Source organism: Streptomyces sp. NPDC104106 (genome assembly GCF_055584345.1).
The window spans coordinates 23679-135287 of the sequence record NZ_JBVJMF010000003.1 but is presented as its reverse complement, the minus strand read 5'-3'; the positions used below and the strand labels follow the sequence as shown (position 1 = coordinate 135287).

Here is a 111609-nt window from a genome sequence, read left to right as displayed (position 1 = left end):
CACCGACAGCCAGGGCGAGCCGGAGAAGGTGTCGAGAACAGAGCGCGGCACCGCGACGTTGAAGGTGGCGGCGGCCATGGCGCCGAGCACCAGGAAGCCGCCCGCGTGCAGGAAGTCGTGCTGGAAGCCGAGCCGGAACTCGTGCCAGCGGCTGTGGCCGTGCCGGTGGCCGGTGTGCCCGTGCCGCGGCAGGGCGCGCAGCCACTCCTCCTTGCCCAGCCAGAGCCACAGCCAGCCCATCACGGCGGCGGTGGCGAGGGAGGCGAGCAGCCGGGCGGCGACCATCGCGGGGGCGCCCGGGAAGGCGACGGCGGTGGCGGTCAGCACCACGGGGTTGACGGCCGGTGCGGAGAGCAGGAAGGCGAAGGCCGCGGCCGGGGTGACGCCCCGCCGGATCAGGCTGTGGGCCACGGGTACGGAGGCGCACTCGCAGCCCGGCAGCACGGCGCCCGCGATCCCGGCCACCGGCACGGCGAGGGCGGGCCGCTTCGGCAGGACCCTGGTGAACAGGCCGGCCGGGACGAAGGCGTTGATGGCGCCGGACAGGGCGGTGCCGAGGAGCAGGAAGGGGAGCGCCTGGACGGTGATGGCGAGGCAGACGGTGCGCCAGGCCTGGACGGCCGGCTGGTTCAGCCAGGAGGTGCCGACGAGCGGGAACACGGCCGCGGCCGCGGCCGCCGCCGCGATCGCGAGGACGGCGCCGTGCGGCCACGGCCGGACGCGGCGCACGGGCGGATCGACGGGTACGACCGTCACGCCCTCGGCCACACCCACCAGTTCATCCGTTTTTTCCATGGTCACTCCGGATGTCGGTGTCCGGGCGACGATAAGCGAGGGGGTTGCTCCGGCGGCGGCGCACACGCCGCCGGGCGGCCGAGCCGCGGGCCGCGTTCCGCCCCTTGGCGGTCCCGGTGGCTCTTCTCACAATTCACCCTGAAACGGGGTGAAGGTGATGGCTGTCATGTCGCCCTGTGCCCGTTCCGGCTCTGTTCCCGGCCATGCCGTCCCTCTTCCCCCGCACCGGCACCGGTCTGCTGCCGGCCGCGGTCGCGGCCCTGTTGGCCGCCGGGGCCCTGCACCCGGCCCCGGCGGCCGCGGCCACCGCCTCCTCCGGTACCCCGGCCCGCGCCACCGCCGCCGTGCTCGAGCAGACCTGGGGCGTGTCGGCGGCCGGCGGCCCGCAGCCGGCGCTGAAGAACGGCTGGCTGCGGCGCGCCGCGTCCGGTCTGTGGGACGTCAACAGCGTCGACCGGGTCACGGTGCGCGGGCACCGCTACCTCGTCGCGGTCCTGTCGGACGGCAGCGCCTCCATGGGCGAGGGCGTCTCCCTGGTGGAGCGGACCGTGCGCGTGGCCGTCGCCTGAGGCCGGTCAGGGGCGCCGGGACCGGAGCAGGGCGGTGCCGGTGAGCGCGGCGAGCCCGGCGAGGCACAGCCAGGCGAAGGCGTCCCCGATCCGGTCGTAGACCGTGGTGCCGCCGTGCACGGGCACGTAGGCCACCATGGTCTGCCCGCCGGTCGCGCCGGTGGCGAAGTAGTCCGAGGTGGCGAGGACTTGGCCCTGGGCGTCGTAGGCGGCCGAGACCCCTTCCGCGTCCTGGCGGATCAGGGCGTAGCCGCCTTCGACGGCGCCGGCCGCCGCCTTGTCGGTGTGCGCGCGGCCGTACTCCTTCCAGTCGTGCGAGGGGACGAGCATGATGTCGGTCCGGGTGCGCATCAGGTCCGGGAAGTCGGCGTCGTAGCAGATCACGGTGGCGACGCGGCCGTACGGGGTGCGGACGACGGGCACGTGGCCGTCGCCGGGGCGGAACTTCTCCGAGCCGGGGATCGGATGGGCCTTCTGGTAGGTCCACAGCACCGTGCCCCGGGGATCGATGAGGATCGCCTCGTTCCGGCCGTAGGAGCCAGGCGCGGCGCTGTAGACGCGGACGCCGATCTCCAGGTAGACGCCCGAGCTGCGGGCCTGCCGCCGCGCCGCCGCTACGGCGGTGGCCTCGTCGTCCTCGCGGGTCCGGACGGCCTCCTCGGGCCAGACGACGATCTTCGCGCCGGCCGCGGCCTCGCGGCGGGTGGCCGCCAGCAGGTCGTCCTCGACCGCGGTCATCACGGGCCGTACCGCGCCGGCGGGGGCCGCGGCGACGCCTCCGGGGCCGCCGGCGTACCGGGCGAGCGTGGCCTTGAGCGTGTCGGTGACCGTGCGGGCCGGGGTGACACCGGCGATGCGCACGGTCGTGCTCTGGGGCGGGAAGAAGGCGAGCCGGGCGCCGCCGGCGAGGAGCACGCCCAGCAGGACGGCCGTGCAGCCGAGTGCGCCGCGCCATGAGGCGCCCTCCCAGAGGCGGTTGACCGTGCTCGCGACCCAGGCGATGAGGAAGCCGACCCCCCAGGGGCCGGTGACCGCGACGAGCTGCAGGAGCGGGAGGTCCGCGTGCTGGGTGACGGCGAGCGAGCCGTACGCGGTGCCGAACGGGGACACCACGGTGATCAGGAACTCCGCGGCGGCGACCGCCGCAGGGAAGACCAGGGCCGCGGGCAGCGGGGACAGCCGGGGCGCCAGCCATCGGTCGGCGAGGAACGGCAGCGTCTGCAGGGCGGCCAGCGCTACGGCCCCGGCGAGCACCACGGCGTTGAAGCCGATCGCCGACTCCTGGACCCAGAAGGCGGCGGCCAGGCAGTGCGCCGCCCAGACCCCCAGCGCTCCCGACCAGGCACGGCTCAGACGGGTGAAGCGCAGCAGCAGGACGGGGAAGAGCCAGGCGGCGGCCGGGATGTCCCACCGGCCGCCGACCGCGAAGAGCAGCACCGCGGTGCCGAGCGGCAGCAGGACCCAGCGCTGCGGACGGGAGCGGGCGGGCGGCGCGGGCCGCTCGGTGGCCGGCCGGGCGGAGGGCTGTACGGCTGTGTTCGTCATGTCCGGGGACGCTAGGGCGCACCGCCCCGGCCGCGCCTCGGGCCCGGTGCGGATTCCCGGCCCGCCCGGCGCACCTTTCGGTGCGCGACCGGTGGAGGATCCGCCCGCCGCACGTGTCGTCTAGCCTGACGGACCGAGATGACCACCCAGGTGAAGACCCTCCCCCGAGCAGTCCGGCGCCTGCTCGCCGGCCGGCCGCGGCTGACGGACGCCGCATGGGTCGGCGCCCTCACGCTGGTCGACATGGCCACGGTGCTGGACCGCACGCCGGCGCCGCCCGGCTGGGGTGTCGCGCTGTGGGGCGCGCAGACCGTGCCGCTGCTGTGGCGGCGGGCGGCGCCGCGTGCCGTGTTGGTCGCGATGACCGGGCTGTACGTCCTCTTCCAGGCGCTCGGCCCGGTCCCGTCGAAGGTGCCGGGGCCGTTCCTGCTGATGCTCGGCGTCTACGCCGTGGCCCGGTACGCGCCGGCCCGCGCGAGCCTGCCGCTCACCTCGCTCGGCCTCGTCTCGGCCGCCGTCACCGACGCGCTGAGCGGGCACTGGGAGCCGCCCCGGCTCGGCTCGCTGGAGCCGATCAGCGTCACGACGTTCGCGTTCTTCTTCGCGCTGGCCTGGCTGCTGGGGTTCGGGCGGCGCCGGATCGACGCCGACGCGGGCCGCCTGCGCGAGCTGAACCGGCGGCTCTCGGCCGAGCAGGAGGTCAACGCCCGGCAGGCCGTGCTCACCGAGCGGGCCCGGATCGCCCGCGATCTGCACGACGTCGTCGCCCATCACGTCAGCGCGATCGCCCTGCAGGCGCGGGCCGCCGAGGACGTGCTCACCTCCGGTCCGCTCCAGCGGGAGGCGGCAGCCCACGGCGTCGGGGTCATCGCGCGGACGGCCGACACGGCGCTCACGGAGATGCGGCGGCTGCTCGGGCTGCTGTCGTTCGGCGAACCGGATCTTGTCCCCGGGCCGTCCCTCGGCCGTCTGGACGGTCTCGTCGGCGTCGCGGTCTCGGCGGGGTGCCGGGTGACCTGGGCCCTGGAGGTGGAGGAGCGTTCGGCACCGCCCGCCGGGATGCAGGTCTCGGCCTACCGGATCGTGCAGGAGGCGCTGACGAACGTGGTCAAGCACGCCGGCCCGGTCGCCGTGCGGATCGCGGTGCGCGGTGACGACGCGCGGCTCACGGTCGAGGTCGACAACGGCCCGCCGGAGCCGGGCCACCGGCCGGTGCCGGGCACCGGGCGGGGGCTCGTGGGGATGCGGGAGCGCGTGGCGGCGTTCGACGGCACGCTGGAGGCCGGGCCGCGCCCGGACGGCGGCTGGCGGCTGCGCGCCGTACTGTGCGCGCGGGCGGGGCAGGAGGACCGGTGACCGTACGCGTACTGGTGGCGGACGACCAGGAGATCGTGCGGACCGCGCTGCGGCTCGTCATCGACCGGCGTGCCGGGCTGTCGGTCGTCGGGGAGGCCGCCGACGGCGAACAGGCCGTGGCCCGGGCGCTGGCCCTCGTCCCGGACGTGGTGGTGATGGACGTACGGATGCCCGGCACGACCGGTGTCGAGGCGACCCGGCGGATCGTACGGGAGTGGCCCGGTCCCGGGCCGGTGCCGCGGGTGCTGGTGCTGACCACCTTCGACCTGGACGAGTACGTGCACGCGGCCCTGCGCGCCGGGGCCGTCGGCTTCCTGCTGAAGAACAGCCGGCCGGAGCAGCTCGCCGAGGCCCTGCGCGCGGCGGCCGCCGGCGAGCCGGTGCTCGCCCCGACCGTCGCCCGGCGCCTCATCGACGCCGTCACCGCGCTGCCGCCGGCGCTCCTGCCCACCGCGTCCGGTCCCGCGCCGGACCCGGTGCGCGGGGTGCTCACCGAGCGCGAGACCCAGGTCCTGGTGCTGGTCGCGCGCGGCCTGTCCAACGCCCGGATCGCGGCCGAGCTGGGGCTGAGCGAGGCGACGGTGAAGAGCCGGGTCAACCGCATCCTGACCCGGCTGGGACTGGAGAACCGCGTCCAGGCCGCGCTGTACGCGCACCGGGTCGGTCTCGCCTGACGGGCCGACACGGTGCGCGCGGCGGTGCGCCCGCGCTCCCGGTTCCCGTGACCGGCCCGTGCCTGCCCCGCCCGCCGCGCGCCGCGCAGCGCCCGCAGACCCACGCGCCGGCGCCCTGCGAGCGGGGGGACGCCTGTCCGCGCGCCCGCGAGCTGCACATCCACCCCGACACGCTGCGCTACCGGCTGCGCCGCGCGGCCGAGTTGACCGGACTCGACCTGGGCGACCCCGACCAGCGCCTGCTGACGACCCTGCACCTGCGCCGGCTGCTGCGGCCGCGGCCGGGGCGGTGAGCGCCGTGTCCGGTCGGCCGACGGTCACGGTGAACGGTCCGGCGAGCACGGTCGCTGACCACCGCGGCGGAACGGCTGGACGCCCGCGCCCGTCGGCACATCGCCGCACGGGACAGCACACCGGATCCGGGCCGGCCCGCAGGACAGGACGCCCGCGCCCTGTTCACGGAGCGGTTCGCGCCGGCGCTGCCGGTGGAGTTCCCGCCCGGCCCGGACGCGGCCCGCTTCGTGCGCTGCGGCCACCCGGGGCCGTACCTCGTCCAGGCGGGCGGGGTGCGCCCCTGCGAGCCCGACCCGCCCGGCGCGCCGCTCGGCCTCGGCGATCTGCTGGACGCCCGGCTCGCCGCCCGGACCGTGCCGTTCGGGCCCGGTACCGTCTCGTGCGGTACACCGACGGATTCATCGAGGCCCGCGACCGCCGGGGCCGCGTAGCCGCTTCCACGACCCGACCGCCCGGGTGCGCGCGCAGGCCGGCAGGACACTGTCCGCCATGGTGGCCGCGCCGCGCCACGACCTCATGAACCACGTGCGCGGCGACCTCGGTGACGACGCGGCCCTGGTGGCCCCGGAGCGGAGGCCGCGAGCGGCCCTCAGTGGGCGGCCGCGAGCGCGCAGGCGCCCGCCGCGAGGGCGAGGAACAGGCCCGGGAAGGCGATGTTGTGGAACACCCGGGCCCGGACATGGGCGGCCACGGCGCCGACGTAGAAGAGCACCAGGCCGACGCCGGCCGCGACTCCCAGGGGTCGTGCGCCCAGCAGTCCGAGGAGCAGTCCGGCCGCGCCGGCCGCCTTGAGCACGGCGAGTGCGGGGAGCCGGCCGGGCGGAACGCCGACCTCGGCCGAGTTGGCGAGGACGAACGGCGCCCGCACGACGTCGGCGGCCGCGATGCCCGCGTTGGCCACCACGGCCGCGCAGGTCCCGATCACATAGGCGATGTCCATGTCCCCACCCTCGCCGGGCGGCCGCCGTGCCGTCCAATACCAGCGTCTATAACCTTTGGGAATGGATGTCGACATGCGTCTGCTGCGTTCGTTCCTCGCCGTCGCCGAGGACGGCAGTCTCACCCGTGCCGCCGAGCGCGTGTTCGTGTCCCAGCCGGCACTGACCAAGCAGATCCGGCAGTTGGAGAACCAGCTCGGGGTACGGCTCTTCGACCGCTCGCGCGCCGGCATGGCGCTGACCGACGCGGGTCGTGAACTTGCCCGCCGCACACCGGAGTTGCTCGCCTCCTGGGACGACGCCCAGCGTGCCGCGCGGGCCGCCGGCCGGCGCTCGGCGCGTGTGCTGCGCGTGGGGTCCGTGGCCAGCGCGGCCAACGAGGCGACGCAGGACATCGTCGCCGAGTTCGCCCGGCGCCGGCCCGGCTGGCGGGCCGAGCTGCGGCAGGCGTCGTGGACCAACCCGAGCGCGGGACTGGCCGACGGCGAGGTGGACGCGGCACTCCTGCGGCTGCCGTTCCCGGGGCAGGACGCGCTGCGCGTGGTGGAACTGTTCAGCGAGGAGCGCTGGGTGGCGCTGCCGGGCGGGCACCCCCTCGCGCGACGTGCCTCGATCGCGTTCCACGAGATGTGGGACGAGCCGTTCGTCGCCGCGCCGCAGGAGACCGGAGCCTGGCGCGAGCACTGGCTGGCCGCCGACGAACGCGAGGGGCGCCCGGTCCGGATCGGCGCGGTGACCGAGCAGCCGGACGACTGGCTGAGCGCCATCGCGAGCGGCTACGGGATCGCCCTCGCGCCGGCGTCCGCCGCCCGGTTCTACGCCCGCCCCGGCGTCGTCTACCGGCCGGTCACCGGGGTGAGCGCGACGCGGGTCGGCGTGGCCTGGGCCCCGGCCGACGACGGCAATCCCGTGGTGCGGGACTTCGTCCGCTGCTGCCTCGACTTCGCGCGGCCGGCCTGAGACCACCGGACGTCCCGGAACGCCTCCCGGATCCCCGGCCGTCCCCCGTGCGGCGCAACGATGGTGCGCCGGAGGGGCGGGGATCTGTGAGGGATGTGACGGTGGTGGAAGGAGTGTGCGAAGGGAACCAGGATCGGGAGGCGGCATGTCGGACGGAGCCGGTGAGGGCGCGGCGAGGCTCGCCGCCGTGCTGGACGGCAGCGGCGGCGAGGCGCCGTGCGTCCGGGCGGCGGATGCCTTCGCGCAGGTGGGCGCCGTCGCCGATGCCGTGCTCTACGAGGGGTACCTGCTCTACCCGTACCGCCGTTCCTCGGCGAAGAACCGGGTCCGCTGGCAGTTCGGCGTCCTGCTGCCCCGTGACTGGGTGGAGCGGGACGGACCGGTCACGCCGGGCGTCTCCGGTTCCGCGGACTCCTGGTACCAGCAGACCGAGTGCCTGCTGCGGGTCCGGCGCGACAGCGCGGCCGTACGGGTGCGGGTGCGGTGTCTGCAACTGCAGGACAAGCACGTCGAGGTGGCGTGCGCGGACGGACGGCACCACCCGGTCGAGTCGCTGCGCACGGCGGACGGCGTCACCCATCTGTCCTTCGCCGAGGCGGTGCCGTGCGAGAGCGAACTGGTGCTGCCGCTGGCGGAACTGACCGGCGCCGGCCGCACCGTCCGCCTGGACGCGCCCGCCGGCAAGCGGACCGAGCCGCTGCCGGACGGCGCGGGCCGTGTCGTACGGCAGCGCCATGCGGTCCGGGCCACCACGACGGTCGCGGCGGAGCCGCTCGCGCCGGAGCTGTACCGGCTGCGGGTGCGCACCGAGAACACCGGCGACGCGGCGGACCCGCGCTCGCCGCGCGAGGCGGCGCTGCGGCAGGCGCTGATCGCCACGCACACACTGCTGGGCGGGGACGGCGTCGCGTTCGTCTCCCTGATCGATCCGCCCGAGGCGCTGGCGGAGCCGGCCCGGAGCTGCCGCAACGCGTTCACGTTCCCCGTCCTCGCCGGTGGGCCCCAGGAGGGCGGGACGGGAACCGTGCTGCTCTCGGCCCCGATCATTCTGCCGGACTGGCCGCGGGTGGCACCGGAGAGCCCGGGCGATCTGCACGACGCGGCGGAGATCGACGAGATCCTCACGCTCCGTACGATGCTGCTGACCGACGAGGAGAAGGCCGAGGCCCGGGCCACCGATCCCCGGGCCGCGCGGATCCTCGACCGGGTCGACACCATGCCTCCGGAGGTCTTCGAGCGGTTGCACGGTGCGATCCGTTCGCTGACGCCGGCTCCGGCGCCGCGGCAGGAGCCCGCGGCGGGCCCGGCCTGGTGGCAGGAGGGCGGTGACGACGGGCTGTCCCCGGCGACCGACACGGTGGTCGTGGCCGGGGTGCCCGTCGGCGGCGGCAGCCGGGTGCGGCTGCGGCCTCGCGGCCGGGGCGCCGACGCCCAGGACATGTTCCTGGCCGGGAGGACCGCGCGGGTCGCCGCGGTCCGCCACGACGTGGACGGAAGCGTCCACCTGGCGGTGACGATCGACGACGATCCCGCGGCCGAACTGCACGGCTGGTACGGCCGTTTCCACTATTTCCGGCCCGACGAGGTCGAACCGCTCGGCCACACCGGAACCCCCGGTCCGGATCCCTCACCCCGGCCGCGGTCCCCGCGGCCCCCCGAGCGTCCGGCCGGCGGGCCGGAGAAGGGACGGTTCGATGGACGCCCTTGACGTCCTCGCGCACGACCACCGGATGGTCGAGCAGTTGTTCCGCGACTACGCCGCGTCGGCCTCCGACCGGCAGCGGCGCGGCGTCGTGGAGTTGCTGGTGCGGGAGCTGTCCAAGCACGCCGCGCTGGAGGAGATGCTCCTGTACCCGCTGGCCCGGAAGGTGCTTCCGGACGGCGACCGGGAGATCGACGAGCACCTGAGCGAGCACATGGGGGTGAAGAACACCCTGCTCGCCCTGGACCGGCTCGGCGAGGGCGACCAGCGCACCGACGAACTGGTGCAGCGGCTGCGCCACGAGGTGACGGACCACATCCGGGAGGAGGAGGGCACCCTGATGCCCCGGCTGCGCGAGGCCGTCGCCCAGGAGGACCTGGACCGGCTGGGCGAGCTGATCGGGCAGGCCAAGCAGGGCGCGCCGACCCGGCCGCACCCGCACGCCCCCGACCAGCCGCCCGCACTGACCCTCGCGGCCCCGGTGGCCGCGGCCTACGACCGACTCCGGGACCGACTGCAGCGGAGGCCGACGACATGACGACGCAGAGCGGCACCACCGAGGTGACCCGCGAGCCCAGCCGGTCCGCGGCACGCGGCGACGGGTTCGACGAGATCCACATCCTCTGGATCTCCGAGGGCATGAGCTGCGACGGCGACACCGTCTCGCTGACGGCCGCCGGGCAGCCCGCCATCGAGGACCTGGTGCTCGGGCTCATTCCCGGCCTGCCGAAGGTCAACCTTGTCAACAAGGTCCTGTCCCCGAGCCTCGGCGGCGAGGACTTCCTCGCCCCCTACCGGGCGGCGGTCCGCGGTGAACTGGCCCCCTTCATCCTCGTCATCGAGGGCTCGATCCCGAACCAGAACATCATCGAGGGCGACGGCTACTGGACGTCGTTCGGCAACGACCCGGACACGGGCGAGCCGCAGACCCTCAACTGGTGGATCGACCAGCTCGCGCCGAAGGCGTGGGCGGTGGTGGCGGCCGGCACATGTGCCGCGTACGGCGGCATCCACGCCATGGCCGGCAATCCGACCGGCTGCATGGGCCTCGCGGACTACCTGGGCTGGGACTTCAGGTCCCAGGGCGCCCTGCCGGTGGTCAACGTGCCCGGCTGCCCGATCCAGCCCGAGAACTTCATGGAGACCCTCATCTGGGTGCTCTACCACGCGGCCGGCGCCGCGCCGCCGCCGCCGCTGGACCACATGCTGCGTCCGCAGTGGCTGTTCGGCAAGACGGTGCACGAGGGCTGCGACCGGGCCGCCTACTACGAGCAGGCCGACTTCGCCAAGGACTACAACTCCCCCAAGTGCCTGGTGAAAACGGGGTGTTGGGGGCCGGTCGTGAACTGCAACGTGCCCAAGCGGGGCTGGATGGCCGGCATCGGCGGCTGCCCGAACGTCGGCGGCATCTGCATCGGCTGCACGATGCCCGGCTTCCCGGACGCGTTCATGCCGTTCATGGACGAGCCGACCGGCGGCGCCCTGTCGTCCACGCTCATCAAACCCTACGGCGCCGTCATCCGCCGGCTGCGCGGGCTGACCAGCATCGCGGTCAACCGCGAACCCAAGTGGCACCACAACGGGCCCGAACTGACCAGCGGTTACGACCCGCACTGGCGTGCCTGACCGGAAGGCCTCACCCGACCCATGCGTACGACGAACGAGGGGCACGAACAGAGATGACCACCACCGAGGACCCCACCCGGGTCAAGGGGCGCAAGCCCGCGCAGCTCGTGGACATGTCCTGGGACCCGATCACCCGGATCATCGGCAACCTCGGCATCTACACGAAGATCGACTTCGCCAACCGGGAAGTCGTGGAATGCCACAGCACCTCGTCCCTCTTCCGGGGCTACTCGGTGTTCATGAAGGGCAAGGACCCGCGCGACGCCGGGTTCATCACCTCGCGGATCTGCGGCATCTGCGGCGACAACCACACCACGTGCTCCAACTACGCCCAGCAGATGGCCTACGGCGTCAAGCCGCCGCGGATGGCCGAGTACATCACCAACCTCGGCGAGGCGGCCGAGTACATGTTCGACCACACGATCTTCCAGGACAACCTGGTGTTCGTGGACTTCTGCGAGGCGATGGTCAAGGCCACCAACCCCGGTGTGCTGGCCCGCGCCGAGCGCACCGACGCGCCGCGCGGGGACGTCCACGGCTACCGCACCATCGCCGACATCATGCGGGCCTTCAACCCCTTCGAGGGCGAGGTCTACAAGGAGGCCCTGAAGGTCAGCCGGGTCACCCGGGAGATGTTCTGCCTGATGGAGGGGCGCCATGTGCACCCCTCCACGCTGTACCCGGGCGGGGTCGGCACGATGCCGCAGCCGAACACCTTCACGGACTACCTCAGCCGCCTGATGCGCGTCATCGACTTCGTGAAGAAGGCGGTGGCGATGAACGACGACGTCTTCGACTTCTTCTACGAGGCACTGCCGGGCTACGAGGAGGTCGGCAGGCGCCGGGTGCTGCTGGGGTGCTGGGGGGCGTGGCAGAACCCGGACGTGGTCGACTACCGCTACGAGAACATGAACGCGTGGGGCAAGGCGATGTACGTCACGCCCGGCGTCGTCGTGGACGGGAAACTGGTCACCAACAACCTGGTGGACATCAACCTCGGCCTGCGGATCATGCTCGGCAGCTCGTACTACGAGGACTGGGTGAACGAGCGGCCGTTCGTCACCCACGACCCGCTCGGCAACCCCGTCGACATGCGCCACCCCTGGAACCAGACCACCGTGCCGGTGCCGCAGAAGCGGGACTTCGACGGCAACTACAGCTGGGTGATGAGCCCGCGCTGGTACCACCCGGAGACCGGTCAGTACCTGGCCCTGGACACCGGCGGCGGCCCGCTGGCCCGGCTGTGGTCGACCGCGCTCAGCGGCCTGGTCGACACCCCGTACGTCAAGGCGACCGGCGGCGGTGTGCGCATCTCGCTGCCCAAGGGCGAGTCGCTGCCGGAGATGACGCTGGAGTGGCAGATCCCGCAGTGGAGCAACACCATCGAGCGGGACCGCGCCCGGCCCTACTTCGTCGCCTACGCCGCCGCCATGGCACTGCAGTTCGTGGAGGAGGCGATGGGACTGCTGCGGGCCGGCGAGACGAAGATCTTCGAGAACTTCGAGGTGCCGGACGAGGCGATCGGCTGCGGCTTCCACGAGGCCGTACGCGGTGTCCTCTCGCACCACCTGGTCATCAGGGACAAGAAGATCGCGAACTACCACCCGTACCCGCCCACTCCGTGGAACGCCAGCCCCCGCGACATCTACGGCACCCCGGGCCCGTACGAGGACGCCGTGCAGGGGCAGCCGGTCTTCGAGGAGAACGGCCCGGACGACTTCAAGGGCGTCGACATCATGCGCACCGTGCGCAGCTTCGACCCGTGTCTGCCGTGCGGGGTGCACATGTACATGGGCAAGGGCAGGACGCTGAGCACCGTGCACTCGCCGACGTACGGGGCGAACCATGGCTGACACGGCTGACCCCGGGCGCCTCGCGGATCCGGCCGTGGAGGCGCGCCTGGCCCGCCTGGAGGAGCTGCTGGCCCGGCTGGAGTCGGCACCCGGGCCCGCCGGGGCCTCGGCGCTCGAGGCGGTCCGGGTGCTGACCGAGGTGTACGGCGAGGCGCTGGCCCGGGTGCTCGACCTGGCCGGAGAGCCGGCGGCCGGGCGGCTGGCCGGGGACGAGCTGCTCGGTCATCTGCTGGTGCTGCACGGGCTGCACCCGGAGCCGCCGCAGCGGCGGGCCGAGCGGGCGGTGGCCCGGCTCCGGCCCGCCGTGCGGGAGCGCGGCGGTGACGTGGAGCTGGTCGGCGTCGAGGGGCCGGTGGTCCGGGTGCGGGTGAGCGAGGCCGGTGGCTGCGGTGCCGGCTGCGGCGGCGGCCCCACGGTCGCGGACGCGGTGCGGGAGGCCGTCCTCGCCGCGGCGCCGGAGGTGACCACGGTGGAACAGCTGCCCGCGCCGGCGCCCGCCTTCGTCCCCCTCGCCTCCCTGCGGCTGCGGGAGCCGCGGTGAGCGTGGACGGAGCGCTGGCCCGGCTGATCCGCTCCGGCGCGCGGCAAGAGGACGCCGAGCGATGCGACCTGTGCGCCCGGCCGGTCCCGGGCGAACACCGCCATCTGTACGCCACCGAGCGCGCGGAGCTGCTGTGCGCCTGCGGGGCGTGCGCGGTGCTGTTCGCCGGGGACGGTGCGGGAGGCGACCGGTATCTGCTGGTGCCGCGCCGGCGGGTGCGCCTGGCACCGGTGGACACCGGGCCCCTCGGGGTGCCGGTGGGCCTGGTGTTCTTCGTGCCCCGCGCCGACGGCACGGTCACCGCGCAGGGGCCGAGCCCGGCCGGGGCCATGCGCTGGTCGGTCGAGGCGGAGCGGTGGGCCGGGATGTGCGCCGCGTGTCCTGCGCTGGCGACCATGGCACCCGAGGTGGAGGCTCTGTTGGTGAACACCGTGCGCGGCGCCGGGCAGCACTGGATCGTGCCCGTGGACGACTGCTTCCGGATGGTCGCGCTGGTCCGGCGCGAGTGGCGGGGCCTCGCCGGGGGCGGCCGGGTCTGGCCGGCCGTCGAGCGGTTCTTCGCGGAGCTGACCGAGCGGCGTTGAGAACCCGAGAGGAGAACGGTCATGAGCACCATCCGAGTGGGCCGCCCCCAGGCGAGGCCCGATCTGCCGGGCCATGTGCCCGGCCTGCACCAGGGCAACAGGGGCCCGTACCGGGACCAGACCGGACACCACGGGGACGGCACCTCCGACGCGCGCCGCTCCACCGGGATCCACTGGAAGCGGCACGACGCCATTTTGAAGATCATGCCGAACATCTCGCCGGGATGAGGAACACGATGAGACAGCACAAGAAGGCCGGGACGAGAGTGTGTCCGGCGGCGACGACGGCACAGCGGGTGCTGCTCGCCCAGGGGGCCGTGCTCGGCGCCGCCCTGCTCGCGCTCCTGGTCCGGGAGTTCCCGGGCATCGTGCGCGAGGTGCGCATCTGGCGCATGATCGATCTGCGCTCCGGCGCCAAGCGTCCGCGCTGACCGGCCGTGCACGAGCTGTCGATCGCGACCGCGATCGTGGAGCGGGCGGGCGAGCTGGCCCGCGCGGACGGCACGGGCGCCGTGTCGGCGGTGGCCGTCCGCGTGGGCGAGCTGGCGGGCGTCGTGCCCGACGCACTCCGGTTCGCCTTCGAGGTGGCCCGGGAGGGTACGGCGCTCGCGGCGGCGGAGCTGCTCGTCGAACGGGTCGCCGCGCACGCCTACTGCGCGCCGTGCGGGGCGGAGTTCGCCGTCGGCATGCCCCCGTTCTTCTGGTGCCCGCGCTGCGACCGGCCCTCGCAGGAGCTGCGCAGCGGACGGGAGTTGGAGATCACGGGCATCGAACCGGTCCCGGCCCCGGCCCCGCGCTGACGCCGGGGCCGGGGCCGGGGGGCTTCAGCAGATGCGCGGCAGCTGCTCCCCCAGTGGCAGGTCCACCACCCGGGTGCCGCCGAGTCCGGTGGCGACGACGACCATGCCCGGGTGCTCCTCGACGCAACGGCCGATGACCGCCGCGCCGGCGCCCCGCGGATGGGCGCGCATGGCCGCGAGGACGGCCTCGGTGTGCTGCGGGGGCACGAAGGCGACCAGCCGGCCCTCGTTGGCGACGTACAGCGGGTCCAGGCCGAGGAAACCGCAGGCGCCCCGGACCTCCTCCGGCACCGGGATCGCCCGCTCCTCCAGCCGGACACCGGTGCCGGAGGCCCGGGCGATCTCGTTCAGGGCGGCGCCGAGCCCGCCCCGGGTGGGGTCGCGCAGCACGTGGATGTCCCGTGTGACCGCCAGCATGGCGGCGACGAGGTCGGCGAGGGGCGCGGTGTCCGAGGTGATCTCCACGCCGAACTCCAGGCCCTCGCGCACGCTCATGACGGCCACGCCGTGCAGCCCTACGGGGCCGCTGACGAGCACGGCGTCACCCGGCCGGGCCCGCTGCGGGCGGATGTCGACGCCGTCCGGTACGAGGCCGACGCCGGCGGTGGTGACGTAGACGCCGTCGCCGTGTCCGGATTCCACGACCTTGGTGTCGCCGGTGGCCACGGTGACGCCCGCGGCCTCGGCGGCGGCGCCGAGGGCGTGCGCGATCCGCCCGACGACGTCCAGTGCCACACCCTCCTCCAGGACGAAGGCGGTGGAGAGGTAGGCGGGCCGGGCCCCGCTCATCGCCAGGTCGTTGACCGTGCCGTTGACCGCGAGGTCGCCGAGGCTGCCGCCGGGGAAGAACAGCGGGCGTACGACGTAGGAGTCGGTGGAGAAGGCCAGCCGGGCGCCGCCCAGGTCGACGACGGCGGAGTCGGTGAGGGCGGCCAGGACGGGATTGCCGTAGGCGGGGGCGAAGACCTGCTCGATCAGCTCGGCGGACAGGGCGCCGCCCCCGCCGTGGCCCATGACGACGACGGGCTGGTCGCGCAGGGGTGCGGGGCAGGTGAAGTTCGCGGGGTCGACGGCCGCTTCGGTGGTCAGGTCAGCCAACGGGGCTCATCTCCGGGTTGTTCATCCGGCGGTACAGGTAGTAGGCGGCGCAGGCGCCCTCGTTGGAGACCATGGTGGCGCCGAGCGGGGTGCGCGGGGTGCAGGCCGTGCCGAACGCCTCGCACTCGGTCGGCTTGATCAGGCCTTGCAGGATCTCGCCGGCGCGGCAGACGGCGGGTTCCTCGGTGCGGATGCCGGTGACGTCGAAGCGGTGCTCGGCGTCGTAGGCGCGGAAGGCGTCGGCCAGGCGCCAGCCGCTGGCCGGGATGCGGCCGATGCCGCGCCAGTTGCGGTCGGCGACCTCGAAGACCTCCTGGAGCATGCGCAGGGCTGCCGGGTTGCCCTGCTCGCGCACGGCGCGCTGGTAGGCGTTCTCCACCCGGTGCTCGCCGCGCTCCAGCTGATGCACGGCGCGTCGGATGCCTTCGAGGATGTCCAGCGGTTCGAAGCCGGTGACGACGATCGGCACCCGGTGCTTCGCGGCGAGGTCCGGATACTCGGCGGTACCCATCACACTGCACACGTGCCCGGCGGCGAGGAAGCCCTGCACCCGGCATTCCGGGGCGGTCATGATGGCCTCGATCGCCGGGGGGACCCGGACGTGGGAGACCAGCAGGCTGAAATTGCCGAGGCCTTCGCGGCGGGCCTGGTGGACGGCCATGGCATTGGCGGGCGCGGTGGTCTCGAAGCCGATGGCGAAGAAGACCACCTGCCGGTCGGGGTTCGTGCGCGCGAGGTCGAGGGCGTCCAGCGGTGAGTACACCACGCGGACGTCACCGCCCTCGCCCTTGACCCGGAACAGGTCGCGGTCGGTGCCGGGCACGCGCAGCATGTCCCCGAAGGAGCAGAAGATCACCTCGGGGCGGGCGGCGATCTCCAGGGCCTTGTCGATGACGTCCAGCGGGGTGACGCACACCGGGCAGCCGGGGCCGTGGATCAGCTCCAGCTCACCGGGGAGGAGTTGGTCGATGCCGTGCCGGATGATGGAGTGGGTCTGTCCGCCGCAGACCTCCATCAGCGCCCAGGGCCGGGTGACCGTGGCACGGATCTCGTCCAGCAACCTCCGTGCCAGCTGCGGGTCGTTGAACTCGTCGATGTACTTCACCGGGCCTCACTCCCGCTCTCGTGCCGGGCCGCCTGCTCCCAGGCGTCGCCGAACTCCTCCTCCAGCAGCCCCAGTTGGCCGTACAGCTCCAGGGACGCCCGGGCCGACTCCTCGTCCAGGCGCTGCAGGGCGAAGCCGACGTGGACGATGACGTACTCCCCCACCCTCACGTCGGGCAGGTATTCCAGACACGCCTGTTTGCGCACTCCGCCGAAGTCGATCAGCCCGGTGAGCGGGTCGGCGCCGTCGTGGATGGCGACGACCTTGCCGGGCACTGCCAGACACATGGGTCACTCCGTCTCGTGGTGGTCGGCTGTTCCCGCGACCATGAGCTGGCCGAGGGCCAGCCCTCCGTCGTTCGGGGGGACTTCGCGGTGGGTGAGGACCGTGAAGCCGTCCGTGGCCAGCAGGGCGGTGCACTCCTGCTCCAGCAGGCCGTTGGCGAAGACGCCTCCGGTGAGGGCGACCGCGGCCAGGCCGGTCTCCGCGCGGGCACGGCGGCAGATCTCGGCCACCGCGCGGGCGACGCCCCGGTGGAAGCGGGCGGCGAGGACCGGTGCGGGGGTGCCGCGCCGCCGGTCCTGAAGGAGTGCGCGCAGCATGGGCGCGGGGTCGATCTCCCGCGGCCGGGGGAACCCGAAGGGGTAGGCCAGCGCGTCCGCGTCCCGCGCCTCGGTCGCCGCCGCCTCCAGCTCCATCGCGGCCTGCGCCTCGTAGCCCGCCCGGTGGCACACACCGGCCAGGGACGACACGGCGTCGAACAGGCGGCCCATGCTGGACGTCGGCACGCAGGCCACCTGCCGTTCCAACTGCCTTCGCAGAAGGGACAGTTCGCCCTCCGTGCACGCCCGCACGCTCGGCAGGTCCGGCGCCCAGGCGAGCTGGGCGGCCCACAGCCTGGCCAGGGCCAGCCGGCAGGGGTTGGCCACACCGGCGTCACCGCCGGGCAGCGGGGCGGGAGTGAGGTGGGCGAAGCGCCGGTAGCCGGTGTAGTCGGCGAGCAGGACCTCGCCGCCCCACACGGTGGCGTCGTCGCCGTATCCGGTGCCGTCGAAGGCGACGCCGATCACCGGGGTGGTGCCGTCGAGGCCGTGCTCGGCCATCGCCGAGGCGATGTGCGCGTGGTGGTGCTGGACCAGCCGCAGGGGCGTGCTCGCGGCGCGGCGCCGGGCCCTGCGGGTGGAGTGGTAGCCGGGGTGGCGGTCGGCGGCGAGGAGGGCGGGGGTGACGCCGGTGAGGCGGGCCAGGTGCCGCTCGGCGTGCTCGGCGGCCGTCAGGGTGGCCAGCTCTCCCATGTCGCCGATGTGCGGCCCGAACCAGGCCTGCTCGCCCTCGCCGAGACACGGGACGTTCTTCAGGTCGCCGCCGACCGCGAGCACGGGCGGCACCGCGACGGGCAGCCGCAGCGGGCGGGGGACGTAACCGCGGGAGCGGCGCAGGACCTGTTCGGTGCCGTCCGGGCGGACGCGCAGCAGGGAGTCGTCGCACGGCGCGGCGACGGTCCGGTCGTGGGCGAGCCAGGCGTCGGCCAGGCCGGCGAGCCGGGTCAGGGCCTCGGCGTCGCCAGTCACGATGGGCTCGCCGGAGCGGTTGCCGCTGGTCATCACCAGCACGCGCGGGCCGGGCGGATCGCCGGGCAGCCCGAACAGCAGGGTGTGCACGGGCGTGTAGGGCAGCATCACGCCCACGTACGGGCTGCCGGGGCAGACCGGCGCGGCGAGGTGGAGTCCGGCCGCCGGGGTGCGCCGGCGCAGCAGGACGACGGGGCGCCGCGCGCTGGTCAGCGCGGCCCGCTCGGCGGCGGTCAGGAGCGCGATCCGCTCGGCGGTGGCGAGGTCGGCGCACATCACCGCGAAGGCCTTGCCACCGCGTTCCTTGCGGGCGCGCAGCGTGGAGACGGCCCGGTCGTCGGTGGCGTCGCAGGCCAGGTGGTAGCCGCCGAGTCCCTTGACGGCGACGATCCGCCCGGCGGCCAGCAGGGCCCGGGCCGTGGCGACGGCGTGGGCGTCCCGGGCCGGGCGCAGGCCCGCGAGGCCCGGGACCAGGGTGAGCCGGGGGCCGCAGTCGGGGCAGGCGACCGGTTGGGCGTGGAAGCGCCGGTCGGCGGGGTCGCCGTACTCCCGGGTGCAGGAGGGGCACATCGGGAAGCCGGACATGGTCGTGGCCACGCGGTCGTACGGCATCCCGGTGGCGATGGTGAAGCGCGGGCCGCAGTGGGTGCAGGTGACGAACGGGTGCCGGTGCCTGCGGTCGGCCGGATCGGCGAGTTCGCGCAGGCAGTCGGCACAGGTCGCGGTGTCGGGCGGCAGCTGGGTGCGGCCGGCGGCGCGCTCGGTGGAACGGATGGTGAAGGGGCCGGGGTCGCCGGTGGCGGGCAGGTCCTCGCCGGTGACGGCGGCGACGGTGGCGAGCGGCGGCGGCTGTCCGGCCAGCGCGGCGCAGAAGTGGTCGACCTCGTCCGCGGGTCCCTCGACCTCGACGACCACGCCGTCGCCGGTGTTGCCGACGAACCCGGCGAGGCCCAGTCCGGCGGCCAGCCGGTGCACGTGCGGCCGGAAGCCGACGCCCTGCACGGTGCCGCGCACGGTGAGCCGGCGCCGTACGAGGCCGGTGGCGGGCGCCGTCATACGACGGGGGTGGTGTGGTGGTGGCCGTGCGGGTGCGGCGCGAGGGGAGGCCGGTGCCCGGTGCCGTGCCGGGCGGCGACGGTCCGGTCCAGGAGGGCGCCCGCGCCCTCGCCGGTGCGGGCGCAGGACGTCAGGATCTCCACGCCGGGGTTGACCCGGTGGACGTGGGCGCGGAAGACGGCCTCGTCGAAGCCGGCCGCGGCGGCGAGGTCGGTCTTGGTGATGACGACGAGGTGGGCGGAGCCGAAGGCGGTGGGGTACTTCAGCGGCTTGTCCTCGCCCTCGGTGACCGCCATCAGCACGACCCGCAGGCTCTCGCCGAGGTCGTACGCGGCCGGGCAGACGAGGTTGCCGACGTTCTCCACGAAGAGGACCGACGTGCCCGCCGGCAGCCAGCCGTCCAGCCGGGCCCGCAGCTGGCGGGCCTCCAGGTGGCACAGTCCGTCGGTGAGCAGCTGCTGGACCGGAGCGCCGGAGCGGGCCAGCCGGACGGCGTCGTTCTCGGTGGCCAGGTCGGCGGTGAGCGCGGCCACGGGCACGCCCCGCTGCACCGCGAGGGCCAGGACGCGGCCGAGCAGCTCGGTCTTTCCGCTGCCGGGGCTGGACAGCAGGTTGACGACGGACACGCCCTGCCGGGCGAGGTCGTCGCGCAGAGCGGCGGCCAGGCCGTCGTTCTTCGCGAGGACGGCCTGCTTGACGTCGGACCGGCACATGGGCGCTGCTCCTCGGCTGCGGCGGTGGTGGTGGGGCCCGGCCGTGTCCCCACGGACCGGGCCCCACCGATCTTCCGTTCAGCCGGCCGCCGCGCCCGGCAGCGCTGCCGGGCGCGGCGGCCCGGATTCCATCGCGCGGCCCAACGGGGGCGGCGGCGCGGCGGGGTCGGCGAGCAGCGCCGGGACCAGCTGGTGCAGCGCGTCCACGGCCCGGCCGACGGCCTGGCGGACCGGGCCGCTCAGTCCCGGCAGCAGATCGTCGTCGCCGGCCGGCAGCAGCTCGGGCTCGCAGGCCAGGACGAGGACCCGGGGCAGGGGTTCCTCGCCGAGGTGTGCGGCCAGGGCCAGCACCTTGGCCGGGTCCATGCCGTGGGCCTCGGGGACGACGGTGCCGCGGGGCTCTTCCGCCTCGATCAGCGACAGGGTGCCGGGGCGGTGGCCGCGCCGCGCGGTGTCGACCAGGACGGCGGTGGCGTAGCCGTCCAGCAGGTCGTAGGCGAGGTCCATGCCGCGGATGCCGTAGTCGTGCACGCGTACCGCGCCCGGCAGCGGGCGGTGGGCCAGGGCGCGGATCACCTCGGGGCCGAACGCGTCGTCGGCGAGGAAGATGTTGCCGACGCCGGCCACCAGCAGGCACGGCGTCACCGGAGGTCTGCCACGGGCGGGGTCAGCGGCCGGGACGGGCCGGAGGGGGTCTTGCGGACGAAGGCTGAGCGCAGGGCGTGGTAGGGGGCCTCGGGGTCGAAGAAGATCGCGTGCATCCGGGCCAGCTCGGCCTCGCGGTAGGCGGTCAGCGGGTCTTCGAGTTCGCCCGCGGCGCGGGCGGCGGCCTTGGCGGCGATCCTCTCGTCCAGGGCGGGGTCGGCGGCGAGTCCGGCCGCCAACTGCGCCACCTCTTCCGGGAATCGGCCGGTCGCGGCGGGTACGAGCCGGTCCACGAGCCCCAGCCGCTCGGCGGACGCCGCGCTGACGGGCAGGGCCGCGGTGGTCAGCCGGCGGGCGTGGTCCGCGCCGGCCCGGCGGGGCAGGGTGTACGTCCAGAACTCCGAGCCGTACAGGCCCATGCGCCGGTAGTGCGGGTTGAGGACGACGCCGGTGCGGCACCAGACCTCGTCGGCGGCGAGGGCGAGCATGGCCCCGCCGGCCGCCGCGTTGCCGGCGAGCGCCGCCACGACCAGCCGGTCCGTGGTGCGCAGCAGCGCCTCGACCAGGTCGTCCATGGCGCCCAGGTTGGTCCACGACTCCTCGGCCGGGTCGGGGGCCGCCTCGATGACGTTCAGGTGGATGCCGTTGGAGAAGAAGTCCCGGTCGCCGCCGAGCACGAGGACACGGGTGGGGTGCGTCAGGGCGTGGCGGTAGGCGGCGAGCAGCCGTCGGCACTGGTCGGTGCTCATCGCGCCGCCGGGGAAGGAGAAGGACAGGAAGCCGACGTCACCGCGCTGCCGGTAGCGGATGTCGGTCCAGGTGTTCCTGTCGGCCGGCAGGTTCAGCGGTACGGGGGCTTCCGGGAGGTGGAGGGCCGGGTCCCAGGCGGCCAGGACCGAGGCGGCCGGACGGCGGAAGGGCGCGGGGTCGCCGGAGGATTTGCGGGGGCGCAGTTCCGGGATCCAGACGGCGCCGTCGCGGGTGGCCCGGCAGACGGCGCCGGCCCGCCGGGCGAGGAGTTCGCCGGGGCGGCCGCGGAGCCGGTCCTCGAGGTGACCGCCGTGCAGGAACACCTCTCGGCCGAGGAGTTCGTCCAGCACGCCGGGCTGCGAGTCGGCGCCGCGGAGCTTGCTCAGGACCGCCTCCGTGTCGTCGTGCTCCCAGTCGATGCGGCGGCGTTCCTGCCGGAAGGCGTCGCGCCAGACCACGCTGACCGTGTCGTCGGTCTGCGGCCGGGGCTTGTAGGAGCCTTCGGCGAAGCGCCGTACGGCGGTGTGGACGGCGGTGGCGGCGGCGTCGGAGGCCTCGTTGCGGTACAGGTCGCTCTTGCCGACGGGCGGGACGGGGAACGACTCCGCCGCCCAGACGGGGCCCGCGTCCATGCCCGCCTCGGCCTGCAGCACCGTGACGCCCCACCGCGTCGCCCCGTCGGCGACGGCCCAGTCCAGCGCGGAGGGGCCCCGGTCGCCGGGCGGCCCCGGATGCACGATGAGGCAGGTGTGGTCGCGCCACACGTCCTCGGGCAGGGCCGACTTCAGCATGGGCGCGATGACCAGTTCCGGGCGCAGCTCCCGTACGGCGGCCCGGACGGCGTCGGGACCGTGCGAGGCGAGTACGACGTCCACGCGGTGCCCGAGGTCCGACAGTTCGGCGTACACGCGCTGGGTGAGGCTGTTGAACGCGCTGGCGACGAGCAGAATGTCCATGACATGGCATGGTCGGCCCTGACCGGGGCGCCGTGAAGAACCGCCGCGCGGTTTTGTCCACGTCTGCCGGTTCTCTTCCTCCATCCGGATCGCACGGCCCGGCATCGCGGGCGCCGGCCGGCGCCTGCGGACGGCCCCGCGGGGGCACCGCACCGGCGCGGCCGCGGCGGCTCAGGCGGCGAGGGCGCTGCCCGGTCCGAGCCGGTCGAGAAGCGTGTCGAGGTGGAGTTCCGCCACGGGGGCGAGGAGGTCGGGGTGGCGCAGCAGTGCGGCGGCGCGCCGGTCGGCGTCGTCGGGAGCGAGCAGCCGCCGGAACTCGACCGGGGTGCCGGCGCGCTCGCCGCCGGCGAGGGCGGCGACGGCCAGCTCGGCCAGTTCGGGATCGGTGAGCAGACCGGCCGCCCAGCTGGCCACCACCTCGTCCACCCAGGTACGCCAGGCCCAGTCGTCCTCCGCGCCCTGCTCGCCGGCCCGCTCGGCGCCGGTGACCCAGTCCAGCCGGGCGGTTCCGCCGGGACCGGCCAGGCCGACCAGCGCTGCGTCCATCTCCGTGGGGTAGCGCAGCCACGCGGCGACGGTCACGGCCTGCCGGGCCTGCGCCTCGCACAGGGCGGAGGCCAGGGCGCCGCCGGTCGGCGGATAGGCGACCGTGAGCCAGCGCGCCGTCGCGGCGATGAGCGGGGACAGATCAGTGAGCACAGCCGGGCCGTCCGTGGGGCGAGGGGAAAGAGGGGCTCGACGCAACGGTAGCCCGGCGCCGGGTCCGCCCGGCAGGGGTGTGCGAACCAGGTCATATGTGGCATCGCCCACATCCCGGCCCGTGCCGGGCCCCGCCGCCGTCCCGGCAGCCGGTGCCGCCGGCCACGTGTCACCTGCCCGGCCCGGGGAACCCGGTGCGGGCCGCAGCGGCGCACCCGGCGGAGGTGAGGGCATGACCACGGACACCGGCCAGTACGACGACGAGGGCGGCGTCCCGCTGGCCGGGTACGCCGTGCTCGCCTCCGTCTTCGCGGCCGGCGCCGGGACCTTCGCGGTACTGGCCCGGCGCCGGGGCGTGCGGCTGCCGCAAGAGGTGCCGCCGTGGGACGTCGTCCTGCTGGGCACGGGGGCGTACAAGACGTCCCGGGTGCTGGCCAGGGACAAGATCACCAGCTTTCTGCGGGCGCCGTTCACCCGCCGCGCGGACGACGGCGAGGCGAGCGAGGTCATCGACGTGCCACGGGGGGAGGGGATGCGGCGGGCCGTCGGCGACCTGCTGTCGTGCCCCTTCTGCATCTCCGCCTGGACCGCGGGCACCCTGGTGTGCTCGTACGCGGCGGCTCCCCGGCTCACCCGTCTCGTCTGCGCGGGCCTCGGCGCGCTGACGGTCGCGGACTGGCTGCAGTACGCCTGGACGTGGACGCAGGCGACGGCCGACGACTGACGGCGCCGGGGCGGGGCGGGGCGGGGCGGCGGGTCAGCGCTTCCTGCCGTTGCCGCCCAGCTTCTCGACGAAGTCCTGCGCCTTGTCGACGGCCGTGTCGATCCTGTCGCTGTGCTTGTCGGCGGGACGGTCGTCGATGAAGTCGCCCACCTTCTCCAGGCGGTCGGCGATCTTGTCGCCGTGTGCCTCGGCGATGTCCTCGACCTTGTCCTTGAGGTTCTTCAGCGCGTCGAACACGTGCGGTCGCTCCTTCTTCGGATGCCTGGCGGACCGGGGCCATGATCCCATGCGGCCGGGGTCGCGGAAGGCGGCGCCGGGGCGGTGTTCGAGGCATCGGGGGCGGCGGGGACGGGACGCGGGTGTGCTCCGGCGGGCCGGAAGGCGGAGTTCACGCGGAGCGGGAGCGCGCGGAGCCCGCCGGGCACGGTGAGCGGAACCGCCGTGCCCGGCGGGGCGCGGGCAGCGTCAACCCCACGCGCAGCGGGGCCGGTTCAGCCCGTGGGGGCCACGGCGCGGCCCGTCCGCGGGGAGATCATCCCCGCGCACAGCCCGCGGCCCGCGAGTGTCCGCGCGATGCGCGGGACGGCGGCGAGCGTGTTGGCCGGCCACTCGTGCATGAGGATGACCTGGCCGTCGGTCAGCCGGGACACGGCCTGGACGATGGCGTCGGTGCTCGCGCCGTTCCAGTCCTGGGAGTCGACGTCCCAGATGACCTGCCGCAGCCCGTACTTGGCCTCGACCGCCTGCACCGCGGCGTTCGTCTCGCCGTACGGCGGCCGGAACAGCTTCGGCGTGCCGCCGCCGGCCGCCGCGATCGCCTGCTGGGTGCGGGAGATCTCGGAGTCGATCTGCGCCTGGCTCAGCTGGGTCAGGTGCGGGTGGGTGTAGCTGTGGTCGCCGATCCACATCCCGGCGGCCGCCTCGGCCCGGACCTGGGCGGGGTAAGCCGCCGCGTACCGGCCCTCGTTGAACACGGTCGCCCGGAGCCCGTACTGCCTGAGGGCGTCGAGCAGGGCCGGGGTGTGGGTGTCGGACGGGCCGTCGTCGAAGGTCAGTCCGACGTAGCCGGAGCAGCCTGCCGCGTGCGACGGCGCCGCGCCGGCGGTGAGCGCGCCGGCGGCGGCCAGCGCCACGGCGGCGGCCGCGGTCAGCGGACGGGACGCGAGCCGCCGTACCGACCTCACGACGCCACCGTGATGGCCGAGTTGCCGCTGCTCTGGTAGCCCTCGGTGGCGAGGATCATGTAGTAGCTGAAGCTGCCGAGGGGCATCCCGGCGCGGGCCCAGGCGTCGAAGTGGTTGCCTGCGGTGATGGTGCCGCCGGTCCGCTTCGACTGCCGCACGCTCCAGTACTGGTTGAAGGTCCTGACGCCTTCGACGGAGGGGGCGTTGTACCGCGTCGTCTCGTAGATGTCGTAGGTGCCGCCGTCGCTGGCGACGGTGCCCTTGTACGTTCCCGTGGGCCGGTAGGTGCCCCAGTTGTCGACGATGTAGTACTCGACGAGCGGGTTCGACGTCCAGCCGTAGAGCGACAGGTAGCCGTTGCCGGACGGGTTGAAGCTGCCCCAGTAGGTCACGTTCCGGCGTCCGCCGGTGCTCCAGCCCTTGCCGGCGACGAAGTTGCCGGTGTTCCTCCAGCTGGTGCTGTAGCTGCCGCCGGAGCCGAGGGTCATGGAGACCGTGCCCTGTGCGTCCGTCCAGAACGAGTAGTAGTAGCCGTTGTCGGTGCCGGTCTGGTTCGTGGTGACGACCGTGGCGGCGCGGGCGGTTCCGGGCAGGGCCAGTCCGGCGGCGGTGCCCAGCAACAGGCCGCAGGCGGTCCTGCGCGTCAGTGCGTGGTCGAGCGGGTTCATGTCGTGGTTCCTCCTGGCGTGGCCGGTGCGGGTGTGGCGTGCTGGGAGTGTTGGCCTGACCATGTCACCTGTCAACAGTTTCGGTGATTATTTCGAAACATTCGTCTCCGGGTTCATGAACGGTCTCGGCTCTCTGCCCTGGTGGAGGCGCATAGACAAGTGATTCCTCTGAGGCGAGAAACAGTTGGGTTTGCAACCTGCCCGAAGTCACCTGTCCGCACTTCGAATGTTTCGAACGCATCTCGCGCCAAGCATGTGAAATTCTGGCCGCGTAGCTGAACGGACGTGCCGAGGGGGGACGTGTGGACGCTGGGCGGGGAGCCCCGTTGGTCGGCCGGGCCGCCGAACTCGCGCGGCTGGAGGCGGTGCTCGCGGGCGGCGGCGAGCGCGGCACGCCGTCGGTCGTGGACATCACCGGCGAGGCGGGGATCGGCAAGAGCCGGCTGCTCGGCGAGGTGTGCCGGCGGGCGCGGCAGCGGGGGTTCACGGTGCTGCGCGGCCGGGCCACGGAGTACGAACGGCACCTGCCCTTCCAGCCGTTCACGGACGCCTTCGCCGACCTCGACCCGCGTGCGCCGGAGAGCTTCGCCGCGGTCGCCGACACCGCCGCCGTCCTCCACGGCTGTACCCGCGGCGGCGTGGACCGGTTCCGGCTGCACCGGGCGACGGCCGCGCTGCTGGCCCATGTCAGCGGTCCCGGGCTGCTGCTGGCCCTGGACGACCTGCACTGGGCGGACCCGGCGTCCCGGGAACTGCTGGACCATCTCGTACGGCATCCGGTGCCCGGTCCCGTCGTCGTCCTGGTCGCCCGCCGGGCCCGGCAGAGTCCGGCACCGCTCGCCGCCTCGCTGACCCGGGGCGTCGAGGCGGACACCGTGCTGCGCCTCGCTCTGGGACCGCTGCCCCGGCAGGAGTGCGCCGAACGCCTCGCCCCCGACCTGCCGCCCGACGTGCTGGACCGGCTGCACACGGCGAGCGAGGGCAACCCGCTGTACCTGCTGGCCCTGTTGCACGCCCATCGCACGGCCGGCACCGGGCGGGCCCTGCCCGCGGAGGGGTTGACGTCGCTGCTGCTGGAGGAACTCAGCCCGCTGACCGAGGAGCAACTGCGCGTCCTGCAGACGGTCGCGGTCCTCGGCGACCAGGCCTCCCCGGCCCTGGTGCGCGCGGTCGGCGGCCGGCCGGAGAGCGAACTGCTGGACGACCTCGGCGTGTTGGCGCGGCGCGATCTGCTGCGCACGGGCACCGGCGACCGGCTGGCCCTGCGCCATCCGGTGCTGCGCTCGCTCGTCCACGACGGCATGGAGCCCTGGCGGCGCTCCGCCGTCCACCGCCGGGCCGCCGCCGAACTCGGCCGGGCCGGGGCGCCCGCAGCCGAGCAGGCGCACCACGTGGAGCGCGCGCTGACCGGCTGGGACCCGGACGCGGCGGGCGTGCTGGTGCGCGCCGCCCGGCAGACCGCGCACACGGCGCCGGCGAGCAGCGCGCACTGGTGGGAGGCGGCCCTGCGCCATCTGCCGCACACCGCCGAGCACACCGCCCGGCGCCGGGGCTGGATGCTGGAGCGGGCCCGGGCGCTGGGCGCCGCCGGGCGGCTGCGCGAGAGCCGGGACCTGCTGCACGAGGTGATCGCCCTGGCCCAGGGGCCGGACGACGGCCCGGTGCGGGTGCCGGCCGTGGTCAGCTGCGCGGACATGGAGCGGCACCTGGGCCGGTACGCGGAGGCGGTGGCACTGCTGCGCCGCGAGCTGGACCGGCGGCCCGGCCCGGCACCGGCCGACGTGGTGGCGCTGGGCCGGGAGCTGGGCTCGTCGGCGTCCCGCGCGGCCGCCTACGCGGAGGTCAGGGCGACCGTCGCACGGGCCCTGGCGGAGGCCCGGTCGCTGGGCGACGAGGTGGCGGAGGCGGGCGTGCTCGCGGTGTCCGCGCTGGGCGAGGCGTACGAGGGGGACATGGCGGCGGCGCGCCGGGACGCCCGCCGGGCCGCCGCCCTGGTGGACGCCCTGCCCGACGACGACCTGACCGGGCTGTGCGAGCCGCTCGCCCGGCTGGCCTGGGCGGAGACACTGCTGGAGTCCTTCGCCGACGCGGGCCGGCACGCCGATCGGGGCCTCGCGGTGGCGCGGCACACCGGCCAGGTGGCCCAACTGCCGTACCTGCTCCTGGCGAAGGCGCACATCGGCAACCAGACCGGTGAGCTGCGCACGGCGCTGGAACAGGTGGCCGAGGCCGAGGAGGTGGCGCGCGGGCTGGGCAGTGACGAGGCGCTGTCGTTCGTGATGGCGCTCAAGGCGCAGGTGCTGACCGCCGCCTGCCCGCCCGGTGACCCCGCTCCGGTGGCCGCGGCCCGGGAGGCGGTGGCCGTGTCGGGGCCGGGTGTCGACTGGTGGGCGTCGACCGCGTGGAGCGTCCTCGGCTACACGGCGTTCCTCAGCGGGGATCCGGAGGGTGCGCGGGAGACGGTGCTGCGGGCGGGCGGCCCCGGTCTGGAGCGCTTTCCGCCGTCGCGGCATCCGCTGTTCCTGGAGATCCTGGTCCGGGCCTGTCTCGGTGTCGGGGACCTGCCGGGGGCCCGCGCGCACGAGGAGCGGGCCCGTGCGGTCGCCGCGCGGCTGGACCTGCCGCTGCAACGGGCGCTGGCCTTGCGCATCTCCGCCCAACTCGCCGTCGCCGAGGGCCGGATCGGGGACGCGGCCGCGCTGCTGACGGAGGCCGCCGCCGAGTGCGAGCGGTCGGGGGCCCGGTTCTGGGAGGCGTACTGCCTGCTGCTCGGCGCCCCGCTGATGGCGGCCTCACCGGCGCATGCCGCCCGGGCCGGGCAGGTGTGGCGGCGCGGCCGGCGCCTCGCGGCCGACGGCGGGGCGGCCGCGCTGGTGGGACTCGCCGACGCCACCCGGGACGCCGTGCTCGGCGCGCCGGAGCCGCCGCGAACGCCGCTCGCCGGGCTCACCGCGCGCGAGCGGGAGATCGCCACGCTGGTCGCCGAGGGCCTGACCGGCAAGGACATCGCGGCCAAGCTGGTGCTCAGCACGCGCACGGTGGAGACCCACCTCTCGCGCATCTACCGCAAGACCGGCGTGTCGTCCCGTACGGCGCTGGCCGCACTCATGCCCCGGTCCGACGAGGCGTCGGGGCCGCACACGCCGTACCGGGGTCTGCGGCCCACGGAGTGAGGCCCCCGCCTCCGCCCCGCCCCTCACGCCCGGATACGTAGGAAGTTACGTGGTCACACGGACGTAGGAGCCCGCTGTGATCTGCGAGATTCCCCCTGGGTCCGCGACGGGAACCGAGGTGGTCCCGCTTCTCGTCTCCGAGGGCCCCGCGGGGTACGGCGGGGCCCGGGGGTGTGCGGCGGAGCGGAAGGGAACGGAGAACGGTGGGAAACGCAGGGACGCGAAGGCACGGCGGGCGCGCGGGGGCCGCGCTGGCCGTCTGCGGGCTGCTGCTCGCGGGCTGTTCGGACTCGGGCGGCGCGAGCGGCGGATCGTCGGGTACGGCGAGCCCGTCCGCACGGGGTACGGCGAGCGGCGGCCGCACGACCGCGGCGCCGGCCACGGCCACGCCCGCCCCGCGCTTCACGCCCGACCCGGCGAAGATGCCCAAGTCCCGTGCCGCGGCACTGGAGTTGCTGCGCACGGTGACCGCTGGACCGGAGACCTACGGGCCCGGTTACGTCCGCCGCAGCCCGTACGAGAGCGACCCCGCCGACTGGCCGGTGCTCGGCACCGACTGCGTGTGGCAGCAGCAGTCGCTGCCCGACGACGTGCTGGGCAGCCTCACCCGCTACAGCAGACTCCCGGCCGCCGGCGGCAAGGGCGAGGTGCACACCGCGGCCACCGTGACCATCCACCGCACCGCGGCGCAGGCCGACCAGGAGATCGCCGAGACCCTGGAGGAGGCGCTGCGCTGCCCCGACCAGCAACTGCGGGCTACCGAGCGGATCACCGGGCTGAACTCCATGGGCACCGGTTACGACGCCAACGGCAACACATCCGCCGACGACGTGCTGGAGGAGATGGGCCATTACGACAACCCCGGCCTGGGCAAGGACCCCTTGCCCTATTTCTGGGACCAGGTGCGGCTCGGTCCGGTGACGGTCGCCGTCGCCGTCGAGGGTGGCAAGGGCTTCACTCAGGAGGATCTGCTGGTCATGCAGGCGCGAGCCGCCGCGGACATGCAGACCAAGGTGCGCGCGCTGCTGGGGGCGAAGAAGTGACCGACCGTTCGCTGCGTCCGTCCGACCCGTCCTTCGTCGGCGGCCACCGGCTGCTCGCCCGGCTCGGCGAGGGCGGCATGGGGGTCGTCTATCTCGGCCGCACCGAGTCCGGGGCGCTCGCCGCCGTCAAGGTGATCCAGGCCCAGTTCGCGCACGACGAGGAGTTCCGCGCCCGCTTCCGCCGTGAGGTGCGGGCCGCCCAGCGGGTGACCAGCCCGTGGGTGGTGAAGGTGACCGGGGCGGACACCGAGGCCGAACAGCCCTGGCTGGCCACGGCGTTCGAGCCGGGCCCCGACCTCGCCGACGCCGTGCGCGAGCACGGACCGCTGCCGCCGCGGGCCGTCCGGGTCCTCGGCAAGATGCTGGCGCGAGCGCTGGCCGCGGTGCACGAGGCGGGCCTGGTCCACCGGGACGTGAAGCCGGGCAACATCCTGCTGGCCGCCGACGGACCGCGCCTCATCGACTTCGGCATCGCCCGCTCCCCGCACGAGACCGCGCTCACCTCCGCCGACCTGGTGGTCGGCAGCCCGGGCTTCCTCTCCCCCGAGCAGGCCTTTGGCGGCGGCGTGTTGTCCCCGGCGAGCGATGTGTTCTCGCTGGGCTGCGTGCTGGCGTACGCGGTGACGGGCCGGCCGCCGTTCGGCACGGGCGCGACCGAAGCCCTGCTGTACCGGACCGTGCACGACGAGCCCGATCTCGACGGCGTGCAGGAGGAGTTGGCGGGCGTGCTCGCCCGCTGCCTCGCGAAGGACCCAGAAGCCCGGCCGGCGCCCGCCGAGTTGGACGCCGCGCTGGTCGAGGACGTGCCCTCCGGCACGGCGGACTGGCTGCCGGCCGACGTGGTCCGCATGATCGCGGAGCGGTCGGCGCGGATGCTCGCCCTGCCCGGGACCGAGGCCACCCTCGCCGAGCCGCCGACCACCCGGGCCCCCTCCCGCCGGGGTTTCCTCACGGCCGCGTCGGCCGGGGCGGCCGTGCTGGCCGTCGGCGGGGGCGCGGCGGCCTGGGCCGCGCTGCGCGGCGGCCACAGCGGTGCGGGCAAGCCGTCCGCGCCCGGCTGGGCGATCGGCGTACAGGCCGATCTCAGCGGCCCGGGCAAGGCGACCGGGCAGGCGCAGGAGCAGGGCGCGCGGCTCGCCGTGGAGCAGTTCAACGCCCGCCGCGACAAGCCGTTCACGGTGGAGCTGCGCACCGCCGACGACCGCGGCAGCGCCGACTCCGCCCCGACGGCAGCACAGCAACTGGCCGACGACAGGGACGTGCTGGCCGTCATCGGGTCGAGCACGGACGTCACGACGAAGGCCGCGCTGCCGGTGTACGACGCCGCCCTGCTGCCCCTGCTGAGCATGTCCGCCGGGCAGAACCTGTACCAGAACGTCCGCTCCTTCCTGCGCGGCCGCCCGCTGCACAACACGGTCGCGATGAAGCTGGTGTTCCAGTGGGCGGCCACCAGCTTCGCCGCCCCCGTCGGGCTGCTGCTGGACCGCAGCGGCGGTGACGTGTCCTGGATGACCGTCCAGATGGCGAACTTCATCGTCCGCGCGTACCGGCGCGACACGCACCCCCGGGTCGTGCCCGCCGGTACGACCGACCTGAAGCCGGTGCTCGACGAGATGCGCTCGGCCGGCATCCAGGCCTTCGTGTACGCCGGTCCGCTCGACGGCGCGCTGCGCGCCGCCCGGGGCCTGTCCGGCTTCACGGGCCCCAGGTACGCGGCCGAGCCGGCCCTGGATCCGCGCTTCGCCGCCGAGCCCGCGGCCGCCGGCTGGAGCGTCCTCGCCAGCGCGATCGGTCCCGGCGCGGCCCAGGTCGGCTCCTTCGCCGCCGCGTTCCGCGCCCGGTACGGGCACGCGCCCGGATTCTGGGCGGCCGAGGGCTACGACGCGGCGAACCTGCTGCTGCACCAGCTCACGGCGGCGGGGGGCCGGCGACCGGCGCGCAAGGACCTGATCGCACCCCTGTGGGCCACCAAGTACCAGGGGATCACCCGGAAGTTCACCTTCGCCCGGCAGCCGATGCAACTCGCCGCACCGGCCAGCTTCGTCCACCAGGTGAGCGGCGGCACCTTCCGCTACGTCGGGCCGGCCCCGGACAAGGCCCCCCTGCCCCGGAGGAAGTGACGGTGCGTCCGCTCCTCACCACCGACCCCGAGTCCATCGGTCCCTACCGGCTGTTCGCCCGGATCGGGGCCGGCGGCATGGGCGTGGTCTATCTCGCCCGCTCCGAGGGCGGCGCCCTGGCCGCCGTCAAGGTGATCCGGGCGGAGCACGCCGCCGATCCCTCCTTCCGCGCCCGGTTCCGGCGGGAGGCGGGGGCGGCGGCGCGGGTCGACGGCCGCTGGACCACACCGGTGCTGGCCGCCGACCCGGAGGCCGCCGCACCCTGGCTCGCCACCGCGTTCGTGCCCGGCCCCTCGCTCGCCGAGATCGTCGCCGGGCACGGCCCGCTGCCCCCGGCCACCGTGCGGGCACTCGGGGCCCGGCTGACGGAGGCGCTCGCCGCCGTCCACGCGGTGGGGCTCGTGCACCGTGACATCAAGCCCGGCAACGTCCTGCTCGCGCTCGACGGGCCACGTCTGATCGACTTCGGCATCGCCCGCGCGGGTGGCGCGACCGCGCTGACCGAGACCGACGTCGTGGTCGGCACGCCCGGCTACCTGTCGCCCGAGCAGGCGCGGGCCCGGGGCGGCGAGGTGGGGCCGCCGAGCGACGTGTTCTCGCTGGGCTGCCTGCTGGCGTACGCGGTCGCGGGCCGGCCGCCGTTCGGCACGGGCATGGCGGCGGCGGTGATCTTCCGCACCATCCACGAGCAGCCCGACCTCACGGCCGTGCCGGACGACTCCCTGCGCGCGCTGCTCGCCCGGTGCCTGGCGAAGTCGCCGGCCGCCCGCCCCACGGTGGCCGAACTCCGGGCAGAGCTCGGCCACTTCGGCACCGACGACTGGCTGCCACCCGGCCTGCCCGCGCTCATCGCCGAACGCTCGGCGCAGGTCCTGGAACTCCCCGAACCCGAACGAGCCGAGCCGCCCACACGTGTGGACCGGCCGCCGGCGCCGACGAGACGCCGGTTCCTGCTGCTGGGCACCTCGGCGGGAGCACTGGCGGCGGGCGGGGCCACCGCGGCCTGGCTCGCCGGCCGGGGCTCCGCCGCGCCCGCCGCGGTAGCCACCCGCACGATCGCCGTCCACGCGGACCTGACCGGTCCGGGCAAGGCGCTCGGCGCGGCGGTCGAGCGGGGCGTACGGCTCGCCGCGGCGCAGCACAACGCGCGCACGGACCGGCCGTTCGACCTCGCTGTCGAGGCGTACGACGACCGGGGCGAGGCCGACCGGGCGCGGACGGCCGCCCGGAAAGTGGTCGCCGACGGCCGGGCGTCCGCGGTGATCGGCCCGACCTCGGACACCACGGCGCTGGCCGTGGAGGACATCTACAACCACGCGCACCTGCCGCTGCTGACCGCGTGGGCCGGCTCGGACGACCTGTACAGCACGAAGTCGGACACCGAGCCCGCCGTGTTCCAGCTCCGTCCGCCGGACACGGCGATCGGCGTTCCGCTCGCCCGCCTGCTCACCGCCCTCCGCCCCACCGTCCGCTGGGCGCTGATCGACGACGAGGCGGCGCGCTACTACAGCTGGCTGCTGTCCGTGTCCCTCGCCAAGAGCGCACCGGCGCACGGCACGGTCGTCACCGCCACGGTCGCCGCCGGCAGCGACGACTTCGGCCCGGCCGTCGCCACCGCGATGGCGGCGCGCGCCCAGGCCGTCGTCTACTGCGGACGCTCACCCCAGCGGGCCGCCGCCTGCGCCCGGGCGCTGCGGGCCGCCGGCTTCACGGGCACGGCCGCGGCGACGGAACCGGCCCTCGACCCCGCGTTCCTGACCGCGGCGGGCACGGCGGCCGAGGGCTGGGTCTTCGCGGCCACCTTCGTGGACCCGGCACGCCTGGACTCCGCGACCGCGTTCGTCCGGGCCTACGAGAAGCGGTACGGGGCCCGCGGTGTCCCGGTGGGCGCCGCCGAGGGCTACGACGCCGCGGGGATGGCCGCCACCGCCGTCGCGGCCGCCGGGACGGGCCGGGTGGACCCCGGGACCGTGACCCACCGGCTGCGAGCGCTGTCGTACCGGGGCGTGACCCGCACCTTCGTCTTCGACCCGGCCAACGCCGGCGCGGTCCAGCTGGCCCCGGGCCTGTTCCTGTGGCGGGTCCGCCAGGGCAAGCCGGTCTTCCTCGGGCAGTACCAGCAGGTCAAGTCCGTCTGAGACGTTGTCCGGTCACATCCGTCGCCCGGCGTCCGTCAGTACGGCGGGAGACGGAGAGCGCACGGGCCGGGAGGTCGGACAGGTGGATGTGTACGAGGGTGCGGGCGTTCACGGGTGAGCCGGTCCCCCGCGCGGCGCTGGAACGCGTCCTGCGCGCCGCCGCCCGCTCGCCCTCGGGCGGCAATCTCCAGCCGTGGCGCGTCTACGTCCTCACCGGCGCCCCGCTGGCCGAGCTGAAGAAACGCGCCGCCGAGCGTGCGGCGGCCGGTGACCTTGGGGACGAGCGGCAGTACCGCATGTATCCGCCCGATCTGGGCTCGCCCTACCGGGAGCGCCGGTCGGCGGCGGCCGCCCAGCGGTTCGGGGCGCTCGGGATCCGGCGCGGGGACACCGCGGCCCGCCGGGCGGCCGTCGCCGCGAACTGGCGCTGTTTCGGCGCCCCCTGCCTGCTGCTGTGCTACATCGACCGCGACATGGGCGCGGCCCAGTGGGCCGATCTCGGGATGTACCTGCAGACGGTGATGCTGTCGCTGCGCGCCGAGGGACTGCACAGCTGTGCGCAGACGGCGTGGTCGGTGTACCACCGGACGGTCGCCGAGGTCGTGTCGCCCCCGGCGGATCCGGTCCTGTTCACGGGCCTGTCGATCGGCTTCGCGGATCCGTCGGCGCCCTGCGTCCGCACCGGCCGGGCGCCGCTCGCGGAGGCGGTGACCTTCCTGGGCGACGGCGAGGGTGACAGCGACGACGGCCCCGCCCCGGAGGGCCGCCGTACGGGCTCCTGACGACGCGCGGGCGCGTTGGGCGGGCCCCCTCCCGCCCGCGCGCTTACGGTTCTCTCAATGTGACCGACCGTCAGCAGGGGTGACGGAGAGGAGCCGTAAGCGGTGGTGGGCGATGCGCGTCGACGGGCGGCGGGGCGGGGCGGACGGCGGCGGGCGAGGGGTGTGCCGGGCAGCCGGCCGGGGTATTCCGTGCGGCTGCCGGCCTCCGCGCGGCCGCGGCGTGCGTCCGTGGCCGAGCGGACGGTGCCGTGGCTGCGGGTCGCGGCGGCCTACGCCTGGCGGCTCATCGTCGTCGGCATCGTCGTCTACGGCGTCTTCGGCCTCCTGGGCAGCTTCCAGCTCATCGCGGTCGCCCTGTTCCTCGCGCTGATCGTGACCTCCGTGCTGCGTCCGCTGACGGACCTGCTCGCCAAGGTGCTGCCCCGGCCGCTGTGCGTCGCCGTCGCGCTGGTGGGCAGCATGCTGCTGTTGCTGGCGCTGCTCGCCCTGGTGGGCAACGCGGTCGCGGGTGAGTCGGGCCGGCTGGCGGGGGAGTTCCGGGGCGGTGTGCACCGCATCGAGCAGTGGCTGGAGCGGCCGCCGTTCCGGCTGAGCCCCGGCACGTTCACCGAGTTGCAGAACCAGGTGACGCACTACGTCTCCACGCACCGGTCGAGTCTGTTCAGCAACGCCCTGAGCGGGCTGAGCCGGGCGGTCGAGGTGGTCACCGGGGGCGCGCTCGCGCTGTTCGCCTCGGTGTTCTTCATCCACTCCGGCGAGCGCCTGTGGAGCTGGATGCGTGAGGAGTTGCTGCCGAGCGAGGCCCGCCAGGCCTGGGACCGGGCGGGGCGCGCGGCCTGGCACGCCTTCGCGGGCTACACCCGCGGCATCATCATCGTGGCCGCCACCAACGCCGTGCTCGTCGGGATCGCCCTGCTCGCCCTGCGGGTGCCGCTGGCGCTGCCGCTCGCCCTGCTGGAGTTCTTCGCCGCGTTCGTGCCGCTGGTGGGCTCGCCGGTGGCGCTCGCCGTCGCCACGGTCGTCGCGCTGGCCGGGCGGGGGCCGCTGACCGCCGCGGCCGTGCTGGTACTGATCGTGGTGATCGGCCAGCTGGAGGGGCACGTGCTGCACCCGCTGGTGATGAGCTGGGCGGTCCGGTTGCATCCGCTGGTCGTCGCCGTGTCGGTCATCGCGGGCAGCATCGTGGCGGGGGTGATCGGGGCCGTCGTCGCCGTTCCGCTGGTCTCCGTGGTCTGGGCGGTGCTGCGCGCACTGCGGGCGGTGCCGCCGCCGGGCCCGACACGCCTGTGAGGAACGGCCGTTACCGGTGATCCGAACAAGGGATCAGTTGTTCCCTGGAACAGGTGATCGTCGTTCAGGAGGCCGCTGGGGCACCAGCGGGACGACCATACTCACGCTGTGCGAGTGAGGGGCTGCAGACCGTGTCCGACGCACAGGTCCCACTCACGGAACACCGCAAGGAGCAGCACGACCATGAACCTTCTCACCGACATCCTCGCGGGCCTCGCCCACTTCGTCGGGTGGCTGGTCTGACGCCGCGAGGCGCGTGAAGAAGCGCGGCGCCGTCTCCTCGTCCCACGGAGGCGGCGCCGCCGTCGTGCTGCCGCCCCCGGATCAGCGCAGCGCAGCGGCCACGAGTCCGCGGATCTCCTCCTCGTCGACACCGCCGCCGTTCACCAGCCGGTCGAACACCAGCCCGTCCACGCAGGTCAGCAGCGTCACCGTCCGCGCCTCCGCGTCGGCCACCCCCTGCGCGGCGAGGAAGTCGCACACGATCCGCCGCCCCCGGTTCTCGCGCGGCACCAGGATCTCGCGCAGTTCGGGGTGGTGCACGCTCTCGACGGCGCACGCGTAGCGCGCGAGCGAGCGCCTGCGCCCCTCCCCCACCAGCCGCGCCGCAACCAACGCGGCGATGCCCTCGGCCAGTTCGGCCGCCGTGCGCACCGCCGCCACTTCGGCTCCCGCGTGCGCCAGCTCGGCCTGGTCGAGCGCGACCAGCCGCCGCACCAGGGCGGTGAGCAGGGCCTGGCGGGTGCGGAAGTAGGCGGACGTGGTGCCGGGCGGAAGGCCCGCCGCGCGGTCCACGGCGCGATGCGTCAGCCCCCGCATGCCGGTGTCGGCGAGCACCGCGATGGCCGTGTCCGCGAGGAGGATGCGTCGGTCTGTGCTCATCCCCTCTTTCTACACCCCCGCTTCTACAGCTGTAGAGGGGCGGCGGTAGGGTCTTCTACACCTGTAGAAAAGCGTGGCGGCAAGCGCACGACGCGTGCACCACGCGAGGCCGAAAGGGGTCCGGCATGGGCGGTACGGCAGTGGTGGTCGGAGGCGGCATCGGCGGGCTGGCCGCGGCCATCGGGTTGCGCCGGATCGGCTGGGAGGTACGGGTGGCGGAGCGGTCCGGCACCCTCGCGGACGCCGGCGCGGGCATCTCGCTGCACGCCAACGGGCTGCGCGCGCTGGACGCCCTCGGCGTCGGTACGGCGGTGCGCGCAGCGGCCCGTCCCCAGTACACCGGGGGCACCCGGACCCCCGCGGGTCGCTGGCTGGCCCGGATGGACGGTGCCGCGCTCGAACGCGTCCTGGGCACCCCGATCGTGGGCATCCGGCGCGCCGAGCTGCACCGGCTGCTGCGCGCCGCCCTGCCCGCCGGCTGCCTGCGCACCGGCGTCGCCGCCTCGGCGCCGGCCGACGCGGCCCCGGACCGGGCCCGTGTGGCCGTCGCGGACGAGGTGTGGGAGGCGGACCTGGTCGTCGCGGCCGACGGGGTCGGCAGCCGGCTGCGCGGGCTGCTGTTCCCGGACCATCCCGGCCCGGTCTACGCCGGTTCGACGGTCCTGCGGGCCATCACCGACCGCCCTCTGGACCTCGACACGGACTTCGAGCTGACGTGGGGCGAGGGAGCCGAGTTCGGGCACATCGGCTTCGCCGACGGCCGGGCCGAGTGGCACGCGGTGCTCACCGCGCCGCCCGCCGTCCGCCATGCCGACCCGCTCGGCATGCTGCGCGGCCGCTTCGGCGCCTGGCACGATCCGATCCCGGCCCTGCTCGCGGCGACCCGGCCGCAGGCCGTGCTCCACCACGACATCCACGAACTGGTCACGCCCTTGCCGTCGTTCGTCGCCGGCCGGGTGGCACTGCTCGGGGACGCGGCGCACGCCATGACGCCGAATCTGGGCCAGGGTGCCTGCCAGGCCCTGGAGGACGCCGCCGCACTGGCCGCCGCGCTCGCCGGCGAGCCGTCCGTCGGCCCGGCTCTGGCCCGTTACGACGCGGAGCGCCGTCCCCGCGCCCAGGCGGTGGCCCGGGCCGCCCGCCAGGCGGGCCGCATGGGACAGCGACTCGCGCAACCGCTCGCCGTCGCTCTGCGCAACACCGCGCTCCGGCTCGCCCCGTCCGGCGCGACGATGCGGGCGATCCTGCGCCACGCCGACTGGACACCGCCGAGCCTCGGGCCCTGAGGGTGCCGCCGGCACCGCTCACCGGGCACGGCCGACTCAGACCACGGTCGCGGCGGCGACGACCCGGTCGATGTCCGCGGTGACGGGAGGGTCCACCGCGCCGGTGGTCAGTCCGAGGAGGAAGGAGGTGCGCCCGCCGTCGATGGTGATCAGCGTCATCCGCACGCGCGCGGTTTCGTCCCCGGCGGCGACCCGCAGGACGGTGACCGAGGGCGAGGAGGACCTGCTCACCCTGCTCGCCTCGGCCACCGACACCGAGGGCAGGCCGCTGTCCGACGAGGCGCTGACCGCGACCGGTCAGGCGCTGCTGCTGGCCGGTCATGAGACCACCACCGGATTCATCGCGACGATGACGGCCCACCTGCTGTCCGACCGGCGCCGCTGGCGGCGCCTGCTCGACGACCGCACGCTCGTCCGCCAGGCCGTCGAGGAAGCCCTGCGGTTCGACCCGAGCAACGGCTTCGGCATGATCCGCTACGCGCACGAGAACGTGGAACTGGGCGGCACCGGGGTCCTGCGCGGCACCACCGTGGTGTGCAGCATGCAGGCCGCCAACCGCGCCGAGGGCACCTTCGAGCGCACCGCCGAACTCGACGTCACCCGCAGCCCGAACCCCCACCTGACCTTCGGCGCCGGTCCGCACTCCCGCCTCGGCCAGGCTCTGCCCGCACCGAGATGCAGACGGCCCTGGAGGCCCTGCTCCGCCGGGCTCCCCACCCTCGAACTCGCGGTCGACCCGACGGAACTGCGCACGGTGGACGGCCTGTTGACGAGCCCGCTGGAGGCGCTGCCAGTACGCTGGTGAGCGCTCCGGGCCGGCCGGGCCAGATCCGGTACCGCCGAATTCCCTCATCAGGATGAGCGGCGCATACCGGGCACCTCGGGGGGCAGTGACGACCACGTTGTCATCACCCCGAAAGGACCACGCGCATGCGCCTGCGTACCGCTCTCGCCTCCGCCGTCGGCTCTGTGGCCCTGGTCGTGACCCTGCCGACGTCGGCCTCCGCGGCGACCGGAACCTTCCAGTACATGTACACCGGCCTGGACGGCGCCCGCCACGTGGCCACGCTGGAGCACCCGCCCGGCCAGGAGTGCCTCAACCTTCCCGGGACGGCCGGGGAGCCCGGCTTCGCGCCGAGGAACAGGACGGACGCCACGGCCCTCGTCTTTCTCGACCCGGACTGCGAGGGCGACACCTACTACGTCATGGACCCGGGCAAGGTCCTCGGCGACCGCCTCAAGCTCCGCTCGGTCGTCTTCTCCTGACCCCGGGTTCCCCCGACGCCCGTCGCGGCAGGGACGAGTCCGGCTCGCCCTGCCACGGCAACCGCCGCGCGGCCCGGGCGCGCTCAGCCCGTCGCGAGGGCCCGCAGCCGGTCGCGCGAGCCGTTGAACCGGTCGTGGTCCCCGACCGTCTTCCCGATGGAGGTGTACTGCCACATGGTGTACGTCGACCAGCCGGACGGCAGGGGCCCGGCGCTCGAACCGTAGCGGGCGATCCACAGGGGGTGGTTCGCGGCGAAGCCGGCGTAGTTGCCGGTGCACTGCGCCCACCAGTTGGTCGCCGTGTAGATGACGGCGTAGCGGCCGGTACGGGCCTTGTAGCGGTTCAGGAAGTCACGGATCCAGCGGACCATCCCGTTGCGGGACTTGCCGTAGCAGTCGTCGCCGTACGGGTTCCACTCCAGGTCGAGCGCGCCGGGCAGGGTCTTGGCGTCTTTGGACCAGCCGCCGCCGTGTTTCAGGAAGTAGTCGGCCTGAGCGGCGCCGCCGGAGCTGTCCGGGGTGGCGAAGTGATACGCGCCCCGGACCATGCCGACGCTGTACGGGCCGTTGTACTGCTGGGTGAAGTAGGGGTTGCGGTAGCTCGTCCCCTCGGTGGCCTTCGTGTACGCCCACTTGTGACCGCCGGCCCACAGCCCGCGCCAGTCGACCGCGCCCTGGTGGCTGGAGACGTCCACCCCCTCGGTCTGGCTCACACGGGACACGGTGGTGGTGTCGTCCGCGTCGGCATGGCTGCCGTCGTGGGCGAGGACGCCCATGCCCATGTACGCGGTGCCGCGCGGGGGCACGGAGGGGACCGACTCGGCCAGGGCCGCCGGTACGGACACGGTGAGCAGGAGGCCGGTCAGGGCGCCCGTGAGAGCCGGACGGAATCTGCCGCGCTGAAAGGTCGGGGAGTTTCGCACCCTCCCATCTGACCGGCGTTCGGGCCGCAACGCACTCCGGACACCCCCCAACGCGGCCATCCCGGGCCTGCCTTGGTCCGTACGGGTGGCCCCCCGGCCGCGCGCGGGCCGGTCGCGGCAGCCACCCGGGGCAGCTCCCCCGACCGGCCGGCCGCCGCCGGGCCGACGGCGGATCGACGGCGGGTCGGGTCCCGTCAGCCGTCGATGCGGTGCCGGGTCCAGAAGGACGTGAGGTCGGTGCTGGTGGCCGCCTGGGCGGCCGCCTTGAACTCGGCCGTGGTCGACACGCCGTACCAGTGTGCGGCCGCGTAGTCCTTCAGCAGCCTGGCCATGGCACTGTCGCCGAGGACGCGGCGCAGGTCGTGCAGGGCGCACTTGCCGTAGCCGTAGACGACGGTGGAGTAGCGCGAGGCGTGTGCGTCCCAGTAGGCCATGGAGTCGGTGATCTTCTCGTCGGCCGAGGCCCAGGAGACGTTGTTCCAGCAGTTGACGCCCGTCTTGCCCAGGGCGAGGTCGGTGGCGTAGTCGGTGAACGCCTCGTCCAGCCAGGGGCTGTTGTACTCGTCGTCGCCGACGACGCCGTACCACCACTGGTGGCCGATCTCATGGGTGAGGGCGGTGCCGCTGACCAGGTCCAGGACGAATCCGGGGTACTCCATGCCGCCGAACCAGTAGTGGTTGTCGAGGACGGCGTCCAGCTCACCGTAGGGATAGGCCCCGAACCGGCCCGCGTGTGCGTCGACGGCGCTCTTGGCGGTGTCGAGCATCGATTGGGCGTCGGCGGAGCTGATCCCCGAGACGGAGTAGACGTTCACCGCGACACCGGCGGACGAGGTGCCGGAGATCCTGCTGAAGGGCCCGGCGGCCCACGCGAAGTCGCGCACCTTGGACGCCTTCGCCGTCGTCACCGTACGGCCGCCGGCGCCGGGGGCGTCGGTGGAGGTGCCGGTGGCCGGGACCAGCAGGCCGCTGGGGTGGTCCAGGGTCACCGTGAAGTCGGCGGCCAGGGAGTAGAACGACTCGCCGTTGTTCGTGTAGGGGTCCAGGTGCCAGCCGGAGCCGTCGCGCACGGCGAGGACCGGCAGGGCGTTGCCGAGGAAGCTGTAGGCGCCGTCGTGTCCGAAGCGGTCGGCGCCGCTCGGCACTCTGATGCCGAGGTCGAAGCCGACGGTGGCGCTCTGCCCCCTTGCGAGCGGGGCGGGCAGGTCGACCTTCAGCGCCGTGCAGTCCACGGTGGGCGTTCCCGCCGTGCCGCCGGTGACGTGCGTGACGCGGACGGGCATGGCGTCACAGGTGCCGTGGTAGTTGTCCCACAGCCGCAGGTAGACCTCGTTCAGCTCGGTGGCCGAGGCGTTCGTGAAGGTCACGCTCTCGTGCCCGGTCCACTCGGTGCCGGTCGTGTCGCTGCTGATGTTCACGGTGTACGAGGGCGCGGCCGGGGTGCGGGTGGCATCGCCCGGCGCGGCCGCGCCGCCGGAGGTGTCGAGCGCGATGTCGTCGAGGACGAAGCTGGTCCGCAGGCCGGCGTCCTCGGTTCCGGTGAAGGCGAGGTCGACGGTCCGTCCGGCGTAGGCCGACACGTCGAGGGCCTTCTTGACGTACCCGGTGTTCCTGTCGAGGTTCGAGTACGCGGCGAGCGTCCTGCCGTCGATCGCGGCGGTGAGCCTGTCGTACGCGGTGGAGGTCGTCGTCTCGGCGGTGTCGATGTGCAGCCAGAACGTGAGGGTCGCCGTGGCGCATCCGGCCGGGATGGTGACCCGCTGACTCAGGGTGTCGGTATGGGTGCCGCCGGTGCCGCCCAGCAAGGCGTAGGAGCTGCCGCCGTGGGCACTCTGTCCGGCGCGGTGGGTGAGCAGAGAGGACGAGGAGGCGGTCCAGGACGAGGCGCCGTTCTCGAAGCCGCCGTCCCTGACGACCTGCGCCGCGGCGCAGGCGGCGGCCGTGCGGGGCGCGGCCTCGTGGGCGGCCGGCCGGGCGGCGGCGGGGCTCGCCGGGAGGACGAGGGCGGCCAGCGCGGCGACGGTGAGCGCACCGGCGCCGAGGGCGTTGTGGGGGGTCGGTCTCACACGCTACTCCTTTGCGGCGGCCGGCATCCCGGCCTGCTCGGTGACGGCCGGCCGGCTGGGGTGGGCGCCGGCGCGGCCGCGGACGGGGCTTGCGCTTTCGCTGCACCGAGAGGTGCGCCGTGCCCTCGGGACCGGGGCCCGGACTGCGGAAAGAGTGTCAGATTTGACCGGGTCATGCCAGAAGCTGCGGAGAGCGCGATCGGGTCGGGTGCCGTGGAGACGTGGAGACGTGGCGGATCAGGCCGGGCGCAGCGTCATGAAGAGCGCCGCCAGTTGCGTGCCGTCCGGCGCCTGCCAGCCGCGGGCCACATGGCCCAGCGCTCCCTCGGGACGGGCCGGCGACTTCCCGGGGACAGGGGTCGGGGCTCGGTGCACCCGCAGGACCATGCCGTGCGGCACCGCGATGCGGGTGCCCTCAGCGTCGTCGGCGGGCTCGGGCGTGAAGGCGTCCGGCGCGAGGGGGCCACCGGTGTAGGAGCGGACCACCTCGTGGTCCGGGGTGTCATCGATGCTCTGGGCCTGCGCCTGGGCCCGCCCCTCGAACAGGGCGAGCGACTCGGCGACCAGCACCGGGTCGTGGCAGCCGTCGTAGGCCCAGCGCTTGCCCAGCACGCCGTGCTCCATCGTGCCGACGAGCGCGTGCTCCGCACCGGCCAGCGGTGCGCCGCGGTACGTCAACGGGACGATATAGGCCGTCGGTTCGGGGGTGGAGGTGTCCGTGGCCACCATGAACTCCATCCCGACCTCGCCCGCGGGGTCGTCCAGCCGGAAGCCGCCGGACTTGGTCAGTACCGGGGCACCGGGGCCGCCGCGGTACCAGGGGCGGGAGGGCAGCCACCCGGTGAGCAGCTCCAGCTTGGTGGGCTTGAGGGTGGTGTGGTGGATGATGGCCATGACGGCCCCCCTCCTGACGTCGCGAGTCGCTGTCCCCGCAGCTTCGCACACCCTTCCCGCCGGCCACCCGCCCGCACCGGCCGCTGTCGGGCCAACTGGCCACACCGGCCGGGGCGGTGCCGTCAGGCGTGGGCGGAACTTCGGGCAGTCGGCACCGTAGCCCGGGGCGGCGAGCTCGTAGGTCTGCGCGGCGTACTCGTACGAGGTGGCACGGCCCGCGGGCAGCCGCCTCGCGCCGGCGGCGGTGCGCGCCGGGCCGGTCCTGCCGATGTCGCTGCGGGACACCAGGTGTCGTCGGCGGCCACCTGGGCAACAACTCGCCGGCGTGCAGAGGGACATGGGTCTTCGGGTACTGGCTCCGCAGGGAGGCGACCATCCGCATCCGCAGGCGGTGGTCGCGCAGCGAAACACGCGAGGTGACCTCGCCGAACTCGCCTGACGTGTCGAACACCGAGGTTTCCCCGTGCACGATCCGGCCGCTCCTGGCACGGGTTGCGGATGGAGCTGCCACTCCACATCGTCTGCCCCGGGCTGCGCACCCTCGATCCAGACCGCCCAGGCCGGGGCATGAGTCTCAGGGCTCGCCGAAGGGCTACGCGACGGCCGCTCCTCAACAAGGACTCCAGCGCGGGCGGTGACCGGTGCTCCACAGCTCATCAACTCAGCCGTCTGAACGTCTAGGAAGAGGCGTTCCCAGCTCACGACGCGCGACCAGCACCCGGCACTCCTCCGGCACCGGGCCGACAGACCCCACGCACACCCCACACCCAGCCGGCGCGGTTGCCCCGCCACGCGCAACAGGCCCCCAGGCCGTTCCCCTCCCCGAAGCCGATCCCGGCCGGCGACGACACGAAGCTCACCGGCTTCGACAAGTTCGTCGAAGCTGCCGCCCACAAGAAGGCTTTCCCGCTCGGCCGCAGCTTCTTCGGGATCGAAGTCACTGAAGGAAAGTGACTCCAAGACAGGTCCCGGCGGACTGAAGAACCAAGCCGACGACGTGCAGTAACGGACCCCGCTCATCAGCCTGACGACCCCGTTCGTCACACTGACGCCGTGCCTCGAATAGCCACCGCCACCTCGTCCCGGCTGGTCCGTCGCCTCACCACCGTGGCGTTCTTCGGTCCGCCGATGATCGTCGGGCTGTCGCTGCTGACCGCCGATCCGGACTGGAGCGGGCTAGGACTGGTACTCGGGACCTTCGCGCTGATCGCGACTCTCACGCTGATGATCATCGCAGCGCCGAACGGGTGGTTGATCGTCGGCGGGGTGATCGTGGGGATCGCCGCGCTCTCCGGACCGGGGCCGGTGCTGCAGGCCGAGGTGGTGGCGCACCAAGGGCAGCGGGTGGAGGTGCGGGTCACCTCGGTGAAGACGTACCAGGGCAAGCACGGACCGGAATACACCTGCCTTCTGGCGCGGGTGGACGGCAAACCACTCAAGCACGCCGAGCTGGGCAACGACTCCTGCGACGGGCCGATGGAAGTCGGGCAGACCGAGGACGTGCTCGTCGACCCCCACGGCTGGACGGCGCCGCAGCTGGCCGAGACGGACTACAACGGGCTCGACATCGCCGCCTGGGGACTGCCCGTGGTAGTGGTGCTCTTCGAGCTGCTCGTCTGGCTGTCCCGGCGGGTCGGGCTACGCCGGTTCAAGAGCCGCTGACGGCGCCCGGGCCCCGGAAGAACGTGGCCCGGCCCCCGCACGTGGCGCGGCCGCTCGCTCGCACAGCCGCACTCCCCCCTCGTGATGGTGGGCATCGGCGTGCTCGGCACCAGCCCGGACTGGCTTCCGGCGGCGCTGACCCTTGGTGTGCTGACCGTGGCCCGCGCGATCGCGGTGCTGACGGCGACCGCGACCAAGGGTGTTCTTCGCCGCGCGGATCAGCGGACTGTGCCGTCTCCGACGGGTGGGGGGGGGCCGACGACTCACATCACACTCGCTGTGACCTTCCAAGGCACCACAACCGTGGGACAGACACGCCCCGGATCGGGTCGGCAGCTTCGCGTCGCGCTGACTGTGACCGTCCCGGTACTCTCGGCGTGGAAGACCGCTGTTGCAGCGCCGGTAGGTGTCGTAGAGCTGGCGGTCCGTCGGAGCACCGAGGGGGCGCTGGACTGCGGGACACTCCAGACGCAGGTGAGCCCGTCCACGCGGGAGCCGGTAAGGCGGACTTCGATGTCGTCGCCCGCGTGCGCAGTCACGGACCGGCCGTTGTCCGCGTTGGTGAGCACCGTGCGGCTGGCCGGCAGGGGCGATGCGGGGCTGTCAGCAGCCGCCGGCGCCGCCGCGCATGCCATGACGGTCGCCAGGGCCAGCCCCATGCCCCACGGAGCGGCAGACCACTTCGTTTCCACACGTCTTCCTTCCCTTGATTCCGCCGGACGGAATATCCCTCCCGGCGACGACAAGCCAATCCTTCCGGTCGGCGCGACATGGCAGCGAAGAGCCGATTGCAAACCACCCCAACGAGGGTTGGCGGACCGGTTCCGACGGGCAGGCCTAGGTGAACAGAAGCGCCGACGTCTTCTTGAGAGCACCGCGTTCCTTGGCAGAGGAGTGCAGGGCGTCCTCCCCTACTTGGCCGAGGTCGCCGAGGGAGGCGGGGCATGGGCTGCGGAGCATCAGGTGCTCGTGTGTGGTGGACGAGGATCAGCTCGCCTTCGGGCGTGCAGTCCGTTACGCCGAAGACACCCTGTTCGAGGTAGGGGTCGGCAAGGCCGGAGGCGGCAAGACCGAACGCGCCCTGGCGCAGGCGATGGGCTGGGCGCATGCGGGCGGCGGACTCGTCTTCGTCGACGCAAAGGACAACTCGGCCGCACTGCCATAGTGCGTGTTTGATCTCTCCCGGAGGCAGTGCAGGGTGTATCCCATGGCATGGACAGCACCACCGGTCGAGCGCAGCAGGCAGCTAGGCGACCTGGGTACCGTAACTGAGCGTCAGATGTTGGAGGGTTGGCTGGGCTGGCACCGGGAAACGTTGCTGGCCAAGTGCGCCGGGCTTGAGCCGGCCCAATTGGCGCGGACGACCGTAGAGCCGTCGAACCTCACTCTCCTTGGCTTGGTTCGGCACATGGCGGAGGTCGAGCGATGGTGGTTCCGACGAAGCTTTGCGGGTGAGGACATCGGCGATGTCTTCACTGGCCCGTCAGATGGCAATGAGGGACTCGACGGAGTGCACGCAGCCGATGCGGAGAGAGACTTCGGATTTTTTCAGGCCGAGGTCAACGCGTGCGACGCGGCGGTGGCCGGGCACGACCTCGACGAGACTTTCATGTCCTCTCGCGGAGTTTCCCTGAGCCTGCGCTGGGTCTACGTGTTGATGATCCAGGAGTACGCCCGCCACAACGGCCACGCCGACTTCCTTCGGGAGCGGACCGACGGGGCGACGGGCGACTGAGCTTCCTTCTCAGGCCGACCGGGCAGCAGGTGCCCCGGAGGTGGCGGGGCTCCGAGTGGCCACGGGCCCGCGCGATCATGGAGTCCTCCACGCTCGGTGATCGCGAAGGACATCCGTGCCCGCACTGCCATCTTGCCTGCTCGAGCCCCTCTGGAACCAGTTCGTGGCGCTCCTGCCCGCTCAGGGGGAGTTCTCGGCACCAAGGCTCCGTGTGGCGGCCAGAGTGCGGGCCGGTCCCCGGTTGATGCGGCACCCATCTGGCTGCGTCAGGGGGCAGCCGAGGCAGGAGCCACCCTGGGTGAAGAAGAAGGTGGGCGCGCCTGAGCGATGCCCGCCGACGAAGCGAGTGCCCGGCCGAGCCGTGATGCCGCCGTCCCCCGGTTCGACTCGGCCGGGCAGGGCCGTCCCCTGGCGCTGAAGGCGGCCAGCGCACGGCCGGAGGCCGCCTCGGTGGCTTCGCCGCAGCGGTAGTCGGCGGGCTGCTCCTGGCGGGAGCCAACGTGGGGACGGCTGAAGCCGGCCAGGCGAACCAGAGCTTCACCGATCAGGCCGTCGCGGCTCACCTGACCCACTCCCAGCGCGCCGCGCTGCAAGCGGAAGTGGACATACAGTTGAAGCGGACAGGCGGCACACAGGTCAGCCTGGACGAGATCGACTACAGGGGCGGGAAGACGTTCGTAGCCATTCCCGGTGAGAAGCATCCCCGCGACTTCGTCCACAGCCACGGCACCGCGTACGTCTACGACCACTGTCCGGGCGACCCCGGTCTCTACAACGGGTGGTTCTGCGCCTACAGCCAGGCAGACTTCGCGGGGAGCGAAGACCAGTGGTACGACTGCGGGTCCTACCCAATGAACTTCGGACGCGGCGGATCATGGGTGAACAACCAGACCAAGGGCCGCCAGGCGCGCATGTACGGCAAGCGCGGTGACCTGCTCTACACCACCCCGGGCGCATACAGCTCCGACAGCAATGGAGACTGGTACTACGTGTGGTCTGTGAGGCCCTGCTAGGGCGCTGCCGGCCGCCCCGCGACCGGCAGCGGTGAGGCCCCGCACCTTCCGGCGCTGGTGCAGGGCCTTACACGCTCGGGACTGCGCGCTACAGCAGTCCGATGTTGGTGAGCGGGACGTTCCAGTCGTCGCTGCCGACGTCGCCATGGCCGCCCCGCGCCGCGGCCGGTGACACACACAGCAGCAACCCGGCGAGGGCAACGGCCAGGGCGGCGACGACACGACGCTTCAAGATTCCTCCTCGACGGTGACAGCACTCACCACCCTCATCCGGGCCGACCGCCGCTGCTGACCCGGACACGCCGCTCAGCCCGCGGATTCAGTCGCTCGGCGGCAGCGCCCCCCAACCGATCAGCAGACGAGTGGGGCATGGTTCCCCGGTCACGGAAGTGCAGCGCCCCGCTCGCCAAGAACCCTCGGGGCCACGCAGCTGGGACAGGCCTCAAGTCCATCCCGAGCATCTGGCCCAGGTGCTCGGGATGGACGGTGGGGTGTGCTTCTGCCGCAGGGCGTCGATTCCCTCATGGGCCGCCGGACGCCGGCTGGTCTCCGTCTGTCGAGCCTGGACCACCCACCGTCGGGACACATGTCCTCGACGCCGGCCATGACCGGGACGGACGAAGGCTCCGGCAAGGACCGGGCCCGGGGCAGGACCGTACTACCTGCTCTTGATTTGTACGCGCTTGATGTTCACCGGCAGCATCGGGAAGCCGTCACCCGGCCCGTTCTGGTCGTCCTCGCCGCCCACCGCGATCTTCCGGAGCACGTCGAGGCCCGCGGTGACTTTGCCGAACGGCGTGTAGGCGGCAGGGAGTTCGGTGTCCTTCCAGACGAAGAAGAACTGGCTTCCGTTGGTGTTGGGCCCCGCGTTGGCCATCGCCACCGTCCCGGCGGGATAGGCCGCCCCGGCCAAGTTCTCGTCGGGGAAGGAGTAGCCGGGCCCGCCGCTCCCGGTTCCGGTCGGGTCGCCGCACTGGAGCACGTAGATGCGTGCGGTGGTGAGCCGGTGGCAGTGTGAGCGGTCGAAGTAGTGGCGCTGGGCGAGGAACTTGAAGGAGTACGTGGTGCAGGGAGCTTTGTCGGTCAGTGCTCGGAAGGTGATCGCGCCCTGGCCGGTGCGCAGCGTCGCGCTGTACGGCTTGGCGGCCTTCACCGGGTCGAAGACCGGTATCCCCTTGAAGTTGTCTGCGGGAACGGCCGGCGTGTAGGTGCAGGCGGCCGACGGCGCGGCAGGGGGGGGATTGTCGGCTGCGGCCTGCGTCGCGGTGCCGAGGAGGAGCAGGGCGGAGGCGGCGAGCAGCGCGCTTGGCTTACGGAGCACGAGACGGTTCCCTTCGGATCAGCGCCGTACCGGTATGTCATGGACGCCTCATCCTGCCCGCTCCGCCGTCCGGGTGAAACCCCCTGCTCCGGGCACCGTCGACTTGGGCGGGCGGGCGGCGCCACTGCAAGCCAAGCGCGTGAAACAGCTCGCAGCGCAGGTCGCGGGTGGAGGGCCGGGCCCGGAACGGTCGGCGGGTTCAGCCCCGCAGAGTACCTCCGGCCGGGGGGACGGTCCTGGGGCGCCTGGTGCCGTGCCGGTGGTCGGCGAAAGCGGCCAGCAGCTCGGAGGGTTCGGGCTGCTGGTGCTCGCTGAGGTAGCGGATGCCGTCGCCCTCCAGCGGGGTGCCAGTGTCCTTGCCGATCGGGTGACGCCTGCTGACGGCGGTGCGCCAGCCGTAGCGCTCGTCCCCTACGAGAGCGGGCGCGCCGGATCCGCTCAGCGCCACGGCCGCGGCGAGCACATCGCCCTCCAGGCGCTGTACCCGGACCTCCTGCGCTTCGGCCAGGCCTGCGGCCGACCAGGACGTCGGCGACGCGCTGCAGGTACGGCTGGACCTGGCGGGCGCGCGGCTCCGTGGCGGCGCCGGCAAGGGCGGTGCGCTGCACCGCGGTCGGGTAGCCGAGGCGAGTGGCGGCCTGCGCGGCGGGGATCTCGTCGCACGGCACCATGTCCCCGCTGCCCTTGGGCCGGCCCTTGGGTCCGCACGTCACGGGGCGTGTCGGGGCCCCTGTGGCGCGCGGCATCCGCAGGCAAGGGATACGGCAGCGCGCAGCGAGGCAACAGGACGCGAAGCGCACCGGGACCGCCGGCCACATCCCCAGGGCGTGAGCGCGCGCGGCGCTCGGCCCGGGCGGGCGCGCAACGGCCGGACGGAGACACGGCAAGGTGGTGCGGCGCGCGGAGCAGACCGCACCACCGACCGACACCCACGGCGGCGCGCCCCGGCCGAACGAGAACTGATGCTGCGCCCCGCCCGGACAAGTGCCCCGTACTCTTCGACGGTGACTGAGACCGAGCTGATGCGGCTTCCCGACATGCCGTTGCACGATCCATTCATCGCCGCCGACAAGGTGACCCGCACGTACCACCTCTACGCCTCCAACGACCCCTCGGTATCGGGCGTGGACGGCACCGGCACGATGGTCTGCCGCAGCCACGACCTGCGCGACTGGCTGCGCCCCGTGGTCGTCTTCCTCGCCGCCGAGCAAAGCGGGATCTGGGCGACCGACGGCGGATGGGCACCGGAAGTCCACGAACTGGGCGGCAGGTACTACCTGTTCACCACGCTCCACAACCAGGACAAGACCCTTCCTGTGCCACCCGCCAACCAATGGGGCACACCGTTCCAGCTCGCGAACTACCTGCGCGGCACGATCACCGCCGTGTCCGACTCGCTACCGGGCCCCTTCACTGCCATCGACCCCGCACGCCCCACCCCCCCGAGAACCTGATGACCCTCGACGGGACGCTCCACGTCGCCCCGTCCGGGCAGCCCTGGATGGTGTACGCACACGAGTGGCTGCAGACCATCGACGGCACCATGGAGGCGATCCGGCTGGCCCCGGCCCTGTCCGGGACCGTCGGAGATCCGGTCTTCCTGTTCAAGGCCTCGGACGTCGCCGCGGTGCCGGGGGGCCGGTGCCGGGCCGGTGCCGAGTACGCCGCGGGCCCGCAGCTCCCCCACGTCAGGAAGACGGATGCCGGGCACGCCGGGCAAGTCGGCCTGCGCGGCGCGGATCTGTGCGGGCTCAGGGCCGGTGTCCTTGCCCGAACCGATGCTCACCGTGGCCGGGGAAAGCCCTGACGTGCCCGCTGGATGGGCCGCGGAACCGAAGTTGTGGACAGGGTTTGCCGCAAACTCGTGCGTTCCCGCTTCTGGTCGGCGGGACCTACCGGACGGTATACAGAACCGGTCGGACTCCGGGGGAGGAATCATGGCGAGAGACACGCGTGCGGCGATGGGGACGGCAGACCGGCGGTGGGCCGCCGCGCTGGGTGCGGTGCTCGGCGGCTGCGCGCTCGTCGCCGCCGCCACGACTCCGGCCGCCGCCGGCTCCGTCGGCCACGGACACGGCCACGGCATCCGCTACGCGTCACTCGGCGACTCCTACACCTCGGGTCCCGGCATCCCGGTCCAGGTGGACGCCGACTGCGCGCGCTCCGACCACAACTACCCCTCGCTGCTGGCCGCGCGGTGGAAGGCGGCGGACCTCACGGACGTCAGCTGCGGCGGGGCGACGACCGCCCAGATGTGGCAGGCGCAGGGCACCAACAGGCCCCAACTGGACGCCGTACGGCGGGACACGGACCTCGTGACGGTGCAGATCGGCGGCAACGACGTCGGATTCGGCGCGATCATCAGCACCTGCGCGCGGCTCGCCGCGCAGGACCCGACGGGTGACCCCTGCGAACGCTCCTACCGGGCCGGTGGCCACGACCGGTTGGCCCTCGCGATCGCCGAGACCGCGCCGAAGGTCGACCGGGTGCTGCGCGCCGTGCGCGCCCGGGCGCCGCACGCCCGCGTGGTCGTCGTCGGCTATCCGGACCTGCTGCCCGACGACGGCACCGGCTGCTTCCCCCAAGTCCCGTTCGCACGAGGTGACTTTTCGTACCTGCGGGACACCGAGAAGCGCCTGAACCTGATGCTGCGGCTGGTGGCCGCCGTCAACCGGGCCGCGTACGTGGACACCTACGGCCCCACGGTCGGCCACGACATGTGCAAGTCCCCGGCGGACCGTTGGATCGAACCGCTCCAGCCCGCCTCCCCCGCGGCCCCGGCACATCCCAACGCCAAGGGCGAACAGGCCATGGCCCAGGCGGTCCTGGACCGGCTGGACCGGCGCGGCGGGCGGGACTGACCGGGCGGCGGCGGCCTGGCGAAAAGCCCCCGGGCCGGAAAGGCCGCCGCCGTCCCGTCAGCCGGTGAGCGCGCCCTGCACGACGGCCTTCGCCTCCTCCTGGACCCGGGCGAGGTGGTCCACGCCGAGGAAGGACTCGGCGTAGACCTTGTAGACGTCCTCGGTGCCCGAAGGGCGCGCCGCGAACCAGGCGTTGTCCGTGGTGACCTTGATCCCGCCGATGGCGGCGCCGTTGCCCGGTGCCTCGGTGAGGACGGCGGTGACGGGTTCGCCGGCGAGCGTGCCGGCGGTGACCTGCGCCGGGGACAGCTTGCCCAGCAGCGCCTTCTGCTCCCGGGTCGCGGGGGCGTCGATCCGGGCGTAGGCGGGTTCGCCGAAGCGCGCGGTCAGGCGGGCGTAGTGCTCCGAGGGCGACTTGCCGGTGACGGCCGTGATCTCGGAGGCGAGCAGCGCCAGGATGATGCCGTCCTTGTCGGTGGTCCACACCGAGCCGTCCCGGCGCAGGAAGGAGGCACCGGCCGACTCCTCGCCGCCGAAGCCGAGGGTGCCGTCGGCCAGCCCGGCCACGAACCACTTGAAGCCGACGGGGACTTCGACGAGCGGGCGGCCGAGGTCGGCGGCGACCCGGTCGATCATGGTGGAGGAGACCAGCGTCTTGCCGATGCCCGCACGGGCGGGCCACTGCTCGCGGTGCCGGTAGAGGTGGTCGATGGCGACCGCGAGGTAGTGGTTGGGGTTCATCAGGCCGGCGTCCGGGGTGACGATGCCGTGCCGGTCGGCGTCGGCGTCGTTGCCGGTGGCGATGCCGAAGCGGTCGCGCTGCTCGATGAGGGAGGCCATCGCGTACGGCGAGGAGCAGTCCATGCGGATCCGGCCGTCCCAGTCCAGCGTCATGAACCGCCAGGTGGGATCGGTGTGCGGGTTGACCACGGTCAGGTCGATCCGGTGCTGTTCGGCGATCCGGGCCCAGTAGGCGACGGAGGCGCCGCCGAGCGGGTCGGCGCCGATGCGCACCCCGGCCGCCCGGACCGCGTCCAGGTCCAGCACGCTCGGCAGGTCGGAGACGTAGGCGCCGAGGAAGTCGTACCGCCCGGTCGTCCCGGCGGCGAGCGCCCGCGCGTAGGGCACCCGGCGGACGTCCTTCATACCGCCCGTGATGATCTGGTTGGCCCGGTCCTGGATCCAGGAGGTGGCGTCGGCGGCGGCCGGGCCGCCGCTCGGGGGGTTGTACTTGAAGCCGCCGTCGGCGGGCGGGTTGTGCGAGGGGGTGACCACGACGCCGTCGGCGAGGCCGGAGGAGCGGCCGCGGTTGTGGGTGAGGATCGCGTGCGAGACGGCGGGGGTGGGCGTGTAGCCGTCGGCGCTGTCGATGAGCACGCGCACGCCGTGGGCGGCGAACACCTCGAGCGCGGTGACCTTCGCGGGCTCCGACAGGGCGTGGGTGTCGGCGCCCAGGAAGAGGGGGCCGTCGGTGCCCTGGGCGGCGCGGTACTCGCAGATGGCCTGGCTCGTGGCCGCGATGTGGTCCTCGTTGAAGGCGGCCGCCAGGGACGAACCCCGGTGCCCGGAGGTGCCGAACGCGACCCGCTGTCCCGGGTCGGCCGGGTCCGGGTGGAGCGCGTAGTACGCCGTGACCAGCCGGGCCACGTCGACAAGGTCCTCGGGACCGGCCGGGCGGCCCGCTCGCTCGTGCGGCATGAGTCCGTTCCTCCGCGTCGGTGTGATCGACCTCGGGTGTGATCGATCGCTCGCCGCCCATCTTTCCTCGTCAGGGCCCTGACACGCGAGTGCGCCCCGCCCGGTGCGCCGGTGGCCGCGAGCGGCGGCCGGGGGCACCGTACGCGGGCGCGGTCGGGCCGCCGGGCCGCGCCCGGTGTCCCGGGGACGCGCCCGGCGGCCTGTCGCGGGTTTCCGGCCGCCGCCTCGCGGGTCAGCCGATGTGGTAACTGTCGCCGTACACCTTCCAGTCGAGCGGGGTGTTCAGGTCGAGGTTGCCCTTGCGCAGGAAGACCCGCTGCTCGGTGTCGACGCGGCTGGTGTCGCTGTGCGCCTCCTCCTGCTTCATCGCCCAGACCCGGGCGTCGAGGAAGGCGTTGAGGTAGGCCGTCTCGTCGCCGCCCTGGGCCGGCGGCTTGGCGCTGCGCAGGGCGCGCTTGCGGATGTTGCGGAAGCTCGTGGGGTCGTCGCCGTCGCCGTGCATGACGAGGGCGTCGTAGTAGCAGAACTGGCCGAGGGCGCGCAGGCCGTCCGCCTTGCCCTGGGTCACCGCGGGGTTGAAGTAGACGCGGTCGCGCTCGTCGTTCTGGCACTGCTGGAAGACGGTGTCCTTGGCCGCCGTGCGCCAGTCCCCGGGATAGTTCGGGTCGAGGCCGGCGTGCGAGTCGGTGCCGTTGACCTTGCGCAGGGCGGGCAGGTACTTCGCGAGGACGTTGCCGGGCTCGCGGTCGGTGTAGAGCTGGACGACCTCCAGCATGTCGCCGGTGCCGGAGCAGAACCCGATGATGCCGGCGGTGTAGCCGCGGCCGTCGCCGATGTCCTCGATGTACTTGTACTGGGCCTTCCAGTCGAGCGAGGAGTTCTCCGCGCTCGACACGAGTTCCATGGCGATCTCCTTCTTCGCCGGGTCGTCGAGGCCCGTCCCGGCCGCCGGGGCCGCGCTCGCGCGCCGGGTGCCCAGCAGCGCGCCGGAGGCGACGGCGGCGCCGAGCACGGCGACGACGGTGCGGCGGGAGACGGTGGCGGGGGCTGTTTCGCGCTCTTCGTGCACCACAGGGGCTCCAAGTCGGGGTGGGGGGCGGGGAGTTGGTTCGCACCGTACTGATAGGAAAGTTTCCTACCAGAGGTGGGGTACGCAGGTAACCCGGCCCGCGCAAGTTCGTAGGAACGGACAAGCATCGGCGCTGGCCTGCGCGCCCGGGAGGATTCGGAAACGGAAGCACTCGGTCCCGTCCGGGACGGCGGTTGGACTTGTGCGGCACACCGACGCAGGGTGGACGGGCCCGCCCGCACCGGCAGGGCGACCCCTACGGCACCACCCGGAGAGACCGATGACCCACGTCGCGGACCCCACGCGCTACGACGGCACCATGCGCTACCGGCGCACCGGCCGCTCGGGGCTGGACCTGCCGGTCCTGTCGCTGGGCTACTGGCACAACTTCGGCGACGACCGCCCCTTCGAGACCCAGCGCGCGATCGCCCTGCGCGCCTTCGACCTCGGGATCACCCACCACGACCTGGCCAACAACTACGGCCCGCCGTACGGCGCGGCCGAGGAGAACTTCGGCCGGCTACTGGAACGGGACCTCGCGCCGTACCGGGACGAGCTGATCATCTCCACCAAGGCCGGCTGGGACATGTGGCCCGGTCCCTACGGACAGGGCGGCGGGTCCCGCAAGTACGTGCTGGCCTCGCTCGACCAGTCGCTGCGCCGCATGGGCGTGGACTACGTCGACATCTTCTACTCCCACCGGCTCGACGCGAGCACGCCGCTGGAGGAGACGATGGGCGCGCTCGACACCGCCGTCCGCCAGGGCAAGGCCCTGTACGTCGGCATCTCCTCCTACGACACCGAGCGCACCCGGCAGGCGGCCGCGATCCTGCGCGAGCTGGGCACCCCGCTGCTGATCCACCAGCCGTCGTACAGCATGCTCAACCGCTGGATCGAGACGGACGGCCTGCTGGACGCGGCCGAGGAGGAGGGGTTCGGCGTCATCGGCTTCACCGCGCTCGCCCAGGGGCTGCTGACGGGCCGCTACCTCGACGGCGTGCCGCGGGACTCGCGTGCCGCGCGGGGCACGTCGTTCGACACCGCCTGGCTGACGGAGGACATGCTGTACCGGCTGCGCGCCCTGAACGGCATCGCGGCCCGGCGCGGGCAGACCCTCGCCCAGCTGGCACTGGCCTGGGGCTTGCGTGACGAGCGGGTGACGTCGCTCGTGATCGGCGCCTCGCACACCGAGCAGCTGGAGCAGAACGTGGCGGCGCTGGAGAACCCCGCCTTCACGACCGAGGAGCTGGCCGAGATCGACACGTACGCGACCGAGGGCGGCGTGGACCTGTGGCGGGAGGCGCGACTGGGCACGCTGGAGTGACGACCGGAGAGGGCGGACGGGGCCGCGAGGCGGCACCGAGTGACATAGGTCACTGACAGCTGGGATAAGTCGGACATAATGGAAGGCGATTGACAGCGTTGTCAGCGCTCACGGCAGCGCCGTCCCTCCCCTCCGCGACTTTCGAGGAGCCGCATCCGCATGGCACACGGAGCCCGCCACAGCACCTTCCTGCCTCCCCGCCCGGACCTGGGCCTCGCCCGCGACTGCGCGGTGTGCCTCGGCTGGGGGACCGTCGTCACCCGCGACGGCGACCACGAGCTGTGCCACGCGTGCCAGCCCCTCCCCGAGGACGGCCGCGCCGCACGGCACGGCGCCTGACGCCCGCCCTCCCCGTGCCCGGCCACCCCGCACCCCGCGGCCGCTCCGCGCGGCCGGGGTAAGGTCTGGTAATAGTTTCACCAAGAAACTTTCAAACGGGCAGGGGGCAGCCATGGGCGCCGCACGCACGAGTAGTACGCCGTTGCCGGGCATCGGCGTCCGGTACGACCTGATGACCCGCGAGCACCGCAGACTGTCGGTGGTGGCCCACCGGGACGGGTCGAGGACACTGAGTGCCTACCGGGGCGACGACCCCGACGCCTGTGCGCTGTCGGTCCACCTCAGCGGCCAGGAGGCGGAGGCACTGGCCGGCACGCTCGCACCGAGGCACCACAGCCCGAACCTGCTGTCCACGACGGAGTTGGGGCTGGTGGCCGAACGGATCGCACTGTCCTCGGTCTCGTACTGGAACGGGCGGCTGCTCGGCGAGACGCGGATGCGCACCGAGACCGGCGTGTCGATCGTCGCCGTCCTGCGCCGTGCCGAGGCCATCCCCTCCCCCGGCCCCGACTTCCGGCTGGCCGGCGGGGACACGCTGATCGTGATCGGCACCCGCGAGGGCACCGACGCGGCCGCCGCGATACTCGGCCGGGAGTGAACGCATGCACTCCTCCGCGGTCTTCCTGATCGAGTTCGGCGCCATCATCCTCGGCCTCGGCCTGCTGGGCCGGCTGGCCGCGCGCCTGCGGTTCTCGCCGATACCGCTGTATCTGCTGGCCGGGCTGGCCTTCGGCGAGGGCGGGCTGCTGCCGCTCGGCGCGAGCGAGGAGTTCGTGGCCATCGGCGCGGAGATCGGCGTCATCCTCCTGCTGCTGATGCTGGGCCTGGAGTACACGGCCAGCGACCTGGTCTCCAACCTCAAGACGCAGTACCCGGCCGGCATCGTCGACGCCACCCTCAACGCCCTGCCCGGCGCCGCCATGGCCCTGCTGCTGGGCTGGGGGCCGATCGCCGCCGTCGTCCTGGCCGGCATCACCTGGATCTCCTCCTCGGGGGTCATCGCCAAGGTCCTCGGCGACCTGGGCCGGATCGGCAACCGGGAGACACCGGTGATCCTCAGCATCCTGGTGCTGGAGGACCTGTCGATGGCGGTCTACCTGCCGGTCGTCACGGCGCTGCTGGCGGGCACCGGCTTCGTCGCGGGCAGCGTCACCCTGGCCGTCGCGCTCGGGGTGGCGGGCGTGGTCCTGCTGATCGCGGTGCGCTTCGGCCGGCACATCTCCCGCTTCGTCTCCACCGACGACCCGGAGAAGCTGCTGCTGGTGGTGCTCGGCCTGACGCTGCTGGTCGCCGGGGTGGCGCAGCAGCTGCAGGTGTCGGCGGCCGTGGGCGCGTTCCTCGTCGGCATCGCCCTGTCCGGCGAGGTCGCCGAGGGCGCCCACCATCTGCTCGCGCCGCTGCGTGACCTGTTCGCGGCGGTGTTCTTCGTCTTCTTCGGTCTGCACACCGACCCGGCGAGCATCCCTCCGGTGCTGCTGCCCGCTCTGGCACTGGCCGTCGTCACCGCCCTCACCAAGATCGCGACCGGGTACTGGGCGGCCCGGCGCGCGGGCGTGTCGGCCAAGGGCCGCTGGCGGGCCGGGGGCACCCTGGTCGCGCGCGGCGAGTTCTCCATCGTCATCGCGGGTCTCGCCGTCACCTCCGGGATCGACTCCGACCTCGGCCCGCTGGCCACGGCGTACGTGCTGATCCTCGTCGTCCTCGGCCCGCTCACCGCCCGCCACACCGAGCCGCTCGCCCGCCGGCTGACCTGCCTGCGCGCCGGGCGTGAGGCGCCGGCCGGCGAGCCGCGCCCCGCCGCCTGGGAGACGGCCCCGGCCGAACCGGACGAGGACACGGTGGCGCGCCCCTGACCGAGCGCCGCCAGGGCCGGGCCGCCCGGACGTACGGTGGGAGGCATGTCCGCCCCTCCGCTGCCGGGCCCGCTGGCTCATATGGCGCCGCTGCTCGAACACTACGGCTACTGGGCGGTGGGGGCGGTGGTCCTGGTGGAGGACTTCGGGGTGCCCGCGCCCGGGGAGACGATCCTGCTCGCCGCGGGGGTGTACGCGGGCGCGGGGCACCTGAACATCGTGGCGGTGGCGGTCATCGGGTTCGTCGCTGCCGTCGTCGGGGACAACATCGGCTATCTGATCGGCCGGGTCGGCGGGCGGGCGTTCGTGCACCGGTGGGGCAAGTACGTCTTCCTGACGCCGAAGCGGTTCGAGAAGGCCGAGGAGTTCTTCCGCCGGCACGGCGGGAAGATCGTGACCGTGGCCCGGTTCATCGAGGGCCTGCGCCAAGTCAACGGCATCATCGCGGGCACCACCGGGATGCACTGGCTGCGCTTCCTCGCCTTCAACGCCCTCGGCGCGGCCCTGTGGGTGGGCCTGTGGACGACGCTCGCCTATGTGGCGGGCAGCCACGTCACGGCCATCTACGACGAGATCAGCCGCTATCTGCTCTACGTCGTCATCGCCGCCGCCGTCGTCATCGCGTCCTTCGTCGTCCGGCACGTCGTGCGCAGGCGCCGGGGCACGGCCGAGGACTGATCCCGACCCGCCGGACCGTCGGCTGCCCGGGGTTCACCAGGAGCGCGCCGTGCGCCGCGGGGACGGTCCTCGCGTGTCGCGCCAGGTGTCCGGGGTGTCGTCGCCCGCGCGCTCGTGGCCGCCGCGCAGGGCGGAGGCCAGCGCGGAGACCAGGGCCATGCCCGCGGCGACGCCGAAGACGATCGTCAGGCCGTGGTGGAAGGGGCCGGAGACCAGCTCGGGGAAGAAGGTGTGCCCGGTCAGGGTGGCGCGCTGGGACGCCGTCAGCCGGTCCAGGGCGCCGTGGGAGCCGAGCAGTTGGCCGACGGGGTGTCGCCGAGGAACGTGGCGAACAGGGTGCTGACCGGCGGCAGCGCGGCCACCTCATGGGCGGTGCCGGCGGGGACGCCGTGGGCGTGGAGCCCCTGGGCGAGCGTCTTCGGCAGGGTGCCCGCGAGGCCCGACACCATCAGCGAGAAGAAGACACCGATCGACAGGGCCGTACCGGAGTTCTGGAAGGTGGAGCGCATCCCGGAGGCCACGCCCCGGTGGCGGGCCGGGACGCTGCCCATGATGGAGGAGGTGTTGGGGGCGGAGAACATGCCCTGGCCCAGTCCGCTGAGCAGCAGCAGCGTCGCGAAGAGGCCGTAGCCGAAGTCCACCGGCAGGGCGAGCAGGCCGAGGAAGGACGCGGCGAGGACGAGCAGTCCGGTCGTGGAGAAGAACCGGGCGCCGAACCTGTCGGAGAGATGGCCGCAGACGGGATCGGCGAGCAGGAAGCCGACGGTGAGCGGCAGCATGAAGATGCCGGCCCACAGCGCGGGGGGTCCGCGAAGTCGTAGCCGTGCAGCGGCAGCCAGATGCCCTGGAGCCAGATGATCAGCATGAGCTGCAGCCCGCCGCGGGCGATCGCGGTCAGCAGGGCGGCGAGGTTGCCCGCGGCGAACGCCCGCACCGTGAACAGCGACAGGCGGAACATGGGCTCGGCGACGGCGGCGAGGGACAGCACCGCGAAGGCCGCCGCGCCGGTCAGGAGCAACCGCCGGCGCCCGATCCGGTCGCCGAGCGTGCCCGTCGTGATGACGAGCCCCGCCACCACCAGTCCGTAGCTGTCGCTGATCCACAACTGCTCGACGTCGCTCCCCCAGGTCGGCGCTCAGCCGCGGCAGCGCGAGCAGCAGCGCCGTCATGTCCATCGCGACGAGCAGAGCCGGCAGCATCAGGACGGCCAGTCCCAGCCATGCCCGGTTCACCCGCATCCCGGTGACCCCTTCTTCTGTCGGTGTCTCGCTGGCGGGTCGGAGCGGCCGGGGCCTTCTTGACACGGTGCGGACGGAAATCTCGGCGACGGCGGAAATCTCGTGGGAATCTGCGGGCCTGGGATGTCAAGAAGACGACGGCGGCTCCGACCAACCGGTCGAAGGGGTCCCTACCGGGGCCCGCCCAGCACGAGGAGTACGAGGAGCACGCGATGAAGTTCGTGATCAGCCTGCACATCAACCCGGCCGTGATGGACGCGTTGACCGACGAGGAGAAGGCGGCGATCGGCGAGGGCCACGGCCGGTTCATCCAGGAGCTGAAGCAGTCAGGCGAGTTGCTGGCCACCCAGGCGCTGGTCGACCCGTCGCAGGCCGTCGTGGTGCGCGTGCGCGACGGCCAGCCGGTGGTGACAGACGGGCCCTTCCTGGAGGCCAAGGAGTTCCTGGGCGGCTTCTACCTGATCGACTGCGAGAACAGGGAGCGGGCGATCGAGCTGGCGAGCCGGATCCCGGACACGGCGATCGACGGTCTCGGGGTCGAGGTGCGCCAGGTGATGTTCTACGACGGACAATTGGAGGCATGACGGAACCGGCCATCGAGCCCCTGCTGCGTGACCTCACCCCGCGGGTCCTCGGTGCGCTGGTGCGCCGCCACGGCCGGTTCGAAGGCTGCGAGGACGCCGTGCAGGAGGCCGTCCTCGCCGCCGCCGTGCAGTGGCCCGCCGAGGGGGTACCGGACAATCCGCGCGGCTGGCTGACCACGGTGGCCACGCGGCGGCTCGTCGACCAGGTGCGCAGCGACCGGGCGCGCCGTGAGCGGGAGTCGGCGCTGGCCGCAAAGGAGGTGCCGGCGGACGTGCCGGACACCGACGACACCCTCGTCCTGCTGTTCCTGTGCTGTCATCCGACGCTGACGGCCGCCTCCCAGACCGCGCTGACGCTGCGGGCGGTCGGCGGTCTGACCACGGCCGAGATCGCGCGCGCGTTTCTGGTGCCGGAGGCCACGATGGCGGCCCGGATCAGCAGGGCCAAGCAGCGCATCCGGGCCGCCGGCAGTTCGTTCCGCCTGCCGGAGGGCGCGGAGCGCGAGGAGCGGCTGCGGGTCGTCCTGCACGTCCTCTACCTGATCTTCAACGAGGGGTACACCGCCTCCTCGGGCGGCGAGCTGGTGCGCGCCGGCCTGGCGCGCGAGGCGATCCGGCTGGCCAGGACGGTGCACGCGCAGCTGCCCGAGGACGGCGAGGTGACGGGTCTGCTCGCGCTGATGCTGCTCACCCACGCCCGCCGGGAGACCCGGACGACGCCGGCCGGTGACCTGGTGCCGCTGGCCGAGCAGGACCGCAAGCGGTGGGACCGTGCGCTGATCGGCGAGGGGCTGGACCTGGTCAAGGCGGCGCTGGCCGGTGCGGACCTGGGGCCGTACCAGCTGCAGGCCGCCATCGCCGCGACGCACGCCGACGCGGCCACCGCAGAGGAGACCGACTGGCGGCAGGTGCACGCCCTGTATCTGGTCCTGGAGCGGATCGCGCCCAACCCGATGGTCACCCTCAACCGCGCGATCGCGCTCGCCGAGATCGAGGGGCCGGCGGCCGGACTGGCCCTGCTGTCCACCCTGGACGGCGACGGGCGGCTGGCCGGGCATCACCGGCTGCTGTCCGTACGGGCGCATCTGCTGGAGCGCACGGGCGACACGACCGGGGCGTACGACCACTACCGCCGCGCCGCGAAGGCCACCGCGAGCATCGCCGAGCAGCGGTACCTGGAATCCCGCGCGAGCCGGATCGCCCGCACGACGCTCCCCGCGGCCCCGGCACCCCCGCCCTGAGCCGCCCGGCCGGCGGCCCGAGCGGGCCAGCCACCCCGAGCCCGAGACCGCCGGGAAACCGGCGAGGATCCCCCACGGGCCGGCCCGAGACCGCCGTCGCGCGGGAATCCGCAGAGAATCCCGCACCGGCCGGCCCAGCCCGAGCCAGCCCGGAACTCGGGATGAGTCCCTGACCGGTCAGCCCGACCGCGGTCCCGCCGTCATGCCCGAGCGGGATCCTCATGTCCCCGCAGCCCGGCCGCGGGCCTGCGGGGACCGGTCAGCACGGGTCTGGGCGGGCGGGCTGGGTGCCGTCGTCTCCGGGGTCTGGGGGCCGGGGTCGGTCGGCCGGGGGATCGGTGTCCGACGGCGGGAGCCGCGGGGGCGCCTCGCCGGCGGTGAGGTGTTCGAGCACCTCGACCAGTTCCTGGCAGGCCTTCTCCACCGAGTTGCGGGTGTTGCGCTGCTCGGTGATCACGGCGGACAGCAGCAGCGCGGTCAGGGCCATCGAGCCGTTGAACGCCTGGAGCTTCGCCATCACCTCGATCCGGCTCAGCCCGGCGAAGGCACCGCCGGCGTCCGTCGCGGCGACCGTGGCCAGCACGGAGGTCAGCAGCGCGCACAGCACGCTGCCCAGGAGCTGGAACCGCAGGGCGGCCCAGATGAGCAGCGGGTACACGAGGAAGAGCAGGCTGATCGAGCTGTAGACCGCCACCGGCACCAGCGCGCAGGCGACGACGGTCAGCGCGGTCGCCTCCTTCCAGCGGGCCAGCGGCGGTGGCCAGCGGGCGCGGTGCAGCAACAGCAGCAGCGGGGTGACGAGCAGGACGCCCATCGCGTCGCCGACCCACCAGGCAAGCCACACCGGCGGGAAGCTCGACGCGGCCAGCCGGTCCAAGAGGACGAGGAGTCCGACGCCGACGGTCGCGCTGATCAGCATGGAGCCGAACGCGCCGAGGAACACCAGGGCGAGTCCGTCGCGCAACCGGCCGAGGTCGGTGTGGAAGCGGGCCCGGCGCAGCAGCAGGGCCGCGCACACGGGGGCACCGGTCTGGCCGGCGACGGTGGCCAGCACGTCGGGGCGCGGGGCGGCGACGGACAACACGATGAAGAAGGCGCCGATCGAGATGCCGGGCCAGCAGCGCATCCCGAGGATCAGCAGGGCTGCGACGGCGACACCGCTGGCGGGATAGATGGGAGTGACGACCGCGCCCTCGACGGCCAGTTCGCGCACGAGTCCGAGCCGGCCCGCCCCGAAGTAGCAGGCCGCGACGGCCAGCACCTGGACGGCATAGCCGACCGGCCGGCGCTGATCCTCGATACCCACCACACCAGCAATCTGACACCGGCGGCCCCGGCTCGGCGAGGCGAGAGCGGGCACCGGCCAGCCCGACGGCCTAACGGGGTCGGGGTCGCACGATGCCTGCGGACCGCTGCCGCAGTGGGCGGCCGGGCCGGTCAGGGCCGGCCGCGGGGTCCGTCCAGGCCGACGACGAGCACGGCCGCGTCGTCCTCGTGCCCGACGCTCTCGGCGCCCTTGATCACGGCGGCGGCGAGCGCGTGCGCCTCCAGGCTCGCGACCGCGGCGATACCGGCGAGCCGTACCACCTTGTGGAGGCCGTCCTCGACGGTCAGCGACGGCCCTTCCACCACACCGTCGGTGACCAGCACGAACACCCCGCCCGTGGTCAGCCGGTGCCGGGTCACCGGGTACTCCATGCCCCTCTCGATACCGAGCGGCGGGCCGCCTTCGTCGTCGACGACGCCGGACTTGCCGTCGGCGGTGGCCCACACGAAGGGGATGTGACCGGCCCGTGCGCTCTCCAGCACGCCGGTCGCCAGGTCGAGGCGCATGAAGGTGCAGGTGGCGAAGAGGTCGGTGCCCAGGGAGAGCAGCAGTTCGTTGGTGCGGGCGAGGAGTTCGCCGGGATCGCTGGTGACGGAGGCCAGGGCGCGCAGTCCGGCCCGTACCTGGCCCATGAACGCGGCGGCCTCGATGTTGTGCCCCTGGACGTCCCCGATGGACAGCCCGATCCTGCCGCCGGGCAGGGTGAAGGCGTCGTACCAGTCGCCGCCGACGTTCAGGCCGAGGTTGGCAGGGGTGTAGCGCACGGCGAGGTGCAGGCCGGGGGCGGTCGGCAGGTCCCGTGGCAGCATGCCGCGCTGGAGGGCGACGGCCAGTTCGACCTGGCTGCGCTGCAACTCCGCACGCTGGCGTGCCTGGGCGGTGAGCGAGCCGAGCCGGGCCAGCAGCTCGTCGCCGTCGTCCGTGGAGCGCTTGCGGGGCATCGATCACTTCCGGCGATGCGGTGGCCCTCCGAGGCCACCGCCTGAATTTTCGGCAAACGTCTAGATTTTACCGATATCTGATGATCGTGCTCGCGGTCGAAGCCCGAAGAACCGGGGCAGGGGCCGGTTCCCGCCTGTCCCCCGAACGGCGCAGGGGCCCGTGTCGGGGCCCCGGGCGCCCCGGACGGGAGTGGGAGATTGCGGGTACGGCCCCGGGCCGTCCGCTCTTCCTTTTCCTCCTTCTCTTGCCTTTTCTCTCCCCGTTCTTTCCCCCACTGCACTCCACGGAGGGACTCCACCATGCGTCTGCGCCGTCCGCTCGCCGCCGTTCTCGGCGGGCTCGCCCTCGTCCTGACCACCACCGGTTCCGCGCTCGCCGCGGACGGCACGTTCCTCTGGATCGGCCCCCAGGGCAGGACCTACGCCCTCGACAACCCGCCGCAGCACAGGTGCCTGGACATGGCCCAGGAGGCGAGCGGCGCCCGCAACGCCACGAAGCAGCCCCTCGCCGTCTACCCGCACAAGAAGTGCGCCGGGAAGCCGACGAGGCTCGCCCCGGGCACCTCGGCGCCCGGCGGCGCGCGCTTCGCCAGCGTCCTGTTCGACCCGCGCTGACCGCGGCGACGAGTGGCATGAAAACGGGTGGCGGGCTCGCGCGCCGAGGCGTTAGCGTGCCACCCGTGTCCAGTCCCGAGGCATCCAGGCGCTAGCCACCGGCCGTCCGGTGGCGTTGTCGTCGTATTCCCCTCCCGGCCGTCCAGGCCCCGGAGGCGTACGCCCGTACCGGATCGCCGTTCCGCACGCGATGACCCGTGCGCCCGGCTGGATGTCCGATCCCGACTGCGCTCATCTGTCGTGAACGACTGCGCTCACCGGTCGTGACCGTCACGGGTCCGCGTTCTCGCTTCCCGTCCGCGACACGGTGTGTGGAGTCCTCATGCCTTTGGCTCTCTATCTGCTCGCCCTGGCCGTCTTCGCCCAGGGCACGTCCGAGTTCATGCTGTCCGGCCTGGTGCCGGACATCGCCCGCGGCCTCGGGGTCTCCGTCCCCGCCGCGGGCGCGCTCACGTCCGCCTTCGCCGTCGGGATGATCGTGGGGGCGCCGCTGATGGCGCTGCTCGGCCGGCGCCGGCCGGCGCGGCAGGCCCTGCTGGTGTTCCTCGGCGTGTTCCTGACCGTCCACGTCGTCGGCGCGCTCACCTCGAACTTCGGTGTCCTGATGGCCACCCGGGTCCTCGCGGCCCTGGCCGACGCCGGTTTCCTGGCCGTGGGCCTGTCGGCGGCGACGGGCATGGTCGCGCCCGACGCCAAGGGCCGGGCGACCTCGGTCCTGCTCGGCGGGACGACACTCGCCTGTGTGGTGGGGGTGCCCGCCGGTGCCGCCCTGGGACAGCTGCTCGGCTGGCGCTCGGCGTTCTGGGCGGTGGCCCTGCTGTCCGCGCCGGCGCTGGCCGCGATCTCCCGGTCGGTGCCGGACGACCGGACCGGGGCCCAGGGGCCCGGCACCGGGGCACGCGCGGAGCTGCGGGTGCTGCGCCGGCCCCGGCTGCTGCTGACACTCGGCCTCGGCGCGCTCGTCAACGGCGCCACCTTCTGCACCTTCACCTATCTCGCGCCGCTGGCCACCGAGGTGACCGGGCTCGGTGCCGGGTGGGTGCCAGGGGTGCTCGCGCTGTTCGGTGCCGGCGCGTTCGCCGGCGTGACCTGGGCGGGCAGGCTGTCGGACCGGCGGCCCGTGCCGGGGCTGCGGGCGGGCGGGACCGCGCTGCTCGCCGGCTGGGTGCTGCTGGCCGTGGCCGCCGGGCACGCGGCGGCGACCGTCCCGCTCGTCGCGTTCCTCGGGCTGCCGGCGTTCGGGGTCGGCTCGACGCTGATCACCCGGGTGCTGTACGAGGCCGCGGACGCCCCCTGTCTCGGGGCTGCCTTCGCGACCTCGGCGCTCAACGTCGGCGCCGCCCTCGGTCCGGTCCTCGGCGGCGCGGCGATCGACGCCGGGCTCGGCTATCGCGCGCCGGTCTGGGTCAGCGCCCTGCTGACGGCCCCTGCCCTCGCCGCACTGGCCCTGGCCGCGCCCGGCGAGCGGGAACCGCGGCGGCAGCCCGCGTAACAGGACGGCGGTGGCTCACACCCGGGTGTGAGCCACCGCCGTCACGGACACATCACCGGCGCGGGGCCACGAGGACACCGGCGCTCGCCACCGCGGCGTCCGCGCCCCGCGCGCCGGGCGGGGGCGGCGGCGCCGGTGACGGCGCGGTGGTGCCTCACAGCGGGGACTTGGCCACCGTCGTCACATAGGCGCCGAAGAGCAGGGACGCGATGGTGAGGGCGCCGTAGACGAGCACCGCGTGGGCCGGGCGGACCCGCCAGGTGCGCATGAGTGCCCGGGCCATCGGGATCAGCAGCGGGAACGCGGGCAGCAGGAACCGCGGCTTGGAGGAGAAGGAGCCGGATCCGCCGACCACGAGCAGGATCAGCACGCCCGAGAAGACCACCAGCGCCAGCGGGGCGCGCTCCAGGCACAACAGGGCGAACAGCAGGACGCCGGCCGCGACGATCACCAGGGCCATCGGGTAGACGACACCGCCGCCGTGCAGCAGCAGGGACTTGACGAACTTGGCCGAGCCGAGACCGAAGTCGAACTTGGAGTCCCAGGCGCTCTGCACCTTGAAGTAGCCACCGAGCAGGTCACCCGTCTGCCGGCCCACCCACAGCACGTAGCCGAGCCAGCCGAGCGGGGCGAGCACGGCGCCGGCCCACAGGCTCACCGGGACCTGGCCGCGCCGGCGCCACGCCTCGTACGCGGCGGCGAGCGAGACGGCCAGCGCGATCGCGAAACCGCTGGGCCGGGCGAGACCCGCGAGCGCGGCCAGCGCTCCGGCCCACAGCCAGTTCCGCTTGAGGACGTGGTAGAGCGACCAGATGGCGAGCGCCGCGAACAGCGACTCGGTGTAGGCGATGGTCAGCTCCACGGCGTGCGGCATCACGGCCCACAGCCCGACCAGCGCGGTGGCGACTCCCCGCCCGTAGAGCATGTGACCGATGGCGTAGACGCCGTACGCCGCCACGCCCGCGCAGATCCACGAGATCAGCAGCGCGGCCTGGCCGGGGGTCAGCGGCAGCACGGTGGTCAGCGCCCTGATCATGCCCGGGTACATCGGGAAGAACGCCCAGTCGGCCTGGACGGCGCCGGACGGCGTGATCCAGATCTTGTGGCCGTAGCCCTGGGCGGCGATGTGCAGATACCAGCGGGAGTCCCAGGAGTGTGCGAGTGATGCGACGAGCGGATGACCCCTCACGGCGTTGGTGAGGATCACCGTGAGGACCCCCGCGAACCGGACGGCCACGAACAGCGCGAGGGCCGGCAGCACGCCCTCGGGTGTTCCGCGCCGCGCGATCCGCGGCAGGGCCGGAAGGCGGGCAGGACCGGACGGGGCGGCCGACTCGGGCCGGGGCACAGAAGAGGTTCTCACCCTCATGACCTTGAACACGCCTGGTAAGACGTGCAATCCGCGACCCGGGTTTCTTACACACTTCCACCCTGATTCAGGAAATTGCCCCTTCTCTCAGAATACGGACAAACATCGGCATACCAGCCACAGTTCAAGGCCCCCGGAAGGGTCTTCACACGGTGTGGTAAACATATGAGCGCTGCCTAGCTCGAAAGATGGATGTTGTGACTGTCAACGACGACTCGTTCACCAACTGGAAGATCCGCGAGGAGATCGCGGAATCGATGATCCCGCTCATCGGGAAGCTGCACCGCGAGCGGGACGTGACCGTCCTGCTGCACAGCCGCTCCCTGGTGAACAAGTCGGTGGTCAGCATCCTCAAGACCCACCGCTTCGCCCGGCAGATCGCGGGCGCCGAGCTGTCGGTCACCGAGACCATGCCGTTCCTGCAGGCCCTGACCGCTCTCGACCTCGGGCCGTCCCAGATCGACCTCGGCATGCTGGCCACCACCTACAAGGCCGACGACCGCGGTCTGAGCGTGGCCGAGTTCACGGCCGAGGCCGTCGCCGGTGCCACCGGCGCCAACAAGATCGAGCGCCGCGAGCCCCGTGACGTCGTGCTGTACGGCTTCGGCCGCATCGGCCGGCTCGTGGCCCGCCTGCTGATCGAGAAGGCCGGCTCCGGCAACGGCCTGCGTCTGCGCGCCATCGTCGTGCGCGGCGGCGGCCGGGCCGCCGAGGATCTCGTCAAGCGCGCCTCGCTGCTGCGCCGCGACTCCATCCACGGCCAGTTCCAGGGCACGATCACCGTGGACGAGGACGCCGGCACGATCGTGGCCAACGGCAACGCGATCAAGGTGATCCACGCCGACGACCCTTCGGCCGTCGACTACACCGAGTACGGCATCCGGGACGCCATCCTCATCGACAACACCGGCAAGTGGCGCGACCGCGAGGGCCTGGCCCAGCACCTGCGCCCCGGTATCGAGAAGGTCGTCCTGACCGCGCCGGGCAAGGGCGACGTGCCGAACATCGTGCACGGCGTCAACCACGACACGATCAAGCCGGACGAGCAGATCCTGTCCTGCGCCTCCTGCACCACCAACGCGATCGTCCCGCCGCTGAAGGCGATGGACGACGAGTACGGCGTGCTGCGCGGGCACGTGGAGACGGTCCACTCGTTCACCAACGACCAGAACCTGCTGGACAACTACCACAAGGCCGAGCGCCGTGGCCGCTCCGCGCCGCTCAACATGGTCATCACCGAGACCGGTGCCGCCTCCGCCGTCGCCAAGGCGCTGCCCGACCTCAAGGCGAAGATCAGCGGCAGCTCGATCCGCGTCCCGGTGCCGGACGTGTCCATCGCGATCCTCAACCTCCAGCTCGCCCGGGAGACCACCCGCGAGGAGGTCCACGACTACCTGCGCGAGGTGTCGCTGACCTCGCCGCTGCGCCGCCAGATCGACTTCACCACGGCGCCCGACGCGGTCTCCAGCGACTTCATCGGCTCGCGCCACGCCTCGATCGTGGACGCCGGCGCCCTCAAGGTCGACGGCGACAACGCGATCCTGTACCTGTGGTATGACAACGAGTTCGGCTACTCCTGCCAGGTCGTCCGCGTCGTCCAGCACGTCTCGGGCGTCGAGTACCCGACGTTCCCGGCGACGGCCGTCTGACAGCTCACCGCCGCCTGCCCACGGCTGCGGCCGCCGACCGGGGTTCCGGTCGGCGGCCGCCGTCCTTGACGGCGCGTACGCTCAGGCCCGCGTCGGACCGGCGCAGGCACCCGCGGCACACGCGGTGAGCCACTGGTCGAAGTCGGCGTCGTAGCGGGTACCGATGCCGTCGTGGTAGACGGCGTAGCCGCCGGCGTAGTCACCGGCACGGAAGCGCGCGAGCATGCGCTGGACGTCGTCCGGGTGGTGTTCGGCCATGTAGCGCACGGCGAGATAACCCCACGGGTAGGTGCGCGTCGTGTCGCTGTTGGCGTAGGTGTTCTCGAAGAGGGTGCTCAGCGTGTACGTGTGCTTGGCCGCCTCCTGGACCGCCTGGTCGTCGGCGAGGCCCCGGTAGCCGTAGGACACGTACTCGGCGAGCCCCTCGATCCACCACACGTCCGGCACCGAGGTCTGCCGCGTGAAGTCGCCCTTCATGTCGTCGCGGGCGTCGAGGAAGTGCGTGTACTCGTGGTTGAGGTTCCAGATCCGGGCCGTGAAGCCGTCGTCGGACGCCTTCTGGTACATGATCGACGTGGGCTGGTTGGCCGGGTCGGAGGGGTCGCCGTCCAGCGTGATGCCGCCGTTGTCGGTGCTGACGCCGAAGATCGCCCCCGCGTACGTCTGGTAGTCGGCGCGGCTCGCGAAGACGACCAGCTGGATGGTGGAGACGTACTGGCCGGGTATCGGCCCGTCGGCCTTGACCAGCTTGCGGAAGTAGGCGTCCTGGCGCAGCACGCTCGCGCACACGGCGGCGAGGTCGTCGGCCGACAGGGACTCGGCGCGTACGGTGTGGGCCGCGTCGCAGTGGTGGGTGACCGGCAGGACGGCGGCGGTGAGCCGGGCGGGCAGGTCGCAGACGCCGTAGTACGCGCAGTCGCCGCCGTCGTAGGAGTTCGCCTGCGTGGCGACGGCGACCCACAGCGCGGCGGTGGGGCCGGTGATCTCCGACTCGTCCAGCAGGTCCTTGGTCAAGGGCCTTGCCAGCGCCTGGAGTTCGGGGTGCTCGACGTAACGGGCCAGGTTCATGCCCGCGTTGGAGTCCAGGAAGGCCCGGTCGGTGCCGAGCAGGTCGGTGTGCTCCAGGGCGAAGTCGTGCAGGGTGAGGGTGATCGACGGGTCCGCCGCGACGGCCCGGACGTAGTCGGGGTTCCAGTTGCCGCGCCACAGCGGGGTGTAGACGTCGTTGACGGCCCTGACCATGCTGTCCACGGTGTCGTAGGAGCTGTCGTAGCCGTCCAGCAGCCGCTGGTAGACGGGGAGGTAGCGGTCCTGGCGGCCGGCGCTGTCGGTGAGGATGACGGTCTCGCCGAGGATGTCGCCGCCCACCGCCGTGACGTCGTAGGCGTGCCGCCGGGCGAAGAAGGCGTCCAGACCGGCGGTGACGGCGGTGGTGAGGCGGGTGGTGTACGGGCCCACGTCGGCCGCGTCGTTGAACTGCACGTAGTAGCCGGCCCGCAGGAACAGCACCAGTTGCTCCAGGCCGCCGGAGTCGTCGCCGCGGTAGTGCCCGGCCGCACGGGTGAACGCGGCGGCCACCGTGCGCATCTGGGGTTCCCGGAAGACGGAGTGCGCGTCCTGGCCCGTGACCGCGAAGAGCGTGTTCACGCAGTCCGCCGTCGAGGCCTTCACATAGGCGACGAGGGCGGCGCCGCTACGGCTGCCGAAGTCGGCCGGGGCGCAGGAGGCGGCGGCCTCGGCCCGTCTGCCCGCGGGAGGCTCCGACAGCGGCTGCCTCGGCGGGAGTTGGGCCGGGCTGAGCCGGCGGGACCGGCTCGCCGGCCGTTCGGTCACGGCGGTCGTGGCGCCGGCGGGCGACGGTACGGAGGTGTGCGCGCGGGGCGCGCCGGCCGTACCGGTGTCCGGCCGGGGTGCGGCCAGCGCGGAACCGGGGAACAGGCCGGCCACGGTGACGCAGACGACGGCGGCACCGGCCAGGCGGGCGGCCGTACGCCGGGGGCCGTGCCGGGACGGGCGTCCGGGCAGCGCGAAGCGATAGCGCATCGGGATTCCTCCACGAAGTGGTGCGCCTCGGTGGGGGGTTGAGGCGTGTGAGGCACTGTGGCAGCGGACCACCGGAGGGACAATGCCGTGTGACATAGCACATGACACCCGCCGCCTCATAACATCGCGGGGCGCTTTTGACCTGCCGCTACGCCCCGGCGACGCTCCAGGTGCGCGAGGCCCAGGCCCTCAGGTGCGGGGCCTGGGCGACCAGATCGCGGTACGCGGCCGTGGCGGACTGGGCCAGCGCCTCCACGACGTCACCGGTGACGGCGTCGGGCCGCCACGCCAGCACATAACGGCACCACAGGGGCGAACCGACCAGCGGCTTGACCACGACGTGCGGGATCGGCCGCAGCGTCGGCTGCACCAGGGACACCCCGAGACCATCGGCGATCATGCTCTGCAGCTGGCCCTGGTCACCGAGGAACTCGTGCACGGTGACCGGGGTGAAGCCGGCCGCCGCGCAGGCGGCGTAGAACACCCCGGGCCAGCCGGCACCGTCGTCCGGCGTCACGAACCACGCGTCCCCGGCCAGGTCCGCGAGCTGCACCTGGGCGCACTGGCGCAGCCTGTGCCGGGCGGGCAGCGCGACGAACGTCGGCTCGGTGACGATCCCCCGGTGCCGCACGGCGCCGGAGTGGCGCAGCTCCATGCCCGGGTAGTCGGCGGCGATCGCGGCGTCCACCGCGCCCTCCTCCAGCAGCTCCACGATCCGGGAGGAGGCGTAGACGCTGTTCACCGCGACGGACAGCTCGGGCAGCCGGGTGCGCACGCGGGAGACCGTGCCGGAGAGCATCGGCGAGTTGGTGGCGGCCACGCGCAGCGTGCGGCGGGACCGCGCCGGGGTGGGCCGGTGGCCGATGGCGTCGGCGCGGGCCAGCACGTCACGGGCCTGTGCGACCACCTCGGCGCCGTACGGGGTCGGGCGCGCGCCGCTCGTGCCGCGCTCGAAGAGCGGCTCACCGAAGTGGCGCTCGATGCGGCGGAGTTGGGTGCTCACGGCGGGCTGCGAGTAGCCGAGCTGCGCCGCCGCGCGCCCCACGCCGCCCGCGTCGGCGATCGCGCACAGCACCCGCAGATGCCGCAGCTCCAGCTCCATCGCGCCCCTCCTCGTCCCGCCCGCCCGCGTCGGCCTCCGCCCACCGCCACGCCACGTCCGGGGCACGCCCGGTGGACGAAGCGTTCCATTGTGCCCTGCCCGGCACAAGCCGCAGGTCAGCCGACCTCTTCCCGGGGCGGGGAAGCGCCTGCGCCCGGCGCCGGTTCCTGCTCGACGACCGTCACCGCGCCGGACCGTCCCGCTCCGGTGCCGGAGGGGCCCACGCCGGCAGCGGGCCCACGGTCGCCGTCGGGGCCCACGGTCGCCGTCGACAGGCCTCACCCGCCAGCCCTCGCCCCTCAGCCCTCAGCCGAAAAGCCGCAGCCCTCAGTCGGCAGCGACCAGCCGTCAGCTGTCAGACGCCCGTCGGCAGCCACCAGCCGTCAGCGGTCGGCGGCCCGTCGGCAGCGATCAGCCGTCAGCGGTCGGCGGCCCGTCGGCAGCCGTCAGCGGTCGGCGGCCCGTCGGCAGCCGTCCCTCGCCAGCCGTCAGCGGTCAGCCGCCAGTCGCCAGCAACCAGCTGTCAGCGGTCGGCCGCGCATCGGCCCCACAGCCGTCAGGCGGCAGCGGCCAACCGTCAGCCGTCCCCCGCCAGCCGTCAGCGGTCAGCCGCCAGTCGCCAGTCGCCAGCCGCCAGCCGCCAGTCGCCAGTCGCCAGCAACCAGCCGTCAGCCGCCCGGGCGGCAGCCCGCAGGCGGCCTCAATAGGCCCGTGCCACCACCGCCACGACTCCCGGTTCGTCGTCGCTCGCCGGGACCGAGCCGTCCGCCCCGACCAGGCACCGCACCGACACGCCCTGCTCGGCCAGCCGCGCCTCGCCGTCGGGGCCCAGCGCGGCCCAGGGGACGCGGGCCCAGCCGGTCCTGGCGGCCTCGGCGGCCTCCGCGACGCCGGTCACCTCGGCCGTGCGGTCCTCGCGGCGCCGGCGGGACTGCTCCAGCAGCAGCGCCTGGTCGTCCTCCAGCGCGCCGGGCAGCAGCGAGGGCAGCGCCGCCGCGGCGACCGGCTCCTTGGTGCCCGGGATCCGGCGGACCAGCACGGCGGTGCCGTTCTCCAGGTCGCGCGGGCCCACCTCGATCCGCACCGGCACCCCCTTCAGCTCCCAGTCGACCGCGCGCCGGCCGAACGCCACGTCCGTGCGGTCGTCGACGTGGACGCGTACCCCCGCCTCCGTCAGCCGGTCACCGATCGCGCGTACGGCGGTCAGCACCTCCGCGTCGCCCTTCACCGCCAGGACCACTGCCTGGACCGGGGCCAGCCGGGGCGGGAGGCGCAGTCCGTCGTCGTCGCCGTGGGACATCACCAGCGCGCCGATCATGCGGGTGGTGGACCCCCAGGAGGTCTGCCAGACGTACTCCTGGCGCCCGTCCTTCGTGACGTACCGCGTCTGGAAGGCCTTGGCGAAGTTCTGGCCCAGTTCGTGGCTGGTGACCATCTGGAGCGCCTTGCCGTCGCCCATCATGCTTTCGAGGGTCAGGGTGTTGATCGCGCCGGCGAACCGCTCGCGGGCCGTCTTGCGTCCGGAGACGAAGTCGACGGCGAGGACGTCGCGCAGGAAGTCGCCGTAGACCTCGTCCTGGACGCGGGCCGCGAAGTCCCGGGCCTCTTCGTAGGTGGTGTGCGCGGTGTGGCCCTCCTGCCACAGGAACTCGGTGGTGCGCAGGAACAGGCGCGGGCGCAGCTCCCAACGCACCGCGTTGGCCCACTGGTTGACGAGCAGGGGCAGGTCACGGTAGCTCTGCACCCACTTGGCGAAGTACTCGTTGACGATCGTCTCGGAGGTGGGCCGGACCACGACCGGCTCGTCCAGCTCCTTGCCGCCCGCGTGGGTGACGACCGCCAGCTCGGGCGCGAAGCCCTCGACGTGCTCGGCCTCCCGGGTCAGGTACGACTCCGGGATGAGCAGGGGGAAGTACGCGTTCTGGGTGCCGGTCGCCTTGATCCGGGTGTCCACCTCCTGCTGCATGCGCTCCCACAGGCCGTAGCCGTACGGTCGGATGACCATGGTGCCGCGCACCGGGCCGTTGTCGGCCAGCTCCGCCTTGGTGATCAGCTCCTGGTACCAGCGCGGGAAGTCGTCCGCCCGGGGCGTGAGAACGGGTGCTTTTGCCATGCCCGGCAGGCTAGGACGGCCGGTCACCGCCGCGCGAACCATTTCCCCTCCCCCTTGACCCGGTCGTGTACCCCTGCCATTTTTTATCGATACAAAGGATCTCCGGCCTTCGTCCCTCCTTCGGCCCTGTCTGCATCGGAGTGCGTCCGTGCCCACCGCCACCGCGATCATCAACCTCGACATCGAGGGCCCCACCATCAGCCGTCACCTGTACGGGCACTTCGCCGAGCATCTGGGCCGGTGTGTCTACGGCGGGTTCTGGGTGGGCGAGGACTCCCCGATCCCGAACGAGGGCGGCATCCGCCTCGACGTCGTGGCCGCGCTGCGCGCCCTGGACATCCCCAACCTCCGCTGGCCGGGCGGCTGTTTCGCCGACGAGTACCACTGGACGGACGGCATCGGACCGCGCGAGCGGCGGCCCCGGATGGTCAACACGCACTGGGGCAACGTCGAGGAGAACAACCACTTCGGCACGCACGAGTTCATGGCCCTGTGCGAACTGCTCGGCGCGGAGCCGTACATCAGCGGCAACGTGGGCAGCGGCACCGTCCGGGAGATGAGCGAGTGGGTGGAGTACCTCACCCGCGACGGCGACAGCCCGATGGTGCGGCTGCGCAAGGCGAACGGGCGCGAGGAGCCCTGGCGGGTGAGCTTCTGGGGCCTGGGCAACGAGACCTGGGGCTGCGGCGGGAACATGCGCGCCGAGTACTTCGCGGACCTCGCCCGCCAGTACGGCACGTACTGCCGCGACCACGGTGACAACAAGCTGTACCGGATCGCCTCGGGCGCCTCCGACGAGGACTACCGGTGGACCGAGACGCTGATGCGGCAGATCAACCGCTTCGGCTGCGAGGCCACTCCGCGCACCTACTACCAGGCCCTGTCCGTCCACTACTACACACTGGCCGGGCCGTGGGAGGCCAAGGGCAGCGCCACGGAGTTCGGCACCGAGGACTACTACCGCACGATGCTCTCCGCCCGGCGCGTCGACCGTGTCCTGACCGGTCACTCCACCGTAATGGACTGCTACGACCCGAAGCGCACGGTCGGTCTGGTGCTGGACGAGTGGGGCACCTGGTGGGACGTCGAGCCGGGCACCGAGCCGGGCTTCCTGTTCCAGCAGAACACCCTGCGCGACGCGCTCGTGGCGAGCACCCACTTCGACATCTTCCACCGGCACGCCGCCCGCCTGGTGATGGCCAACATCGCGCAGACCGTCAACGTCCTGCAGGCGATGCTGCTCACCGACGGGGACGCCCTGGTGCCGACCCCGACGTACCACGTCTTCGAGATGAACAAGGGCCACCAGGACGCCACGTCGCTCCCCGTCCATCTGCGCGCGGACGGCGCGCGGCGCGCCGTCGGGGACGCGGAGCTGGAGACGGTGTCGGTGTCCGCTAGCGTCAAGGACGGCACCGTGCTCGTGTCACTGAGCAACCTGGACGCGGAGGAGGGCGCCGAGATCACGCTGGACCTGCGCGGCGGGCGGATCGGCGAGGCGCGGGCGCGCGTCCTGACGGCGGACAGGCTCCAGGCGCACAACACCCCGCAGGCACCCGGGGCGGTGGCGCCGCGCGCCCTCGACGGGGACGCCGTACGGGTCACTGACCGGGGGCTGGCGCTGACCCTGCCCCCGCACTCCTTCGTGACCGTCCAGGCACCCGTGACCGTGGCGGGCTGAGCGATGACGACCATGGACCGCCCCCTGCCCGCGCGCGGCTCGCGCCCCCCGATGGGCTGGAACAGCTGGGACTGCTACGGCCCGACCGTCACCGAGGACGAGGTGCTCGCCAACGCGGTGTTCCTGCGCGAGCGGCTGCTCCCGCACGGCTGGGACACGGTGGTGGTGGACATCCAGTGGTACGAGCCGACGGCCCGCGCCCACGGCTACAACACGGACGCGCCGCTGGTTCTGGACGCGTACGGCCGTCAGCTCCCGGCCCCGAACCGGTTCCCGTCCGCGGCCGGAGGGGCCGGTTTCGCACCGCTGGCCCGCCGGGTGCACGAGCTGGGCCTGCGCTTCGGCCTGCACATCATGCGCGGCATCCCGCGCCGGGCCGTGGCCGCCCGGCTCCCCGTGCACGGCACGGATTTCACGGCCGACCAGATCGCCGACACCAGCTCGGTCTGCCCCTGGAACACGGACAACTACGGCCTGGATCACGGCCATCCGGGCGCGCAGGCCTACTACGACTCCCAGGTGGCCCAGTTCGCCGCGTGGGGTGTGGACTTCGTCAAGGCCGACGACATGCTCTTCCCGTACCACGAGCGGGAGATCGCGGCCTACGCGCGGGCGATCGAGCGCTGTGGACGGCCGATCGAGCTGAGCCTCTCCCCCGGTACCGATGTGTCGGTCGCCCGCCTGGACCACCTGCGGGAGCACGCCACGATGTGGCGGGTCTGCGACGACCTGTGGGACCGCTGGGCGGACGTCGAGGCCCAGTTCGCGCGGATGGCGCGGTGGGCGCCCTGGCAGGGCGAGGCCGGCTGGGCGGACGCCGACATGCTGCCGCTCGGCCGTATCGGCATCCGCGCCGAACGCGGCGAGGACCGGCTGTCCCGGCTCACCCGGCCCGAGCAGACCAGCCTGCTCACCCTGTGGCTGATCTCCCGGTCGCCGCTGATGATGGGCGGCGATCTGCCGACCAGTCCGCCGGAGACCATCGAACTGCTGACCAATGACGAGGCGTTGGCCGTGCTGTGGCACAGCACCGGCAACCGCGAGGTGCTGCGCGAGGGCGACCTGGTGCTGTGGACCGCCCGCGACACCGACGGCCGTACCCGCTACGCGGCCGTGTTCTCGCTGGCCGACGAGCCGCGCCGGTACGAGGTGCCGCTCGGCTCGCTCGGCGCCCGGCCCGCCGACCGGATCCGGGAGTTGTGGAGCCGTGCGGAGGTCCCCCACCACGGCCGGCACCTGAGCGTCGAGGTGCCCGCCCACGGCGCCGCCCTCTATCGTCTTGCGCGAAGCAGCGGGGTGGAGGACAGCGGGCGGGAGTGAGCGTGGCGACGATCCAGGACGTGGCGAAGGCTGCCGGGGTGTCGGCGATGACCGTCTCCAACGTCATCAACGACCACCCCAACGTCCGCCCCGCCACCCGGGAGCGCGTCCTCGCGGCGATGACCCGGCTCGACTACCGGGTCAACGTGGCCGCCCGCAACCTGCGCAAGGGCCGCACCGGCACCATCGGCCTCGCGGTCCCCGAGGTGAACCGGCCGTACTACGGCCGGCTCGCCGCGGCCATCATCGGCGCGGCCGGCCGGCACGGGCTGCGGGTGAGCGTCGAGCAGACCGGGGCCCGCCGCGAGAACGAGCTGGCCGCCCTGTCGCTGTCCCGCAACCGGCTCTACGACGGCCTCATCCTCAGCACCGTCGGCATGGGCCCGGCCGATGCCGAGGCACTGAAGGTGGACCACCCGGTGGTGATCCTCGGCGAGCGGATCTTCGGCGGGCCCGTGGACCACGTCGCCATGCCCAACGTCGAGGCGTCGGCCGCCGCCACCCGGCACCTGATCGAGCGGGGCTGCCGGCGCGTGGCGGTCGTGTGCGGGGAACTGCGGGACGAGGTGCACATGTCGAGCCTGCGCCACACCGGCTACCGGCAGGCGCTGGCCGCCGCCGGCCTGCCCGCCGACCCGGCACTGGTACAGAGCCTGCCTGAGCTGACCATGGCGGAGGGGGCCCGGCGGGCGCGCGCGATGGTGGCGGACGGGCTGGACTTCGACGGTGTGTTCTGCGTGACGGACACCGTGGCGATGGGCGTGCTGCGCGGGCTCGCGGACGCGGGGGTCCGGGTGCCGCAGCAGGTCAAGGTGATCGGTTTCGACAACGTCGAGGAGAGCGCCTTCCTCGTCCCGTCGCTGTCCACGGTCGATCCGGACCACGATCTGATGGCCGAACGGGCCGTGGGCCTGCTCGTCGCCCGGCTGGGCAGCGTCGGGCCACGGGCGGAGCAGGAGGAGTTCGTCAGCCCGTTCTCGCTGGTGCCGCGCGAGTCGACCGCCCGCTGAGCCGACGCCCCTCCCCGGTTCCTTTGGGCTACAGCATACCCCTATTTGCCTAAAGCATTTAGGCAATGCCATAATTAACGTCGCCAGAGGGGAGAAGGCTTATGGTTCGCGCAGGTCTGAGCACCGAGCGCCTGGTCCGGGCGGGCGCCGAGCTGGCCGACGAGGTCGGCTTCGAGCAGGTGACCGTGTCAGCGTTGGCCCGGCGGTTCGACGTCAAGGTGGCGAGCCTGTACTCGCACCTGAAGAACTCCCAGGACCTCAAGACCCGGATCGCGCTGCTCGCCCTGGAGGAGCTTGCCGACCGGGCCGCCGAGGCGCTCGCCGGCCGGGCCGGCAAGGACGCCCTGACCGCGTTCGCCGACGTGTACCGCGACTACTCCCGCGCACATCCGGGACGCTACGCGGCGACGCGCCACCCGCTCGACCCCGAAGCGGCGGCGGCGAGCGCGGGCGGCCGGCACGCGCAGATGACCCGGGCCATCCTGCGCGGCTACGACCTGGCCGAGCCCGACCAGACCCACGCGGTCCGGCTGCTCGGCAGTGTCTTCCACGGCTACGTCAGCCTGGAGGCGGCCGGCGGCTTCAGCCACAGCGCCCCCGACTCGCAGGAGTCCTGGACGCGGATCCTGGACGCCCTCGACGCCCTGCTGCGCGACTGGCCCCGCCACTGACCTGCCGCGATCCCCTCGATCGGTCCGTTCACCCCTTCGCCTCATTCGCTCGTTCTCCTCGAACTCCTCGAACTCCTCGAACTCCTCGAAACGCAGGCCGACACCATGCACACCATCCCCTTGACCCCCGAACTGCTGCGCGGCGCCCTCGACCTGGAGCACACCGCGCACGGGCTGCTGCCGCACCGGCTGCCCGCCCGCGCCCGCGCCCAGTGCGCCGACCCGCAGCTGGCCATGGTGGAGTCCCAGCCCTCCGGCGTACGCCTGGCCTTCCGCACCCGCGCCACCCTCATCGAGCTGGACACCCTGGCCACCAAGCGGAGCTACGTCGGCGCGCCGCCGCGCCCGGACGGCGTGTACGACCTGCTCGTCGACGGGCGGCTCGCCGGCAGCGGCCAGGTCGACGGCGGCCACACGCTCACGATCGACATGGCGACCGGTGCCGTCGAGCGCCGGCCCGGCCCGGTCGGCACCGTCCGCTTCGCGGGTCTGCCCGACAGCGTCAAGGACGTGGAGATCTGGCTGCCGCACAACGAGACGACCGAACTGGTCGCGCTGCGCACCGACGCCCCCGTGCGGCCCGCACCGGACCGGGGCCGCAAGGTGTGGCTGCACCACGGCAGTTCGATCAGCCACGGCTCGGACGGCGCGAGCCCGACCACCATCTGGCCGGCGCTCGCCGCGTCGCTGGGCGGGGTCGAACTGATCAATCTGGGGCTGGGCGGAAGCGCCCTGCTCGACCCGTTCACCGCGCGCGCGGTACGCGACACCCCCGCCGATCTGATCAGCCTGAAGCTCGGCATCAACCTGGTGAACGCCGACCTGATGCGACTGCGCGCGTTCGGCCCGGCCGTGCACGGCTTCCTCGACACCGTCCGCGAGGGTCACCCCGACACCCCGCTGCTCGTCGTCTCGCCGATCCTCTGCCCGATGCACGAGGACACGCCGGGTCCGAGCGCCCCGGACCTCACCGCCCTGAGCGAGGGCCGGCTGCGGTTCCGTGCCATCGGGGACCCGGCCGAGACCGCGAGCGGGAAGCTCACGTTGAACGTCATCCGTGCCGAGCTGGCCCGGATCGTGCGCGAGCGGGCCGTCGAGGACCCGCGCCTGCACTACCTGGACGGCCGTGAGCTGTACGGCGAGAGCGACTTCGCCGAGCTGCCGTTGCCGGACGATCTGCACCCGGACGCCGCCGCGCACCGCCGGATCGGCGAGCGGTTCGCGGCGCGGGTGTTCACCGCGGGCGGCCCCTTCGGGAGCGACGGCGCCTGACCCGTACGGGAGGGCGCCTGTCCCCTGCGGACCGCCCGCACGGGCCGCTCACACCAGGTGGGCGAAGACCACCAGGTTGTCGGTGTAGTCCTTCGCCGCGTGGTCGTACGGCCCGGTGCAGGTGATGAGCCGGACCTCGGCGCGCGGCACCTTGCCGTAGACGCGCTTGCTGGGGAAGTCGTCCTTGGCGAAGGTCTCGGCCCTGTCCACGACGAAGTCCGCGTTGCGTCCGTCGGCCCGCTGCACGGTGAACTCGTCACCGGGCTCCAACTCGTCGAGACTGGCGAAGACGGCCGCGGAGGTCGTGGTGTCGAGGTGGCCGGCGATGATGGCGGTACCCCTCTCACCGGGCGAGACGCCCTTGGCGTACCAGCCGACCAGGTTGGTGTCGTCGGACGGAGGGGGCTGGAGCTGTCCCTCGGCGCCGAGGGACAGGGTGGTGAAGGGGGCGTTCACATCGATCTTCGGGATGAGCAGCCGGGTCGGTGCGGACCGGGGCAGCGACGGACCGATCTTCTCCGTGCGGTCCTTCTCCGGGCGGTCAGTCTGCGGCCGGTCCGTCTGCGGGCCGGCTTTCTCCGGCCCGTCCTTGTCCGTGCCGGACGTGTCCGTGCCGGACCTGTCCGGGCCGGTCTTCTGCGGGCTGCTCTGCCAGGGCTCGGCCGTGGCGGCAGCGCCCGCGCCTGCGCCCGCGCCCACCGCGCGGGCGGGCTGTGAGGCGTCGCCCGACTTGTGGTGGCTGCCGAGCACGCTGAAGACGAGGACGACGATCGCGACGATCCACAACGTCAGCCGCCCGCCGCGGTTGGAACTGGGCCCGTCCGCCTGTGTCGGGGAGGGGGGATTTGCTGCCATCGGACACCACCTCGCTCGAGCACGGCAGCACGGGGATCAGGACTGGGCGCCGGTGCGAAGCCCGGCGCGGAGGGGGGAGGTGCGGACCGCCCCCCGGGCGGCGGGCCGCCGACGCGACGGGCGCGTCGGCGGCGGCCGCTGCCTTCAGGGAACGAACCGTCGGATCAGGACTCCTGACCGGCCTTGCGACGCCGCATCACGTAGATGCCGGCCGCGCCCGCGGCCAGTACCGCCAGGCCGCCCGCGGTCACACTCGGACCGGCGAGCGCGCCGCCACCGGTGTGCATGCCACCACGCGGCCCGTGGTCGTCATCGCCGCCACGCCCGTGCTCGTCGTCACCACCCCGGCCGTGCTCGTCGTCGCCGCCACGGCCGTGGTGACCGCCGCGCCCGTGCTCGTCGTCACCGCCGCGCCCGTGCTCGTCGTCGCCACCCCGGCCGTGCTCGTCGTCGCCACCCCGGCCGTGCTCGTCGTCACCGCCACGGCCGTGCTCGTCGTCACCGCCACGGCCGTGTTCGCCGTCGCCACCACGGACCAGGGCCAGCGCGCCGCCACCGGTGTGCATGCCACCACGCGGCCCGTGGTCGTGACCGCCCCGGCCGTGCTCGTCGTCACCACCACGCCCGTGCTCGTCGTCGCCACCACGCCCGTGCTCGTCGTCACCGCCACGGCCGTGCTCGTCGTCGCCACCCCGGCCGCGGTTGTTGTCACCACCGCGCTCGTCGTCGCCGCCACGGTTGTTGTCACCACCGCGCTCGTTGTCACCACCGTGGCCGTCACCGCGGAGCATGGCCAGCGCGCCGCCACCGGTGTGCATGCCACCACGCGGCCCGTGGTCGTCATCGCCGCCACGCCCGTGGTTGTTGTCACCGCCCCGGCCGTGGTCGTCGTCGCCGCCCCGGCCGCGGTCACCGCCGCGCCCGTTGTCGTCGTCGCCGCCCCGGCCGCGGTTGTTGTCGCCACCACGGTTGTTGTCACCGCCACGGTTGTTGTCACCGCCACGGTTGTTGTCACCGCCACGGTTGTTGCCACCGCCGTGGTCATCGCCTCTCACCAGGGTGAGTGCTCCGCCACCCGTGTGAATTCCACCGCGCGGCCCGTCGTGTCCGCGGCCGTTGTCGTGGTCGCCTCCGCGATCGTTGTCGTGGTCGCGGCCGGAGTCGCCACCGCGGCCGTGGTTGTCGTCGTCGTTGCGGCCGTGGTCGTCGCCGCCGCGGCCGTGGTTGTTGTCGCCGCCGCGGTCGTTGTCGCCTCGGTCGTGGTTCCGGCTGTGGGAGGAGTCGTCGCGGCCTCCGTCATCGCCCAGATGAGCGGCCGCGAGCGCGGCGGCGGGCGTGGCGAAGGCGAGGGCGGCCGTGACAGCCGCCGTGGCCAAAAGCCTGCGGGCAGAACGCATAGCGATGTCCTTCCGCCGTGACCGGGCAGCGGATACCTCATCAGCTGGATAGACCCGGCCTCGACATGAACCACCGTCAGTGAGGGGCCGCGCTCACACCATCCGAGCCGCCCAGCCGGGTCACTGAGCCACCCGTCTGTCCCAGTGATCGCCCGCTCTGAGCGTCCATCCGGGGGAACCGAGCGGCGTGGCGCCACGCTCGTACGGGGCACCATGGTCGGACGGGTCCAGGCGCCCCCGGTCTCACTCCCCTGACATCCCTCCACACCTCTGCAATCTCCGCCGTACTCCTCGTACCCCTTGTTATGACCGCCGTCATAACGCAGGCTGGTGCCGGTACACAGCACGGCAGGCCGACGCGGTGGGAGGAACCGATGGCGGACGGGATGGCACGGGCCCTGTGGGAGCGGTACGAACCGGTGCACGACCTCGTGTACTTCGCACCGGAGGTGCGCCAGGCGGCGGACGCGCTCGGGATGCGGGGGTACTGGATGGGCTACTTCGCACTGCGCGCCGCACCGCTCGGTGCCGTGGCCGCGTCGGTGGTGACGAGCTGTTTCTACGTCTTCCACCCCGCCCGGGTGGCCCGGGCCCTGCCGGACGCCTGGGGTTACGCGGCACCGGCCGAAGTGATGGACGCGCGGCTGGAGGCGGTGGACGCGGCGATGACCGCCCTGTTCGGAGCGGACACCGTGGGCTCGGCCGGCTTCGCCGAGGCCGCCGACCTGGCGTGGGAGGCCGCCGCGGCGGCGGACACCACGGGCCGGGTGCTGGCCGCCGCCAACCAGGCGCTGGCACGCCCGGACCGTCCGGCCGCGCGGCTGTGGCAGGGCCTGACGACCCTGCGCGAACACCGGGGCGACTCGCATGTCGCGGTGCTGGTGAGCCAGGGGCTCGGGCCGGTCGAGGCGATGGTGCTGAAGGCCGCGGAAGGCGAGTCGGACGGCGAGTTCCTGCGGGAGACCCGCAAGTGGGAGCGGGCGGACTGGGCGGCGGCCGGGGACCGGCTGCGCGTGCGGGGCCTGCTCGCGGCGGACGGATCGCTCACTCCGGCCGGGTCGGCGGTACGCGCCGAGGTCGAGGCATTGACCGATGCCGCCGCCGAGGCCCCGTGGACCGCGCTCGGCACCGACCGCGCCGCCCGCCTCGCCGGGCTCCTGGAACCCCTGGCCCGGGCGGTCGAGGGCTCGGGGCTGCTGCCGCCGGGCAATCCCGTCGGAATGCCCCGGGGGTCGTATCCGGCCGGCGGCTGACCCCCGGGGTCTGCGGGCGGGCGGACCGGCAGGCCTGCGGGCCGGGGCGCGTGGTGGTGCGGGGGTGGCGGCAACCGGCCGACCGGACGGAGCCGTCGGCGTCACATCCCGGGATGCCGGGCGGTGACGCCGTACGGGTGTCCGGGCGGGCCGGGCTACCAGGTGACCGGCAGCCGTTCGGGGATCCGCTTCATGAAGCCGGTGCGCCAGACGAGTTGGCCCGGCGGGACGGCGAGGGCGAGGTCCGGGAGGCGGTCGAGGAGGACCTCCAGGGCGATGCGGGCGTGGGCGCGGCCGAGCGCGGTCGCGGGGCAGTAGTGGGCGCCGCCGCCGAAGGAGAGGTGGTCGGCGGTGTTGTCGCGGTGGACGTCGAAACGGTGTGGGTCCGGGAACTTGTCGGGGTCGAGGTTCGCGCCCTCGACCAGCACCAGGACGAGTTCGCCCCTGCGTACGCTCACGTCGCCGAGCCGGACGTCCGCCAGAGCGAGGCGTGGCAGGGCGTCGCCGATGGAGAGGTTGACCCGCAGCAGTTCCTCCACGCCGGGGGCGATCAGGTCCGGGCGGTCCCTCAGGAGGTCGCGGGCGATGGGGTGGGTCAGCAGGTAGACGAGGGCCATGGTGAGGAAGCCGGAGGTGGAGACGACGCCGGCGCCGAACAGGGTGACGCCGACGGTGGCCAGCATCCCGTCGGTGAGATGGGCGTAGTCGGGGTCGTCGCGCAGGGGGGCCAGTTCGCCCATCAGGCCGTGCGTGGCCGGGTCGTCGAGCAGGGCCGTCATCCGGGCGATGTCCCGGTCCCAGTTGACGCGCGCGCCGGCGACCGGGCAGGGGGCGTTCATGAAGGCGATGTCCAGACTGCGCAGGAAAGCCGGCGCCTCGGACTGCGGGATGCCGAGAACACGGCAGTGCATGCCCGCGGAGTACGGCTCGCAGAACGCGCCGCGCAGGTCGGCGGTGGGACCGTCGGACCGCAGCCGGTCCACCAGGCGGTGCGCCTCCTCGCGCAGCCATTGCGTCAGGCCCGGGGACTTGGGGTTGAGCGCCTTCAGCACGGCCCGGCGCAGCCCGGCACCGGTAATGTTGCCCATGTTGTTCACGACCTCGGGCGGGATCGTGAGCGCGTACTGCCGGGGGACGCCGGGGGCGGAGGTGTCCTTCAGGGAGAACCGGTCGTCCTTCAGCACCCGCGCGCACAGTTCGTACGACGACACCAGCCAGGCCTCGTCGCCGGCGATGGTCCGCACGCGTCGTACGGGGGTGGCGGAGCGGACGTCCTCGACCTCGGCGGGGATCTGGGTGCCGTCCCACGAGAACGGGAAACCGAGCAGGGGCAGGTGGTCGGCGCGCAGGCCGGAGGCGGTGGTCATGCGGCGGTTCCTTCGGCGGCGGGGGTGACGACGGCGTGGCCCTGGTTGCGGGAGGCGCGCAGGCCGGCGCCGCGGGAGTACAGCAGCTCGGCCATCGGCAGCAGCTGGTGGTAGCAGTTGAGGGAGGAGGGCACCATGAGGATCGCGGGGGTGTCCAAAAACAGCGGGGCCTCGGCGCACACGTACTCCAGGCACACGTCGCGCAGCCGCTCGGTTGGTTCCTCGCCGCGCGCCATGAGGAAACGATTCACCAAGGTGTCGCAGACGGCCCGGAAGGCGGCGTCGGAGCAGAGCCGCGCCTTCAGCTGCCGGTGGATCTCCTGGTAGGCGGGGTTGGTGCGGAACTCCGACATCGGGTGCCAGTCGAGCCGCCCGCCGTCCGGGTCGGCCTCCGTCACCGCGTCGCGGACCTTGGCGCGCACCCCGCGCAGGTTCTTCACGGCCTTGCGCCGGGCCTCGTCCGGGGGATAGCCGGACGCCTCGTACATCTCGGCGACGTAGAGGTCGGTGTAGACGAAGTCGACCCGCTCGAAGTGGTCCAGTCCCCAGCGGGCGAGGGCGTGCAGGCGGCGGGCCGAGAAGTAGCTGTTGCCCGGGGAGACACCGATGACCGCGTGCGCGCCCTCGCCCAGGATGACCTCGCAGTGGGAGGTGTACGGCTGGACTTCGAAGAGGTCGGCCAGCAGCACGGATGCTGTGGTCACAGAGGGAATCCTCCGCCGCGCGCTAGTCCCGTCGGGGCCCGGTGCCCCTGGTGTGGCTGCGCGGCGCCCTCACGCTAGTCGTACGGAATCAGCACGGGTAGTGACCGCCTGGTTTTGGCTGGAAACAGTCGTATCAATGCGCTAAGTTCCGTGCCCCGCGCAACTGTTGGGCACCGGAGGGGAGCCGTACTCTGGGGCCGTGGTCACACGGGACGAGGCTCACGAGGATCCGGGCCGGGCGGCGGCCCGGCTCACCGGTCGCCCGGTCACCCGCGCGCCCGCGGGGGCGGGCTCGCCTGCCGAGGTCACGCTGGACGGCGGGGTCCGGGTGATGGTCAAGCGCGGCGACGCGCCCGGGGCCGTACGGGCGGAGGTGGCCGGGCTGCGCTGGCTGGCCGCGGCGGACGCCGTCCGGGTGCCGGCGGTCCTCGGGCACGACGCGCGCTGGATGGTGACGGAGCGCGTGCGCACAGGGCATCCGGACCCCGCGGCGGCGCTGCGTTTCGGCCACGCGCTGGCGGGCCTGCATGCCGCGGGTGCTGCGGATTTCGGAGCGCCGCCGCCCGACGGCCCCGAGGACGCGTTCATCGGCCTCGCGCCGATGCGCAACACGCCGGGCGGCGACTGGCCCCGCTGGTACGCCGAGCACCGCGTGCTGCCGTACGTCCGGGGAGCGGTCGACCGCGGCACGCTCCGACCGGGCGAGGCGGCCGTGTTCGAGCGGGTCTGCGCGCGGCTGCCGGAGCTGGCCGGGCCGGCCGAGCCGCCCGCCCGGCTGCACGGCGACCTGTGGCACGGCAACGTGCTGTGGGGCGCCGATGGCGAGGTCCGGCTCATCGACCCGGCCGCGCACGGCGGACACCGGGAGACCGACCTGGCGATGCTCCGGCTGTTCGGCTGCCCGCAGCTGGACCGGGTGCTCGCCGGGTACGAGGAGAGGGCACCGCTCGCCGACGGCTGGCGCGAACGCGTGGGTGTGCACCAGCTCTTCCCGCTGCTGGTGCACGCGGTGCTGTTCGGGCGCGGGTACGCGGAACAGGCACTGGCGGCGGCGCGCGGCGCGCTCGCGAGGTGAGCGGACGCTCTCGTCCGGAAACCTGTGCCCGTCGGGGATCCGGGGCGGCTACTCCCCCGCTTCCGGGGCGGTGATCTGCCCGGACTTGATGGAGCGGCGAGGTTCAACTCCGCTCCTCGCGCAGGCCCTCCGCCCACAGCACGCTCTGCGTGCCCTCGTGCTTGACCATGCCGGGGCTCACGCCGAGCCGGAAGCCGCCGGGCAGCGGTCTGCCGCCCCGGTAGGGCACGAAGTCCAGCGGGGTCGGGCCGGCGGAGGCGTACACCGTGCAGTCGGAGAGGACCGCGACCGGGTACCGGCCGGTGGTGCGGGCGGTGGCGAGCATCGTGCGGTGCGTGTTGGTCCGGGCCTTGGAGATGACGGCGGCACGGATGTCCGGGCGCCAGGTCGGCCGGTCCAGCGCCGGCCACCGCTCCCCCGGCCGCCATCCGGAGCGGCCCCGGTCGCCCAGCTTGCCGACGCCGCCCTTGACCGTCGCCTTGACCGCGGACAGGACGAGCGCGAGCTGCGGGTCGCGGTCCCTGTGGCCGTCCATCGCCGCGAGGTACTCCTCGGGCGTCATGCCGGTGGTGACGCCGAGGTCGGCCATCGTGGCGATGTACGCGTCGCGCAGCCGGGTGTACCAGGCGTCCGGGTACGGGCCGCTCGGGGCGGACGTACACCTCCAACGGTGCGACCTCGTCGCCGAGTTCGAGCGCGTAGGCGACCGTGGGGGGCGCGTACCAGGCCGGACCCTCGGGCGGCTCGCCGTCCGGTGTGAAGGGGCTCGGCAGGCGCGGGTCGAGCCGGACGTGGGAGAGGTCGACCAGCCAGCAGCCGGGCAGCGCCGGGTCGAACTCCGGGTTGTGCGCGTGCACCGGGGCGCCGAGGCCGACGACGGTACGGTTGGCCGCCGCGGCGAGGGCCATGTTGACGTCGATGCCGACGAGGTACGGCAGCATGCACTCCTGGTCGGTCAGCGGGCGGGCCCAGTCGTAGGCCTCCTCGCGGAGCATCTCGGCCGGGGTGCGCTCGTGGCCGGGTAGCGCTGAGCAAGGCCGTCGAGGAGGCGGCGGTAGGCCTCCAGGCGGTCGCCCCTCGGTTCGGCGCGGCCCGCCTCCCAGGCCTGGACGCTGGGCACGCCGACGCCGAGGGCCTGCGCGACCGCGGCCTCGGTCAGGCCGGCCGCCTCGCGCAGCCGGGTCCGCTCCGCCGGGGCGGGCAGCACGGTGCCGTCGTCCACGGCGGCGGGCAGCGAGTCCACCGCCGAGAACAGTCCCGGGCTGATCCGTCATTTCCACATCCGTCTTTCTACCTGACGCCCTGGCGGATCTCCTCCAGCCTGGTCGTCAGCCGCTGGTGGCGCTGGGAGGCGGCCTGGGAGGAGTTCATGCCCTGGTGGTGGGCGATCTGCCGCCAGTCCATGCCCCGGCGGCGCGCCTCCATCACCACCTGGCTCTCCAGCCGGTCCAGTTGGTGGCGCAGCGCGTCGACGAGGCTGAGGGCGGCACCGATGTCGTCGGCCGTCACGTCCGGCACGGCGTCGGCCTCCGTACGGCCGCGGTCGGTCGCCGTCAGCAACCGGCCCAGCAGCGCCGCGTCGTGGGCGACCCGGCGCGCGGGGGCACCGTCGGCCGCGGCGGCGTCCGCGAGGGCGGCCAGCCGCGATCGGGCCGCGTGGTGAACGTCGCGGACATCATCGGCGTCATGTGCCATGCGGGCATGCTATCCGGCCCGGACAACGGGACAACATTGTGTTGTCTCCTTTGTGGGGCACCCTTACGGTACCGGCGCCGACCTGCGGTTACGGAGCGTGAGGAAACCATTCACCCGTTCGATTCGTATAAGGACGTGAAAACCGAACCAGGGAGAGGCCATGCAACCGTTCACGCTCAACTACGCGCGCCCCGCTGTGCAGTTGGACGTCACCACTCCGTACGCGTACGACTCCGGACTGCAGTTGAACGTCCTCCCCGACGGGCGGATCGCCGCCACCGACCACGCCACGCTCAGAGCGCTCGGTACCACGACGTCGACCGCCGGTTCCAAGACGCACTTCGACGACTGAGACCGCGGATCCGAGAACATGACCGTGCTCATCCTGACCAGTGAAGAGGACGTGACGGCGGACATGGTGGTCCTCCGGCTGGGCGAGGCCGGCGTGCCCGTCGTCCGGCTCGATCCCGCCGACCTGACCAACGGGGTGGCGCTGTCGGGCGAGTACGCGCAGGGCGCCTGCGACGGGCATCTGTCCGTCGGGGAGCGCCTGGTGAGCATCAGCGGCCTGCGCTCCGTCTGGGTGCGCAGGCCCGGCCCCGCGGCCGCCCGCGCCGCCCAGCCGTCGACCTGGCTGACGGAGGAGTCCACGCAGGCCCTGTACGGCATGCTGCGCTGCGGCGACGCCCGCTGGATGAACCACCCGGACGCGGCCCGGCGCGCCCGGTACAAGCCCTGGCAGTTGCACCTCGCCCAGCGCAGCGGCCTGCCGGTGCCGGACACGCTGATCACGACGTTCCCGCAGGCGGCCCGGGAGTTCGCGGAGCGCTTTGCGGACCTGGTGGTCAAGCCGGTCTCCGGCGCGCATCCGCAGGAGCCGCCGCGCGCGGTGCCGACCAGCCGGGTGGCTCCGGACGCGGACTTCTCGGCGGTCGCGTTCGGCCCGACGCTGCTGCAGCGGCGGATCGCCAAGCGGGGCGACATCCGGCTCACCGTCGTCGGCGACACCCTGCTCGCCGCGCGCAAACCCACTGCCCCCGACGCCCGTCCGGAGGACGTGGACGTCCGCTTCGCCCCGTCGGTCTCCCCCTGGCTGCCCGCGGACGTGCCGGCGCGCGTCGCGGAGGGCGTACGGCGGTACATGCGGGGCGCGCAACTGGCGTACGGCGCATTCGACTTCGCCGAGGACGCGGACGGGATCTGGTGGTTCCTGGAATGCAACCAGTCGGGCCAGTTCGGGTTCATCGAGATGGACACAGGTCAGCCCATCGCCGCGACGATCGCCGACTGGCTCGCCGGGGACGGGGATCCGGACGGCAGGTGTGCGCGGGGCGAGCGGAGCGCAGCATCTTGAGGGTGCGGGGAGGACCGGCTCGGAGAAGGGAACGACGCATGCGCATCGGACTGCTGGGCACGGGCCCGTGGGCCCGGGCGGCCTACGCCCCCGCCCTCGCCGGGCACACCGCCCTCCGGTTCACGGGGGTGTGGGGCCGTCGCCCGGAGGCGGCCGGGGAACTGGCGGAGCGGTACGGCGTCACGGCGTACGACGACGTGGACGCGCTGCTGGCCGACGTGGACGCGGTGGCGGTGGCCCTGCCGCCGTCCGTCCAGGCCCGGTTGGCGGTGCGGGCGGCGCGGGCGGGCCGGCATCTGCTGCTGGACAAGCCGCTGGCGGTGTCGGTCGCCGAGGGCCGGGCGGTCGCGGAAGCGGCGGAACGGGCCGGGGTGGCGTCCGTGGTGTTCTTCACCGCACGCTTCCAGAAGGAGCCGGAGGCCTGGATCGAGGAACAGGCGGCCGTCGCGGGCTGGTTCACGGCACGGGCGCAGTGGCTGGGGGCGGTGTTCACGTCCGACAGCCCGTTCGCGGCCTCGCCGTGGCGGCGGGAGAAGGGAGCCCTGTGGGACGTGGGCCCGCACGCCCTGTCGGTGCTGCTGCCGGTCCTCGGTGACGTACGGCAGGTCCCGGCGGCGGCACACGGTCCGGCGGACACGGTGCACCTGGTCCTCGACCACGCCACCGGCGCCTCCAGCACGCTCACCCTGAGCCTGACCGCGCCCCCGGCGGCGGCCGGGGCCGAGGTGGAACTGCGGGGCGAGGCGGGGACCACGTCACTGCCCGGCAGTTCCGAGGGCGCGGTCCCCGCCCTCGTCCGCGCCGCCGACGCCCTGCTGACCGCCGCGCGCACCGGCCGCCCCCACGCCTGCGACGCCGCGTTCGGCCTGCGCGTCACCGAGATCCTGGCTGCGGCACAGGCCCGCCTGACCGCCGGCACGGGCGAGGTCCCGGGAGCCTGAGCACCGCCCTCCGCGCCTCCTCGGGCGCCTTCGGTCCCACGGGATCCGCTCGCGGCACCGAAGGGACGGGGCGGCGGCAGGTGCGGCCCGGGGGCCGGTACCGCGAGCCGGGTGGCGTGGGCCGGACCCCGCCGGCGCTGTGGCGGGAGGCCGAGGCGGGGGGTGCGGCGTAGCTTGGGGATGTGGTGTCGGTGCGCGGCCGGTGGCCGCGCGGGGAGCAGGAGGATCGCGGCTGGTTGCGAGGGGCGCCGCCGCCGCGGTGGGTGCGGGTGCTGCCCGTGGCGCTGCTCGTGGCCGTCAGCGCCGCCACGACTGTCACTCCGCACGCCCGCGACCTCGGCTTCCTGCTGGGCGCGATCCCGCCGCTGTCGGTCCTGTCCTACGGCCCGGTGGCCACCGGCGTCCTCGGCGTCGGTGTGGTGGTGGCGCTGAACGTCCCGGCCACCCATCTGAACCGCCCGGGCAACACCGATCTGCTCACCATCGTGTTCGTCGCCGCCCTGAGCGTGTTCGTGTCGTACGTGCGCAGCCGCCGCGACGCCCAGCTGGACACGGAACGGACGATCGGCGAGGCCGTCCAGCGGGCCGTGATGCCACCGCTGCCCGCGCGGGTGGGGAGCGTGCGGTGCGCGGGGTTCTACCGGGCCGCGCAGGACGGGACCCTGGTGGGCGGCGACTTCTTCGACGTGCGCGACGGGCCGTACGGGGTGCGCGCGGTGATGGGCGACGTCCAGGGACACGGGCTGTCGGCCGTCGCGACCGTGGTGGCCCTGCTCGGCGCCTTCCGGGAGGCGGTGCTGGACCAGCCGGACCTGGAGTCCGTGGCGGCGCGGATGGACCGCAGGCTGGCGGTGGACTCGGCGGGCGTGCGGAACGGCGAGCTGTTCGCCACCGGGGTGCTGCTGGAGTTCTCCGCCGACGGTCGCACGGTGCGGGTGGTGGCCTGCGGGCATCCGGCACCGGTGCTGCTGCACGGGGAGCACGCCCTGGAGGTGGGTGTCGCCCCGGGGCCGCCGCTGGGGCTGGGGCTCGTCGGCGTGGAGCCGCCGAAGGAGGTCACCGTGGCACTCGGGCCGGGCGACCGGCTGTTCCTGGCCTCGGACGGGGTGTGGGAGGCACGGGACGAGGGTGACGTCTTCTATCCGCTGACGGCCCGGCTGGCCGCCCTGCGGGGCACCGCGTCCACCGAACTGCCCGGGCTGGTCTGGCAGGACCTCACACGGCAGCGGTGCGAGGTCCGGGACGACGTGACCATGCTGGTACTGATCCCCGAGCCGCCGCGCGTCTGACCCGGCCCCGCGGGGGTGACGCGTCTGCCCTGCCGGGGACGACGGGCCCGGCCGGCCGGCGAACCCACGGCCGGAGTTCGAACGAACCGCCTCAAACGCCACTCCTCGCCACCCCTTCCGCCACGTAGAAATATCTACGAGCATGCATATGCCGGGTTGCTGTGCAGGTGCGCGACATGCCCGGTGACGGCCGTTCCCCGCGCCGAGGCAGGGGGCGGGGCGAAGGACATCCGGAGCGGTGATGACGAACACGATGTGGGCGCGGGGCGTGGAATGGCTGGCCGCGGCGGCGGCCGACCCGCGCTCCTGCAAATGGGAGTGGGACCACGGGGAGGGCATCACGCTGCTGGAGGCGGGCCGCTTCTGGGATGTGCTGAGCGTCCCCGACCGGCTCGGCCTGCTCGCCCTCGATCTGCTGTGGCGGCCCGGAGCGGGCGCGCCGGGGCCGACGCTGGTGGACACGGCGGCGGGCCGGGTCGGGTTCTTCCTGCCGCCGGAGCCGTCGGGGGGCTGGGTGGGTGCCGGTCTGCGGTACGCGACCAAGGGGGCCTGGGTCGCCGTACCGCCGCCGTACCGGCCCGCGCGCTTCCTGGAGTGGCTCGTCCCGCCGGACGGTACCGGCACCCTGCACGCGCCCGGCACGCTCGAAGAGGCCCTGCGGCAGGCCAATGGCACCCTCGCCGTCCTCGCCCCGCTGTGCGGCCCCTGACCGGCCGGTCAGGGGCCCTCGGCCGCGGACCGCGCCCCCGGGAAGAAGCCGCGCACGACGGCGAACAGCACGTCCGGTTCGGCGGGCACGGCCCGCCCGTGCGCCCGCCACTCGGTGACGAGCCGGGCGTAGATCGGCTCCCGGGCCCGGTCCGCCGGCGCGCACCAGTCCATCCGGCGCATCCGTTCCAGCCGGTCCATCCGGTCCAGGCGGTACGCCGGGTCCACCTGGTATCCCACGTCCCCGTCGTACGCCGGGCCCGCGCGGTACGCGGAATCCACGTGGTACGCCGGGTCGAAGGGGTACGCCGGGTCCGGGCGGTCCGAGCACTCCAAGCGGTCCATGCCGGGGCAACGCCCCGAAAGCCGCCGCCGGTACGCACTGCGGCGCCGGGCTCACCAGGTCGGGTGAGGCCATCGCTCGAAGGAGGCACCGCGCCTGTCCTACAAGCATCCCGCCGGCACCCCAGGCCTGCGTCCTTCCGTCCCTCCCCCGGCCGGCCCGCCGCCCCCCCTCTTCCGGCCCCGGGCGCCCCGCGGGCGCGGTGGAATGCCCGCTCCTATGCTGGACGCACCGGTCCGGCCTCCGGCGTCCCGCTCACCGCACGTTCGGTTCTCACGTGCTTGGAGTCAGCCCATGCCGCCATCGTCCGCACGTCTGCCGAGAGGGGCGGCGGCCGCCGTCACGGTGGGGGTGCTGCTGACGGCGCCCGGCGCGGGGCCCGCACAGGCGGCTCCGGCCGCCGTGGCCGTGGCGCCGGACGCCGGCTCGCCGAGTCCCCCGCCGCCGGGGCCCGCCGTCCGTGCGCTCACACAAGCGGTGGCCCGGCGGCTCGACGCCGCCGTGCGGAGGACGATACGCGAGGCGCACGTGCCCGGCGTGACCGTGGGCATCTGGACGCCGGGGCAGCCGAGTTACGTCCGCTCCTTCGGGGTCGCCGACACGAGCACGGGCCGGAGGATGACGCCGGACCTGTACATGCGGATCGGCAGCGAGACCAAGACGTTCACCGTGTCCGCGCTGCTCCAGCTGGCGGACCGCGGGAAGGTCGGCCTGGACGACCCCGTCGGCGCGTACCTCGCGGGCGTTCCCGACGGTGACAGGATCACGCTGCGTCAGCTCGCGCAGATGCGCAGCGGGCTCTTCAACTACACGGAGGACCCCGGCTTCGTCAAGGCGCTCACCTCGAACCCGCGACGCCCCTTCACGCCCCGGCAGTTGCTCGCCTACTCCTTCAGGCATCCCGCGCTGTTCCCGCCGGGGTAGCGGTTCTCCTACTGCAACACCAACCTCGTCCTGCTCGGTCTGGTGGTGGAGAAGGAGAGCGGGCAGCGCCTCGGGGACTGCATCGAGCAGCACGTCACCGGTCCGGCCGGGCTGAAGGACACGCTCTTCCCGTCAGGCGACGAGTTCCCCCGCCCGCACACGCAGGGTTACACCCGGCAGACGGCGAACGGCGAGGTCGCCGACGCGGCCGACTGGAACCCGTCGTGGGGCTGGGCGGCCGGCGCGATGATCTCCAAGCTCGAAGACCTGCGCGTCTGGGTGCGTACGATCGCCACGGGCCGGTTCCCGGACGGCCGGCGGATGGTCAGCGCCGCCGGCCAGGATCAGCGGCTGACCTTTGACGGGGCCGGCCCGGTCAGGGGTGCCGGATACGGCGTGGGCATCTTCGACGTGCGGGGCTGGATCGGCCACAACGGCTCGCTGCCGGGCTACGAGTCCCTGACCGTCCTCCTGCCGTCGACGGGGACGGCGCTCGTCGTCCTCCTCAACACCGACACGAGCGACAAGGGGCAGGAGCCGAGCACGGTGCTGGGCAGGGCGATCACGTCGGTCATCTCTCCCGCGCACGTCTACGACCTGCCGGTCGCCCCGGCCGGATGAGGGGCCGGGAACGGGAGCGCGGGGCCCCGACCGGTCCCCCGTTCCGGTCGTGCCCCGCGGAACACTGAACTTACGTGCGACGGCGGTTCCGGGCCAGCGCACCGGTGCCCGGCACGCCCCGCCCGGCACTCACCCGTGCACAGGTGAGTCCGGTTGGTCCGGTTTCGTCGTACCGAGGTCGGGCACGGGCAGCTCACCGACGACGAGGTGGGCGAGGACTGCCTCGTACAGGTCGGTGCCGCCGGCCGTCAGCCGGCGTTCCAGAACCGGCTCGGCCGAGCGGACGTGTTCGCGGACGGTCTGGGCGTGGACGCCGAGCGACTGGGCCGCGCGTTCGGCGTGCGCGTCGGCGGCGATCCAGGCGCGCAGGGTACCGCGCAGGTCCCGGCCGTCCCCGTCGAGCCGGTCCAGGAGGCCCTCGGCCCAGGTGCGCAGCGCGCGGGTGCCGAGCAGGCCCGCGAGGCCGCCGCGGTCCGCCGGGCCGGCCGCCCGGCCGACGGGATCGTACGGTCCGTGCGCCGCCTCGGTGTTGAAGGCGAGGTGGGCCACGGCGCGAACCGCGAGCCGGGAGAGGTCGGCGCCGAGCAGCGCGGCGACGCGGTCCATCCGGGCGCGGACGGTGTTGCGGCTGACGCCGAGCACCTTGGCGGCGCTGACGGCGGTGAACTCGAGGCCCAGTCCTGTGGTGGCGAGCAGTTCGGCGCGCACGTGGTGCGGCAGCGTGTCGAGCGGGCGCAGCACCCCGGCGGCCCAGGCGCGCAGCGCGGCCGGGTCCATGAGCTGGGCGGGGCGGGTGCGGGCGGCGTAGACCGCGGACCGTTCGGGCCGGAAGTGCGCGACGGCGAGGGCGGTGACGGCCTGGCCGTAGGCGGTGGCGGTCAGAGCGAGGCGCTGGCGCGGACTGCCGCCGAGGAAGGTGCCGGGGCGGCGGGAGACGAGGGATCGCAGCCGCTCGCCGACGTCGGCGGTCGGGCCGACGACGATGACGTGTCCGTCCACCGCCGGGCAGCGCACGACGAGCGCCCGGTCGTCGGTGGCCTCCGTGCAGGCGTCGGCGAGCCGGTCCCGCTCGGTGGCTGAGGTCTCGACGACGTAGACGCGGGCGGTGTCCCCCTCCAGCAGCCCGGGCCACAGTCCGGCCGCGACCCGGCGGGCGGAGACGGTGTCCTCCACCATGAGCAGTTGCAGGATCGCCAGCCGCAGGTCCGCCGTGGCTCGCCGCAGTCGCCGCCCCGAGTCCGTCAACTCGCGTTCGCGCAGCAGCAGTTCGAGTACGCCCGCGGTGTGGCCGAGGATCTCGGCGGTGTGCCGGTCGAAGGGCGCCGGGCGGGCCACGGCCAGCACCGCGCCCGCCGCCGGGCCGGGGCCCGGGTGCCGTATGCCGACCAGACGCACGTGCCGTGCGCCGTCCTCCAGGGCCGCAGCGGCGACCCGCCCGGTGACGACGTCGGCGACCACGGCGGCGTCCAGCGGGAGGAGTTCACCGGCGAGCAGCCGGCCCTGGGCGTCCGTGAGGCACACGGTGGCCCGGGTGCTGCGGGCGAGCCAGGCGACGAGGCGGCCGAGATCGCGCCCGGCGGGCCGCAGATGGTCCAGCAACTGCTGCGCCCACGCGCTGTCGCCGCCGTACGGCCGCATGGCCGCCCCGCTCTCGTCCGATGGGCCCGTCACGTCCTTCCACCCCTCCTCGGCTCCGCGTTGACCTGGGCATACGCTTCCGGCACGTTACCTGAAGGGGCCCGCGGGCGTCCCCCGGCGCTGTGCGGCGCCCGACACGACTCCGCCGACGGCCCGGGGGGATGGGCCGTCGGCGGAGACTCGGCGCCCGGGCCGGGGGGTGGCCCCTGGGCGACTCGGGGGGCGCATGCCCCGGATCGCGGAACGTACGCCTCTTTGGGGGACTTTCGCGGCGGGCGGGGCAGAGGCCGCCCACCCGTCCTCGGCCGGCGCCGCCGCCGCGCGCATCCCGGCCGCGGCGAGGGCCGCGCCGACCGGGCGCAGGACTCCGGTGACCGGGCGGACGCCTGCAGTCCGGTAAGCAACGCCGCGTCGCCGCCCTCGACCACGGCCGCCCGCAGCCGCTCCGGCATGCCCGTGGAAGACGGGTGCCACGCCTCTCGCGACCGCGTCCGTCACCCCCGGCGAGCTGCCCGGCCGGGGCGTCGGGTGCGCCGGCGCCGGCCGGTTCGGCGCGCAGCGCGGGGCCGACGCGGGCGCTGACGACGCAGACCGGCACGGAGGTGCCGGGGGGCGCCGCCGGTCCGGAGAGTGGTGGCCCGCAGCCCGCCGGCCACCGCGCCGACCCGAACGGCGCGTCGCCGACGACCGCGTCGCAGGCGGCGGACCGCACCGTGCCGGCCCCGACGCCGAGCGCGACGAAGCGGCCGCATCGTGGCCTACGAGGAGTCGGTGGACCACGCCGGTACGCCGAGGCAGCCGGCGAGCGTGGCGGTGACGCTGTCGGCGTTCGTCACCGGCATCGCCACGACAGGCCTCCAGGGCTGCGCGTGGCACACCCGGTGACGGCATAAGCTCGACGGGTGGCGAAGTACTTCGACGTGCACCCCGACAATCCGCAGCCGCGCAGCATCGCCCAGATCGCCGACGCGGTGCGCTCCGACGCGCTCATCGCATACCCGACCGACTCCTGTTACGCCCTGGGCTGCCGGCTGGGCAGCCGGGACGGCATGGAGCGGATCCGGTCCATCCGCCGCCTGGACGACCGGCACCACTTCACGCTGATGTGCCGGGACTTCGCGCAGCTCGGCCAGTTCGTACGGGTGGACAACGACGTCTTCCGGGCCGTGAAGGCGGCTACGCCCGGCAGCTACACGTTCATCCTCCCGGCCACCCGCGAGGTGCCGCGCAAGCTGCTGCACCCGAAGAAGAAGACCGTGGGCGTGCGCATCCCCGACCACGTGGTCACCCAGGCACTCCTGGCGGAGCTGGGCGAGCCGCTGCTGTCCAGCACGCTGCTGCTGCCGGACGAGGAGGAGCCGCTGACCCAGGGCTGGGAGATCAAGGACCGGCTCGACCACGCGGTGGACGCCGTGGTGGACTCCGGCGACTGCGGCACCGAGCCGACCACGGTCGTGGACTTCTCCGGCAGCGAGGCGGAGATCGTCCGGCGGGGCGCGGGGGACACCGGCCGCTTCGAGTGACCGCTCGGTCCGTGCCGGACACCGGGTGAAGCGCTGTCGATCTTGCGTGGCAGCATGAGCCGTAGCCGGTGCCGGGGGCGACCGCCGCCCGACACCGCATTCCCCAGGGAGGCCTGCTCACGATGACCGATCTCCAGCGAACCGACCTCGACATCCCGACCGAGGACGGCGTCGCCGACGCCTACCTCGTCCACCCCGCGGACGGCCGCCCCCGCCCGGGTGTGCTGTTCTACCAGGACGCCTACGGCCTGCGCCCGCACCTGAAGGCGATGGCCGACCGGCTGGCGGCCGCCGGCTACACGGTGCTGGTGCCCAATGTGACCTACCGCCTCGGCCGGGCCCCGGTCGTGGAACTGCCAGAGTTCATCGACCCGGGCGCCGACCCGACGATCTGGCAGAGGCTCGGCCCGATCGTGTTCTCGCTGGGTCCGGAGCTGATCGGGCGGGACTCCGCCGCCTATCTGCGCTGGATGGCCGACAGCCCGCTGGTGACCGACGGGCCGGTCGGGATCACGGGTTACTGCATGGGCGCCCGGCTCGCCCTGTGGACGGCCGCGGCGCATCCGGACCGGGTGGCGGCCGCGGCCGGGTTCCACGGCGGCGGGCTCGCCACCGACGAGCCGAACAGCCCGCACCTGGGTGCCCCGCGCATCAAGGCGGAGCTGTACCTCGGCCACGCCGACAACGACCACTCGCTGCCGCCCGAGCAGATCGAGCGGTTCGAGAAGGCCCTGACCGAGGCCGGGGTCCGGCACACCTGCGAGGTCTACGAGGGCGCCCAGCACGGCTACACGCAGGCGGACACCCCGGCGTACGACGAGGAGGCCGCCGAGCGCCACTGGGCGGCCCTGCTCGGCCTGCTGGAGCGTACTTTCTGAGCCCTTCCGGCACCTTCTGACACCGGCCGGCCGCCCGGACGGTGACCGGCCCCCGCGCCCGCCGCACCAGCGGGCGCCCGGGCCGATCTCGTCCCACGCATTGACATGGACGTGGGGCGGCACCAGTCTGAGAGCGCTCTCAACCAGGTACGGACCAACGTCCGTACGGCCCCGACCCCACACGGAGGTATGGAGAGTGCCGCATCAACTCACCCGTCCCGCACTGCCGTTGGCGGCCGCGGCGGCCCTGGTCGGCGGGGTGATCGCCGTCGGCGTCCCCGGCCGCGCGGGCGCCGCCGTACCGGACACCGTGCCGCTGACGATCACCAACAACTCGGGCCGTGCCGAACCGGTCTACGTCTACGACCTCGGCACCCAGCTGTCCTCCGGGCAGCAGGGCTGGGCCGACGCGAACGGCGTCTTCCACGCCTGGCCGGCGGGCGGCAACCCGCCGACACCCGCGCCGGACGCGTCCATCGCGGGCCCGGCGCCCGGGCAGTCGACGACGATCCGGATACCGAAGTTCTCCGGCCGGATCTACTTCTCCTACGGCCAGAAGCTGGACTTCCGGCTCACCACCGGCGGGCTGGTGCAGCCTGCCGTGCAGAATCCGTCCGACCCGAACCGGAACATCCTGTTCAACTGGTCCGAGTACACCCTGAACGACTCCGGGCTGTGGCTCAACAGCACCCAGGTGGACATGTTCTCGGCGCCGTACGCGGTCGGGGTGCGCCGGGCGGACGGCAGCGTGAGCACCACCGGGCACCTGAGATCCGGCGGCTACACGGCCTTCTTCGACGCCCTGCGCGCCCAGCCGGGCGGCTGGTCGGGCCTGGTCCAGACCCGCTCCGACGGCACCGTGCTGCGGGCGCTGTCCCCGCTGTACGGCGTGGAGACCGGCGCGCTGCCGGCGAACGTGATGGACGACTACGTCAACCGGGTCTGGCAGAAGTACACGACCGGGACACTGACCGTGACACCGTTCGCCGACCGGCCCGACACCAAGTACTTCGGGCGGGTCTCGGGGAACATCATGAACTTCACGGACTCCTCCGGCACGGTCGTGACCAGCTTCCAGAAGCCGGACGCGGACAGCGTCTTCGGCTGCCACAAGCTGCTGGACGCGCCCAACGACCAGGTCCGGGGCCCGATCTCCCGCACGCTGTGCGCCGGTCTCAACCGCTCGGACCTGCTGGTGAGTTCGCAGGCGCCGGACACCGCACCCGCCGACTTCTACCAGGACGCGGTGACCAATCAGTACGCCCGCGCGGTCCACGGCCAGATGGCCGACGGCAAGGCCTACGCGTTCGCCTTCGACGACGTCGGCAACCAGGAGTCACTCGTCAACGACGGCGCTCCGCAAGCGGCGTACCTCACGCTGGACCCGACGAACTGACGGCGCCGGGGCATGCCGCGGTCCCGCACCGCAGCTGCGCCGAGGAGCAACCGCCGCCACCGCCGCTGGAGTCGGCCGTCCAGCCGAAGGTCGCGGTGCCGGTCGCGCCGGTGGAGCCGGTGACCGTGACCGTGGTGCTGTAGGTGCCCGCCGTGGTGGGGGTACCGGTGATCAGGCCGGTCGAGCCGTTGATCGCCAGGCCCGCGGGCAGGTCGGCGGCGCTGTAGGCCAGGGCGCCGCCGTGGGTGCCGCTCGCCCGGACCTGGAGGCTCACGGCCGTCCCCGCGGTCGAGGTCCGGCTGCCCGGGGCGGTCACCGTGACCCCGCTGCCGGGCGGGGTGATGGGACGCGAAGGCGCTGCCGATGCCCGCGTGCTGGGTGGAGTGGGCGCCGTACCGGGCGGCGGCGTTCAGTGCCGCGGTGCGGGCGCCCGCGTCGTCGGTGCTGGACGTCATGCGCGATCCGCCGCCTGCCGGCGCTCGGACCGCCGGTCGACGCCCTGCCACGCGTCGCGGACCGGCTGCTCCCGCTCACCGCGGAACCGGCGCCGGCGTGCCACCCGGGCGCGGCGGGCACCGCCACGCAAGCCGTCGGGCTGCGGCCGTCCGACGCGGCCGGTCCAGGCGCCGAGGCCGCCGGCGCGGTGGCCGGGAAGCGGCGCGTCGCGGCCCTGGACGCGGGGATCGACCAGTTCCCCGCGGCTGCGCGGAGCACCGAAGCCCCAGCAGGACGCCTCACGGTGCGACGCCCGCGCCCCGGCAGGGTCCCGCCGGCGCCGAAGCCGTACGTGCCCCGCTGCTCACGGCATCGCTCACACCCGGCGTGCGGGCCGACGCCATCGTCCCGCGGCGGGTGCGCGCGCCCTGGCGTCGGATCGGACCCCGACTCCCGCCCCCTCCCGGACGGCGGGTCCGCATCCGATCCGACCGGCCGCCTCACAGCCGTACGGTCATGGTGACCGTCACCTCGTCCCCCTCCGTGATCCCCGCCGGGCGGCGCACGGCGCTCTTCAGGGGCAGCAGATAGCCGCCCTCCCTGGGGAAGAGGGACGTGGTGAAGGCGGTGGCGTCGATCCTGGCCTCGACCGGGATCACTCCCCAGCCGTAGCTGGCCGCCGCGGCCACCTCCCGGATGTCGGCGCACTCCGCGTCCGGTACGACGACGAAGTAGTACGGGGCCGGTCCCCGCCACTCCACCACCCGGCCGGTGAAGGCGAGTTCCATGGCCGCCCCCCTCCTGACGTGACTGACCAAAGCCTATGCGTGCCGGTGACGGGCCCGCCAACCGCCGCCCGCCGGCGCGTTGTTACGGTGCACGACGTGTCTGACTCCTCACGCGATACCGCCCGGGGCGCCGGCTGGGGCTCGGCCGAGCCCGGCGTCTACCAGCAGCTGATGCCGGACCATGTGAAGAAGGTGTCGTGGCTCGATCCACGGACCCTGTGGGCCGCCCGCAACGGCGTGCTGGCGTCCTGGTTCGGCGATCCCACCGGGCGCACCCGCAGCCGCTGGGTGGCGCGCCGGAGCGAAGCCGGGGCCGGCGCGGACAAGGTGATCCGGCGTGAGGTCCCCGACGCCTTCTCCTTCATGGTCATCGGGGACACCGGCGAGGGTGACGACCCCCAATACGCCGTGGTGCCGGGCTTTCTGAAGATGAGTCAGGACACCGACTTCGCGGTGGTCGCGAGCGATGTCATCTACCCGGTCGGCAGCGCCGACGACTACCACGACAAGTTCTTCCGGCCGTACCGGGACTATCCGGCGCCGATCTACGCCATACCCGGCAACCACGACTGGTACGAGGATCTCGGGGCGTTCATGCGGGTCTTCTGCGCCGACACCGGGCCGCTCACCCCCGAGCCCCCGCCCCGCCCGCTCACCCGCGCCTGGTGGCGGGCCCTGCTGTGGCACCGGCCCGCGCCCACCGACGAGCCACGGCTCGCAGCCGCCCGCGCCCTGCGCCCGGCACCGGGCCAGCAGGCCGAGCAGCCGGGGCCGTACTGGGCGATCGACGCGGGACCGCTGCGGATCGTCGGCATCGACACCGGCCTGCTGGGCACGATCGACGCCGAACAGGGCGCCTGGCTGCGCGAGGTGTCCCAGGGGCCGAAGCCGAAGATCCTCGTCACCGGCTCGCCGCTGTACGTCGACGGCGAGCACCACCCGTGCCCCATCGAGGGCGGCGGCACGGTGGACGACATCGTCCGGGATCCCGAGCACCGCTACGTGGCCGCGATCGGCGGTGACATCCACAACTACCAGCGCTATCCGGTGGACGTGGACGGCCGCACCATCCAGTACGTGGTCTGCGGCGGTGGCGGGGCGTTCATGCACGCCACGCACACCATCCCCCGGGTGTCGGTCGGCGGCGTCACCGAACGGGACTTCCGCTGCTATCCGCTGCGCGGCGACTCGCTGGCCTTCTACAGCCGCTTGTACGGCCACCGGCTGCGCCTGCGCCGCTTCTTCACCCTCACCGAGTCCGAGGCGACGGCCGTCGTGGCCGAGCGCCTCGGCATACGGCCGGGCCGCGCGCCGGGTCCGGACGCCCGGGTGACCCGCCGCGTCCGGCTGGTCGCGAGCCTGCTCGGCACCGGCGGGCGCCCGGACCGCGCCTCCCGGTTCCGGCTGCCCGTGCGCCAGATGTACGCCAAGCTGCTTTCGCCCGGCTCCGCCACCTACAGCCCGCCGTTCTTCAAGTGCTTCCTGCGCCTCGACGTCGCCCCCGAGGAGGTGCGGCTGCGCTGCTTCGCCGCGACCGGCAACCGTGCGCAGGAACTCGATCCGCCGGTCGAGGACGAGGTCGTCATCCCGCTCAAGTGACCATCGAAGTGATCGAAAGTGATCACACAGTTGTCACATTGGCCTGCCAGAATCGGGACAGAGCCGACGTACGACCGTTGGAGGAGCCCGTGCCGTCCACCCCTAGACCGCTGCGCAAGCTGGGATTCCTCACGATCGGCCTGTTCGAGGCGGCGGACCCGGCCCGGGGCCACGAGTCCACGCTGCGGATCATCGAGCTGGGCGAGCGGCTGGGCTTCGACAGCGCCTGGGTCCGCCACCGCCACCTCCAGTACGGCATCTCCTCGCCGGTGGCGGTGCTGGCGGCGGCCTCCCAGCGCACCCGGCGCATCGAGCTGGGTACGGCGGTGATCCCGCTGGGCTGGGAGAACCCGCTGCGCCTCGCCGAGGACCTCGCGACCGTGGACCTGCTGTCCGGCGGCCGGCTGAACCCGGGCGTGAGCGTGGGACCTCCGATGCACTACGAGCAGATCAAGGAGGCGCTCTACCCCGGCACCGCCGATGCCGAGGACTTCTCCTACGAGCGGGTCCGTCGGCTGCTGGACTTCGTGCGCGGCAAGCCCGCCAGCGACTTCAGCGGGGTGGAGGGGTTCGAAGTGTTCTCCGACGTGGTCCAGCCGCACTCCCCCGGTCTCGGGCGCCGCCTGTGGTACGGCGGCGGCAGCCTCGGCTCGGCGCGCTGGGCGGGCGAGCACGGGATGAACTTCCTGACCAGCAGCGTCGTCAAGGCGGAGAGCGACGAGGACACGGCCGGGGTGCCGGACTTCGCCGCGCTCCAGCTGGCCCTGATCGAGGAGTTCCGCGCCCATCACCCCGACGGCGAGGCCGCCCGGGTCTCGCAGGGCCTGGTGGTGATCCCCACCGACTCGGCGAGCCCGGAGCAGCGCGCGAAGTACGAGGCGTACGCGGCCCGGCGCCTGCCCCGCACCACCGCCCCGCAGGGCCCCGGGCGGCTGCTGTTCGCGCCGGACCTGGTGGGCACCTCGGCGGAGATCGCCGAACGGCTGCGCGCGCACGCCGCGTTCGGCGCCGTCGACGAGGTCGCGTTCGCCCTGCCGTTCACCTTCGAGCACGAGGACTACGTCCAGATCCTCACCGACATGGCGACGAAGCTGGGCCCGGCCCTGGGCTGGCGGCCCGCCGGCTGACCCCCTCCTCCACCGTCACCAGCGGCCCGCCCGCGTACCGGTGACGCCGCCTGTCAGGCGGAACAACAGGCACAGGGCGTCACCGGAGCCGACGCCGACGGCGTGCCCGGCTGTGCCTCCCTCACCGCACCCGGCCGGTTCGCCGGTTTCCCCGTGGACTGCACGGCCGTCGCGAGAGGGAGCCGGCTCGCCCTCTCGTAGGGTCGCCTACGACGACCCGCACGACGCCTCCGGGGCGGCCGCCAGGGAGTGGTGCGCCCAGCAGGCGGGCCGCTCACCGGCAGGGACCGCGGTTCGGGATCCCCGCGCTGATCGCCCTCCGGCTGTGCGAGTCCTCCTCCGACAACTCCTGGCGCCGCCCGTGGCATCCCCCGCACGTCCGCCGCGTACCACCAGGGGGGCCACGGCCACCGCGCCGTACGACGTGATCGCGGACATGCGCGCCACGATCGACTGCGTACGGGACCGCCATCACCCGACCATGTCCGGCTCGAATTTCGCGGCGCAGGTCGGGCAGGCGGTTCCGCACCGGCCTGCGCACCCGTACTGACCACGACCGGCTCCCACGCGTGCCTGCGGCGCGGTGCGGCGCTCACACCGCGAACTCCCTTACGACCGTGTTCCGGAACACGGCCGTCCCGCCCGCCGCGAACAGGGCGAGCCGGTCGTCCACGAGGTAGGGGAACACCTCGCTGGAGTGCGTGTACCGGCCGTCGTCCACGAACATCTCGACGGATGTGCGGTCCACGAGGATGCGCAGCCGCACCCGGCCGGTGCCGGGGTCGAAGGGGGTGCGGCTCTCCTGCCGGTTGCCGCTGGTGTCGGGGTTGACGGTGCCGCGGCGGTTGAGGAAGGCGTAGTCGGCCCAGACGCCGGCGTCGATGTGCCGTCCGCCGTCCGGTGAGCGGCGCACCTGGACCCCGGCGCCGGTGAGGCGGGACCAGGTGATCTCCGTCGTCAGCTCGTAGGAGACGCCGGTGTGGTCGAGCAGGCGGGTGCCGTCGTCGACGGAAAGGTCGCCGAGGCGCACCGTGCGGGAGACGTGGGCGTCGAGGGCGGCGACAGGGCGGGAGGCGAGGTAACGGCCGCCGGCGGGGGACTTCTTGAGGGTGATCTCGCGGACGACGGAGTCCGTGCCGTTGAAGCCGTCCGCGTCGATGGTGGGTGTGGTGTGCGCGTAGGCCCAGTTGTTGAGCCAGCCGATCGCGTACCGGGCCGTGGGGTCCACCGAGCCGTCCGGGCGCCGCTTTTCGAAGGTGACGGCCGCGTACCAGTCCCAGCCGTGGTCCAGCCACTGCGGGTCGGCGGCGTCGGGGGTGAAGGTGCCGCCGTCGAACGAACCGGTCCAGTAGGCATAGGTGTTGGGCTGCCCGGCGGCCGTACCGTCCGCGCTCGCGCCCAGCACCCATGTCGCCGTGCCGTCGTCGCCCGTGATCCGGAACAGGTCGGGACACTCCAGCACCCCGATACCGTCCTTGGTGAAACCGCCCGCGCGGGTCCAGGTCCTGAGGTCGGCCGACTGGTAGAAGCCGATCGTGTCGCGCTCGGCCAGGGCCATCACCCAGCGCCCGCGGTCCTCGTCCCGGATCACCTTGGGGTCGCGGAAGTCGGCGCCCGTACCCGGACTGGGCAGCACGGGCTCGGTGCCGTGGTTCGTGAACGTACGGCCGCCGTCGGTGGAGTAGTACAGGAACTGCTCCTGGTGATCGGTGCCGCCGCCCGGTGACATCGTGACGACGGCGATCACCGCGCCCGCGCCGAAGCCGGCCGTGTTCGCGCCGTCCACGACCGCCGAGCCCGACCAGACGTCGCCGTTGACGGTGGTGTCCTTGGGCACCGCGATCCCACGGTCGGTGAAGGAGACCAGGTCGGCGCTGGTGGCCAGGCGCCAGGCGGTGCCGACGTCGCCGGCGAGGTAGTCGGCGTTGTAGAGGTAGTAGTAGTGGTACTCCCCGTCGATCCAGACGGGGCGCTGGGGGTCGTTCTTCCACTGGCCGGGGACGGTGAAGTGGTAACCGGCCCGGTAGCTCACGCAGTTCCGCGCCGACGCGGGCCGCGGCCGGGCGTCGGCGGGTGCCGGGGGCAGCAGGGCGGTGCCCGCTCCGGCGGCGGTCGTGGCGAACAGGGCTCTTCTCGTCAGGCCGTGGCCGCGTGGCACGTCTCGGTCCTCCCGTGCCGGTTCATGACGGTTCATGGGACCAGGACTGTGCGACCTAACTCGTTAAAGGTCAAGCCGTCCCGCACCTTGACAGTGCCGTGACGCGCTTCGATCATCTGGGGCATCACACCTTGCTAACACGAGTTAGGCACCTGATGACCGACTCGCTTCTCTCCCGCCGCGCCCTGCTGCGCGGCGGCGCCTACGGCGCGGGGGCCGCGGCGCTCGCCGGTACCGCCGCGAGCTGGGACCGCCTCACCGGGGCCGACATCCCGGGCCGCGACGACGGCTCGCTGGTCGTCGCGACCCTGGGCTCGGCGTTCTCACCGGACGGCATCCGCACCCTGGTCGCGGGCTTCCGCAGGCTGCACCCGGACATCAAGGTCCGGATCAACGCGGTGCAGGCCGTGGACTGGCCGGACTTCTTCGCCAAGATCCTCACGCAGATCGCGGCGGGCACCGCGCCGGACCTGGTCTACGTGGCCACCGAGGGCGTGCAGTTGTTCGCCCGGCACCTGGGCGTGCCGCTGGACCGCTGGGTGCGGCGGGACACGGCGGAGCTGACCGAGTACTTCGCCGACGTCCATCCCTCGCTGGTGGAGTCGATGATGTACCAGGGCAGCCTGTACCAGCTGCCGATCGAGTTCAACGCGGCCGACATGTACCTCAACACGCGCGTGCTGGAGCGCTCGGGCGCGGATCTGCCGGCGGACGGCTGGACCCGGGACGACTTCACCGCGCTGCTGCGCCGGATGAAGAAGGCCAACGACTCCCACTTCACCCCGTACTTCTGGACGAACCGGCTGTGGGGCGGGGTGGTGCCCTGGCTGTTCGCGAACGGCACCAACCTGCTCACCGAGTCCAAGGCGCCCGGCGGCTCCTGGCTGTGGGACGCCTTCTATCCGGCGGCGCAGCGGCGGGGGCGCGGGGGCGGCTTCCGCTGGACGACCCCGCGGGCCACGAGCGGCGGGGTCGAGGAGGCGTACGACTATCTCGCCGAGCTGATCCAGGAGGGGCTGTGCACCCGGCCCGAGGGTGGCAACGGGCAGAACCTGATCGGTGTGTTCTCCACCGGCCGGGTCGGGGTGACGCCCGCCGGGGGCTTCTGGGCGGGCGGCCTGCATCTGGCCGGGATGCGCGCCGACGCCTTCGACGTGCGGTACTTCCCGCGCCGGCGCACCCAGCGGCACCAGTTCGGCGCGGCGGGCTACGCCCTGCTGCGCACGTCGAAGAAGCAGGACGCGGCCTGGGAGTTCATCAAGTACTCGGCGCGGCGCGACACCCTGTCCGCGCTGTTCTCGACCAACCAGACGACCCCGGCGCGCCGTTCGATGCTGACGGCGGCCCGCTACCGCGAGACCGGCCCGGCGCACTGGCGGGTCTTCTACGACACCCTCGACAGGTTCCCCGACACCGGGCCCATCCCGGCCCCGCCGCAGGTCGCCGAGGTGACGCAGGTGCTGCTGAAGCACACCGGGACGGCGCTGGCGAGCCCGCGCTCGGTCCGGCCGGCGCTGCGGCGGATGCAAGACGATCTGGAGCAGGCCATGGAGCGTGACGTATGAGCGACACCACGGACACGGCGGGTGCCACGGGTACGCGGGGCGCGGCGGGCACGGCGGGTGGCCGGGTTTGCGTGCCGCGGTCCCGGGCCGCGGCCCCGCGTGCGGCGGCCGTGCGGCCCTCGGCGCGTGAGCGGGGCACGCGGTTGCTCGCGGCGCTGTTCCTGGCCCCGACGGTGATCGGGATCGTGGTCTTCACGGTCGTACCGATCATCGGTTCCGTCGTGCTGAGTCTCTTCCACTGGAACGTGATCGATCCACCTGGTTGGGCCGGAACGGCCAACTACCGGAGCGTTTTCACCGATTCCACCGTCCTGGTCTCCTTCCGCAACACGCTCGTCTTCATGGTCGTCGCGGTCGCCGCGCAGCTGCTCATCGCGCTGTCGCTCGCGCTGACGCTGAACGGCCGGATGCCGGGATGGCTGCGTTCGGTCTTCCGCTCGGCGTTCTTCTTCCCGCTCGTCCTGTCGGCCGCGTCCATCTCGGTCGTGATGAAGTATCTGTTCAACCAGGACTTCGGAGTGGTCAACTGGCTGATCGGGTTGTTCGGGATCGCTCCCGTGCCCTGGCTGACCTCGGAGCAGGGCGCCATGGCCACGGTGATCATCGTGTACGTGTGGCAGCAGTTCGGTTTCTCGTTCCTGCTGTTCGTGGGCGGGCTGAACAACATCCCGAAGGAGATCCACGAGGCGGCCGCGCTCGACGGCGCGACCGGCGTGCGCAAGCACCTCGCCGTCACCCTGCCGCTGCTCTCCCCCACCCTGCTGGTGGCCTCGGTGGTCGGCATCATCAACGCTCTGCAGGTCTTCGAGCAGCCGTACGTGCTCACCGACGGCGGGCCCGGCGACTCCACCCGCACGGTGGTGATGGTCACCTACGAGAAGGCCTTCGAGCAGTTGCGCTTCGGTGAGGCCTCCGCGGTGGGCGTGCTGCTGTTCGTACTGATCATGGCGGTGACCGCCGTCCAGTTCCGGCTCAGCCGGCGTTTCGTCCACTACCAGTGAGCCGGGTGATCCCCTTGAGCCAAGCGACCCTGCCCCTCAGCCACGCCCGGTACACACTCGGGCGCGCCCGCCACGCGCTCGGACCGTGGACGCGGATCGCCGGGCTGACCGTGTGCGCGCTGCTCACGCTCGGCCCGGTCGTCTGGACCGTCTCGACCTCGCTGCGCACCCCGGCGGAGTCCTTCGGCCTTCCGCCGCGGATCGTGCCCACGCATCCGAGCACGGCCGCCTACCGCGGTGTCTTCGACCAGATCGACGTGTGGCTTCTGGCGCTCAACTCGACCCTGGTGACCGCCTTGATCGCGGTCGGCCAGATGATCACGGCCGGGCTGGCCGGTTACGCGTTCGCCCGGCTGGACTTCCGTTTCAAGAAGCCGCTGTTCGGACTGGTCCTGGCGACCATGATGGTCCCCTTGCAGGTCACGATCGTTCCGGTGTTCCTGGTGCTCAAGTCGATGGGTCTGACCGACACCCTGCTCGGTCTGATCGTTCCGGCGTTCCCGACCGCGTTCGGCACCTTCCTGATGCGGCAGTACTTCCTCGGGATGCCGAAGGACCTCGGCGAGGCGGCGATGCTGGACGGCGCCGGGCCGTGGCGGACCTTCCGGTCCGTGTACGCGCCGCTGGCCCGGCCGGGCCTCGCGATCGTCGGTGTCCTCGCGTTCAACTACCACTGGAACGAGTTCTTCCGCCCGCTGATCCTGGAGACCTCCGGGCAGAACTACACGCTTCCCCTGGGGCTGGTCTCCCTCCAGGGCAACCTCGGCACCGGCTCCATCTCCGTGGTGCTCGCCGGTGTCGTGCTGTCGATGATCCCCGCCGTCGTCGTGTTCGCCGTCGGCCAGCGCCCTCTGCGCGAGGGCATCACCTCCGCAGGAGTCAACCGTTGAGCCCCGCCGCTCCCCTCCCGGACCCGGCCGCCCCGCGCTTCCGGGTGCGCCCGCCCGCCCACTGGATCAACGACCCCAACGGCCCGTTCCACTGGCGGGGCCGCCACCACCTCTTCTACCAGTACAACCCGGCCGCGCCGGTGCACGCGGACGTCCACTGGGGGCACGTCTCCAGCCCCGACCTGGTCCGCTGGGAGCACCATCCCATCGCCCTCGCCCCGACCCCCGGCGGACCCGACGAGGCGGGCTGCTGGTCGGGCTCTGTGGTGGACGACGACGGCGTCCCCACGGCCGTGTACACCGGGGTCGACCACACCCACGCCGGCGTCGGCGCCATCTGCCTGGCCCGGGCGGCGGACCCCCGCGACGAGCGGCTCCTCCACTGGCGGCCGCTGCCCGACCCGGTGGTCACGGCGCCACCCGCCGGGCTGGACGTGGTGATGTTCCGCGATCCGTTCGTCTTCCGGCTCGCGGGACGCCGCTGGGCCCTCGTCGGCGCCGGCCACGCGGACGGCACCCCGTCGGTCCTCCTCTACGACTGTGACGAGCTGACCGACTGGCGGTTCGCCGGCGTCCTGCTCGACGGCACCGACCCGGTCGCCGCCGGCGCCTTCGCCGGCAAGGCCACCGGCTGGGAGTGCCCGCAACTGTACGAGGCGAGCGGGGGCGAGCACGTGCTCGTGGTGTCCCTCTGGGACGGCGAGCCCTGCTCCACCGCCTACCTGACGGGCCGTCTGAACAGCGACGGACGCGGTGGATTGGAGTTCACGGCACGCGCCGGCGGGCGGCTCGACCACGGCCGGGACTTCTACGCGCCCGCCGTCCGCCAGGCCCCCGGCCGGGCCCTGCTGTGGGGCTGGTCGTGGGAGGCGCGGGACACGTCCGCCGTCGTGGCGGCGGGTTGGGCGGGCTGCCTGACCGCGCCCCGGGTGGTCGACGTCCACCCGGACGGCTCGCTGCGGGTGTTCCCGGCGCCGGAACTGGAACTCCTGCGCGCACCACGGCCGTTCGCGACCTCGCCCGGCCGGGCGGCGCTCCCGGCCGCGTACGACCTGACCGTCACCGCGCGCTCGGCGACCACGGTCACCCTGCTGCGGGCGGCGGACCGGGCGCTCACCGTCCGGCTGGACCCGGCGGCGGGCACCGTCGTCCTGGACCGCAGTGGCTGGCCACGCGCGGGTGACAGGGCGGCCGGGGGCTCGGCTCCGATCACGGTGGACGTGCCGCCCGGCCCGCCGCTCACCGTCCGGGTGCTGGTCGACGGCTCGCTCCTCGAACTCTTCGCCGGGGACCGGGCGACGGTGACCGAGCGGGTCTACCCCCGCACCGGGGACGTCGCCGAGCTGGTGGTCGAGGGCGACGCCGAGGTCAGCGCGTGGCAACAGGCCCCACCGAGGCACGGCTGACGACAGGACAGGCGAGCCGCCGCACCGTGGCGGGCGTCACCAGCTCACTCCTCGACCTCGCCGCCGGGGACCGGGCGACGGTGACCGAGCAGGTCTACCCCCGCACCGGGGACGTCGCCGAGCTGGTGGTCGAGGGCGACGCCGAGGTCAGCGCGTGGCAACAGGCCCCACCGAGGCACGGCTGACGAC

General features: G+C 73.4%; 105 protein-coding genes and 6 pseudogenes (1 of these 111 cut by a window edge). 67 read left to right on the top strand and 44 right to left on the bottom strand.

Going from position 1 to position 111609, the window contains the following annotated elements; all coding sequences use genetic code 11:
• On the bottom strand, nt 1-795 hold the 5' portion of the coding sequence (locus ACZ60X_RS07950) for a permease (RefSeq protein ID WP_469594762.1). It extends 249 nt beyond the left edge of the window; 795 of the gene's 1044 nt are visible here — the first part of the coding sequence; it begins with the start codon at nt 793-795; the stop codon falls past the left edge of the window.
• A 176-nt stretch (nt 796-971) separates the two neighbouring features.
• Here ACZ60X_RS07950 and ACZ60X_RS07945 point away from each other — a divergent pair, with 176 nt between their 5' ends.
• Nucleotides 972-1364 (top strand): hypothetical protein, encoded by a 393-nt coding sequence (locus tag ACZ60X_RS07945; protein ID WP_469594760.1) that lies wholly within the window; start codon nt 972-974, stop codon nt 1362-1364.
• Nucleotides 1365-1370: 6 nt separating this feature from the next.
• Here ACZ60X_RS07945 and ACZ60X_RS07940 read toward each other — a convergent pair whose 3' ends face one another.
• Nucleotides 1371-2909, bottom strand: coding sequence for a nitrilase-related carbon-nitrogen hydrolase (locus tag ACZ60X_RS07940; protein ID WP_469594758.1), 1539 nt, complete (start codon nt 2907-2909; stop codon nt 1371-1373).
• A gap of 138 nt (nt 2910-3047) precedes the next feature.
• Between ACZ60X_RS07940 and ACZ60X_RS07935 the strand changes: the two genes are divergently transcribed.
• From ACZ60X_RS07935 to ACZ60X_RS07920, 4 genes are read left to right on the top strand one after another with little or no spacing between them, the layout of a single operon-like run.
• On the top strand, nt 3048-4265 hold the full coding sequence (locus tag ACZ60X_RS07935; RefSeq protein WP_469594756.1) for a sensor histidine kinase: 1218 nt from the start codon (nt 3048-3050) through the stop codon (nt 4263-4265).
• Nucleotides 4262-4939, top strand: coding sequence for a response regulator (locus tag ACZ60X_RS07930; RefSeq protein WP_469594753.1), 678 nt, complete (start codon nt 4262-4264; stop codon nt 4937-4939). Before ACZ60X_RS07935 ends, ACZ60X_RS07930 begins: the two co-directional genes overlap by 4 nt.
• Nucleotides 4940-4986: 47 nt before the next feature.
• Entirely contained in the window at nt 4987-5232 is a 246-nt protein-coding gene (locus ACZ60X_RS07925) for a helix-turn-helix domain-containing protein (RefSeq protein ID WP_469594751.1), read from the top strand.
• Nucleotides 5233-5286: 54 nt separating this feature from the next.
• The gene (locus ACZ60X_RS07920; RefSeq protein ID WP_469595952.1) at nt 5287-5664 is read left to right on the top strand and encodes a SpoIIE family protein phosphatase; all 378 of its coding nucleotides are present in this window, start codon (nt 5287-5289) and stop codon (nt 5662-5664) included.
• Nucleotides 5665-5822: 158 nt separating this feature from the next.
• On the opposite strand, the gene ACZ60X_RS07915 is transcribed toward ACZ60X_RS07920, so the two are convergent.
• Entirely contained in the window at nt 5823-6173 is a 351-nt protein-coding gene (locus ACZ60X_RS07915; protein ID WP_469594747.1) for a DoxX family protein, read from the bottom strand.
• Nucleotides 6174-6234: 61 nt separating this feature from the next.
• On the opposite strand from ACZ60X_RS07915, the gene ACZ60X_RS07910 reads away from it, so the two are divergent.
• From ACZ60X_RS07910 to ACZ60X_RS07865, 10 genes are all read left to right on the top strand, one after another.
• Nucleotides 6235-7131 (top strand): LysR family transcriptional regulator, encoded by an 897-nt coding sequence (locus tag ACZ60X_RS07910; protein WP_469594745.1) that lies wholly within the window; start codon nt 6235-6237, stop codon nt 7129-7131.
• Nucleotides 7132-7276: 145 nt separating this feature from the next.
• Nucleotides 7277-8839 (top strand): hypothetical protein, encoded by a 1563-nt coding sequence (locus tag ACZ60X_RS07905; protein ID WP_469594742.1) that lies wholly within the window; start codon nt 7277-7279, stop codon nt 8837-8839.
• Nucleotides 8826-9371: a hemerythrin domain-containing protein gene (locus tag ACZ60X_RS07900; protein ID WP_469594739.1), complete on the top strand. Its 546-nt coding sequence runs from the start codon at nt 8826-8828 to the stop codon at nt 9369-9371. The genes ACZ60X_RS07905 and ACZ60X_RS07900 overlap by 14 nt, the downstream gene beginning before the upstream one ends.
• Nucleotides 9368-10459 (top strand): NADH-quinone oxidoreductase subunit B family protein, encoded by a 1092-nt coding sequence (locus ACZ60X_RS07895; protein WP_469594736.1) that lies wholly within the window; start codon nt 9368-9370, stop codon nt 10457-10459. Before ACZ60X_RS07900 ends, ACZ60X_RS07895 begins: the two co-directional genes overlap by 4 nt.
• 53 nt (nt 10460-10512) lie before the next feature.
• Nucleotides 10513-12312 (top strand): nickel-dependent hydrogenase large subunit, encoded by a 1800-nt coding sequence (locus tag ACZ60X_RS07890; RefSeq protein ID WP_469594733.1) that lies wholly within the window; start codon nt 10513-10515, stop codon nt 12310-12312.
• A complete protein-coding gene (locus ACZ60X_RS07885) occupies nt 12305-12853 on the top strand; it encodes a NifU family protein (protein WP_469594730.1) in 549 nt (182 codons plus the stop codon). The genes ACZ60X_RS07890 and ACZ60X_RS07885 overlap by 8 nt, the downstream gene beginning before the upstream one ends.
• Nucleotides 12850-13437: a DUF5947 family protein gene (locus ACZ60X_RS07880; RefSeq protein WP_469594727.1), complete on the top strand. Its 588-nt coding sequence runs from the start codon at nt 12850-12852 to the stop codon at nt 13435-13437. The genes ACZ60X_RS07885 and ACZ60X_RS07880 overlap by 4 nt, the downstream gene beginning before the upstream one ends.
• Before the next feature lie 21 nt (nt 13438-13458).
• Entirely contained in the window at nt 13459-13665 is a 207-nt protein-coding gene (locus ACZ60X_RS07875; protein WP_469594725.1) for a hypothetical protein, read from the top strand.
• 8 nt (nt 13666-13673) lie between these two features.
• On the top strand, nt 13674-13868 hold the full coding sequence (locus tag ACZ60X_RS07870) for a hypothetical protein (protein ID WP_469594723.1): 195 nt from the start codon (nt 13674-13676) through the stop codon (nt 13866-13868).
• A 6-nt stretch (nt 13869-13874) separates the two neighbouring features.
• On the top strand, nt 13875-14237 hold the full coding sequence (locus ACZ60X_RS07865; protein ID WP_469594721.1) for a hydrogenase maturation nickel metallochaperone HypA/HybF: 363 nt from the start codon (nt 13875-13877) through the stop codon (nt 14235-14237).
• A 24-nt stretch (nt 14238-14261) separates the two neighbouring features.
• Here ACZ60X_RS07865 and hypE read toward each other — a convergent pair whose 3' ends face one another.
• The 8 genes from hypE to ACZ60X_RS07825 form a co-directional block, all read right to left on the bottom strand.
• Nucleotides 14262-15335: a hydrogenase expression/formation protein HypE gene (hypE, locus tag ACZ60X_RS07860; protein WP_469594719.1), complete on the bottom strand. Its 1074-nt coding sequence runs from the start codon at nt 15333-15335 to the stop codon at nt 14262-14264.
• Nucleotides 15328-16440, bottom strand: a complete 1113-nt coding sequence (gene hypD, locus ACZ60X_RS07855; RefSeq protein WP_469594716.1) for a hydrogenase formation protein HypD — start codon at nt 16438-16440, stop codon at nt 15328-15330. Before hypD ends, hypE begins: the two co-directional genes overlap by 8 nt.
• Entirely contained in the window at nt 16437-16727 is a 291-nt protein-coding gene (locus ACZ60X_RS07850; RefSeq protein WP_469594713.1) for a HypC/HybG/HupF family hydrogenase formation chaperone, read from the bottom strand. Before ACZ60X_RS07850 ends, hypD begins: the two co-directional genes overlap by 4 nt.
• A 3-nt stretch (nt 16728-16730) precedes the next feature.
• On the bottom strand, nt 16731-19067 hold the full coding sequence (gene hypF / locus ACZ60X_RS07845) for a carbamoyltransferase HypF (RefSeq protein ID WP_469594711.1): 2337 nt from the start codon (nt 19065-19067) through the stop codon (nt 16731-16733).
• Complete coding sequence (gene hypB / locus ACZ60X_RS07840; protein ID WP_469594709.1) at nt 19064-19780, bottom strand: hydrogenase nickel incorporation protein HypB; 717 nt, start codon at nt 19778-19780, stop codon at nt 19064-19066. The genes hypF and hypB overlap by 4 nt, the downstream gene beginning before the upstream one ends.
• A gap of 78 nt (nt 19781-19858) precedes the next feature.
• Complete coding sequence (locus ACZ60X_RS07835; RefSeq protein ID WP_469594706.1) at nt 19859-20425, bottom strand: hydrogenase maturation protease; 567 nt, start codon at nt 20423-20425, stop codon at nt 19859-19861.
• The gene (locus tag ACZ60X_RS07830) at nt 20422-22131 is read right to left on the bottom strand and encodes an enoyl-CoA hydratase-related protein (RefSeq protein ID WP_469594703.1); all 1710 of its coding nucleotides are present in this window, start codon (nt 22129-22131) and stop codon (nt 20422-20424) included. Before ACZ60X_RS07830 ends, ACZ60X_RS07835 begins: the two co-directional genes overlap by 4 nt.
• A gap of 171 nt (nt 22132-22302) precedes the next feature.
• The gene (locus ACZ60X_RS07825; RefSeq protein WP_469594701.1) at nt 22303-22830 is read right to left on the bottom strand and encodes a hypothetical protein; all 528 of its coding nucleotides are present in this window, start codon (nt 22828-22830) and stop codon (nt 22303-22305) included.
• Between the two features lie 232 nt (nt 22831-23062).
• On the opposite strand from ACZ60X_RS07825, the gene ACZ60X_RS07820 reads away from it, so the two are divergent.
• A complete protein-coding gene (locus ACZ60X_RS07820) occupies nt 23063-23554 on the top strand; it encodes a DUF1360 domain-containing protein (protein ID WP_469594698.1) in 492 nt (163 codons plus the stop codon).
• Nucleotides 23555-23587: 33 nt separating this feature from the next.
• On the opposite strand, the gene ACZ60X_RS07815 is transcribed toward ACZ60X_RS07820, so the two are convergent.
• The 3 genes from ACZ60X_RS07815 to ACZ60X_RS07805 all read right to left on the bottom strand — a co-directional run bounded on the left by ACZ60X_RS07815 (nt 23588) and on the right by ACZ60X_RS07805 (nt 25406).
• Complete coding sequence (locus ACZ60X_RS07815) at nt 23588-23791, bottom strand: antitoxin (protein ID WP_469594695.1); 204 nt, start codon at nt 23789-23791, stop codon at nt 23588-23590.
• Between the two features lie 254 nt (nt 23792-24045).
• Nucleotides 24046-24738, bottom strand: coding sequence for a polysaccharide deacetylase family protein (locus ACZ60X_RS07810; RefSeq protein ID WP_469594693.1), 693 nt, complete (start codon nt 24736-24738; stop codon nt 24046-24048).
• The gene (locus tag ACZ60X_RS07805; RefSeq protein WP_469594690.1) at nt 24735-25406 is read right to left on the bottom strand and encodes a glycoside hydrolase family 11 protein; all 672 of its coding nucleotides are present in this window, start codon (nt 25404-25406) and stop codon (nt 24735-24737) included. Before ACZ60X_RS07805 ends, ACZ60X_RS07810 begins: the two co-directional genes overlap by 4 nt.
• Nucleotides 25407-25708: 302 nt before the next feature.
• On the opposite strand from ACZ60X_RS07805, the gene ACZ60X_RS07800 reads away from it, so the two are divergent.
• From ACZ60X_RS07800 to ACZ60X_RS07775, 6 genes are all read left to right on the top strand, one after another.
• On the top strand, nt 25709-28579 hold the full coding sequence (locus tag ACZ60X_RS07800) for an ATP-binding protein (protein ID WP_469594686.1): 2871 nt from the start codon (nt 25709-25711) through the stop codon (nt 28577-28579).
• 203 nt (nt 28580-28782) lie between these two features.
• Nucleotides 28783-29622 carry a hypothetical protein gene (locus ACZ60X_RS07795; protein WP_469594684.1) on the top strand — a complete coding sequence of 280 codons (840 nt, stop codon included), beginning with the start codon at nt 28783-28785 and terminating at the stop codon, nt 29620-29622.
• On the top strand, nt 29619-31742 hold the full coding sequence (locus tag ACZ60X_RS07790; protein WP_469594681.1) for a bifunctional serine/threonine-protein kinase/ABC transporter substrate-binding protein: 2124 nt from the start codon (nt 29619-29621) through the stop codon (nt 31740-31742). Before ACZ60X_RS07795 ends, ACZ60X_RS07790 begins: the two co-directional genes overlap by 4 nt.
• 2 nt (nt 31743-31744) lie before the next feature.
• Complete coding sequence (locus ACZ60X_RS07785; RefSeq protein ID WP_469594677.1) at nt 31745-33880, top strand: bifunctional serine/threonine-protein kinase/ABC transporter substrate-binding protein; 2136 nt, start codon at nt 31745-31747, stop codon at nt 33878-33880.
• A gap of 86 nt (nt 33881-33966) precedes the next feature.
• Nucleotides 33967-34662 (top strand): nitroreductase, encoded by a 696-nt coding sequence (locus ACZ60X_RS07780; RefSeq protein WP_469594674.1) that lies wholly within the window; start codon nt 33967-33969, stop codon nt 34660-34662.
• Nucleotides 34663-34767: 105 nt separating this feature from the next.
• Nucleotides 34768-35952, top strand: coding sequence for an AI-2E family transporter (locus ACZ60X_RS07775; RefSeq protein WP_469595949.1), 1185 nt, complete (start codon nt 34768-34770; stop codon nt 35950-35952).
• A gap of 324 nt (nt 35953-36276) precedes the next feature.
• Here ACZ60X_RS07775 and ACZ60X_RS07770 read toward each other — a convergent pair whose 3' ends face one another.
• Complete coding sequence (locus tag ACZ60X_RS07770; RefSeq protein WP_469594671.1) at nt 36277-36834, bottom strand: TetR/AcrR family transcriptional regulator; 558 nt, start codon at nt 36832-36834, stop codon at nt 36277-36279.
• Nucleotides 36835-36959: 125 nt separating this feature from the next.
• Between ACZ60X_RS07770 and ACZ60X_RS07765 the strand changes: the two genes are divergently transcribed.
• Nucleotides 36960-38120 (top strand): FAD-dependent monooxygenase, encoded by a 1161-nt coding sequence (locus tag ACZ60X_RS07765; protein WP_469594669.1) that lies wholly within the window; start codon nt 36960-36962, stop codon nt 38118-38120.
• A gap of 36 nt (nt 38121-38156) precedes the next feature.
• On the opposite strand, the gene ACZ60X_RS07760 is transcribed toward ACZ60X_RS07765, so the two are convergent.
• Nucleotides 38157-38351 (bottom strand): hypothetical protein, encoded by a 195-nt coding sequence (locus tag ACZ60X_RS07760; RefSeq protein ID WP_469594666.1) that lies wholly within the window; start codon nt 38349-38351, stop codon nt 38157-38159.
• Between ACZ60X_RS07760 and ACZ60X_RS07755 the strand changes: the two genes are divergently transcribed.
• Both ACZ60X_RS07755 and ACZ60X_RS07750 read left to right on the top strand, forming a co-directional pair.
• Nucleotides 38323-38925, top strand: coding sequence for a cytochrome P450 (locus tag ACZ60X_RS07755; protein WP_469594664.1), 603 nt, complete (start codon nt 38323-38325; stop codon nt 38923-38925). The genes ACZ60X_RS07760 and ACZ60X_RS07755 overlap by 29 nt on opposite strands.
• A gap of 125 nt (nt 38926-39050) precedes the next feature.
• Nucleotides 39051-39386 carry a hypothetical protein gene (locus ACZ60X_RS07750; protein ID WP_469594661.1) on the top strand — a complete coding sequence of 112 codons (336 nt, stop codon included), beginning with the start codon at nt 39051-39053 and terminating at the stop codon, nt 39384-39386.
• Between the two features lie 83 nt (nt 39387-39469).
• On the opposite strand, the gene ACZ60X_RS07745 is transcribed toward ACZ60X_RS07750, so the two are convergent.
• The 3 genes from ACZ60X_RS07745 to ACZ60X_RS07735 form a co-directional block, all read right to left on the bottom strand.
• Nucleotides 39470-40369, bottom strand: coding sequence for a lysozyme (locus ACZ60X_RS07745; RefSeq protein ID WP_469594659.1), 900 nt, complete (start codon nt 40367-40369; stop codon nt 39470-39472).
• A 134-nt stretch (nt 40370-40503) separates the two neighbouring features.
• The gene (locus tag ACZ60X_RS07740; RefSeq protein WP_469594656.1) at nt 40504-42375 is read right to left on the bottom strand and encodes a M1 family metallopeptidase; all 1872 of its coding nucleotides are present in this window, start codon (nt 42373-42375) and stop codon (nt 40504-40506) included.
• A gap of 237 nt (nt 42376-42612) precedes the next feature.
• Nucleotides 42613-43269 (bottom strand): maltokinase N-terminal cap-like domain-containing protein, encoded by a 657-nt coding sequence (locus ACZ60X_RS07735; RefSeq protein ID WP_469594653.1) that lies wholly within the window; start codon nt 43267-43269, stop codon nt 42613-42615.
• Between the two features lie 780 nt (nt 43270-44049).
• Between ACZ60X_RS07735 and ACZ60X_RS07730 the strand changes: the two genes are divergently transcribed.
• Together ACZ60X_RS07730 and ACZ60X_RS07725 are read left to right on the top strand one after the other, a co-directional pair.
• A complete protein-coding gene (locus ACZ60X_RS07730; RefSeq protein WP_469594650.1) occupies nt 44050-44223 on the top strand; it encodes a hypothetical protein in 174 nt (57 codons plus the stop codon).
• Nucleotides 44224-44376: 153 nt separating this feature from the next.
• Nucleotides 44377-44931 (top strand): hypothetical protein, encoded by a 555-nt coding sequence (locus ACZ60X_RS07725; protein ID WP_469594648.1) that lies wholly within the window; start codon nt 44377-44379, stop codon nt 44929-44931.
• A gap of 837 nt (nt 44932-45768) precedes the next feature.
• Here ACZ60X_RS07725 and ACZ60X_RS07720 read toward each other — a convergent pair.
• Entirely contained in the window at nt 45769-45891 is a 123-nt protein-coding gene (locus ACZ60X_RS07720; protein ID WP_469594645.1) for a hypothetical protein, read from the bottom strand.
• A gap of 16 nt (nt 45892-45907) precedes the next feature.
• Here ACZ60X_RS07720 and ACZ60X_RS07715 point away from each other — a divergent pair, with 16 nt between their 5' ends.
• The 3 genes from ACZ60X_RS07715 (at nt 45908) to ACZ60X_RS07705 (ending at nt 47679) form a co-directional block, all read left to right on the top strand.
• Entirely contained in the window at nt 45908-46096 is a 189-nt protein-coding gene (locus tag ACZ60X_RS07715; protein WP_469596019.1) for a hypothetical protein, read from the top strand.
• 42 nt (nt 46097-46138) lie between these two features.
• Nucleotides 46139-46666, top strand: a complete 528-nt coding sequence (locus ACZ60X_RS07710) for a DinB family protein (protein WP_469594643.1) — start codon at nt 46139-46141, stop codon at nt 46664-46666.
• Nucleotides 46667-47166: 500 nt separating this feature from the next.
• A complete protein-coding gene (locus ACZ60X_RS07705; protein WP_469594640.1) occupies nt 47167-47679 on the top strand; it encodes a peptidase inhibitor family I36 protein in 513 nt (170 codons plus the stop codon).
• Between the two features lie 88 nt (nt 47680-47767).
• Here the strand turns inward: ACZ60X_RS07705 and ACZ60X_RS07700 are convergent, their stop codons facing one another.
• The 3 genes from ACZ60X_RS07700 to ACZ60X_RS07690 all read right to left on the bottom strand — a co-directional run bounded on the left by ACZ60X_RS07700 (nt 47768) and on the right by ACZ60X_RS07690 (nt 49463).
• A complete protein-coding gene (locus ACZ60X_RS07700) occupies nt 47768-47911 on the bottom strand; it encodes a hypothetical protein (RefSeq protein WP_469594638.1) in 144 nt (47 codons plus the stop codon).
• Between the two features lie 426 nt (nt 47912-48337).
• Nucleotides 48338-49000, bottom strand: coding sequence for a peptidylprolyl isomerase (locus tag ACZ60X_RS07695; RefSeq protein ID WP_469594635.1), 663 nt, complete (start codon nt 48998-49000; stop codon nt 48338-48340).
• A gap of 199 nt (nt 49001-49199) precedes the next feature.
• A complete protein-coding gene (locus ACZ60X_RS07690; protein ID WP_469594632.1) occupies nt 49200-49463 on the bottom strand; it encodes a hypothetical protein in 264 nt (87 codons plus the stop codon).
• A gap of 499 nt (nt 49464-49962) precedes the next feature.
• Between ACZ60X_RS07690 and ACZ60X_RS07685 the strand changes: the two are divergent.
• Both ACZ60X_RS07685 and ACZ60X_RS07680 read left to right on the top strand, forming a co-directional pair.
• Nucleotides 49963-50681: pseudogene (locus ACZ60X_RS07685) on the top strand (family 43 glycosylhydrolase); the annotation flags it as partial.
• Nucleotides 50682-50937: 256 nt separating this feature from the next.
• The gene (locus ACZ60X_RS07680) at nt 50938-51861 is read left to right on the top strand and encodes an SGNH/GDSL hydrolase family protein (RefSeq protein WP_469594629.1); all 924 of its coding nucleotides are present in this window, start codon (nt 50938-50940) and stop codon (nt 51859-51861) included.
• A 57-nt stretch (nt 51862-51918) separates the two neighbouring features.
• Here the strand turns inward: ACZ60X_RS07680 and pgm are convergent, their stop codons facing one another.
• Together pgm and ACZ60X_RS07670 are read right to left on the bottom strand one after the other, a co-directional pair.
• On the bottom strand, nt 51919-53559 hold the full coding sequence (gene pgm, locus ACZ60X_RS07675; RefSeq protein ID WP_469594626.1) for a phosphoglucomutase (alpha-D-glucose-1,6-bisphosphate-dependent): 1641 nt from the start codon (nt 53557-53559) through the stop codon (nt 51919-51921).
• Between the two features lie 232 nt (nt 53560-53791).
• Nucleotides 53792-54631, bottom strand: a complete 840-nt coding sequence (locus ACZ60X_RS07670; RefSeq protein ID WP_469594624.1) for a chitosanase — start codon at nt 54629-54631, stop codon at nt 53792-53794.
• A gap of 277 nt (nt 54632-54908) precedes the next feature.
• Here ACZ60X_RS07670 and mgrA point away from each other — a divergent pair, with 277 nt between their 5' ends.
• The 5 genes from mgrA (at nt 54909) to ACZ60X_RS07645 (ending at nt 58822) form a co-directional block, all read left to right on the top strand.
• On the top strand, nt 54909-55952 hold the full coding sequence (mgrA, locus tag ACZ60X_RS07665) for an L-glyceraldehyde 3-phosphate reductase (protein ID WP_469594621.1): 1044 nt from the start codon (nt 54909-54911) through the stop codon (nt 55950-55952).
• 159 nt (nt 55953-56111) lie between these two features.
• Nucleotides 56112-56291 (top strand): hypothetical protein, encoded by a 180-nt coding sequence (locus ACZ60X_RS07660; RefSeq protein ID WP_469594618.1) that lies wholly within the window; start codon nt 56112-56114, stop codon nt 56289-56291.
• Between the two features lie 112 nt (nt 56292-56403).
• Nucleotides 56404-56889, top strand: a complete 486-nt coding sequence (locus tag ACZ60X_RS07655) for a cation:proton antiporter regulatory subunit (RefSeq protein WP_469594615.1) — start codon at nt 56404-56406, stop codon at nt 56887-56889.
• A 4-nt stretch (nt 56890-56893) separates the two neighbouring features.
• A complete protein-coding gene (locus tag ACZ60X_RS07650; protein WP_469594613.1) occupies nt 56894-58144 on the top strand; it encodes a cation:proton antiporter in 1251 nt (416 codons plus the stop codon).
• 45 nt (nt 58145-58189) lie between these two features.
• Complete coding sequence (locus ACZ60X_RS07645; RefSeq protein ID WP_469594611.1) at nt 58190-58822, top strand: DedA family protein; 633 nt, start codon at nt 58190-58192, stop codon at nt 58820-58822.
• Here ACZ60X_RS07645 and ACZ60X_RS07640 read toward each other — a convergent pair.
• A pseudogene (locus ACZ60X_RS07640) lies at nt 58735-60060 on the bottom strand (MFS transporter). The gene ACZ60X_RS07645 and the pseudogene ACZ60X_RS07640 sit on opposite strands and share 88 nt — an antisense overlap.
• A 212-nt stretch (nt 60061-60272) precedes the next feature.
• Here ACZ60X_RS07640 and ACZ60X_RS07635 point away from each other — a divergent pair.
• Both ACZ60X_RS07635 and ACZ60X_RS07630 read left to right on the top strand, forming a co-directional pair.
• The gene (locus tag ACZ60X_RS07635) at nt 60273-60644 is read left to right on the top strand and encodes a YciI family protein (RefSeq protein WP_469594608.1); all 372 of its coding nucleotides are present in this window, start codon (nt 60273-60275) and stop codon (nt 60642-60644) included.
• Nucleotides 60641-61885, top strand: a complete 1245-nt coding sequence (locus ACZ60X_RS07630) for an RNA polymerase sigma factor (RefSeq protein WP_469594606.1) — start codon at nt 60641-60643, stop codon at nt 61883-61885. Before ACZ60X_RS07635 ends, ACZ60X_RS07630 begins: the two co-directional genes overlap by 4 nt.
• Before the next feature lie 259 nt (nt 61886-62144).
• On the opposite strand, the gene ACZ60X_RS07625 is transcribed toward ACZ60X_RS07630, so the two are convergent.
• Together ACZ60X_RS07625 and ACZ60X_RS07620 are read right to left on the bottom strand one after the other, a co-directional pair.
• Nucleotides 62145-63194: an MASE1 domain-containing protein gene (locus ACZ60X_RS07625; RefSeq protein WP_469594604.1), complete on the bottom strand. Its 1050-nt coding sequence runs from the start codon at nt 63192-63194 to the stop codon at nt 62145-62147.
• Between the two features lie 128 nt (nt 63195-63322).
• On the bottom strand, nt 63323-64153 hold the full coding sequence (locus ACZ60X_RS07620; protein ID WP_469594602.1) for a PP2C family protein-serine/threonine phosphatase: 831 nt from the start codon (nt 64151-64153) through the stop codon (nt 63323-63325).
• A 300-nt stretch (nt 64154-64453) separates the two neighbouring features.
• Between ACZ60X_RS07620 and ACZ60X_RS07615 the strand changes: the two genes are divergently transcribed.
• Together ACZ60X_RS07615 and ACZ60X_RS07610 are read left to right on the top strand one after the other, a co-directional pair.
• Nucleotides 64454-64768: a hypothetical protein gene (locus ACZ60X_RS07615; RefSeq protein WP_469594600.1), complete on the top strand. Its 315-nt coding sequence runs from the start codon at nt 64454-64456 to the stop codon at nt 64766-64768.
• Between the two features lie 322 nt (nt 64769-65090).
• Nucleotides 65091-66260 (top strand): Cmx/CmrA family chloramphenicol efflux MFS transporter, encoded by a 1170-nt coding sequence (locus ACZ60X_RS07610; protein WP_469594598.1) that lies wholly within the window; start codon nt 65091-65093, stop codon nt 66258-66260.
• A 154-nt stretch (nt 66261-66414) separates the two neighbouring features.
• Here ACZ60X_RS07610 and ACZ60X_RS07605 read toward each other — a convergent pair whose 3' ends face one another.
• On the bottom strand, nt 66415-67629 hold the full coding sequence (locus ACZ60X_RS07605; protein ID WP_469594595.1) for a glycosyltransferase family 39 protein: 1215 nt from the start codon (nt 67627-67629) through the stop codon (nt 66415-66417).
• Between the two features lie 197 nt (nt 67630-67826).
• Here ACZ60X_RS07605 and ACZ60X_RS07600 point away from each other — a divergent pair, with 197 nt between their 5' ends.
• Nucleotides 67827-69278, top strand: a complete 1452-nt coding sequence (locus ACZ60X_RS07600) for a glyceraldehyde-3-phosphate dehydrogenase (protein ID WP_469594592.1) — start codon at nt 67827-67829, stop codon at nt 69276-69278.
• Nucleotides 69279-69359: 81 nt separating this feature from the next.
• On the opposite strand, the gene ACZ60X_RS07595 is transcribed toward ACZ60X_RS07600, so the two are convergent.
• From ACZ60X_RS07595 to proS, 3 genes are all read right to left on the bottom strand, one after another.
• Entirely contained in the window at nt 69360-71321 is a 1962-nt protein-coding gene (locus ACZ60X_RS07595; RefSeq protein WP_469594589.1) for a collagenase, read from the bottom strand.
• A 148-nt stretch (nt 71322-71469) separates the two neighbouring features.
• Nucleotides 71470-72423, bottom strand: coding sequence for a LysR family transcriptional regulator (locus ACZ60X_RS07590; RefSeq protein ID WP_469594587.1), 954 nt, complete (start codon nt 72421-72423; stop codon nt 71470-71472).
• A 700-nt stretch (nt 72424-73123) separates the two neighbouring features.
• Nucleotides 73124-74536 carry a proline--tRNA ligase gene (proS, locus tag ACZ60X_RS07585; RefSeq protein ID WP_469594584.1) on the bottom strand — a complete coding sequence of 471 codons (1413 nt, stop codon included), beginning with the start codon at nt 74534-74536 and terminating at the stop codon, nt 73124-73126.
• A gap of 148 nt (nt 74537-74684) precedes the next feature.
• Here proS and ACZ60X_RS07580 point away from each other — a divergent pair, with 148 nt between their 5' ends.
• The 5 genes from ACZ60X_RS07580 to ACZ60X_RS07560 all read left to right on the top strand — a co-directional run bounded on the left by ACZ60X_RS07580 (nt 74685) and on the right by ACZ60X_RS07560 (nt 80490).
• Complete coding sequence (locus ACZ60X_RS07580) at nt 74685-76217, top strand: alpha-N-arabinofuranosidase (RefSeq protein ID WP_469594581.1); 1533 nt, start codon at nt 74685-74687, stop codon at nt 76215-76217.
• Nucleotides 76218-76220: 3 nt separating this feature from the next.
• Nucleotides 76221-77537 carry a glycoside hydrolase family 27 protein gene (locus tag ACZ60X_RS07575; RefSeq protein ID WP_469594578.1) on the top strand — a complete coding sequence of 439 codons (1317 nt, stop codon included), beginning with the start codon at nt 76221-76223 and terminating at the stop codon, nt 77535-77537.
• Between the two features lie 2 nt (nt 77538-77539).
• Nucleotides 77540-78547 carry a LacI family DNA-binding transcriptional regulator gene (locus tag ACZ60X_RS07570; RefSeq protein WP_469594575.1) on the top strand — a complete coding sequence of 336 codons (1008 nt, stop codon included), beginning with the start codon at nt 77540-77542 and terminating at the stop codon, nt 78545-78547.
• A 101-nt stretch (nt 78548-78648) separates the two neighbouring features.
• A complete protein-coding gene (locus tag ACZ60X_RS07565) occupies nt 78649-79218 on the top strand; it encodes a TetR/AcrR family transcriptional regulator (protein WP_469594573.1) in 570 nt (189 codons plus the stop codon).
• Nucleotides 79219-79323: 105 nt separating this feature from the next.
• Nucleotides 79324-80490, top strand: coding sequence for a GDSL-type esterase/lipase family protein (locus tag ACZ60X_RS07560; RefSeq protein ID WP_469594571.1), 1167 nt, complete (start codon nt 79324-79326; stop codon nt 80488-80490).
• 48 nt (nt 80491-80538) lie between these two features.
• Here the strand turns inward: ACZ60X_RS07560 and ACZ60X_RS07555 are convergent, their stop codons facing one another.
• Entirely contained in the window at nt 80539-81345 is an 807-nt protein-coding gene (locus tag ACZ60X_RS07555; protein WP_469594568.1) for a class F sortase, read from the bottom strand.
• 164 nt (nt 81346-81509) lie between these two features.
• Nucleotides 81510-81632: a hypothetical protein gene (locus ACZ60X_RS07550; protein ID WP_469594566.1), complete on the bottom strand. Its 123-nt coding sequence runs from the start codon at nt 81630-81632 to the stop codon at nt 81510-81512.
• Nucleotides 81633-81647: 15 nt separating this feature from the next.
• Here ACZ60X_RS07550 and ACZ60X_RS07545 point away from each other — a divergent pair, with 15 nt between their 5' ends.
• The gene (locus ACZ60X_RS07545; RefSeq protein ID WP_469594564.1) at nt 81648-82763 is read left to right on the top strand and encodes a hypothetical protein; all 1116 of its coding nucleotides are present in this window, start codon (nt 81648-81650) and stop codon (nt 82761-82763) included.
• A 353-nt stretch (nt 82764-83116) separates the two neighbouring features.
• Entirely contained in the window at nt 83117-83995 is an 879-nt protein-coding gene (locus ACZ60X_RS07540) for an SCO6745 family protein (RefSeq protein ID WP_469594561.1), read from the top strand.
• 155 nt (nt 83996-84150) lie between these two features.
• Here ACZ60X_RS07540 and ACZ60X_RS07535 read toward each other — a convergent pair whose 3' ends face one another.
• Both ACZ60X_RS07535 and ACZ60X_RS07530 read right to left on the bottom strand, forming a co-directional pair.
• The gene (locus ACZ60X_RS07535) at nt 84151-85362 is read right to left on the bottom strand and encodes a cytochrome P450 (protein WP_469594558.1); all 1212 of its coding nucleotides are present in this window, start codon (nt 85360-85362) and stop codon (nt 84151-84153) included.
• Complete coding sequence (locus tag ACZ60X_RS07530; protein WP_469594555.1) at nt 85359-86066, bottom strand: cyclodityrosine synthase; 708 nt, start codon at nt 86064-86066, stop codon at nt 85359-85361. The genes ACZ60X_RS07535 and ACZ60X_RS07530 overlap by 4 nt, the downstream gene beginning before the upstream one ends.
• Before the next feature lie 199 nt (nt 86067-86265).
• Between ACZ60X_RS07530 and ACZ60X_RS07525 the strand changes: the two genes are divergently transcribed.
• Nucleotides 86266-87141: a fructosamine kinase family protein gene (locus ACZ60X_RS07525; RefSeq protein WP_469594552.1), complete on the top strand. Its 876-nt coding sequence runs from the start codon at nt 86266-86268 to the stop codon at nt 87139-87141.
• A 48-nt stretch (nt 87142-87189) separates the two neighbouring features.
• Here ACZ60X_RS07525 and ACZ60X_RS07520 read toward each other — a convergent pair.
• The 3 genes and pseudogenes from ACZ60X_RS07520 to ACZ60X_RS07510 all read right to left on the bottom strand — a co-directional run.
• Nucleotides 87190-88262: pseudogene (locus ACZ60X_RS07520) on the bottom strand (telomere-associated protein Tap); the annotation flags it as partial.
• Nucleotides 88235-88348: pseudogene (locus tag ACZ60X_RS07515) on the bottom strand (helix-turn-helix domain-containing protein); the annotation flags it as partial. The pseudogenes ACZ60X_RS07515 and ACZ60X_RS07520, both read right to left, overlap by 28 nt.
• Nucleotides 88349-88431: 83 nt before the next feature.
• The gene (locus ACZ60X_RS07510) at nt 88432-88836 is read right to left on the bottom strand and encodes a hypothetical protein (RefSeq protein ID WP_469594550.1); all 405 of its coding nucleotides are present in this window, start codon (nt 88834-88836) and stop codon (nt 88432-88434) included.
• A gap of 160 nt (nt 88837-88996) precedes the next feature.
• Between ACZ60X_RS07510 and tgmA the strand changes: the two genes are divergently transcribed.
• The 5 genes from tgmA to ACZ60X_RS07485 all read left to right on the top strand — a co-directional run bounded on the left by tgmA (nt 88997) and on the right by ACZ60X_RS07485 (nt 93129).
• Entirely contained in the window at nt 88997-89188 is a 192-nt protein-coding gene (tgmA, locus tag ACZ60X_RS07505; protein ID WP_020938095.1) for a putative ATP-grasp-modified RiPP, read from the top strand.
• A gap of 18 nt (nt 89189-89206) precedes the next feature.
• Nucleotides 89207-90190: an ATP-grasp ribosomal peptide maturase gene (gene tgmB / locus ACZ60X_RS07500; RefSeq protein WP_469594548.1), complete on the top strand. Its 984-nt coding sequence runs from the start codon at nt 89207-89209 to the stop codon at nt 90188-90190.
• 38 nt (nt 90191-90228) lie between these two features.
• Nucleotides 90229-91131, top strand: coding sequence for a Gfo/Idh/MocA family protein (locus ACZ60X_RS07495; RefSeq protein ID WP_469594544.1), 903 nt, complete (start codon nt 90229-90231; stop codon nt 91129-91131).
• Nucleotides 91132-91313: 182 nt separating this feature from the next.
• A complete protein-coding gene (locus ACZ60X_RS07490) occupies nt 91314-92420 on the top strand; it encodes a PP2C family protein-serine/threonine phosphatase (protein ID WP_469594542.1) in 1107 nt (368 codons plus the stop codon).
• A 241-nt stretch (nt 92421-92661) separates the two neighbouring features.
• Entirely contained in the window at nt 92662-93129 is a 468-nt protein-coding gene (locus tag ACZ60X_RS07485) for a hypothetical protein (protein ID WP_469594540.1), read from the top strand.
• 8 nt (nt 93130-93137) lie between these two features.
• Here the strand turns inward: ACZ60X_RS07485 and ACZ60X_RS07480 are convergent, their stop codons facing one another.
• Nucleotides 93138-93473: a hypothetical protein gene (locus ACZ60X_RS07480; protein ID WP_469594538.1), complete on the bottom strand. Its 336-nt coding sequence runs from the start codon at nt 93471-93473 to the stop codon at nt 93138-93140.
• Nucleotides 93474-93765: 292 nt separating this feature from the next.
• Here ACZ60X_RS07480 and ACZ60X_RS07475 point away from each other — a divergent pair.
• Nucleotides 93766-95016, top strand: a pseudogene (locus ACZ60X_RS07475) (serine hydrolase domain-containing protein).
• Nucleotides 95017-95145: 129 nt separating this feature from the next.
• On the opposite strand, the gene ACZ60X_RS07470 reads toward ACZ60X_RS07475, so the two are convergent.
• Complete coding sequence (locus tag ACZ60X_RS07470; RefSeq protein ID WP_469595946.1) at nt 95146-96654, bottom strand: helix-turn-helix domain-containing protein; 1509 nt, start codon at nt 96652-96654, stop codon at nt 95146-95148.
• A gap of 753 nt (nt 96655-97407) precedes the next feature.
• On the opposite strand from ACZ60X_RS07470, the gene ACZ60X_RS07465 reads away from it, so the two are divergent.
• From ACZ60X_RS07465 to ACZ60X_RS07450, 4 genes are all read left to right on the top strand, one after another.
• Nucleotides 97408-97539 (top strand): hypothetical protein, encoded by a 132-nt coding sequence (locus ACZ60X_RS07465; RefSeq protein WP_469594536.1) that lies wholly within the window; start codon nt 97408-97410, stop codon nt 97537-97539.
• 17 nt (nt 97540-97556) lie between these two features.
• A complete protein-coding gene (locus tag ACZ60X_RS07460) occupies nt 97557-98177 on the top strand; it encodes an L-threonylcarbamoyladenylate synthase (protein WP_469594534.1) in 621 nt (206 codons plus the stop codon).
• A gap of 122 nt (nt 98178-98299) precedes the next feature.
• Complete coding sequence (locus ACZ60X_RS07455) at nt 98300-99055, top strand: dienelactone hydrolase family protein (protein ID WP_469594532.1); 756 nt, start codon at nt 98300-98302, stop codon at nt 99053-99055.
• A 223-nt stretch (nt 99056-99278) separates the two neighbouring features.
• Nucleotides 99279-100451 carry a glycoside hydrolase family 64 protein gene (locus tag ACZ60X_RS07450; RefSeq protein ID WP_469595943.1) on the top strand — a complete coding sequence of 391 codons (1173 nt, stop codon included), beginning with the start codon at nt 99279-99281 and terminating at the stop codon, nt 100449-100451.
• A 31-nt stretch (nt 100452-100482) separates the two neighbouring features.
• Here ACZ60X_RS07450 and ACZ60X_RS07445 read toward each other — a convergent pair.
• Both ACZ60X_RS07445 and ACZ60X_RS07440 read right to left on the bottom strand, forming a co-directional pair.
• A pseudogene (locus tag ACZ60X_RS07445) lies at nt 100483-100906 on the bottom strand (putative Ig domain-containing protein); the annotation flags it as partial.
• A gap of 480 nt (nt 100907-101386) precedes the next feature.
• Complete coding sequence (locus ACZ60X_RS07440; RefSeq protein ID WP_469594530.1) at nt 101387-101674, bottom strand: DUF1905 domain-containing protein; 288 nt, start codon at nt 101672-101674, stop codon at nt 101387-101389.
• A gap of 96 nt (nt 101675-101770) precedes the next feature.
• Between ACZ60X_RS07440 and ACZ60X_RS07435 the strand changes: the two genes are divergently transcribed.
• Together ACZ60X_RS07435 and ACZ60X_RS07430 are read left to right on the top strand one after the other, a co-directional pair.
• The gene (locus ACZ60X_RS07435; RefSeq protein WP_469594528.1) at nt 101771-103273 is read left to right on the top strand and encodes a metallophosphoesterase family protein; all 1503 of its coding nucleotides are present in this window, start codon (nt 101771-101773) and stop codon (nt 103271-103273) included.
• A gap of 89 nt (nt 103274-103362) precedes the next feature.
• Nucleotides 103363-104400 (top strand): LLM class flavin-dependent oxidoreductase, encoded by a 1038-nt coding sequence (locus ACZ60X_RS07430; protein ID WP_469594527.1) that lies wholly within the window; start codon nt 103363-103365, stop codon nt 104398-104400.
• Nucleotides 104401-104992: 592 nt separating this feature from the next.
• Here the strand turns inward: ACZ60X_RS07430 and ACZ60X_RS07425 are convergent.
• Nucleotides 104993-106558, bottom strand: coding sequence for a glycoside hydrolase family 32 protein (locus tag ACZ60X_RS07425; protein WP_469594524.1), 1566 nt, complete (start codon nt 106556-106558; stop codon nt 104993-104995).
• A gap of 155 nt (nt 106559-106713) precedes the next feature.
• Here ACZ60X_RS07425 and ACZ60X_RS07420 point away from each other — a divergent pair, with 155 nt between their 5' ends.
• Genes ACZ60X_RS07420 through ACZ60X_RS07400 form a run of 5 tightly spaced genes read left to right on the top strand, consistent with a single transcriptional unit; the run spans nt 106714 to nt 111605 of the window.
• A complete protein-coding gene (locus ACZ60X_RS07420; protein ID WP_469594521.1) occupies nt 106714-108123 on the top strand; it encodes an extracellular solute-binding protein in 1410 nt (469 codons plus the stop codon).
• On the top strand, nt 108120-109124 hold the full coding sequence (locus ACZ60X_RS07415; protein ID WP_469594518.1) for a carbohydrate ABC transporter permease: 1005 nt from the start codon (nt 108120-108122) through the stop codon (nt 109122-109124). Before ACZ60X_RS07420 ends, ACZ60X_RS07415 begins: the two co-directional genes overlap by 4 nt.
• A 14-nt stretch (nt 109125-109138) precedes the next feature.
• Entirely contained in the window at nt 109139-110014 is an 876-nt protein-coding gene (locus ACZ60X_RS07410; protein ID WP_469594516.1) for a carbohydrate ABC transporter permease, read from the top strand.
• Nucleotides 110011-111420 carry a glycoside hydrolase family 32 protein gene (locus tag ACZ60X_RS07405; RefSeq protein WP_469594514.1) on the top strand — a complete coding sequence of 470 codons (1410 nt, stop codon included), beginning with the start codon at nt 110011-110013 and terminating at the stop codon, nt 111418-111420. The genes ACZ60X_RS07410 and ACZ60X_RS07405 overlap by 4 nt, the downstream gene beginning before the upstream one ends.
• Nucleotides 111390-111605 carry a hypothetical protein gene (locus ACZ60X_RS07400; protein ID WP_469594512.1) on the top strand — a complete coding sequence of 72 codons (216 nt, stop codon included), beginning with the start codon at nt 111390-111392 and terminating at the stop codon, nt 111603-111605. The genes ACZ60X_RS07405 and ACZ60X_RS07400 overlap by 31 nt, the downstream gene beginning before the upstream one ends.
• Nucleotides 111606-111609 lie beyond the last annotated feature (4 nt).

What these genes read in the sequence shown, in the direction of transcription:
- ACZ60X_RS07470 (WP_469595946.1), bottom strand. Translation starts at nt 96,654, where the DNA reads ATGCGGCCGTACGGCGGCGACAGCGCGTGGGCGCAGCAGTTGCTGGAC.
- ACZ60X_RS07650 (WP_469594613.1), top strand. Translation starts at nt 56,894, where the DNA reads ATGCACTCCTCCGCGGTCTTCCTGATCGAGTTCGGCGCCATCATCCTC.
- ACZ60X_RS07735 (WP_469594653.1), bottom strand. Translation starts at nt 43,269, where the DNA reads ATGGCCATCATCCACCACACCACCCTCAAGCCCACCAAGCTGGAGCTG.
- ACZ60X_RS07900 (WP_469594739.1), top strand. Translation starts at nt 8,826, where the DNA reads ATGGACGCCCTTGACGTCCTCGCGCACGACCACCGGATGGTCGAGCAG.
- ACZ60X_RS07575 (WP_469594578.1), top strand. Translation starts at nt 76,221, where the DNA reads ATGACGACCATGGACCGCCCCCTGCCCGCGCGCGGCTCGCGCCCCCCG.
- ACZ60X_RS07820 (WP_469594698.1), top strand. Translation starts at nt 23,063, where the DNA reads ATGACCACGGACACCGGCCAGTACGACGACGAGGGCGGCGTCCCGCTG.
- ACZ60X_RS07635 (WP_469594608.1), top strand. Translation starts at nt 60,273, where the DNA reads ATGAAGTTCGTGATCAGCCTGCACATCAACCCGGCCGTGATGGACGCG.
- ACZ60X_RS07440 (WP_469594530.1), bottom strand. Translation starts at nt 101,674, where the DNA reads ATGGAACTCGCCTTCACCGGCCGGGTGGTGGAGTGGCGGGGACCGGCC.
- ACZ60X_RS07895 (WP_469594736.1), top strand. Translation starts at nt 9,368, where the DNA reads ATGACGACGCAGAGCGGCACCACCGAGGTGACCCGCGAGCCCAGCCGG.
- ACZ60X_RS07535 (WP_469594558.1), bottom strand. Translation starts at nt 85,362, where the DNA reads ATGACCACCGCCTCCGGCCTGCGCGCCGACCACCTGCCCCTGCTCGGT.
- ACZ60X_RS07485 (WP_469594540.1), top strand. Translation starts at nt 92,662, where the DNA reads ATGACGAACACGATGTGGGCGCGGGGCGTGGAATGGCTGGCCGCGGCG.
- ACZ60X_RS07680 (WP_469594629.1), top strand. Translation starts at nt 50,938, where the DNA reads ATGGCGAGAGACACGCGTGCGGCGATGGGGACGGCAGACCGGCGGTGG.
- ACZ60X_RS07870 (WP_469594723.1), top strand. Translation starts at nt 13,674, where the DNA reads ATGAGACAGCACAAGAAGGCCGGGACGAGAGTGTGTCCGGCGGCGACG.
- ACZ60X_RS07590 (WP_469594587.1), bottom strand. Translation starts at nt 72,423, where the DNA reads ATGGAGCTGGAGCTGCGGCATCTGCGGGTGCTGTGCGCGATCGCCGAC.
- ACZ60X_RS07765 (WP_469594669.1), top strand. Translation starts at nt 36,960, where the DNA reads ATGGGCGGTACGGCAGTGGTGGTCGGAGGCGGCATCGGCGGGCTGGCC.
- ACZ60X_RS07850 (WP_469594713.1), bottom strand. Translation starts at nt 16,727, where the DNA reads ATGTGTCTGGCAGTGCCCGGCAAGGTCGTCGCCATCCACGACGGCGCC.
- ACZ60X_RS07745 (WP_469594659.1), bottom strand. Translation starts at nt 40,369, where the DNA reads ATGGCCGCGTTGGGGGGTGTCCGGAGTGCGTTGCGGCCCGAACGCCGG.
- ACZ60X_RS07595 (WP_469594589.1), bottom strand. Translation starts at nt 71,321, where the DNA reads ATGCGCTATCGCTTCGCGCTGCCCGGACGCCCGTCCCGGCACGGCCCC.
- ACZ60X_RS07615 (WP_469594600.1), top strand. Translation starts at nt 64,454, where the DNA reads ATGCGTCTGCGCCGTCCGCTCGCCGCCGTTCTCGGCGGGCTCGCCCTC.
- ACZ60X_RS07550 (WP_469594566.1), bottom strand. Translation starts at nt 81,632, where the DNA reads ATGCACACCGGTGGCGGCGCGCTCGCCGGTCCGAGTGTGACCGCGGGC.
- ACZ60X_RS07890 (WP_469594733.1), top strand. Translation starts at nt 10,513, where the DNA reads ATGACCACCACCGAGGACCCCACCCGGGTCAAGGGGCGCAAGCCCGCG.
- ACZ60X_RS07655 (WP_469594615.1), top strand. Translation starts at nt 56,404, where the DNA reads ATGGGCGCCGCACGCACGAGTAGTACGCCGTTGCCGGGCATCGGCGTC.
- ACZ60X_RS07780 (WP_469594674.1), top strand. Translation starts at nt 33,967, where the DNA reads ATGTGTACGAGGGTGCGGGCGTTCACGGGTGAGCCGGTCCCCCGCGCG.
- ACZ60X_RS07915 (WP_469594747.1), bottom strand. Translation starts at nt 6,173, where the DNA reads ATGGACATCGCCTATGTGATCGGGACCTGCGCGGCCGTGGTGGCCAAC.
- ACZ60X_RS07875 (WP_469594725.1), top strand. Translation starts at nt 13,459, where the DNA reads ATGAGCACCATCCGAGTGGGCCGCCCCCAGGCGAGGCCCGATCTGCCG.
- ACZ60X_RS07905 (WP_469594742.1), top strand. Translation starts at nt 7,277, where the DNA reads ATGTCGGACGGAGCCGGTGAGGGCGCGGCGAGGCTCGCCGCCGTGCTG.
- ACZ60X_RS07935 (WP_469594756.1), top strand. Translation starts at nt 3,048, where the DNA reads ATGACCACCCAGGTGAAGACCCTCCCCCGAGCAGTCCGGCGCCTGCTC.
- ACZ60X_RS07560 (WP_469594571.1), top strand. Translation starts at nt 79,324, where the DNA reads ATGCACACCATCCCCTTGACCCCCGAACTGCTGCGCGGCGCCCTCGAC.
- ACZ60X_RS07750 (WP_469594661.1), top strand. Translation starts at nt 39,051, where the DNA reads ATGCGCCTGCGTACCGCTCTCGCCTCCGCCGTCGGCTCTGTGGCCCTG.
- ACZ60X_RS07620 (WP_469594602.1), bottom strand. Translation starts at nt 64,153, where the DNA reads ATGCCCCGCAAGCGCTCCACGGACGACGGCGACGAGCTGCTGGCCCGG.
- ACZ60X_RS07885 (WP_469594730.1), top strand. Translation starts at nt 12,305, where the DNA reads ATGGCTGACACGGCTGACCCCGGGCGCCTCGCGGATCCGGCCGTGGAG.
- tgmB (WP_469594548.1), top strand. Translation starts at nt 89,207, where the DNA reads ATGACCGTGCTCATCCTGACCAGTGAAGAGGACGTGACGGCGGACATG.
- ACZ60X_RS07455 (WP_469594532.1), top strand. Translation starts at nt 98,300, where the DNA reads ATGACCGATCTCCAGCGAACCGACCTCGACATCCCGACCGAGGACGGC.
- ACZ60X_RS07555 (WP_469594568.1), bottom strand. Translation starts at nt 81,345, where the DNA reads ATGGCAGCAAATCCCCCCTCCCCGACACAGGCGGACGGGCCCAGTTCC.
- ACZ60X_RS07610 (WP_469594598.1), top strand. Translation starts at nt 65,091, where the DNA reads ATGCCTTTGGCTCTCTATCTGCTCGCCCTGGCCGTCTTCGCCCAGGGC.
- tgmA (WP_020938095.1), top strand. Translation starts at nt 88,997, where the DNA reads ATGCAACCGTTCACGCTCAACTACGCGCGCCCCGCTGTGCAGTTGGAC.
- ACZ60X_RS07480 (WP_469594538.1), bottom strand. Translation starts at nt 93,473, where the DNA reads ATGGACCGCTTGGAGTGCTCGGACCGCCCGGACCCGGCGTACCCCTTC.
- ACZ60X_RS07540 (WP_469594561.1), top strand. Translation starts at nt 83,117, where the DNA reads ATGGCGGACGGGATGGCACGGGCCCTGTGGGAGCGGTACGAACCGGTG.
- hypB (WP_469594709.1), bottom strand. Translation starts at nt 19,780, where the DNA reads ATGTGCCGGTCCGACGTCAAGCAGGCCGTCCTCGCGAAGAACGACGGC.
- ACZ60X_RS07770 (WP_469594671.1), bottom strand. Translation starts at nt 36,834, where the DNA reads ATGAGCACAGACCGACGCATCCTCCTCGCGGACACGGCCATCGCGGTG.
- ACZ60X_RS07495 (WP_469594544.1), top strand. Translation starts at nt 90,229, where the DNA reads ATGCGCATCGGACTGCTGGGCACGGGCCCGTGGGCCCGGGCGGCCTAC.
- hypF (WP_469594711.1), bottom strand. Translation starts at nt 19,067, where the DNA reads ATGACGGCGCCCGCCACCGGCCTCGTACGGCGCCGGCTCACCGTGCGC.
- ACZ60X_RS07710 (WP_469594643.1), top strand. Translation starts at nt 46,139, where the DNA reads ATGGCATGGACAGCACCACCGGTCGAGCGCAGCAGGCAGCTAGGCGAC.
- ACZ60X_RS07420 (WP_469594521.1), top strand. Translation starts at nt 106,714, where the DNA reads ATGACCGACTCGCTTCTCTCCCGCCGCGCCCTGCTGCGCGGCGGCGCC.
- mgrA (WP_469594621.1), top strand. Translation starts at nt 54,909, where the DNA reads ATGACCCACGTCGCGGACCCCACGCGCTACGACGGCACCATGCGCTAC.
- ACZ60X_RS07605 (WP_469594595.1), bottom strand. Translation starts at nt 67,629, where the DNA reads ATGAGGGTGAGAACCTCTTCTGTGCCCCGGCCCGAGTCGGCCGCCCCG.
- ACZ60X_RS07510 (WP_469594550.1), bottom strand. Translation starts at nt 88,836, where the DNA reads ATGGCACATGACGCCGATGATGTCCGCGACGTTCACCACGCGGCCCGA.
- ACZ60X_RS07940 (WP_469594758.1), bottom strand. Translation starts at nt 2,909, where the DNA reads ATGACGAACACAGCCGTACAGCCCTCCGCCCGGCCGGCCACCGAGCGG.
- proS (WP_469594584.1), bottom strand. Translation starts at nt 74,536, where the DNA reads ATGGCAAAAGCACCCGTTCTCACGCCCCGGGCGGACGACTTCCCGCGC.
- ACZ60X_RS07830 (WP_469594703.1), bottom strand. Translation starts at nt 22,131, where the DNA reads ATGGACATTCTGCTCGTCGCCAGCGCGTTCAACAGCCTCACCCAGCGC.
- ACZ60X_RS07720 (WP_469594645.1), bottom strand. Translation starts at nt 45,891, where the DNA reads ATGCTCCGCAGCCCATGCCCCGCCTCCCTCGGCGACCTCGGCCAAGTA.
- ACZ60X_RS07415 (WP_469594518.1), top strand. Translation starts at nt 108,120, where the DNA reads ATGAGCGACACCACGGACACGGCGGGTGCCACGGGTACGCGGGGCGCG.
- ACZ60X_RS07910 (WP_469594745.1), top strand. Translation starts at nt 6,235, where the DNA reads ATGGATGTCGACATGCGTCTGCTGCGTTCGTTCCTCGCCGTCGCCGAG.
- ACZ60X_RS07630 (WP_469594606.1), top strand. Translation starts at nt 60,641, where the DNA reads ATGACGGAACCGGCCATCGAGCCCCTGCTGCGTGACCTCACCCCGCGG.
- ACZ60X_RS07660 (WP_469594618.1), top strand. Translation starts at nt 56,112, where the DNA reads ATGGCACACGGAGCCCGCCACAGCACCTTCCTGCCTCCCCGCCCGGAC.
- ACZ60X_RS07645 (WP_469594611.1), top strand. Translation starts at nt 58,190, where the DNA reads ATGTCCGCCCCTCCGCTGCCGGGCCCGCTGGCTCATATGGCGCCGCTG.
- ACZ60X_RS07565 (WP_469594573.1), top strand. Translation starts at nt 78,649, where the DNA reads ATGGTTCGCGCAGGTCTGAGCACCGAGCGCCTGGTCCGGGCGGGCGCC.
- pgm (WP_469594626.1), bottom strand. Translation starts at nt 53,559, where the DNA reads ATGCCGCACGAGCGAGCGGGCCGCCCGGCCGGTCCCGAGGACCTTGTC.
- ACZ60X_RS07805 (WP_469594690.1), bottom strand. Translation starts at nt 25,406, where the DNA reads ATGAACCCGCTCGACCACGCACTGACGCGCAGGACCGCCTGCGGCCTG.